Source organism: Mesorhizobium sp. M8A.F.Ca.ET.208.01.1.1 (assembly GCF_004791315.1).
Taxonomy (GTDB): Bacteria; Pseudomonadota; Alphaproteobacteria; order Rhizobiales; family Rhizobiaceae; genus Mesorhizobium.
Map to the genome: position 1 here is coordinate 113932 of NZ_SRUT01000008.1, position 113535 is coordinate 227466.

Here is a 113535-nt window from a genome sequence, read left to right on the forward strand (position 1 = left end):
GCTACTCGATGGCGGCAAGATGCCCGGCGCTTCGTTCTTCCCGGACGCGTCGCTGAATTTCGCCGAAAACCTTCTGAAGAAGACCGGTGCCGGCGAAGCAATCGTCTTTCGCGGCGAGGACAAGGTCGAGAGGCGGCTGTCGTGGAACGAATTGCATGGCCTGGTTTCGCGCCTGCAGCAGCTTTTCCTGTCGCTTAAGGTGAAGAAGGGTGACCGTATCGCGGCAATGATGCCCAACATGCCCGAAGCCGTCGCCGCCATGCTGGCTGCGGCCTCGATCGGGGCGGTGTGGTCATCCTGTTCTCCTGATTTCGGCGAGCAGGGTGTGCTCGACCGGTTCGGCCAGATCGAGCCTGTCGTCTTCATCGCGCCGGACGGCTATTGGTACAATGGCAAGGCGATCGAGGTCGCCGACAAGGTCAAGGCGGTCGCGGCCAGGCTCGGCAGCGTCCGCAAGGTTCTGCTCGTCGACTATCTCGGCACATCCGCGGATGTTGCCGATACCATCGACAAGGCCGTGGCGATGGAAGAGGCGCTGTCGCCCTTCGCCGTCAAACCAGTCACCTTCGAGCGGCTGCCGTTTTCGCATCCGCTCTACATCCTGTTTTCGTCCGGCACCACCGGCATTCCCAAATGCATCGTCCATTCGGCCGGCGGCACGCTGATCCAGCATGTCAAGGAACACCGGCTGCATGCCGGCCTCGGTGATGGCGACCGCTTCTTCTACTTCACCACCTGCGGCTGGATGATGTGGAACTGGCTGGTATCGGGTCTTGCCTCCGGCGCCACGCTGCTGCTCTACGACGGTTCCCCCTTCTATCCCGACGGTAATGTGCTGTTCGACCTCGCCGATGCCGAGAAGATGACCTTCTTCGGCACTTCGGCCAAGTTCATCGATTCGGTGCGCAAAGCCGGTCTCAAGCCGATCCGCAGCCATGATCTGTCGACGGTGCGCGCCATCTCCTCCACCGGATCGCCGCTTTCGCCCGAGGATTTCCGCTTCGTCTATGACGGCATCAAGAAGGATGTGCACCTGGCCTCGGTGTCCGGTGGCACCGATATCGTCTCTTGCTTCGTGCTCGGCGTGCCGATCGAGCCGGTCTGGACAGGAGAGATCCAGGGGCCGGGCCTCGGCCTCGCCGTCGACGTCTGGGATGATGACGGCAAGCCGGTCAGGCAGGCGAAGGGCGAACTGGTTTGCACCAAGGCTTTCCCGTCCATGCCGATCGGCTTCTGGAACGATCCCGACGGCAAGAAGTACCAGGCGGCCTATTTCGAGCGTTTCGACAATGTCTGGTGCCATGGCGATTTCGCCGAATGGACCGGTCATGGCGGCATGGTCATCCACGGCCGCTCGGACGCGACGCTCAATCCAGGTGGCGTGCGCATCGGCACGGCGGAAATCTACAACCAGGTCGAGCAGATGCCCGAAATCCTCGAGGCGCTGTGCATCGGCCAGGATTTCGACAATGACGTGCGCGTCGTGCTGTTCGTGCGGCTAGCCGCTGGTGTCCAGCTCGACGAGGATCTGGAAAAACGCATCCGCGCCAAGATCCGCGCCGGCGCCAGCCCCCGCCATGTTCCGGCCAGGATCGTCGCCGTGTCGGACATCCCCCGCACCAAGTCGGGCAAGATCACCGAGCTTGCGGTGCGCGATGTCGTGCACGGCCGCGCCATCAAGAACAAGGAAGCGCTCGCCAACCCGGAAGCGCTGGAGCTATTCAGGAACCTGCCGCAACTTGCGCAGTGACCGCAACCGGCATGGTTAACGAAATATGTCGCGCGAATTTACCTAGATTTCACGAGTGGTACACATTCGTAAATTTTTTGGCGACCCGGTAAGGACTTGTTAAGGGCCGGCGTCGATAGTCGCATGTAACTTGAGGGAGAAATCCCGTTCCTCAGCCCCCGAGGAGCTGAATTCAGCTCAAGCCCCCGTTGTGACAGCAATCCCATCTGTTAAGGCGTCCTTTGGGCGCCTTTTCTTTTACCGGAGCAGTCTCTTCCCAAGGCTTCGTCGGTGCACTCGGCTCGCAGAAGGGCGCAGGCTGATCACAGTTTTACAGCCATTTCCCGCCCCCAGAGACGGAGTTTGCGGCATGATTCCACAAAGCCGGCAACAGCTTTGGGCTCGGTCAGGTCAATCATGCCCTCATCGGCCTTCGGGTCGACGCCCGCTTTCTGCAGCAGCGGCACAGAAGCGGCCGTGAAGGCGATGAACTTGCAGTGGGCGAATGCGTCGGCGACGAAGTCGCGCGCCGCTGCCTCGCCGGTCAGCCGTTGCGCCCCCTCGTCCGACAGGACGAGGGCGACGGCGTCGAACAGGACGGAGGGACCGCCGTCGATCATATGCCGGGCCTCGATCCAGCTTCCATCGCCGGCCTCGACGCCGCCGACCTTGGGGGCGACCACTTCCATGGTGGCTCCCTCCTTCTCGACCGCCGATTGCAGCCGCTTCAGAAGCGCGGCATCCGCGCCCGCGCTGACAAGCACGCCGACCTTGCGGCCCGCGAAACTTTCCGGTCCGTTCTGGATGATGCTGAGCGCCGGCGACGGTGCGAGATCGTTCCTCGGCACGATTGCGGCGTCCGCCGGTCTGGGCAATTCCTTGATGCCCAGCCTGTCGGCAACGGTTACGGCAAGTCCTTCGTCGATATTCATGAGATGGGCGACCATTCGCTCGCGTATGACCGGTGTCTCGACCTTGCTCAGCTCGAAGGTCAGAGCCATCGCTATGTGCCGCTGCTCGGGCGGGGTCTGGCTGTTGAAGAACTGCCGCGCCTGGCTGTAATGGTCCGCGAAACTCTCGGCGCGCAGGCGTAGTTTTTGTCCGGCTTCGGCGTCGGCGAAGGAACGAAAGCCGCGCTGAGGCGATTCCCTCGGGCCTTCATCGAATGAATTTGGCTGGTAGTTCGTCCTGCCCACAGGATTGCGCATGGCCATATGCCCATCCTGCTGGAAGTGGTTGAACGGGCACTTCGGCGCGTTGATGGGGATGTGCGTGAAGTTCGGGCCGCCCAGGCGCTTCAACTGCGTGTCGAGATACGAGAAGTTCCGGCCCTGCAGCAAAGGATCGTTGGAAAAGTCGACCCCGGGCGGGACGTTCTGCGTCATGAACGCCACCTGCTCGGTTTCGGCGAAGAAATTGTCGGGCATGCGGTCGAGCACCAGGCGGCCGACCGGGATCGGCTCGAGCACCTCTTCCGGAATTAACTTGGTCGCATCCAGGACATCGAAATCGAAGCTGTCGGCGAAATCCTGGTCGAAGAGCTGAACCCTGAGTTCCCATTCCGGGAAATTGCCGGATTGGATGGCCTGCCAGAGGTCGCGGCGATGGAAGTCCGGGTCGGCACCGTTGATTTTCACCGCCTCGTTCCAGGCCACCGACTGCAGGCCGAATTTCGGCTTCCAGTGAAATTTGACGAATGTCGATTCGTCCTTGACGTTCAAAAACCGGAACGTGTGCACCCCAAACCCTTCCATGAAGCGGAAGGAACGCGGGATCGCGCGGTCCGACATGACCCACATGATCATATGCATGGACTCTGGCGTCAGCGAGATGAAATCCCAGAAATTGTCGTGTGCGGACTGGGCCTGTGGAAACGCCCGGTCGGGCTCTTCCTTGACGGCATGCACCATGTCCGGAAACTTGATCGCGTCCTGGATGAAGAAAACCGGTATATTGTTGCCGACAATGTCCCAGTTTCCTTCCTTCGTATAAAGCTTCACCGCGAAGCCGCGGACGTCGCGCGCCAGATCGAATGAGCCCTTCGAGCCGGCAACCGTCGAGAACCGGACGAAGGCTGGCGTCTTCTCGCCGGCGCGCTGGAAAATGTCGGCCCGGGTGTATTTGGCGAGCGAGTCATAGGTCTCGAAATAGCCATGCGCTCCGTAGCCGCGCGCGTGCACGACCCGCTCGGGTATGCGTTCATGGTCGAAGTGGAAAATCTTTTCGCGAAAGTGGAAATCCTCGAGGACCGTCGGTCCTCGCGGTCCGACCTTCAGCGAGTTCTGATCGTCCGAGACCGGTCCGCCCTGGGCCGTGGTCAATACCGCGCCGTCGCTTTCGGCGCGCTGGTGCAATTCACCGCCATCACCTCTCGTCAAGGTCTGATCGTGAATAGCGGCGGTGTTGCCGTTGCGGCGTGGTGCCTTGGCCATTTAGCGTGTTCCTTCGAGCTTCGATGCGGGCTTGCGCGCGGCAGACTTTCGCCCGCCGCCTTTGGCAGCGGGCGAGGGGATCAAGGGCGATTGGCGTAGCGCCCGCGATCGCTTTCGATCTCATCGGGTGTGAAGGCCTTGGCGTTGCTGTCGAAACCCGTCCAGCCGTCGGCCTCGTATGCGCTGCGGCGGTCTTCCAGATTGACCGAATTGGCTTGTCCGAGAATCCGCTCGGCTTGGCCAGCCAACTGATCATCGACCTTGGCTGTCACCAGCGTGCCGCCACGGCGCACACCTTCCGCATAAACATGGGCATCCCTTTCTGGGACTCCGGACTCCGTCAGTGCCCCGACGATTCCGCCGGCAGCTCCGCCGACGACAGCGCCTCCAACGGCGCCGACAGCAGTGGCGGCCAGCCAGCCGGCGGCCACCACCGGGCCGACGCCGGGAATGGCCATGATGCCGAGCCCGGCCAGCAAGCCACCCGCACCGCCGATGACGGCACCCACACCCGCGCCGCTGGCGGCATCCTCGGCGGCATTGGAGCGGTCGTCATCCCCGTCGTACCATTCGGTCGAATTGTTGGCGACGATGCTGATATCGGCGTGCGGCACGCCGCTTGCCTCCAGCTCGCCGACAGCATCGGAAGCGTCATCATAATTGTCGAAAAGTCCGGTCACGGTTTTCATGGTCAAGATCTCCAGATTTGCTGTTCAGTTGGTGCCGGCAACGACGTTGCCCTGGTAGTCGAGCGCGACGGCCGTCTTCTTGCCGTCCTTGGTCGCCTGTCCGCGCCAGATGCCCTGTTCGTCCTTGTTCAACGCGGACACATCCGAGAAGCCGGCATCCTGGATGCGGCTCTTGGCCTGATCTTCGGTGAAGCTGTTGGCGCCCGGCACCGGGGCGGACGGATTTGCCGTGTCGGTCGTGGTGACGGCAGGGGTCGTCGAACCCGTCGCGGAAGACTTGTCATCCATCGTGGAAGCGATCTTCTCGATCATGTCCTGATGCATCTTGAGCGTCGGCAAGGTCTGCTGCGCAAACGTCTTCAACTGCGCGTTGTCGCCGTCCTTGGCGTAGCCGTCGAACAGCTTCACCGCATCGGCATGGGCATCGCGCTGCATCTGCACGTAAGATTTGTCGACCGAATCCTTGGCGCTTTGCAGAGCGTCAATATCGCTCTTGTGCTTGGCGTCCGTTGCCGTCGGCACCTGCAGCTTCTGCTCGCCGGCGATCGTCTCGAGTTTGGCATTGGCCGCGCCATGATCAGCGATCATCTTCTGGGCGAAGTCCTTGACGCTTTGATCCTGCGCCTTGCCTTCGGCGATCTTGCTCGATTCCACCTCGAACATCCCGCCGGACGCCGCCTTGTCGATGAAGTCCTGCGCCTTGTCCGCAGCCAGGGCAGGCATGGCAAAGGTGATTGCCGTGGCCGCGCCGAGCGCGGCCAGTAACAGCCGATTTTTCATGAATAGATCCTTGTTAGGCACACATCGTGCTGTGTGCCTAACAAGCGCCTGCAGGCTTTGTTCCGGCGGCCGAACGATTTTCCCGACGGTCCCGGATTCGGCGGGCAGCCAATATCACCGCGCGGTAACTGCGAAGCTAGCGGCAGAACCGCTGCCGCGGAGGCTCACCTTACTCGGCGAGCACCCGGGTCGACGGGAAGGCGACTTCGACCAGCGTGCCTTCGCCGGGCGTCGAATTGATGGTGAACCGGGCGCGGTTGGCTTCCACCATCGCCTTGGTCAGCGGCAGGCCAAGGCCGGTGCCGTCGCCGCGCCCGCGCTTCAGGGCGTTGATCTGCTTGAACGGCTTCAGCGCCTGCTCGATCTCGGCCTGGCTCATGCCGATGCCGGTGTCGCGCACCCGCATGACGACGTCACCCGAGGTCTCATAGGCGGTCGAGACGATCACCTGGCCGCCGGCCTGGGTGTAGCGGACGGCGTTGGACAGGATGTTGAGCGCGATCTGGCGCACGCTGCGCAAATCCGCCACCACTTCCGGCAGCCGCGAGGCGAAGCTGGAGCGGATGATGACGCGTTCGCGGTTGGCCTGTGGCTGCATCATCGCCACGGTTTCGGCCAGCGTATCGTTGAGCGACACCGCCTCATAAGCCATTTCCTGCTGGCCGGCCTCGATCTTCGAGATGTCCAGGAGATCGTTGACCAGGTCGAGCACGTGGTTGCCCGAGCGGTTGATGTCGCGCAGGTAATCGCGGTAGCGGTCATTGGCGACCGGCCCGAACTTCTCGTCGACCATCAGCTCGGAAAAGCCGATAATGGCATTGAGCGGCGTGCGGATCTCGTGGCTGATGCGGGCGAGGAAATCGGTTTTCTGCGAGGAAGCGCGTTCGGCCACCGCACGCGCCTGGGTGAGATCCTCCTCGGCCCGCTTCCACTGTGTGATGTCGCGTACCACGGCGCAGAAGCCGCTGTCGTTGGGCAGCCGGCCGATGGTCATGAACAGGGGGATGAAGCGCCCCTGTGCTTCGCGGCCGATCACCTCGCGGCCGTCATTCAACACGCTCGCCACGCCAGGCTCCGACAGGCCGGTGAGATAGTCGCGCGCCGCGCGTTGGCTCTCGATGGCAAACAGCGAGGCGAAAGGCTTGCCGGTCACCTCGTCGCTGTCGAAACCGAACAGCGCCTCGCCCGGGCGGCTGATCGAACGGATGGTGCCGTCGCTGCCGATCAGCACGACCCCGTCGGTGGCGGTGTCGATGATGGTACGCATCTCGGCGATGCGTGCCTTGAGCTCGGAAATGTCGGGCTGCGTTGGCCCTTCGCCAATCGCGTGCGCCGCCGCGGGGGCATCATCCTCGCCGGAACGGCGAACGACCAGCATCAGCGCCTTGCCATCGCGCCAGGGCACGGAGCGCAGGATGGCGTCGATAGGAAATTCCTGTCCGTCGCGCGTCTTCAGCCGCAGAGCCCGGTCGCTGCCGTCGAAAGCGCCGTCATCGGCATAAGGATCGGCAAACAAAGCGCCGAGGCCACCCGCTTCCTCCAGGTCCTCCAGCGTCTCGTATCCGGTCAGGTCGAGGAATTCGTCGTTGGCATAGTGCAACTGGTCGCCCGAATGGATGATCAGCGGCACCGGCAGCTTGCCGAGCAGCGATGTATCCGGCGTCTTGTTTTCGCTACCGACGGAAAAGGCCGACGGCGTGAATCCTTCGGTTTTGAGTGGCGGCACTTGCAGGCGTGGCCGCTCGGCAAATGTCCCGGCCGCATCATCCGAGCCGCCGCTTCGGCCGGGGGCAGCAATCGGTTCCTCGCCGGATGCAGTCGCGTCCTCGTCGGTCCAATCCTCATTGTCTTCGGCGTCGCGTAAATCGTCCGCCGTCATGTCGTCGTCATCAGCCGGCGGTGACTTGGCGGATCCTGCCTGCGCTGGCGCCTCGCGATCCTCGGCCATCGCTTTCGTCGCGATTATCTCTTGTGCCTCGGGCGCTGTGGCCTCGTCGCTGCCGTCGGCGACATCAGCAGGCTTGTCCTCTTTATCGGCGTAGTCGAGCAGGGAGCCCGAGGCCGCCGGCGGCGAGGATTCGGAGCTCGGCGCCTGTTGTTCGACCTGGTCCGCTTGCGCACCGTCGAGCCGCGCAAGATCCCTTTGATCCTCGGCATCGCTCAGGGAGGGTTCGCCCGCGTCCGGTGCGTCTTGCGCATCAGGCGTTGGCATACCATGCGCCTGGCCGGTCGCCGATTCCCGGCTCGAATCGGCTGGTTTGGTATATGGGGTGGCGATGTCCGCCGGCGGCGTCGCATCGGTCGCGGGCTTGGTCGCGTGGTGCGGCTCCGACAAAGGGCCTGACCCGGCATCTGGGTCCGCCTGCCTTGCCGGCTCGGCCGGTTCAGCCTCCGGCGAACTTTCTTTCTTCAGCCGCTCGCCGATCTCGCGGAACGCGCTGCGTTCCAGCGTCGACAGCCCCTTGTCATTGGCCGGTTGCCGGTGTTCGGCCAGCCGGATGACCTTGTCGGCAAAGCGCCGCTCCGGTTTCGGTACGATGGTCAGCGCCGGCACTTCGCCCTTGAACGGATCCGATACCTTCGGCCCCTCGGCCTCGGGCTGTTCAGGCGCCGTCTCCACGGCCTCGGGTTTCGGCGCCGCCGGCATTGCGCCATTGGGCACCAGTGCCATGCCGATCGCTTCCGGATCGACGACCGCATCCCCGGTTCGCGCGACGCCGAAGCCGCGAAAACCTTCGAAGGCGCGGCTGCGGCCATAGACGGGCAATGCCGCCAGGTCGACGGGAATCTTCAGGTCGGTGCCGACGACCGGCCACAGCACCGAGCGGCCGGACCAGGTGTCGCGCCGCTCCAGCAGGCCGGCGATCTCGCCGGACGCATCAAGACCGAAGGCCGCCGCGACATCCCTGAAGCGTCGACCGATCACGTCGGCTGCCGGATGGCCGACGATATCGGCGAATTCCGGCGACAGCGCGCTGAACTTGCCCTCGGCGTCGGTACGCCAGACAAAACGCAACGGTGCCGCCGAGCGGTCTATCCTGCGGGTGGCCACGGTTGCGACCGGGGCCGTAGGCGAGATGGCCTGCTTCACGCTGTCCGCCGAAGTTTCGGGGCCAACCGCTTCGGTCCCGCCTTTCGGTTCCGGCACGGTTGACGCGTCGTCTTCCCCAGCATGGAAATACCAATGATCGTGCTGTGCCGGCGTGCCCGCCGCCGGCTGATCATTGTCGGCGGCGACCGGGGTCGGGCCTGTCGGTTCCTCGATCTCCCGCGTTGCCTGTTCCGGCCTATCGTCAGCCACGGGCCTGGAAGGGGCGGGCGCCTGTTCGGTCTCGGCAGCGGCAGCGGGCTGTTTGGTCGCGTCCGTCCGCGAAACATCGGCCGTCGGCTGATTGTTCTGCCGAGACCCGGATTCGACCGTGGCGGTTTCCGCCGCCTCCGTTGTGCGGTCAATCTCCTTGGCAGGGCGTTCCGTTGCCGCGGACGAGCCGTCCGCCGAAGCGCCAGATGCGCTGTCCTCGAGTTGATCCTCGTCGATCACCACCAGCAGATGCCGCTCCGGCGTCAGCCGGGCGAGGCCCGCCGGGTAGGAGGTTCTGCCGCCCGGAACGAGGCGCTTGACGATGCGCTCGCCCTCGGCCGCGACGTCGGCCACCAGGGCCGCCAGTGTCGCGGGCTGGATGCCGAGTGCCGAAAATCCCTGCGAGGCGGCCTCGACATTGCCCTTGGCATCGATAAAGGCAATGAAATGGCCGTCCTCGGTAAGGCCGCTGATCGCCCGGTTGGCGATCTCGGCGGCACTGCGCGAGCCGGTCTGCGCCGCCGGCACGGCCAGCATGATGGCATGCTCGCCATCGGGCAGCGTCAGGGCACTGGCAAGAAAGCCGACGGCGCGGCTGGTCATGCCGGTCGCCAGGCGCACCGTGATCGAGCGATCGCCGCCGATCTGCGGGAAACCGCTGGTCGCCATGATCTGACGGCGCGCGACCAGCGGCAGCCGCGCCGAGGCGCCGATGATCGCCTCGATATCGGGATAGCCGAACATGGCGGCGCCCGGCCCATTGGCCCAGATGACCTGCTCGAGGTCCACCGACAGGATCGCGATCGCGTCGCCGGCGGCAAACCGCTGGCGGACCGCGTCGAGCACGGCGACGTCGAGGAAGGAATATTCGGACGGCATGCGCTTGGCGGACCCTCACGGAGCGGCGATTTGCAGTTAACGCTTTGTTAATAAAAGCCGCAGCCACGAAGGTCCACAAGCCAGAACGTGCAAAGGCTGAATTCTGGCTGTTTGGTTAACGGCTAAAAACATTTTTTTGTGCACTGCAACAAGGATATTGCAATGCACAAAATTTGCCTTTATATTGCCATCATACATGAACGAGACGGCTTTCTGTCAAAGCCGCTGCCGCTGAAAAGGATGGAAAATGTCCAGGACCAAGACTGCCGAGACGATCGAAAACGTTGAATTCCCGAGCTTCGACGCTTCCAAGGCCACCGACCAGATGCGCGCTTTCGCCGAAAAGGGCGTTGAGCAGTCGAAAGAGGCCTACGCCAAGCTCAAGACCGGTGCCGAGGAGACCCAGAAGGCTCTGGAGTCGACCTACGAGACCGCCAAGACTGTTTCCAGCGACCTGTCGCTCAAGACCATTGCCGCGCTGCGCGCCAATGCCGAGGCCGGCTTCTCGCATCTCGAAGCCCTGATCGGCGCCAAGTCGCTGTCGGAAGTCGTCGAGTTGCAGACCGCCTTCCTGCGCAAGCGCGTCGAACTGACCGTCGAGCAGGCCAAGGACTTCCAGGCTGTCGCCTCCAAGGCGGCCGAGGATGTCTCGAAGCCGATCAAGACCGCTTTCGAGAAGGCGATCAAGGAAATCAAGGCCGCCTAATAATTGCGCATCGTCCGCGGATGCAACAAAAGGTCGCATTTTGTCGGACAAATAGATGTGAGATAGTGACGGTCGAGCGAATACCCGGCGGGTGGAACCTCCTCCCTCCACCTCCGGGGTGACCAGCCAGCACCTCCTCCCGCTGGCTCGTAACAGGAAAAGGCCGGCACCTCCTCCCGCCGGCCTTTTTCTTTGCCCGGCGAAAGCTGCACCGCTGTGGGGAAGTGGCCTTTGCTTTGCAAAAGCCTTGAATTAGAATCCATAAGCCCGTATGGACGCATCGCCGAACGACAGAGCGGATCGCGGAGAGTGAACCTTCCACCTCGATCCTGCTACCAACGTTAAGACGTGCCGTTGTAGCTCAGATGGTTAGAGCGCCGGATTGTGGATCCGGAGGTCGCTGGTTCGATCCCAGCCAACGGTACCATCGGCTTTGCCAAGCTATTGGATCTTCTGTTTAGGGCTCCCGAGCCTAATCCTGTGCGAGCCGCGTTTTATGCTGCCGGCGCGACAGATTGGCTCGGCACGATTTGGCAAAACTCGTACAGCGCAAAGACATCAAATTTAAATGACGGAACCTCGTTCTGGTGCGAGAATCCCGCGTTGGCTGATGCTTGCGAGGAAAGCCGTGCACGATACCCAGCACAAAAGCAAAGTCGGAACCCGGATCGAGGTCGTCGAAGGCTGCGGTGAATGGTTCGTCCGTGTGATCGGCGGCGGTGAGGAAACGACCTGCCAATTCGACCTCGAATCCTTTGCCCTGGCCTATGCCGAGGGCCAAAGGCTTCGCTTGAAGCTGGGTGGTATCAAGCGCCTTTGAACACCTGCCATGCCGATTAGGCAGGCGAGTCGGACGGAAGGCCATGTCGATAAATCCCGAACCGACAAACGTCGCGGCGTCGGTGGACGCCATTCTCGACGAGTTGCAGGACCGTCCCTTTTCGTCGATGCAAGCCGCCATAGCCATGCTGCGGGAGCGGACCGGCACAGAGCGATCGGATGCGGATCTGAAAGGCTTGATCACCAAGAAGGCTGCTGTGCGGGGCATTCAGTTTTTTGACGAGAACAGCAGCACCGCAAATTGAGCCAAGCCTGTTTATCTCGGTTCGTTGTTGATGCTCAGATAGGTGGGATCGAACTCGGCAAGCCTGGCAAGTTGGTCCCAGTCCAGAATGGTGACCACATGGTTCGTCCAGGTGATCACCTTGATCTTTTTCAAGCCCCCGATCACCCGGTTCATGTGCACGACCGACAACCCAAGCACGTCGGCCATTTCGGCCTGTGACAGCGGTAGATGGAAGCTCATGCCGTTGGTGCGTTTCACCGCCTGCAGGCGCACGAACAATTCGCACATGAGATGGGCCAGGTGCGAGGTCTTGGAACGGCGGCCCATCGCCACGATCCATTCGCGATGAATGGCGCCATCGACCAGCGTGTCCAGCCACAACAACCGGGTCAGGTGAGGGGCCTGTTCGGTAATGGCTTTCAGCTTGTTGTGATCCGCGAACATCACCCGGCAAGGCGACAGCGCGACGATGCCGTGATCTATGGTCTTGAGCAAAAAGGCGTGGAGATCGACAAAGTCGCCGGGCACCTGCAAGGACGTGAACTGCCGGCCGCCGTCCTCGAGCACCTTATAGCGTGCCGCCAAGCCATCCAGCAGCATGGTGCTATAGGTTGGCCGCGACCCCGCCTTGACCAGATCCTGCCCCTTTTCGAACTCCCGTCCGAAACAAACCGTTTCGGCCAACAAGGCCTTCTCTTCGTCCGACACTGTGTCGTGCTGGCCGAGTTGCAGATAGAGAGACTCTAACATGATGGCCTCGAAGGGATCGGGGTTGAAACGCCGATCGCCAACTGTCTCGGACGCAAGGATAGCGCTCGGACCCTAGGCCTTCGGAAGATGGCGGACACTATCATTTGACAGCCTGCGCCCATTCTGGCGCAAACGCCGGAGCCGACAGGGAACCTCCAGCGTCGCCAAGTATTTAGCACGCTAGAGATGTCCAAGGCTGCCCGAAAATGAAACGGTATCATTTCGATCTTTATAACGGCGATGGCCTCGTGCCGGACGACGATGGCCAGCCGTTCGAATCGCGAGAACAAGCGAGAGCAGAAGCCATTCGCATTTTGCAGGATGTCGCCCGTGACGAAATGCCGGATCGCGACCTGGTCAAGATCACCGTCAAGGTGCGCAATGAGACCGGTGCCCAGGTGCTCGAGGCGTCGCTTGTCCTGACCGCCTTGTGGAGCGCGTGACCCGGTCAGCGTAGGAGTCGCTCTGGAATTTGCACCACATTTTCCGATCCAGGCAGCTCGAAGGCCATGGCCAACCGACGCAAGGAGGCCATTTCCACGATCAGCTCTTCAATTGAACGGTCCGGCAAACCCGTCTTCACTTTCTGCCTTACCCTTGCTGTGAGTTCATGAACCCGGACAGGCGCGAAAAGAGCGCTGTCGTCCAGCAACCTGCTGATTTCGATCACCACATCGGCGTCAATGTCTTTCGGCAATTCCCGCATGGGCGTCACCTTTGGTCTCGAACCGGCCCGAAGCGATCAGGCATTGCGCACCAGAAGGCATGCCGGACGCGCGGATCGATCACCGGATTCATAAAACCACCCGCCCAGCGTGTCACGAAAAAACATTTGTACGAAAATAACCAAACGGCTGGCTCCCGCAATCCATGCATGAAGACCGGCACTAGGTCGCCGATTTGGCTATCGACCGCGCTTCGGTTTCGACGAAGCAATGGGCAGAAAAAGACTTCTTTTTGCGATCCGGTCCGGATGCTCTCTTGCGGACCTTAAAACACGCAAGGCTCGCTGGGAGGCGACGCCCAAACAAGAGCGGCTGCCGAAACACAGCCGGCATACGCCACTTGCATGAGGCCGATGCCGGCAACAGCCATAGGGGAACGACGACAATGAAGACATTCCGAAATTGCCTGATGGGCGCGGTCGGCGCAGGCCTGCTGGGCCTGGGGCTTGCGGCGCCAGCCAACGCAGGCGCCATTCGTCTTGGCATGACGACCTGGGTTGGATACGGGCCGCTGTTTCTTGCCCGCGACCTTGGTTACTTCAAGGAGGCCGGCGTCGATGTCGACCTGAAGATCATAGAAGAATCAGCACTTTACATGGCGGCGGTCGCCGGCGGCGATCTCGATGGCGCCGCCTCCACCGTCGACGAGCTGATGAAGTACCGCTCCGACGATCTCTGTTTCAAATACGTCCTGGCGCTGGACGACAGCCATGGCGGTGATGGCGTCGTGACGCAGCCCGACGTCAAGGCGCTCAAGGATCTGAAGGGCCAGCAAGTGGCCTTGAACGAGGGCTCCGTTTCCGAATTCTGGTTCAACGTGCTCCTGAAAAAGGAAGGCATGACCGAGGACGACGTCACCATCACCAACATGACCGCCGATGACGCGGCGACCGCCTTCATCGCCGGCCAGGTTCCCGCCGCGGTGACCTGGGAGCCTCACCTCACCGAAGTCCGCAAGGGCGGCAAGGGCAAGGTGCTGATCGATTCCACGACCACCCCCGGCCTGATCGTCGATGTGATCGCCCTCAAATGCGATCTGATCGAAAAGCATCCCGAAGACGTGAAGGCCCTCGTCAAGGGCTATTACAAGGCGGTCGAATACATCAAGACCAATCCGGAAAAGGCCTATGAGATCATGGCCAAGGGCATTGGCGGCTATCTCGAAAAGCCCGAGGATTTCGCCGCCGGCGCCAAGGGCGTGCGCTATTACGACCGCGATCGCAACCTGGAATTCTTCGGCACGCCGCAGAAGAGCGAGGCGTCCGACCTGGTGAACTTCGCGCAGGACATCTGGGGCAAGGCCGGCAAGCTCAAGATGACGATCGACGCGAAGACAATCCTCGACACCGATTTCATCAGGGAACAGTGAGCCTTCGGGAAGCCGGGTCGGTCCGTGTGGGCCGAACCCGGTTTCCGACAGGCCAGAACTTCGCGCTTCAGAAGATCAACGGAGACCATCCCATGGCACAGAGGCGGACGGCGTGGACGCGCCTGACGACCCCATTCGCCAACATTCCCGCCAGCACGGCGACAACGCTGGCCCTGGCGATGTGGGTGGTCGTGATCGGCGGCTGGGCTTTGCTGTCCTATGGCCGCGTCGTGCCGAACATGTTCCTGCCGACGCCCGGAACCGTGCTGCAGACGACCTATCGCATGTCTTTGGACGGCAGCCTTTTCTACCACACCTTGACCAGTGCCAAGGTGGTGATCCTGGGCTTCATCGTCTCCTCGCTGATCTCGGTGCCGCTGGGACTGTGGATGGGGACCTACCGGGTGGTGCAGGCGCCGCTCGAGCCCCTGGTCAACTTCATCCGATACTTGCCCGTGACCTCGTTCGTGCCCCTGTTCATCCTCTGGATCGGCATCGGCATCGAGCAGCGCATAGCAGTGATCTTCTTCGGCACCTTCTTCCAGCAGCTCGTGATGATTTCCGACTGCGCGCGCGGCGTATCCAGGGATCTGGTCAACGCCTCCTACACCCTCGGCACGAAGCGCAGCGAAGCCGTGTGGCACGTCATTTTCCCCGCAGCGCTTCCAGCGATCCTCGACACGCTTCGCGTCACCATGGGCTGGGCCTGGACCTATCTGGTGGTGGCCGAACTCGTTGCCGCGTCGAGCGGCCTTGGCTACATCAGCCTGAAGGCGATGCGAGGTTTTCAGGTCGATGTGATCTTCATGGCGATCGCCGCCATCGGCCTTCTCGGCCTCATAACCGACACGGCGTTCCGTCTTGTCCGGGCGAGGGTCGCGCCATGGGCACCCTGATTTTGAACGCAAGCTCGCAAACCGCAGTCGGATCAAGGATGGCAATGACCGAAACCATCAAGGCGAAAAATCTGGCCGGCACGGCCTCGACGACCGGCGATCCGCGCCCGACCGGCACGACGATGGCCATCGAAGACGTGACATTGCGTTACGGCGACGCCAACGGCGTGCTGGCGCTGGAAGATGTGTCGCTGGGGGTGGCAAGGAATGAATTCTGCGTCATCGTCGGCCCTTCGGGATGCGGCAAATCCAGCCTGCTCTACCTTGCGGCCGGCCTCAATGACGCGACTTCGGGCAGCATCAAGGTCGATGGCAGGGAAGTGATCGAGCCTGGCCCCGACAGAGGCATGGTGTTCCAGAGCTACACCTTGTTTCCCTGGCTCACGGTGCGCGCCAACATCGAATATGGGCCCAGGCGCAAGGGTCTGCCGGCGGGGCAGCGCAAGCAGATCGTCGACCAGTATCTCGACGAGGTCGGCCTCGCGCCCTTTGCCGACCACTACCCCGCTCAGCTTTCCGGCGGCATGAAGCAACGCGTGGCGATTGCGCGTGCCCTTGCCAACGACCCGGCAGTTCTGTTGATGGACGAGCCCTTCGGCGCCCTGGACAGCCAGACCCGCGGCACCATGCAGAAACTGCTTTTGCGTGTCTGGGAGCGGCAGCAAAAAACGGTCCTGTTCGTTACCCACGATATAGACGAGGCGCTCGTCCTGGGCGATCGCGTCCTGGTGATGACGGCCCGGCCCGGCAAGATCAAGGCCGAGATCAAGGTCGATATCCCCAGGCCGCGCTCGATGGACGTGATCCTCGAACCCGAGTTCATCGCGCTCAAGCGCCGCATCCTCGGCCTCTTGCACGACGAGATCGACGAGGATCACTGAACCAGTCTCTCGACATGGGGCCTCTGAAAAGGCTGCAGGCTTTCAGCGCGGATGCTGGGAATTGGCCGAAGCCTCTCTGCTTCGTCATCCACGGGCGGAGCGGGGGCGAAGCGGACGCGGAGACCCGAGGATCCATTCCGTGACCTTGGCCGAGCGACGCAGCGGAGCAGAATTCTGCACGGTAGCAACGCCTTAGCGTAACGGAATGGATTCTATGGTCTGCGCGCGTCGCTTCGCTCCTTGCTCCGCCATAGAATGACGACGTTTGGAGGGCTTAAGATAATTCTGGACGTTTGCGACGGTTCACCAGAACAGCGATGGCCTACTTGCCACCGCGATGTGCCGAGCCGAGGATCATTTCGGAAACCTTCTGTCCGATCATCATGCTTGGCGCGTTCGTGTTGCCGCCGATCAGCTTCGGCATGACCGACGCATCCGCGACCCGGAGCCCGTCCACGCCGCGCACTTTCAGCGTCGCCGGATCAACGACCGCCATCGCGTCCGTTCCCATCTTGCAGGTCCCGACAGGGTGGTAGACGGTCAGCGCTTCGGCGCGCAGATAGGCGAGGATCTCGTCATCGCTGCGAACGTCCTTGCCAGGAAGCATTTCCTTGCCACGCACCGGATCGAACTCGGATGCGGCGAGGATCTTGCGCGCGATCTTGATGCCTTCGACAAGCACCATGGCGTCCTCTTCATCCGCGAAGAAACGGTGGTCGATCAGAACGTCGCGCCGAGAACTGTCGCGTGACAACCTGATCTCGCCCGCGCTTTTGGGTCTGAGCACGCAGGTATGAATGGCATAGCCATGGCCATATTCGATGAGCCTGCCGCGGTGGCTGCGATAGCCCGGCACGAAGTGGAACTGAATGTCGGGCAGGCCGTTCGCATGCCTGGTTTTCGCAAAGCCGCCAGCCTCGACATAATTGGTGGTGAGCATGCCCTTGCGGCGCGCGAAATACTGGAACGGTGCTGCCGCGATGCGGGGCAGGTTGGCAAGCGACAGGCCGAGCGTCCTGGTGCTCCTGGAGCGCACGGTGATCATGCCGTCTATGTGGTCCTGCAGGTTCTTGCCGACGCCGGGCAGGTCGAGAACCGGCGTGATGCCGATCCGCCGCAACTCGTCCGCGGGGCCGATGCCGGACGCCATCAGGATCTTGGGCGAGTTGATGGCTCCGGCACAGAGCACGATCTCGTGGCTGGCCGAGAGCATTTTCTCCTGGCCGTCGTGCCGTACGCGCAGACCGGTGGCGCGGCCCTCGGCAATGACAAGGTCGATCACCTCGCATCCGCTGACCAGCGTCAGGTTCCTGCGATCGAGCACCGGGCGCATGAAAGCGGTGAAGCTGCTGAAGCGCTGGCCCCGATTCTGCGTGACGTTGTAGATGCCGAGGCCGAACTGGCTCTCGGCATTGAAGTCTTCGTTGGCGGGCAGGCCGGCATTTTCTCCGGCCTTGACGAACATGCGGGAAAGCACGTTTGGATCGCGCGGATTGTCGACCATAAGCTCGCCGTCCGTGCCGTGGTAGCGCGGATCCTGGGCGACCAGATTGCGCTCCAGTTTCCTGAACACGGGCAGCACGTCGCTGTAGGCCCAGCCGCGCAGCCGAGCCCGGCCCATTCGTCATAGTCCTCAGCGGCGCCGCGAATATAGACCATCGAGTTGATCGAACTCGATCCGCCCAGCGCCTTGCCCCGGTTGACTGGAATGCTGCGGTTGTTGAGATGGGGCTGTGGCACGCCGACGAAACAATAGTCGTAGTTCGGGTTGCCATAGAGCGACAGAATGCCTGCCGGCACGCTGACCCGCAGGCTGTTGTCGCTGCCGCCTGCCTCTATCAGGCACACTCTGACCGAGGGATCGGCACTAAGCCGATTGGCCACCACGCAGCCGGCCGAACCCGCGCCGACGACAATGTAATCATAGCTTTCAGTCTTCATAGCGGCCCCTCGAGAATGCCGGCTCGAGGCATTGCGGAACGGGGGAGCGCCTCCTGTTCCGTGCCGACCCGTGCCCGGCTTCGCCCGCCACCTCATGCGGCGCCGCGGACCCGATCGCTGAAACTGTAGATGCGTCTGTCGGCGCGAGAAATTCGGAAATGGTTACGCGTGACTTCGGAGATTCGTTATGGGCGCCCACCGCCACGTGCTGCTACTTGTGAGCGCCAATAGGGAGACCGGATGGCGCAAGCGGCTTGTCCGGAACACGGCGAAATGGATCACCTAGGCTGCGTCTGCCAGCCGCCGGAAATCGGCTTTCGTCCCGTGCGGCAGGAGCTGTCGGATGGTCAGGAGAGGACTGGGCATGTCGGTTGAGACGATAGACACGCTTGTCGTTGGCGGTGGCCAGGCGGGGGTGGCCATGAGCGAGCACCTGAGCAAGTGCGGGGTGCCTCATCTCGTTCTAGAACGCGGCCGCATTGCCGAGCGCTGGCGCTCGCAGCGGTGGGATTCCCTGGTTGCCAATGGCCCGGCCTGGCACGACCGCTTCCCGGGCATGGAGTTTCCGATTACGGGTCCCGATGGCTTTCCCTCCAAGGAGGAGGTTGCCGACTATTTTGTCGCTTACGCAAAGCAGATCGATGCGCCGATCCGTAGCGGCGTCGAGGTCAGGCTTGTGCAAAGAAATGTCGGCCGGCCCGGATTCCGCGTCGAGACGTCCGATGGCCTGATCGAGGCAAACAGCATCGTCGCCGCGACCGGACCTTTCCAGGTCCCCGTCATCCCGCCTCTCGTCCCCAAGGAGGCAGGCATCCTGCAAATCCATTCCAGCGCCTACCGCAATCCCGATCAGCTGCCAAAAGGCTCGGTGCTGGTGGTCGGCGCGGGATCCTCGGGCGTGCAGATCGCCGACGAACTCCAGCGCGCTGGCAAGCGCGTCTACCTCTCGGTCGGCCCGCACGATCGCCCGCCGCGGGCCTATCGCGGGCGCGACTTCTGCTGGTGGCTGGGCGTTCTCGGCAAATGGGACCTCGAAACCCCTGGACCCGGCACGGAACATGTGACGATCGCGGTGAGCGGCGCGCGCGGCGGCGAAACGATCGATTTCCGCCGACTGGCGAAGCAAGGGCTCACCCTGGTCGGCATGACAAGGACCTATCAGGACGGGCTGATGAGCTTCGCGCCTGATCTTGCGAAGAACATTGCCCGCGGTGATGCCAATCTGATGTCGCTGCTGGACGAGGCCGACGCCTATGTGGCGCGCAACGGTCTCGACCTTCCCGAAGAGCCCGCTGCCCGCCGGATCGAACCGGATCCCGAATGCATGACCAATCCGATCCGCGAACTGCACCTGGCCGAGGCGGGGATAGCGGCGATCATCTGGGCGACGGGTTTTGCCGCCGATTACAGTTGGCTGAGGGTCGATGCCTTTGACGAGAAGGGAAGGCCAAGGCACCACCGCGGCGTCTCGACCGAGCCCGGAATCTATTTCCTGGGCTTGCCCTGGCAATCGAGAAGGGGTTCCAGTTTTATCTGGGGCGTCTGGCACGACGCCAAGCACGTGGCCGACCGTATTTCGACGCAGCGCAAATATCTGGCCTATCACGCCGCCGCGAAACGCGAGCCCGTGGACGCCTGACCAAAGCCGACGACGCCGCGAGCCCGACCTGATGGAGACCAATATGGCGCATACGCGAATTCGCACCTTCAATACCAAGGATACCTATCCCGAGCAGAAGCTCGACAATGATCTGTGCCAGGCGGTCGTCACGCGAGGTGGCCGCACGATCTATCTGCGCGGCCAATGCCCGCAGGATCTCGACACCGCCAAGACCATCGGCAGCCACGATCCGGTCGAGCAGACCCACAAGGTCATGCAGAACATCAAGCAGCTCATCGAGGAATGCGGCGGCACGATGGAGCATCTGGTCAAGGTGGTGATCTATCTGACAGACGTGCGCCATCGCGAAGCCGTCTACCGGACGATGGGCGAATACATCAAAGGCGTGCATCCGGTTTCGACCGGCCTTGTCGTATCGGCCTTGGCGCGGCCGGAATGGCTGGTCGAGATCGACGGCACCGCCGTAATCCCGGATGATGCACAGCCATCATCCCGGACTAGGCCATGACCTTCTCGATAGTAGCGCGCTGCCGGCGCACGGGCATGTTCGGGGTGGCGGTATCCTCGTCGTCTCCCGCCGTCGCGGCACGCTGCGCCTACGCGCAGGCCGGCGTCGGGGCGGTTGCCAGCCAGAACGTCACGGATCCAACGCTCGGGCCACGGGCTCTGGAGCTGATGGCGCGGGGTGCCTCCGCCGCTGAAGCCGTCGCGATCCTGAAGCGCACGGCCGCTTTTAGCGAATACCGGCAGGTGCTGGCGGTCGACGCGGCCGGCGGTAGCGCAATCCATTCGGGACCGAAAGCACTCGGCATCTGGGCCGAGGCGCGCGGCGAGGACGTCGCCTGCGGCGGCAATCTGCTTGCCAGCGACAGGGTTCCGCAAGCCATGGTCGACACCTTTCTCGCCTCCGAAGGCGATCTCGGCGACCGGCTGATCGCCACCATGTGGGCCGCGCTCGATGTAGGCGGGGAGGCGGGACCTATCCGCTCCGCCGGCATGAAGCTGGTGCGCGATGTTTCATGGCCGGTCGCGGACCTGCGTTGCGACTGGACCGAGGACTGCCCGATCGAGCAGCTGGCGGCGCTGTGGGAGATCTACAAGCCCCAGCTCGACGCCTATGTCACGCGCGCTCTCAATCCGTCCGGTGCGCCGAGCTATGGCGTTCCGGGTGACGAATAGTCCGACATCTGGAGCCGGCATGAGCGAACTCAGTCATAAGGATTGGATCGGCAAGGCGTCGGCGATCCGCTTTCGCGACAGGGCGTTCATCGACGGCAAGGCGGTGCCCGCCCGCTCCGGCCGGACCTTCGCCAGCATCAATCCGGCCACGGGCGCAACGCTCGCCGAGGTTGCTTCCTGCGGCGAAGAGGACATCGACCTCGCAGTCGCTGTGGCGCGGCGCAGTGTTGAGGCTGGCGTCTGGTCGCGAGCGAGCCCTCAGCATCGCAAGCAGGTGCTGCTGCGGCTGGCGGAATTGCTGCGCGAGAACCTGCAGGAGCTGGCGCTGCTGGAATCGCTGGACATGGGCAAGCTGGTCAAGGACGCGGCGACAATCGACGTGCCGGGGTCGGCGGCGATCTTCCAGTGGTACGCCGAAGCGATAGACAAGGTCTATGACGAGGTGGCGCCGACGGGCCCGGGCGACCTCGCCTTGGTGCGGCGTGAGCCGCTTGGGGTCGTGGGCGCCGTCGTGCCGTGGAACTTTCCGCTCGACATGGCGACCTGGAAATGCGCGCCCGCGCTGGCCGCTGGCAATTCGGTGGTGTTGAAACCCGCCGAGCAATCGCCATTCTCGGCGCTCAGGCTGGCCGAGCTTGCCATGGAAGCGGGCCTGCCCGCCGGCGTTCTCAATGTGGTGCCTGGCCTCGGCGAGACGGCTGGCCAGGCGCTTGGCCGCCACATGGATGTGGATTGCCTTGCCTTCACGGGGTCGACCGCTGTCGGCAAAATGTTCCTGCAATATTCCGGCCAGTCGAACATGAAGCAGGTCTGGCCGGAGACCGGTGGCAAGAGCCCCAATCTGGTGTTCGCGGATTGCGGCGATCTGGATGCGGCCGCCGACATGGCCGCCTTCGGCATCTTCTTCAACCAGGGACAGGTATGCTCGGCCAATTCCCGGCTGCTTGTGGAACGCGGCATCAAGGATGCGCTGGTCGAGAAACTGGCAGAGCGCGCAACCGCGACCCAGCCCGGCGATCCGCTCGACCCAGCATCCAGGATGGGTGCGATGGTGGACGCGCGCCACGCCGCGACCGTCATGCGTTTCATCGATGGCGGCAGGAAGTCGGCACGGCTGGTGGCCGGTGGCGACCGGGTCGCCGTCGACGGGCGCGGCAGTTTTGTGCAGCCCACGATCTTCGACAACGTCTCGCCCGACGACCCGCTTGCCCGCGACGAGATCTTCGGTCCGGTTCTGTCGGTGATCGCCTTCGACACCGAAGACGAGGCGCTTCGCATCGCCAACGATAGTGTCTACGGCCTGGCTGCATCGCTGTGGACCGACAGCCTGTCGCGGGCGCATCGCCTCGCGGAAAGGCTGCGCGTGGGCACGGTTTCCGTGAATACCGTCGATGCGCTGAGCCCGATGACTCCCTTCGGCGGTTTCAAGCAGTCCGGTTTCGGGCGCGACCTGTCGCTGCACGCGCTGGACAAATACACCGCGCTGAAGACCACCTGGATCAAGTACTGAGGAGTGGGCGCGACTTGATCACCAGCCGCAAACCGGCAACATAGAACCATGCCGCTCCGCTTCACGCTCAGACAGCTCGAATATTTCGTCGCCGTTGGCGAAGCGGGTTCGATCGCCAAGGCGGCCGAGCAGGTGAACGTCTCGCCGCCGTCGATCTCGGCGTCGATCGCCCAGCTCGAAGCCGAGTTCGGTGTCCAGCTTTTCGTGCGCAAGCACTCGCATGCCCTGGCGCTCACCGCGGGCGGGCGCCTGTTCCTCAAGGAAGCCGCGCGCCTGCTCAACGACGCCGACGCGCTGCACGACATTGCCGGCGACATCGCCGAAAAGGTGCGCGGACCGCTGGCGATCGGCTGCCTGCTCACTTTCGCGCAGATCGTGCTGCCGGCGCTGCGCAAGAAATTCGAGGATGCCTATCCCGATGTGCGCGTCCGGCAATTCGAACGCAACCAGGGCCAATTGTTCGAGATGCTGCAGCGTGGCGAGATAGACGCCGCGCTGACCTATGATCTCGAGCTGTCGCAGGACATGACCTTCGAGCCGCTGATGCAGTTGCCGGCCTATGTGATGCTTCCGGCCGCGCATCGCCTGGCGGCGAAGGCAGGCATCACCCCTGAGGAACTGGTCGATGAGCCGATGGTGCTGCTCGATCTGCCCTACAGCCGCGAATACTTCCTGTCGGCTTTCCAGCCCAGGGGCCTGCGGCCCAAGATCGTCGAGCGCACCGGCGACATCGCCGTGATGCGCTCGATGGTTGCCAATGGCTTCGGCTACGGTATCGCCAATATGCGGCCGCTCAACACCATGTCGCCGGACGGAAAATTGCTGGTCTTCGTGCCTTTGTTGGGGGACCTCAGGCCGCTGACCATAGGCATTGCCTTGCCCAACGCCGAGCATCGCACGCTGACGGTGCAGGCCTTCATCGACCACTGCCGCCGCTTCGTCGTCGAGCAGGGCGTCTTCGGCACCGAACGCATCGTGAAGTGAGGGGCTGCCATTCGGGTCACGGCCAGCCGTCCGTGAGCCGTTCCAGCAATCTGTCCAGCATCCCGTCGCAACCCCGCAGCTGTTCGACGCTGACAAATTCATCCGGCTTGTGTCCCTGCGCCATCGAGCCCGGCCCGCAGACGACGGCAGGCGTGCCGAGATCGCGGCTGAACAAGCCGCCTTCCGTGCCGAACGCGACTTTCATCGTGTCGTTGGCACCAGTCAGCGATTTGACGAAAGCCACCGCCGCCGATGCGGCCGGCGTGTCGAGGCCCGGATAGGTATTGGTGATCTCGATTTCGATCGCGGCCTCGGCCGCGATCGAAGCCGCGTCCTCGGCGATGCGCGCCGCGGCAATGCGCAGCCTGTCGAGAATGCCGGCGGCATTGTCGGCGGCAACGTTGCGGATCTCGAAATCGACCTGGCACAGGTTGGGCACGATGTTGAGCGCGACGCCGGCATTGATCTTGCCGACATGCACCGTCGTGTAGGGAATGTCGTAGTCGCCGTCGCGGGCGCCGTCGCGGGCCAGCCGCTCCTGTTCGTCGCGCAAGGCGCGCACGAAATCGCAGCCGAGATGGATGGCATTGAGCGCCAGTGGGGCGAGCGCCGAATGGCCTTCGCGTCCCCTGCAGATGGCGCGAGCGGCAAGCTTGCCCTTGTGCCCGGTCGCCACCTGCATGTTGGTTGGCTCGCCGACGATGCACAGCAGCGGGCGTTGCGGCGCCGCGCTCAGCATTTCGATCAGGTCGCGCACGCCCAGGCAGCCGACTTCCTCGTCATAGGAGAGCGCCAAATGCAGCGGCGTCCGAAGCGCCATCTTGGAGGCCTTGACACAGGCCGCGAGCGCAGAGGCCACGAAACCCTTCATGTCCGTAGCGCCGCGTCCGTAAAGCTTGCCGTCGCGCTTGGTCATTTCGAACGGCGGCAGCGTCCAGTTCTGGCCGTCGACGGGAACGACGTCGGTGTGGCCCGACAGCATGACACCGGGCCGGTCGGCCGGGCCGATGGTGGCAAAGAGGTTGGCCTTGTGTCCGTCCGCGCTGCGGACGATCTGGCAGGCAACGCCGTTCGCTTCGAGCAAGTCGGTCACATAGCCGATCAGGTCGAGGTTCGAGTCGCGGCTCACCGTCGGGAATGCAATCAGCCTTTCGAGTATCCTGATACTGTCCATGTTCCAGTCTCGCTGTGAGGTCCTGGCTGTCTAGCACCATGCCGCCAATGCCCTGAAGTCGCATTTCACTCAGCCCCGGTTCAACACAGACTAATCCGCGCCGGCGCGCGCGATTAGGCGCGTCCTAATCGGCGCAGAAGAAATCCGTAGTTTTCCCGCGCCGGCTCCAACTTATGAGTAGTCTCGGCGGGACCGGCAGTGCCGGGCCGGCACGGAGGAAGCACCATGCGCGACCAACGCTACGACATCTTGTTCGAGCCGATGAAGATAGGTCCGGTAACGGCCAAGAACCGTTTCTATCAGGTTCCGCATTGTAATGGCGGCGGCTATCGAGATCCGTCGGCCGCGGCCGAGATGCGCCGCATCAAGTCGGAAGGCGGGTGGGGCGTCATCTTCACCGAGCAGACGGAGATGCACCACACTTCCGAGATCACGCCCTTCATCGAATTGCGGCTATGGGACGACGCCGACATTCCGGCCTTGGCCAAGATGGCGAGAGCCATGCACGAACACGGCGCGCTGGCCGGCATCCAGCTCGCCTATTCCGGGATCAACGGTCCCAACCTCTACACCAAGGAGGTGCCGCGAGGGCCGTCGGCCCTGCCGATCCGCACCTTCACCAACGATCCGGTGCAGGCACGCGCCATGGACAAGCAGGACATCCGCGACCTGCGTCGCTGGCACCGCAATGCCTTCAAACGCGCGAAGCAGGCGGGTTTCGACCTGGTGTGCCTCTATGGCGCGCACGGTTTCGGCATCATCCAGCATTTCCTGTCGACGGCCACCAACCAGCGCGGCGACGAATATGGCGGCTCGCTGGAAAACCGTTCGCGGCTGATGCGCGAGCTGATCGAGGAAGGGCGCGACGCGATCGGCGACACCTGCGGCCTGACGCTCAGGCTGTCGCTGGATGAGATGATCGGCGAGCTCGGCTTCGCCAATTCGGAAGTCCGCGACATGATCGAGATGCATGCCGAACTGCCCGATCTGTGGGATCTCGCGCACGGCGCCTGGGAGGATTGCTCCGGCCCGTCGCGCTTCAAGGACGAGGCGGCGCAGGAGAGCCTGGTGTCGGGCATCAAGAAGCTGACCTCGAAGCCGGTCGTCGGCGTTGGCCGCTTCACCTCGCCCGACGTGATGGTCAGGATGATCAGGTCGGGCACGCTCGACTTCATCGGCTGCGCCCGCCCGTCGATCGCCGATCCCTTCCTGCCGAGGAAGGTCGAGGAAGGCCGCATCGAGGACATTCGCGAATGCATCGGCTGCAACATCTGCATCACCGGCGACATGACCATGTCGATCTCGCGCTGCACGCAGAACCCGACCTTCATGGAGGAATGGCGCAAGGGCTGGCATCCGGAGCGCATGCAGGCCAAGGGCGACAGCGACAGCGTGCTGATCGTCGGCGCCGGGCCGGCCGGATTGGAAGCGGCGCGCGCACTCGGCCTGCGCGGTTACAAGGTGGCCATCGCGGAAGCCGGTACCGAGCTTGGTGGGCGCGTGGCGCGCGAAAGCAAACTTCCGGGCCTGTCGGCCTGGGGCAGGGTGCGCGACTATCGGCAGTATCAGCTCGGCCAGATGCCGAATGTCGACATCTATTTCGAAAGCCGGCTGACGGCGGACGACATCCTGTCCTTCGGCTTCCAGAACATCGCCATCGCCACCGGATCGACCTGGCGCCGCGATGGCGTCGCGCGTGCCCATATCGTGCCGATGCCGATCGACGCCGCGATGCCGGTCTACACGCCTGACGATCTGATGGACGGCAAGGTCCCTTCCGGCAACGTCGTGCTGTTCGACGACGATCACTACTACATGGGCGGCGTACTCGCCGAGCTGATGGCGCGTCAGGGAACGAAGGTGACCTTGGTGACGCCATCGGCCTATGTCTCGGACTGGACCCGCAACACGTTGGAGCAGGGCGCCATCCACCGCCGCCTGGCGGAGCTCGGGGTCGATATCGTGCTCAACAGGAGCGTCGTGAGTGTCGCTTCTGGCGGTGTCGTGACGGCTTGCGTCTACACCGGCGCCAAACAGGACCTGACAGCCGATGCAGCCGTCCTGGTCACCTCGCGCAATCAGGACGACGCCGTTTGGCGCGATCTCAAGGTCCGGGAAAACGAGTGGGCCGACAATGGCATCCGTTCGGTCAAGGTCATCGGCGACGCCGAAGCACCGGGGCCCATCGCATGGGCAACCTATGCCGGCCACCGCTTCGCCCGCGAGCTGGACGAACCCGACATCGGCGACGCATTGCCGTTTCGGCGGGAAGTCACGGCGCTGGCGGCGGGATAGATCGTAAGGCACGGATCGCAGGAGCGTCGCGCTGCTTGATCGCGCGGCAGATATCAGACCGCCCGTCCTTCCTTGTCGAAGAAATGCAGATGTCCGGATTCGGCCCGCAGGCCGACCTCGGCGCCGGTTTCGGGCGCCGGTCCTTGATTGTGGATGACGAGGCAGGTCTGGCCCCCATCCAGCTCGACATGCAGGAGCGTGACGGCGCCGGTATATTCCGCCAGCCTTACCTTGCCGCGCAACGTGCTGTTCGAGGACTGGCCCAGCGACAGGTGCTCGGGTCGAATACCGACCGACGTGGCCGTCGCAGGGACCGACGCGCCAAGCGCGATCGGCTGTCCGTCGGCAAGTGGCAGAATGTTCATCTTGGGGCTGCCGATGAACTGAGCGACGAAGATGGTCCGCGGGCTGTCGTAGAGGTCGCGGGGCGAGCCGACCTGTTCGATCCTGCCGTCGCGCAACACCACGATCTTGTCGGCAAGCGTCATGGCCTCGATCTGGTCGTGGGTCACATAGATCATCGTCGTCGACAGGCGTTGGTGCAACGCCGCGATCTCGGAGCGCATGTGGACACGCAGTTCGGCATCGAGGTTCGAGAGCGGCTCGTCGAAAAGGAAGACGTCCGGATTGCCGACGATGGCCCGGCCGATGGCCACGCGCTGACGCTGTCCGCCCGACAACTGACGAGGAAAGCGGTCGAGCAACGGTTCGAGCTTCAGCGTCGCGGCGGCTTCCGAAACACGGCGGGCGCGTTCGCTGGCCGGCACTTTGCGGACCTTGAGGCCGAAACCCATGTTGTCGCGGACCGTCAGGTGCGGATAAAGCGCGTAGGACTGGAACACCATGGCCACGCCGCGCCTGGCCGCCGGCACCTCGTTGACCAACTGGCCGCCAATGTGGAGTTCGCCGTCGCTGATGTGCTCAAGGCCGGAGATCAGCCGCAGCAGCGTCGACTTTCCGCATCCCGAGGGACCGACGAAGACCACGAACTCGCCATCCTCGATCTCGAGATCGACGCCGCGGATGACCTGGACAGTACCGAAATTCTTGCGGATGTCCTTGAGCAGAACCTTTGTCATGACGTCCCTTATCCCTTGACGCCGGAGAGGGCGAAGCTCTCGATGATCTGGCGCTGGGCGATCAGATAGATGATGAGGATGGGAACCACCGCCAGGCTCGTCGCCGCCAGTTGCAGGTTCCACAGCGGCAGGCCGTAGCTGTCGTTGAAATTGGACAGCGCCAGCGGCAGCGTGAACTTCTCCAGCGAACTGAGGAAGATCAGCGGTTCGAGGAACAGGTTCCACGAATGCAGGAAAGTGATGATCGCGACTGCGGCAAGCGCCGGCCGCGACATGGGCAGCGCGATCTTCAACCAGACGCCGAAGCGCGACAGCCCGTCCATCTTGCCGGCGTCCTCGAGTTCCTTGGGCAGCGCCAGGAAGAACTGGCGCATCAGGAACGTCGCCACCACGCCCTGCGGGCCGAAGACCGGCAGCAGGATGAGCGGCCAGTGCGTGTCGATCAGGCCCATGGCGCGGATCAGGAAGAAGTTCGGGATGATGGTGACCTCTTCCGGCACCATCAGCGCCATCACCAGGAACAGCATCAAAAGGCCCGCACCCGCAAAACGGATGCGCGCCAGCGCATAGCCCGCCAGCGAGGCGATGAACAGGGTCAACGCCGTCACCGTCGCGGCAATGTAGAGCGAGTTGAAATACTGCCGCGCGAAGGGCTGATAGGTGAACACTTCCACAAAATTCTCGAAGCGCCAGACGCGCGGGATCAAGGTCGGCGTGCCGAAGATTTCGGTGGTGCTCTTGAAGCCACCGGAAATCATCCACAGGAACGGGAACACGAAGGGTACCGCCAGCAGCAGCAGGGCCACGGTCCAGCAAATACGATAGAGGATTTCGGTCCGGCGCGCGGTCAATCCATATCCCTCCGCCGCAGCATCACCTGCACCAGGGTCAGCGCCATGACGATGACAAACATGATCAGCGCCAGTGCGGCCGCGTAGCCGACGTTGAAGAATTTGAAGCCCTGCTGGTAGATGTAGAACGCCAGTACCAGCGTGCCGTTTTCCGGGCCGCCGCCGGTCATCTGGTAGATGTGGTCGAACACCTTGAACGACCCGATCGTCGTCAGAACCATGATGACGAGCGTCGTTGGCGCAAGCAGCGGCCAGGTGATCATGCGGAAGACCTGCCAGCGCGAAGCGCCTTCCAGCGTCGCCGCTTCCTCGTAGTCGCGCGGTATCGACTGCAGCGCCGCGATGTAGAGGATCATGTTGAGCCCGACCGTCTTGATGACGCGGGTGACGATGACCGCCGCCATCGCCCAGTTGGGCTCGCGCAGCCAGTTCGGACCGTTTATGCCGATCCAGGCCAGCATCTGGTTCACGGCGCCGCCTTCACCTTGCAGCATGAATTTCCAGACGATCGCCCAGGCAATCGCCGACGTGACCACCGGCGCGAAGAATACCGTGCGAAAGAAGACGACGCCGAAGAACGGCCGCGACAGCGCCAGCGCAAGCGAGAGCGCCAATGCCATGTTCAGGGGCACGAGCCCCAGCGCGAAGATCACGGAATTGCGCACGACATGCCAGAAGTCGGGGTTCTCCAGCAGGACGTTGTGGAAATTGCGGAGCCCGACGAACGTCGCCTGTTGGCTGAGCAGGTTCCACTCGGTCGTCGAATAGTAGAAAATGGCGACCAGCGGGCCGAGGAAGAAGATCAGGAAGCCGATCAGCGTCGGGCTGACGAACAGCCACGCTTCCAGCATTTCCCTGGTCTTCAAGGTCAGCCACGGCGCGCCCGCAGCGCGCGCCGTATTGTCCCGGAATGCCTTGCCGGCCACGAAGCGGAGCCCCTGTCAGAGCAGCGGCTGGATGGCTGCGCAGACGCCCTTCAGCGCCTCTTCGACATTGGCGTCGGCCCGCCACAATGCGTCGACGCGCGGCGCCATCGCCGCGAAGATCTGCGGCACATGCTCATGCGAGGGATGGACGCGGCCGTTGACGATCGCGGCGGCCACGCTCTTCATCTGTTCCGGCGGGATCAGCTTGTTGGAATTGACAAAGGCGTCGCTCTCCAGAACGCTCTTGCGGGCCGGCGGGAAGAACTGCGCCATGACAGCCACATTGTCCTTGCTGGTCATCTCGGCGACCAACTGGGCGGCGAGCTCCGTGTTCTTGCCCGATGCAAAGACGGTCAGCGCGGCCTGGCCGATGACCGGAGCCTCGCCGGCCGGTCCCGAAGGCAGCGGAGCAATGCCCCATTTGAAACCCGCCTCGGGCATCTTCGAGGCCCGTGAGATCTGGTTCACGGTCATCGCCGAATTGCCGGAGAAATAGTCGCCCTGTTCCCCCGGCGGCACGATCGACTTGTCCTTGAACACCATGTCGTGGAGCTGCTTGACGGCGGCCACCGCTTCCGGCTTGTCCAGGCCGCACTGGCCGTTGGCCCACAGATCGCCGCCATAGGCGCGCACGGGTGGCAGCAAGGCGTGCGTCATGCGCGATGCATAGCCTTCGCCGTCCTTGAACTCGAAGCCCCATTTGCCGGGATTGGCGTCGGTGACCTGCTTGGCGACCTCCTGGAATTTCTGCATGTTCCACTCGCCTTTCGCGGCAAGCTGGTTGGGATCTTCGAGACCCGCTTTGTCGAACATGTCCTTGTTGTAGTAAATCAGGAAAGGCGAGGTCGAGAACGGCATGCCGTAGACCTTGCCGTCCTTTTGCCAGAGCGCCATCGCCGGCTCGGAGAAATCCTCGAAATTGTATCCCTCGGTCGCCTTCAGCGTCGGGCCGATGTCCATGAGCAGGCCGGCGTTCTCGAAGGCCGGTGCGGCATCTTCCATCATCCAGGCGATATCGGGGGCATTACCGCCGGCGACCTGGAAGGTGAGCTTCTGCGTATAGTCGGCGACCGGAACGGTCTCGAACTTCACCGTGACGCCCGGGTGCTTGGCGATGAAACCCGCGGCGATGCCGTTCAGCATCTTGAGATGGGCCTCGTTGCCGGTCCACACCGTCATCCGGAGTTCCTGGGCCATCGACTGTGCCGATAGGGCGCACAGCGCCACGGCCGATAGTGCGAGCTTGATTGCGGTCTTCATGATTTCCTCCCGAAACGCTGATGGTCACTCAACAACTGTGGGCGCGATATCAATGGCCCGGCCGGCGGCGTGTGGTCATGCTGTCGCTCCTGGCAAGGCACCGGGCGCGTCACCGATCGTCCAACCGCCATCGACGGGGATGTCGGCACCGGTGATGTAGCGGGCGGCGTCGCTGCACAGGAAAACGAAAGCGCCGACGACGTCGTCGGGCTGGCCGTGGCGTCCGGCGGGAATCTTCGCCGCAACCGCCTGGCGGAAAGCGGCGTCCCGGTACCGCTCGGCGGTGGCCTCCGTCTCGATCGCGCCGGGCGATACCACATTCATGGTGACGCCGTGCGGCGCGACGTCACGCGCCATGGCGCGCACCGCCGTCAGTTGCGCCGCCTTCAGCGACGCGTAGACGATCGTTTCGGCGCGCGGCCGCCTCGCCATCACGCTGCCGGTCGCCACCACGCGCCCCCATCCGCGCTTTGCCATGGCTGGAACCAGCCGCGTGGCCAAGGTGAACAGGGCCGTGAAGTTGGCCGCGACATGTGCCTGGATATGCGCTTCGTCGACTTCGTCCCAGGCACGGCGTCGCTCGATCGCGCCGTTCGAGACCAGGATGTCGATGGCGCCGTCCGCGACCTCGCACGCGAAGGCCGACATTGCCCTGCTGTCGGTGAAGTCGGCCTCGAGGACCGCGGTGCCGGGACCGATGGCCGCAGCCGTGTCGCGCACTCCGGCGGCGTCGCCGAAATGGTGCAGCGCGACCGTGGCCCCCTGCTGGGCAAGGGCGATCGCAACCGCGCGCCCGATGCCGGAGCTGGCGCCGGTGACCAGCGCTCGACGACCGGCAAGGGAAAAACGGTCCTGGCTCAAGGCGACGGCTCCCCGAGCTTGTCGGCGACCTCGAACGAAGCGATGTCGGCCGCGTCGAAGTGTTCGTGAATGCGCCGGTCCGCGAGGTCGGTGTCGCCCGCCGCGATCGCGTCATGGATTGCCTGGTGCCGTTCAACGGTGGCGCGCCAATCCGCCTCGGTGCGATTGGAGCGTCGTGAGAACAGCTCCGAAACCTCCCGTTGGACCGAACGCATCCCTTCCATCTGGATGCGGATCATGGAATTTCCAGTGGCTGTCGCGAGGCCGAGGTGGAACAGGATGTCGGCCTGTGTGAAATCACCCGGTTTGCCAATGCCGGCCCGCATGTCGAGCAAAGCCTGGCGCATCAGGTCCAGCCCCCGCGGATCGCGGCGCTCGGCGGCCAGCCGGGCGATGCCGACCTCGATGACCCGGCGCATCTCGTTGGCTTCCTGAAGCCGCGTCAGGCTTGAACGGACGGCATAGGCATAGATGCGGTCCATCGGCTCGCCACTGAGCGCCTTCGCGCGCGCGACCTTGCCTTGCTGCGTCGACACCAGGCCCACGCTGGTCAGCTGGCGCAGCGCCTCGCGTGCAATCGGCTTGGAGACGCCGAACTCCCGGGCGATCTCGCCTTCCGGCGGCAACGCCTCGCCAGGGGCGATGCGTCCGTCGAACAGCGCCGCTGCGATTGCATCGGAGACCCCATCCGCAAGGCGTGATGGGCTCGAGGGCTTCACGGCGAAAATCGATTTGCGTGCTGCTTCTGTGGCCATTCGGGATCCTCTTTTGGCTGCCTAGCACGATTGTCCCAAACATAGCAACTAAGTTTTCTGGTTGCTAAGTTTATAAGTGAGCGTTATGACGAGCCATCCGCAGGGACGAGGGAAGTCTGGTATCGATGCGCATGAGCGATCCAACCGTGGCCGGGCCGCTGAAGATTGCCGAGGTGATAGCCCATCCCCTCAGTCAGACGCTGCCCAGGCCTACGGTCACGTCATGGGGCGTCTACGAAAAGGTGTCGCTGGTTCTGGTCGAAGTGCGTACGACCGACGGCATTGTTGGGGTCGGCGAAACCCTGGCGCGATTTTCACCCAAGGCCTATGTCGAGTTGATCGAAAGTTCACTCAGGCCGCGCCTGCTCGGCCAGGACGCTCGCAACATCGGCGCCTTGTGGCAGTCGATGCGCCGCGCTTTGTCGGGCAAGGCAGGCGGTATGCTGATCGAGGCCATCGCCGGCGTCGATATCGCGCTATGGGATATACTGGGCAAGGCAACCGGACAGCCGATCGCCAAACTTCTTGGCGGCGTCGGACGTGATCGCATCGACGTCTACGCGGCGGCCGTCAACTGGGTTGACGACAAAGCCGCCGACGCTGAACTCGACCGCTACGTCGCCGAGGGTTTTACACGCGTCAAGGTCAAGATGGCGCGTCCTGTGCGCGACGCTTGCAAGCGCATCGAGCGCATCCGCAAGCGGGCCGGAGACGCGATCGGGCTCTGTGTCGATGCGAACTGGGCCTACAATCTGGACGAGGCCGTCGAGGTTGGCCGCGCGCTTTCGGCAAATGGCTATTTCTGGTTCGAGGAGCCGCTGCAGCCGGAGAACGAGCAGGGCTATGAGGAATTGCGTCGGCGCTGCGACGTACCGCTGGCCGCGGGCGAGAGCAATTTCACCCTCGACCAGGCGCAACGCCTGATCGCCAACCGCACACTGTCGGTGCTGCAGCCCGACGTGGCGCGCGCCGGCGGCATCTCCGAGACGCGCCGCATGGCCGAATATGCCGCCGCGCATGACGTCCGCTACGCTCCGCATATCGGCATGTCCGGCATCGTCTGCGAGACCGCGAGCGTCCACATGGCTGCCGCGATGCCGAACTTCGGCGTGATGGAATGCGAGTGTGATGCCAGCCCGTTCAAGACGCATCTGGCCGATCTCGCGCCCGGCTGCGTCAGGCAGAAGAACGGCACGCTCGATGTCCCGCAAAAACCCGGACTCGGCATCGAAATCGATTGGAAAGCCGTCAAGAAACTGAAAGCCGAATGAGGCCGAAGACCAGATGAAGAACCAGACTCCAGACCAGACCGGCGACCTGACCGAGGCGATGCGCCTGGCGCTGCTGCGCGCGGACCCCGCGCTCAGCCGTTTCGATCCGCTGCCGCGGATATTGTCGTTCGACAATTTCGCGCGCGGTCATTGCGGCTGGTCGCAGCTTGTCGGCAACTACGAGGACGATCTCGACACCATGCTGCCGGGCTACGCGCAGCACACTAGCGCGATGCTGTCGACGCTCGCCCATTGGGACGCCGGCTCGCATGGCGGGATGGATTCGTCCTATGCCCTCAAGATCGCGACACGACCGGTGGCGGGCGCCCGCAACGTCGCCATCAAACGCCACACATTCCGCAAACGCGGGCCGATCCGTTTCGAAATTTATTTTACCTTCAAGCCGGAGGCCAACACGCTGAAGCTGTCCGAAACCGACGTGCGCTCCGTCGGCCTCCTCTTCGATCTGCAGGGTGGGGACCAGGACGGCAACAACGATCGCGTCATGCCGCATCTGCGCTTCTTGAACGCGCTCGACGGCCAGCATCTGCAGAAATGGCAGTACAAGCGCGAGACCGAAAGGATCACCCCGATCGGCACCGACAACAAGACGATCAGCCACTACCATCTGTCGCCGGAAGGCTGGGTCGATCTTCCCGGCGGATCGCAGCGTCTCTGCTACAACGAAATCCCCACCAAGGTGAACTGGACGTATTTGTGCTTCGATTTCGATCTGGCAACGATGACGGCGCTCGGGCTCAGGTGCAACGATCGCAGCTTTGATCTCTCGGGCTTCGATTCGATCCGCCTCCCGGCGATGAAGAACCTGTGGTGCATGCTCAACTTCGGCCTTTTCGCCGAAACCGACGTCGCCAAACGGGCCTTCCTCTACGTCGATTCCATCTGCATTTCGGGAGATTTCTGATGCTGCCCGAGAACATCACCGCGGTCGTCTCCCGCAACGAGTGCTGGCGTGGCGAAGCCGCCAGCGAGCCCTACGAGGCGGGATGGGCGCGCGAGGCGATCTTCTTCGTGCGGGCACTCAAGCAACCCGTCGGCCCCATCGCCACGGCATGGGTCGAGGTCTCGCCGGACGGCATGCACTGGCTGCGCGAGGGCACCGAGTTTCCGATGCCAAAGGAGCGCGACGCCGTGGCGATGGCGCGGCTAGCCCATTTCGGCAACTGGCTGCGCGTCGCGGCAAGGTTCGACAGCGGCGCCGAATGCACCGTGCTGGTGACGCTGCACCTGAAGGCCTGAACCGGCTCGCGCCAACGTCACAGGCCTCGCCTACGGCTGGCCATCCCTCTTTCGATCTCATGGAGAAATCATGATCGACGTATACGCCACATTTGCCCCGGACAGCTTTGCCGGCAAGACCGTGCTGGTGACCGGTGCCGCGAGCGGCATGGGTTTCGAAACCGCCCGTGCATTCCTCTCCAAGGGGGCCGAGGTCGTGATGTGCGACCGTGATGCGGAAGGCCTTGCAAGGCGCCATGACGAGCTGGGCGGGATGGCCGGGACGCCGCACAAGGTGGTGGCCGACATGGGTGATCCCGACAGCATCGGGCGCATGTTCGACTATTGCGATGCCAGGCTGGCGCGGCTCGACAATGTCGTCACCTGTGCCGCGATCATCACCGCCAAGCGAATCCCCGACCAGGATTGGGCGCACTGGCAGCGCGTGCTGGGCGTCAACTTGCTGGGCACCTTCTTCACGGTCCAGGGCGCGGTGCAGCGCATGCAGGGCAGCGGCGGGGGAAACATCGTCTGCGTGGCATCGGACGCCGGCGTGCATGGCGGTGGCGGCCTTATCGCCGACACGGCCTATGCGGCCTCGAAGGCCGGCACGCTGTCGCTGGTGAAGTCGGTCGCGCGCGAACTGGCGGGAAAGGCGGTGCGCATCAACGCCCTCAATCCGGGGCCGACCGATTCGCCGATGCATTCCCACATCGATCCGGCCCTCAAGGACCGCATCGCGGCCAATCTGCCCATACGCCGGATGGGCCGGCCCGACGACATGGCCGCCGCGATCCTGTTCCTGTGCTCCGACGCCGCGAGCTTCGTCTATGGCGCGGCGCTCGACGTCGATGGCGGTTCGATGTTCCGCTGACCGGCGGGGCAGCCGCCCTGCGACGCTCGCTGACCCTCGCCGCCATAGAGCGTTCAGTCGGTCGGACGGTCCGCGGCCGAACGCCGTCCATCGATCCACAAGGCAAGCAAGGTGCAGGCCGCGCCCGAAAGCAGGTAGGCGCCCGCGGCGATGAGGCCGAAATTGCCGGCCAAAAGCAATGCCGCGAGTGGCGCGAAGCCGGCGCCGAACATCCAGGCGAGATCCGAGGTTATCGCCGAACCGGTATAGCGATGCTGTCGCGAAAAGCTCGATGCGACGACACCCGACGATTGCCCGAAGCTCAGCCCCAGCAGGATGAAGCCCAGCACCATGAACAGGGCCTCGCCAACGGTGCCGCCATCCAGCAGCTGCGGGGCAAAGCCGCTGAACGTCGCGATGGCGATCGCCGAACCGCCGAGCAGCGCGCGGCGTCCGACACGATCGGCGAGCGGGCCTGACGCGACGATGGCGGCGATGCCGAACAGCGCGCTCACCGCCTCGATCGCCAGGAAGCGCGCCGGCCCCTCATTTGTGAACAGGAACACCCAGGAGAGCGGAAACACCGTCACCATGTGGAACAGGGCGAAACTCGCCAGCGGCGCGAAGGCGCCGATAACGACATTGCGGCCCTCGGCCCTGATCGTGTCCCTTATGCGCGTCGGCTGGAGGTCGCCGCTCTCGTACAGTTTCGAGAATTCGGGCGTCACCACGATGCGCAGCCTGGCGAACAGGGCCACGACATTGATGGCGAACGCGACGAAGAATGGATAGCGCCAGCCCCAGGCAAGAAAGTCGTCGGCCGACAGGTTGGCGACGAAGAAGGCGAAGAGAGCGCTGGCCACGATGAGGCCGATCGGAGCCCCCAGTTGCGGGATCATGGCATAGAAGCCGCGCCGGCTCCGTGGCGCGTTCAGCGCCAGCAGCGAGGGCAGGCCGTCCCACGTCCCGCCGAGCGCCACGCCCTGCCCGATGCGTGCCAGCGCCAAAAGCCAGATCGCGACCGCGCCGATATCGCCATAGGCGGGAAGGAACGCGATGGCGACGGTCGAGGTGCCGAGCAGGAACAGCGCGATCGTCAGTTTCGCACCGCGACCGTAGGCGCGATCGACCGCCATGAACAGGACGGAGCCGAAGGGACGGGCGATGAAGGCCAGCGCGAAGATGGCGAAGGAGTAGAGCGTTCCGACGAGCGGATCATGCGTCGGAAACACCAGCTTGGGGAACACGATGACGGACGCGATCGCATAGACGAAGAAGTCGAAGAATTCCGACGTCCTGCCCACGATCACGCCGACCGCGATATCGCCCGCGCTGACCTGGCCATGATGCGAGCCGATCAACTCGCTGTTTGTTTCGGCAGTCGAAGTCTGAGCCATCTTGTCCGTCGCCACCGCGTGGATGAAATACCCGGGACGCATTTGTAGCAATCCCATTGTGCAATGCACACTGCGCCAGACCCGGCCCGGCTGGGCATTGGACAAATTGTCCAATGTCACCGTGCCGTCGCCGGCAGTAGCCCTCTGTCGATACCGCACTGCAACATCACAACGCGCTGCGGCGATCCATCGAGGGCAGTGTCTGATGAAACGATTTGGAGCCTTGCTTCTGCTTTCCCTGGCCGGGCTGTTGAGCGGCTGCGACATGGTCGTGCTCGCGCCGGCGGGCGATGTCGCGGCCCAGCAGCGCGACCTGCTGGTGGTCTCGACCCTGCTGATGCTGATCATCATCGTGCCGGTCATGGCGCTGACGGTCTTTTTCGCCTGGCGCTACCGGCAATCCAACGCCTCGGCGACCTATGCGCCGGACTGGGACCATTCGACGAAACTGGAACTGGTGATCTGGGCGGCACCGCTCCTCATCATCATATGCCTTGGTGCGCTGACCTGGCTCGGCACCCACCTGCTCGACCCATACCGCCGCATCGACCGGATCGAACCCGGCCAGCCCGTCACTCAGCTTCACAAGCCCCTCAGGGTCGAGGTCGTGGCGCTCGACTGGAAATGGCTCTTCATCTATCCCGATTACGGCATCGCCTCCGTCAATGAGCTGGCGGCGCCGGTCAACCAGCCGATCGATTTCCGCATCACCTCGTCGGCGGTGATGAATTCCTTCTACATCCCAGCCCTTGCCGGACAGATCTACGCGATGCCGGCAATGGAGACGAAGCTGCACGCCGTCATCAACCGGCCGGGCACCTATAGCGGTTTCTCCGCCAACTACAGCGGCGCCGGCTTTTCGGGCATGCGTTTCGCCTTCCACGGCCTGTCCGACCAGGCCTTCGACCAGTGGGTGGCACAGGCCAGGACCGCGTCGGCGGCGCTCAACCGCGACAGCTATCTCGAACTCGAAAAGCCGAGCGAGAACGAACCGGTCCGGCACTACGCCTCCGTCGATCCCGACCTCTATGGCGCCATCCTCAATCTGTGCGTCGAGCGCGGTAAGATGTGCATGAACGAGATGATGTCGATCGACGCCAAGGGTGGTCTCGGTCTTGCCGGTGTGCGCAACACCTTGCCGCTGCAATACGACAAGCTCGCGCGGCGTGGCGCGGTGTTCGGAAACGACCCCTCCTATGTCGCCAGCATCTGCACGGCGGAAGAGGCGGCTGCCGTCTCACGCGCGTCGCGCGATGCCTGGCCGAGCTATTGGCCGGCGAAGAACCTGGCGCCGCTTCGCGGTGCAGGGCTGCTCCGGCCGGGAACAGACAGCCGCAGCGCGGAGGCGGATACGCCGCCTCTCGGCCTGCTGCGTGAATTGTGAGTGACAGCCGATGCCCGAAACGCTGACCAAATTCATTTTCGGCCGCCTCACCTTGGAGTCGCTGCCGCTGCACGAACCCATCGTCGTCGCCACCTTCGTCGCTGTGGCGCTCGGCGGCATCGCGCTTCTCGGCGCGATCACCTATTTCAAGCTCTGGACCTATCTGTGGCGCGAATGGTTCACCAGCGTCGACCACAAGAAGATCGGCATCATGTACATGGTGCTGGGCCTCGTCATGCTTTTGCGCGGCTTCTCGGACGCCATCATGATGCGGCTCCAGCAGGCCATCGCTTTCAACGGCTCCGAGGGCTACCTGAACTCACATCACTACGACCAGATCTTCACCGCCCACGGCGTCATCATGATCTTCTTCGTGGCGATGCCCTTCGTTACCGGGCTGATGAACTTCGTCGTGCCGCTGCAGATCGGGGCGCGCGACGTTTCCTTCCCGTTCATCAACAATTTCTCGTTCTGGATGACGGTCGGCGGCGCCATCCTCGTCATGGCCTCGCTGTTCGTCGGCGAATTCGCCCTCACCGGCTGGCTTGCCTATCCGCCGCTCTCCGGCATCGGCTACAGTCCCGACGTCGGTGTGGATTATTACATCTGGGCGCTGCAGGTGGCGGGTGTCGGCACGACGCTGTCGGGCATCAACCTGATCTGCACGATCATCAAGATGCGCGCGCCCGGCATGACGATGATGCGCATGCCGGTCTTCACCTGGACGTCGCTCTGCACCAACGTGCTGATCGTCGCCTCCTTCCCGGTGCTGACGGCGGTGCTCTCGCTGCTGGCGCTCGATCGCTATGTCGGCACCAACTTCTTCACCAACGACTTCGGCGGCAACCCGATGATGTATGTGAACCTCATCTGGATATGGGGTCACCCGGAAGTCTACATCCTCATCCTGCCGCTGTTCGGCGTCTTTTCCGAGGTCACCTCGACCTTCTCCGGCAAGCGCCTGTTCGGCTACACCTCGATGGTCTACGCCACGGTGGTCATCACCATCCTGTCGTACCTGGTCTGGCTGCACCACTTCTTCACCATGGGCTCGGGCGCCAGCGTCAATTCCTTCTTCGGCATCACCACGATGATCATCTCGATCCCGACCGGAGCGAAGATCTTCAACTGGCTGTTCACAATGTACCGGGGCCGCATCCGCTTCGAGCTGCCGATGATGTGGACGCTGGCCTTCATGCTCACCTTCGTCGTCGGCGGCATGACCGGCGTGCTGCTTGCCGTGCCGCCGGCGGACTTCGTGCTGCACAACAGCCTGTTCCTGATCGCGCACTTCCACAATGTCATCATCGGCGGCGTTCTGTTCGGTCTGTTCGCCGGCATTGCCTACTGGTGGCCCAAGGCCTTCGGGTTCAAGCTCGATCCGTTCTGGGGCAAGGTCTCGTTCTGGTGCTGGGTGGTTGGCTTCTGGTTCGCCTTCATGCCGCTCTACATCCTCGGTCTGATGGGCGTGACGCGCCGCATGCGTGTGTTCGATGATCCCTCGCTGCAGATATGGTTCGTCATCGCCGCCTTCGGCGCGGTGCTGATCGCCTGCGGCATCGCCGCCTTCCTGATCCAGATCTTCGTCTCCATCCGCAGGCGCGAGGCGCTTGCCGATCCGACCGGCGATCCCTGGGACGGCCGCACGCTCGAATGGTCGACCTCTTCGCCGCCGCCCGTCTACAATTTCGCCTTCACGCCGGTCATTCGCGACAACGATGCCTGGTGGGACATGAAGCAGGCCGGCTACATCAGGCCGCTCGCCGGCTTCAAACCGATCCACATGCCCAGCAACACCGGGACCGGCATTATCCTGGCCGCCTTCAGCGTCGCGCTCGGCTTCGGCCTGATCTGGTACATCTGGTGGCTGGCGGCGCTGAGCTTCGTCTGCCTCATCGCCACCGCGATCGGCCACACCTTCAACTATATCAGAGACTTCCACATTCCGGCGGCCGAAGTCTCGCAGACGGAGGCGGCGAGGACGACGCTCCTCGCCGCTCAGGGTTAGGGTTTGAGCATGACATCGACGGCAATCACGGCCGGCACCGAACCGGTCTTCCACCTGGAAGAAGAGCATGCGCACGCCGAAGGCGGCTCCACCATGCTCGGCTTCTGGCTCTACCTGATGAGCGACTGCCTGATCTTCGCGATGCTGTTCGCCGCCTATGGCGTGCTTGGCGGCAACTATGCGGCCGGGCCCGCGCCCAAGGACCTGTTCGACCTCGATCTGGTGGCGGTCAACACCGCCATGCTGCTCTTCTCCTCGATCACCTATGGCTTCGCCATGCTGACCATGGACAAGGGGCGCGTCGCGGCGACACAAGCCTGGCTTGCCGTGACCATGCTGTTCGGCCTGGCCTTCCTGTCGATCGAACTCTACGAATTCGCGCACATGATCCATGAAGGCGCCACGCCGCAGCGCAGCGCTTTCCTGTCGTCCTTCTTCACGCTCGTCGGCACGCACGGCCTGCACGTGACCTTCGGTATCGTCTGGATGGCGACGCTGATGATCCAGGTCGCGAGACACGGTCTCATCGAGGCCAACCGCCGCCGGCTGATGTGCCTCAGCATGTTCTGGCACTTCCTCGACGTCGTCTGGATCGGCGTCTTTACCTTCGTCTACCTGATGGGGATGTTGCGATGAGCGCTCATGATCATGCCGAGGGTCACGGCCACGCGCATGGCGGCGCCGCGCACGGATCGTTCAGGAGTTATCTGATCGGCTTCGTCCTGTCGGTGATCCTGACCGCCATTCCATTCTGGCTGGTCATGAGCGGCGTCATCGATGACAAGCAGGCCACGGCCATGGTCATCATGGCCTTCGCGGTCGTGCAGATCGTGGTCCACATGGTCTTCTTCCTGCACATGAACACCGCCTCGGAAGGCGGATGGTCGATGCTGGCGCTGATCTTCACGCTGATCCTGGTTGTCATCGTGCTGACCGGTTCGCTCTGGGTAATGTATCATCTCAACGCCAACATGATGCCCGGGCTGCACGACATGCGCGAGATGCCATGAGCCCGGCGGGCTCTGGGAGGACCAGCATCGAGGCGATCGGACAAACAGGCATCGGCCCGCGTCCCGTACCGCAAGAGCGCGCCGGCAGGTCGACCGTGTCGCGCCTTGTCCTTGTGCTGCTCGGGCTCCTCGGCGTGCTGGTGTTTGCCGGGCTCGGCATATGGCAGCTGGAAAGGCGGGTCTGGAAGCTCGACCTGATCGCCCGTGTCGACCAACGCATTCATGCCCCGGTTGTCGATGCGCCTGGCCCGGAGAGGTGGAACGACATCACCGCGGCCGGCTACGAATACAGCCATGTGCGATTGGCGGGACGCTATCTGGGCGGCGCCAACTCGCTGGTGCAGGCGGTGACGGAGCTTGGCGGCGGCTATTGGGTGCTGACGCCGATGCGGACTGATCGTGGCTTCGTCGTGCTGGTCAACCGCGGCTTCATTCCCCTGGAGCGCAAGGCTGAGTTCGAACGGGAGAGAGGCGGCCCAACCGCGCCGGCCGTCATCGACGGCCTGTTGCGCATGAGCGAACCCGGCGGCGGCTTCCTGCGCAAGAACGACACCACGGGCAATCGCTGGTATTCGCGAGACGTCGCCGCCATAGCAACCGCGCACGGCTTGACGAGCAATGTCGCTCCCTATTTCGTCGATGCGGAAGCGTCACGCATGGAGGGCTGGCCGCGCGGCGGCCTGACCGTCGTGACTTTCCGCAACAGCCACCTGGTCTATGCTTTGACCTGGTTCGCGCTCGCTGCGATGCTCGCCATTGCCCTGGCCAGGCCGATGATCGGCCACGGCCGACGGCGAGGACCCGCGAGATGAGCGTCCCCACGCAAGCGCTTCATCATGACAAATCCCTGGTGGCGGCATCCCTAGCCGGCAAGAACGGGGCAGTATCGCACCCTGATGCAACGAACAGGAAGAACCTGTTCCTGCTCATCCAACTGCGTTGGCTGGCGGTGGCGGGTCAGGTGCTCACCATTCTGGCGACGGAATACTGGTTCGATATCCCGCTGCCGCTGGCGGAGATGGCCGGCGTGGTGCTTTTCCTGCTGGGCCTCAACATCTTCAGCCTGCTGGTCCTGCGCGGCACCAGGCCCATCAGCAACACCCAGCTCTTCGTTGCGCTCATCTTCGACATGGCGGCACTGACGACGCAGCTTTACCTGAGCGGCGGCGCGTCCAATCCGTTCGTATCGCTCTATCTCCTGCAGATCACGCTTGGCGCCGCACTGCTGACGCCACGGTTTACCTGGATCCTCGTGGCGGCTGCGTCGGCCTGCTTCGTCTTCCTCATCTTCCTCTTCCAGCCGATCGCGATCCCGCATCATGGCGGCAGCGATCTCCTGTCCCTGCATATCAGGGGCATGTTCATCTGCTTCGTGCTGGCGGCCGGACTGATCGTGATCTTCATGACGCGCATCAACCGCAATCTGCGCGAGCGCGACGCCTATCTCGCCGATCTGCGCCAGCGCTCGGCCGAGGAGGACCACATCGTGCGCATGGGCCTGCTGGCCTCCGGCGCCGCGCATGAACTCGGCACGCCGCTTGCCACGATATCCGTCATCCTGTCCGACTGGCGCCAGATGCGCACGCTAACGCGCAACCGCGAACTGGCGGCCGACATGGCCGAGATGCAGGCCCAGATCGAGCGCTGCAAGCGCATCGTGTCCGGGATCCTGATGTCTTCCGGCCAGGCGAGGGGCGAGGGAACGATACGCACGACCATTCGCGGTTTCCTCGACGATCTGGTCGAAGAATGGCGCATCAGTCGCCAGCCATTCAAGCTGGACTACAAGAACGATTTCGACCCGGACGAGCAGATCGTATCCGACACGGCGCTGAAGCAGGTCATCTTCAACGTGTTCGACAATGCCCAGGAAGCATCGCAGGATTGGGTCGGCGTCACCGCCGAGCGGCAGGGCGACAAGCTGGTGATTTCCGTGCGCGATCGCGGGCCGGGTTTCAACGAGGGTATTCTGGCAGCACTTGGCCAACCCTATATGTCGAGCAAGGGACGGCCGGGCGGCGGTCTTGGCCTGTTCCTCGTCATGAACGTGGTCCGGAAACTGGGAGGCGATTTTTCGGCGCGCAACATGGAACAGGGCGCCTGTGTTACTCTTTCGCTGCCGCTTGCGGCGCTGACCGATGGAGATGATCGTGAGGCCTGATCGATCCCTGTTTATCGTAGAGGACGACGCCACCTTCGCCAAAACGCTGAAGCGCTCCTTCGAAAAGCGCGATTACGACGTCGTCGTCTGCCACGACCGGGAAGCATTGCTTAGCGCCCTCGAAACAACTGTTCCGGCTTATGCTGTCGTCGACCTCAAGCTTGGAGCCGGCGGCTCCGGACTGGAGTGCGTCAAGCTGCTCAGCGCCCGCGATGCTTCGATCAGGATTGTCGTGCTGACGGGGTTTGCCAGCATCGCCACGGCTGTCGAGGCGATCAAGCTCGGCGCGAGCCATTACCTGGCGAAACCCGCCAACACCGATGACATCGAAGCCGCCTTCGGCCGGGCCGAGGGCGATGTTTCCGTACCGCTCTCCTCCCGGCCCACCTCGATCAAGAATCTGGAATGGGAGCGCATCCACGAAACGCTGGTCGAAACCGGCTTCAACATCTCCGAAACGGCGCGCCGGCTTGGCCTGCATCGCCGCACTCTGGCCCGCAAGCTCGAGAAGCGCGTGGTGAGATAGCAGAGCGCATTTGCGTTCGCGACCGGGCCGGGTGCGACCATTCAGTGCTTCCGTGTGCGCTCCGGGATACCTATTTGTCTGAGATTCGCGGGCACCGGAGCAGGCAAGGACGTGGCGCAACGATCGGGCAGTGCTGATCTTCCCCTTCACGGCGGACGTGTGCCGAAATGGCTGGGCGATCGCATGACGCGTCTCGGCGCCGTCATGTGCGAGGCGATCATCCATCACTATGGCCGCAATGAATTGCTGCGGCGGCTGGCGCATCCGTTCTGGTTCCAGTCCTTCGGCGCCGTCATGGGCATGGACTGGCACTCGTCCGGCATCACGACCAGCGTCGTCGGCGCCTTGAAACGCGGTCTCACGCCGCTGTCGGGCGAGCTTGGCATTCATGTCTGCGGCGGCCGTGGCGCACATTCGCGCAAAACCCCGCATGAACTAGCAGCCATCGGCGAGCGTATCGGCTTCGACGGCGCGCGCCTGGCAACCGCCAGCCGGCTGGTCGCCAAGGTGGACAGCGCCGCCGTCCAGGACGGTTTCGACCTCTATTTGCATGGCTTCATCGTCACCGACGACGGCGACTGGGTGGTGGTGCAGCAAGGCATGAACGGCGACAGCAAGGTGGCGCGCCGCTATCATTGGCTGTCCGAGGGTTTGAAGAGTTTCGTCGACCAGCCGCATGCCGCCATTGAAGGCGCCAACCAGGGCGAGATCGTCAACCTGACCGACCGGCGCGCCGAGGCCTCGCGCCAGGGACAGCTGGACCTGCTCCAGGATCTCGGGCCGGACCGCATCATTCGGGAGTTCGCCGCCTTGGAACCCGGTGCCGCGCCGGCTCCGGCGCAGCCATTGCTGCCGCATCTAGTCATGCCGGCTCACCATGATGTCCGCGAAAGCGATGTCGTGATGCATCGCCTTCACGGCAACATGGCCGCCGCCGCCGAGCGGGGTCCCGCCGATTTCGCCGAGCTTCTCCTGGTTCCCGGCGTCGGCGCCCGCACGGTGCGCGCATTAGCGCTGGTTGCCGAAGTGGTGCATGGCGCGCCGTGCCGGTTTTCGGACCCGGGCCGTTTTTCGCTGGCGCATGGCGGCAAGGACAGGCATCCGTTCCCTGTTCCGCTCAAGGTCTATGACGAGACGATCGGTGTGTTGAAGTCCGCCGTGCAAAAGGCCAGGCTTGGCCGCGAAGAGGAAATCGGCGCATTGAGGCGGCTCGACGATCAGTCGCGGCAGGTCGAGCGATACGTCACCGGTCCCAGCCTGAAGGAGATTGTCGCCGGCGAATTCGACCAGTCGCATCTGCTTGGCGGCCGCAGTGTCTTTGGTTGGGAACCGCCGCCGGATGAGGTGACCGCCGGGCAGAACAAAAAGGCGTGACGGGTCGCTGGCGGGGTATCACGCCACGCGACGGTAGCTGTGACGATCCTTGATGAATTTATTGAAGAAGCGGCCTTTCGAGGAAGCCCTCATGAACGCCGCATAGGTAGCCGGGGAGACTTCCTCATAGTCATAGCGGTTGCCGTGCGGCACGAACCAGACCGAGAGGGTCCTGGTCGCGGGATCATATTGCGTGCTTCGAATGACGTTCGACGGCATGGTGGCACCTGACGGCTCCTCCGATTAACCCGCCAGGCATGGTCCGGTTCCGTACCGCCCGAAGGTGCTACCTGTCGCGTGGATTGCCGAATTTCTCGTCGCGCTTCCTCGAATATCGACCGATGCGCGGCAGCTCGTCGGCAAAGTCGACCCAAGGCAGCCTCAGGTCCCAATAGGCATGGGCATGTGGCTGCAGCCCTTCGGGTCTGTCGAAGAACCCGATTGTCAGATACAACTCGTCCGGCAGGCCTTCGTCGCTATAGCCTATGGAGCTCCCACAGTCGGGACAGAAAGTACGGACAACGCCCGGCGTCCTGGAGAAAGCCTTTGGCGTTCCCTTCAAAAGGCGGAACTGACTCGGCCGATATCCGACCCAGATGGTGAGCGGACTGCCGATCGCCCGTCGGCAATCGTCATCGTGATCGTAGCATATCCAGAAAGGCTCACCGTCCATGGCGGCGGCAATCGCACCGCAAAAGCAGGCCCCGGTTTCAACGCGCGGCATCCGGCACTCCAAGGCTGGAACAAGTCCGGCGGCCTCCGACGGAACCGCCGTCTCCTAAACTTTCACGCCGCTCCGGTGTTCCGTTGCGCCGGTTTCGAGATGTGTCCGAGGCAAGCAAGCGCGGTTCCCGTCTTGCCCTGTGGTCCGGCCTTCACCATCTAGGCACGATGTCGCCGCTCAAACCGAAAACAGCCGGCCGTGTGGCCCAGTACGATCTCTTTGGTGCCGCTCAGGATGATTTGCCGGAGGGCTTCGCGTACCAGCCCGGACTGATCACGCCGCAAGAGGAAATCGAACTTGTCCGACAGCTTGAAGGACTGCCCTTCAAGGCCTTCGACTTCCACGGCCATCTGGCGAACCGGCGTGTCGTCGGTTTTGGCCTTCGCTACGATTATGACCGGCGCGAGGTCGTCGAGGCACCGCCGATCCCTGACTTTCTGCTGCCCCTGCGCGAAAAGGTCGCGGCCTTTGCGCGCCGGCCCACCGACGCCTTCGCCCAGGTCTTGATCAATGAATACCGGCCCGGCGCTGGTATCGGCTGGCACCGCGACAAGCCTCATTTCGAGGACGTCGCGGGCGTCTCGCTGCTGGCGCCCTGCGATTTCCGCCTTCGGCGCGAGAACGGGTCCGGATGGGAGCGCCGGACCGTCACCGTCGAGCCGAGATCGGCCTATCTCATGACGGGCTCTTCGCGAACAGAATGGGAGCACAGCATCCCGCCGCTTGCCGAGCACCGCTACTCGATTACCTTGCGGACATTGCGGTCTCGGAATTCCTGAGCTGCGCTGAGGTGTGCAGGGGAAGCTGCCCGCATCCATCTCGCCATAAGTGCTCAACCCGACCCGCGTGCGGCGGAGCGGGTTGAGCAATGTCGTGCTGTTAAATTTTCCTGGAATTGCTCCTAGGTCAGGATCAGCACGATCTTGTAGGTATCCGGATCGACGATGACGATCCGGCCGTCGGCGAGAACGAAATACTCGTAGGCTTCGTAGGCCGGAACGATCTTGACGATGCGAGCCGGCAAACGATGCAGCCTGATCTTGTGCCGCGGGACTTCGATGCCGACGGAGACGTCGAAATTGACGCTGGCGACCGGCTCGACCTTGGTTTCCCTGAACACCTGGGTGATCTGGGTCTTCTGTTCGACCGTCACATTGCTGATGGACGCGGTCGAAGTCTTGTCCTGCGTGGAGGCCTTACCCTGAGCCTGCTGATCGGTCTGGACCTTAGCCTTGCCCTGGGCCTGCTGGTCCGTAGTGGCGCCTGCCTTGCCCTGGGCCTGCTGATCGGTCTGGACCTTAGCCTTGCCCTGGGCCTGCTGGTCCGTAGTGGCGCCTGCCTTGCCCTGGGCCTGCTGATCGGTCTGGACCTTAGCCTTGCCCTGGGCCTGCTCGTCCGTCTTGGTGCCTGCCTTGCCCTGAGCCTGCTGATCGGTCTGGACCTTGGCCTTGCCCTGGGCTTGCTCGTCCGTCTTCATCTTGGCCTTGCCCTGAGCCTGCTGATCAGTCTGGGACTTGGTGCCCTGTGCCTGGTCCTTCATCTTCGAGCCGTTTTGGCAGTTGGTCGTGCCGGATGCGCAGTTCGTATCCGCTCCTGATTGGCTTTCGGGGGGCTGCCGTGTCTGAGCCATCGCCGTCCCGCAGCCGAGCCCGATCGCAAGCATGCTGGTCATGAGAACATGTTTCATAGGAAATCTCCTTCGGAGAGTTCGTCCCTTCAAGGGGGGAACTTCGACCAAAAAAGATTGTTCCGGACTGGATGCGTTAATGCCGCCACCCACGGCTGGATCCGAGCCCCTCGGGACCGATCACATGATGCCGAAAGTCCTGTAGGCTTCCACCGCGCTCATGCCTTCGCGGATCGCCCTGGCGACGAGCTTTTCGCCACGCACTTTTTCCAAGGCCAGCCGCACCACTTCTTCCTCGGCCTGTCGCGGGATGACGATAACGCCTTCCTTGTCGCCGAACAGCAGCGTCCCCGGCTCGATCCGCACGCCGCCGATTTCGAGCGCGCAGCGATAATCGATCACCTTGCCGCGCACGCCCTGGTCCTGTGCGTAGTAACCGGTGCAGAAGCAGGGAAATCCAAGCGCCTTGATGCCGTCCGTGTCGCGGGCGAAGCCGTCGACCAGGGCGCCGTGCGCGCCGAGGATTTTGGCGCGCGTCGACATCAGCTCGCCCCACAGGGCGTAACGGGGCGAGGCACCGCTCGCGACGTAGATCTCGCCGGGCTTCAGATCGTCCAGCGCCTCGAACATCAGCCCGAACGGCTTGGTCATCAGCGGATTGTGCGTTGGTCCATTGGACAGGAAGATGTCTGTCTCAAGCACCGGCATGGCCCGCCCGAGCAGCCGTGTCTTGTCGTCGACGGGCTTGAACACGGGCGGCAGGAACTGGTGCTGCAGCCCGATCGTGTCCATCACGTCGCCAACCACGGCGACGAAGAGTTCGGCCTCGAACAGGCGATACATTTCGGCGTCGTCACCATAGACGCGAATAGATCCGGCCATCAGGCTTGTCTCCGAGCGTCAGTGGATTGGCTGGTGCGGGAAGGCCCGAGCGCCGCGGCGTTCTGCACCAGCGCGCGCATATAACCCAGCGCAAAGGCCTTTCCGGCGTGCCAGGGCGCGTCGCAGGACATTTCCGGCGTATGGTCGGGGATCATCACGCCTTGATAGTTCTCATCGCGCAGGATGCGGACGATCTCGGCCATGTCGATGTCGCCATCATCGACGAAGGTCTCGTGATATCTGGGCACCTTGCCGCGCACGTTGCGGAAATGGATATAGCCGATACGGCCGCGTCGGGCGAAGCGCCTGACGTGGCCGTAAATATCCTCCGTGCCAGGCATCTCCTGAAGCGAGCCGAGACAGAGTTCCAGACCGTTGGACGGCGAGTCGACGATGTTCATCAGCCGGTCGTATTTTTCCGGCCGGTTGACCAGCCGCGCCGCCCCGCGCAATGCTTCGGCCGGCGGATCGTCGGGATGCGCCGCCAGCATGACGCCAGCCTCTTCGGCCACCGGGACGATCTCGCGCAGAAACACGTCCAGGCGCTGCCAAAGTTCCTCGCTGCTGACGCGCACGGGTTCCGCATCCGGCCTTCCCGCACGGTAACGCATGTTCCAGACGACGCCGTCTGGCAGCGGCAGATCGGCATCGATGGCGGAGAGATCGAGCCCGACCGACATCGCCTCGCCGCGCGCGAAAGGTCCACGCGACCAGCCCCAGACCCCGGCAATCGAGAAATTATAGCCGATGCAGGGAATGCCGGCGCGCCCGGCGTCGCGGATAAGGCGCTTCAGCCCCTCGATCTGCTTTGCCCTGTCGGGACCACCGAGCAGGATGTCGGACCAGAAGCGAGGCGAGAAATTCTCGATCGCGGCTATTTCCAGACCATTGTCGCGCACGGTCTTCACCAGGCCGGCGAAATCCTCGTAATTCCAGAGTTCGTCGGCGGAGCAGTCGCCCCAGCCTTCTTTCTCGCTGCCGGCGGACAGCGAAGGGTCGCGGCCGCGAAAATAGTTGGTGAGGTGGGCAACGATGTGGGTCGCGCCTGCCTGTCGGGCAAAGCGGAAATTATCCGGCGTGAGCGACTCCCGGTAAAGGCCAAGACCGATCTTCATGGTGCTACTTCACGCCAATGCCGGCGGTCAGCCCGCCATCTATTCTGTAATCGGCGCCGGTGCAGAATCCGGCCTTCGACGAGCACAGGAACGCGATAAGCTCCGCCACTTCCTCGGGCTCGCCGATGCGGCCGAGCGGATGGGCGGCGCCAAAGCGCCTGTAGGCCTCTTCGACGTCGGCATCGCTGCCATTGTTGCCGCGCGCGGCTTTCTCCAGGATCGGTGTTCGGATCGAACCCGGGCTGACCGAATTCACCCTTATGCCCGATGCGGCGTAATCGAGCGCCAGCGACCGCGTCAGCGTGTGGATGGCGCCCTTGGTCGTGGCGTAGGCGGCGACATTCTGCTGGCAGGCAAAGCCCTGCACCGAGGCGACGTTGACGATGGCACCGCCGCCGCGCTTGACCATTTCCGGGATGCCGAAATGCGCGGTCAGGTAGATCGAGCCGACATTGACCGTCATCGCCCGGTTCCAGGTTTCCCAGTCGGTCGTCGTTGCCGTTCCATAGGGATGCACCGCCGCCGAATTGACGATGACATCGATGCCGCCGAATTTCGCGACGCCGGCCGCGACCGCCTCGCGCACCTCGTCGGCAACGGAGACGTCTACGGTTTGCACCAAAGCGCTCGCCCCGGCCTTGGCGAGGCTTTCCTGCATGGCGGCGTTGGCTGCCCTGTCGATGCCGCAAGCGACGATCGAGGCACCACCTTGGGCCAGGCGCCTGGCGGTGGCCAGCGCGATGCCGGTCGTGCCGGTGATCAGCGCAACCTTGTTCTCGAAATCAAGCATGGGGCAAATCCTTGGGAAGTGTTCTGTCTGGCGACGGGGTCACCGGCGCGGTTCGGGCGTTTTCGAGATCGTCGGGAACGAAGCGCAGGCCGAAGTCGAGGTGCCGGCTCATCAGGTAGCTATAGGCGATGCGGTCGCGCGCACGCAGCGCCGCGATGATCTCGCCATGGGCGTGGCGTGTTTCGCTCAGCACCGGCCGGATGGATTTGCCGACGGTCATGATGTGGAGGATGACCGGCGACAGGAACTGGTAGGTCTGCACCAGCATGCGGTTGCCGGCGAGCTTCATCAGCGCCAGGTGGAAATCGAAATCGCGCTGCGCCGCCTCCTGCACATCCCTGGCGGTTTCGATCAGGCCATTGACCTCGTCCAGGGCGTCGAGTTCGGCGATGCCGGCATTGAGGATGATGTGATCGCCGACGCTCACCTCGATGATGCGGCGAAATCCCTGTATGTCGTGAAAGGACGTCTTCGATATGTCCATTTGCGCGGCAAAGAAATTCTGGATCGCGACGCTCTGCCTGTCGGCCAGCACCGCGCCGACACGCGGCTTGGGGTCGATCAGGCCATAGGTGCGGATGGTGCGCAGCGCCTCGCGAATCGTGTTGCGGCTGGCGCCGAACAATTCGCCGAGCTCCCGTTCCGTAGGCAGGACGTCGCCGACGGACAAGGCCCGATTGCGAATGAGGTCGAGGATCTGCCGCACCGTCTGGTCGACGGCCGAACTGCTGATTCCTGCTTCTTCAGACGCTTCCATCGGCTCGCGGCTCGCCTGTTCCAACAGCTAGTTCCTTGCGATTTGTTGGACCAGATTAGAGTTCTGTCGATCAAAAATCAACCTTGAGCGGCAATAAAGGTTCTGTTGACAGGATGGTGGTCCAACAATATGGTCGCCGCCAAACAGTGAGGAGACTTCATGGAACAGTGTTGGCGCTGGTACGGTCCCGATGATCCGGTGACGCTCGAGCATGTCAAACAGGCTGGCGCCACCGGCGTGGTTTCGGCGCTCCACCAGATTTATGACGGCAGGGCCTGGCCCGAGGCCGATGTGCTCGAGCGCAAGCGCATCATCGAGGCCGCTGGGCTGACCTGGTCGGTTGTCGAGAGCATCCCGGTCCACAATTCGTTCAAGATCGGCGCGCCGGAGCGCGAGCGCTATGCCGGCTATTATCGCGACAGCATCCGCGCGCTCGCCAAGGCCGGCATCGCGACGATCTGCTACAATTTCATGCCGGTGGTCGACTGGACCCGTACCGATCTGGCCTACCGGCTGCCGACGACGGGCTACGCCTTGCGTTTCGACGCCATCGACTTTGCCGCCTATGATCTCTTTGTCCTGCAGCGCAAGAATGGCGCGGCAAGCTACACGCCGGCGCGTATCGCCGAGGCCGAGCAACGCCTGAAGGCGCTGACGCCGGAGCAGATCGACCAGATCGAGCGCAACCTGATCGCCGGCCTGCCGGCAACGGAGCGCAGCTATAACAGGGACAGTTTCCGCGAGGCCCTGGCGGAATACGATGCGATCGGGCCGAAGGAACTGCGCGACAACCTCGCCTGGTTCCTGCGCGAGATCATTCCGGCGGCTGAAGAGGCGGGGGTGCGCATGTGCATCCACCCCGACGATCCGCCATTCTCGCTCTATGGCCTGCCGCGCGTCGTTTCCACGGCCGAGGATGCGCGTTTCATCCTCAACGCTGTCGACAGCCCCGCCAATGGCTTGACCTTCTGCACTGGTTCCTACGGCACGCGCGCCGACAACGACATCGTCGCCATGGTCAAGGAATTCGCCGACCGCATCCATTTCGTCCATCTGCGCAACATCACCATCGAGGACGACGGCTCGTTCTATGAGGCCGAGCATCTCGAGGGTGGCACCGACATGGCGCATGTCATCCTCGCTTTGATGCAGGAAGAGGCGCGCCGCCGCGCACAAGGCCGCGCCGACTGGCGAATCCCGATGCGGCCGGATCATGGCCACCTGCTCGCAGACGACATCGGCAAGAAAAAGATCAATCCCGGCTACTCGCTGATCGGTCGGCTGAAGGGCCTCGCCGAGCTGCGCGGCATCATGCGCGCCGTCGAGCGGTTCGGCCTGGCCTGAGGCCATCGGAAGGCGAACTGCCGTTTGCATATGTAAAAGTTACTTGTCTATGTGAAAATACCTGCTACTAGTCGGCGGGCCGGGCAGTCATGCCCGGCTCCAGGGAGGAATGCCTGAAATGACAAGGCTGCGCGGTCTTGCGTGGGATCATCGACGTTGCTGGGGTCCGCTGGACGCCAGCGTCGCGCCCTATTGCGCTGGCAATACCGGCCTCGAAATCGAATGGGACCGCCGCAGCCTGTATGAATTCGGCGAGGGCGCGCTCGGTCCGGTGCTCGGCACTTACGATCTGGTCGTGTTCGACCATCCCTTCATAGGCGACATCGCGCAGGATGAGCTGATGGTGCCGTTCGACGCGCATCTGTCGGCGGAGCAAATACGGTTCTTCGAACACGATTCAGTCGGCGGGTCCTGGCGCTCCTACGAAAGGAACGGACGTCAATGGGCACTGCCGATCGATGCCGCCTGCCAGGTCGCGTCCTATCGCCCTGACCTGCTGGAGCGCTACGGGCCGGTGCCGCGCACGCATGACGAGGTGCTGGAACTCGGCCGGCTTGCGCGCAAGGACGGCAAATGGCTCGGTCTGCCCTCGGTCCCGACGGATGCCATGTGCATGCTTCTGACGCTCGGCCATCCGCAGGAGGCCGGTGAGCAATTCATCGCCAGGCAAAGGGTCGAGCAGGCCATCGCGCAGTTGCGGGAGCTGGCGGCGCTTTCGCATCCGGACTCGTCGAAATGGAACCCGATCCGCTGCTATGACCACATGATCGCGCATGACGACGTGGTCTATGTGCCGTTCGCCTTCGGCTATGTGAATTACGCGGCGAAAACCGACGGGCCATATCTGCGCTTTGCCGACGTGCCGACGCCGGGCTCCGCCGGCGCCTTGCTCGGCGGCGCCGGCATCGGCGTCAGCGCCCAGTCGAAACACAAACAGGCGGCGATCGACTATGCGCTCTTCCTGTGTTCGCCCGACTACCAGCGCGGCGATTATGTGAAGGCGGGCGGACAGCCGGGATCGCTCGCCGCCTGGAAAGACGCCGAGGTCAACGCGCTTTCAGGCGGTTTCTTCAGCGCCACGCTTCGGACCATCACGTCGTCCTATCTGCGTCCGACGCATCCAGGCTTCATCGCCTTCTTCCGCGAATGCGCGCCGCATGCGGCGGCCGCCATCGCCGGCGAGGTATCGGCGGCCGACCTTACTGACCTCGTCAATCGCCTCTACCGCGAAACCAGGCAACCGGAAGGCAGCATTGCGTGATGGCCGCCAGCGTTGCCGATACACTCGACGACGGCGAAGCCGGCCGCAACGGCTATCGCGTGCCGGCGGTGGACAAGGCGCTCGACGTTCTGGAGTTCATGGCCTCGAGTGCCGAGACGCTGACCCAGACCGAGATCGCGGCCGGCTTGGGACGCTCCATCCACGAGATCTACCGCATTCTGCTTCTCCTGGAGAAGCGCGGCTACATCTTCCGCACCCAGTCGGACCGTTTCCGTCTGTCGCTGAAGCTGTTCGAACTGGCGCATATGCATCCGCCGGTAAACCGGCTGGTCGAATGCGCACTGCCGGCAATGCGCGAACTGACCGCCAATGCCGACCAAAGCTGCCACTTGGTGGTGCGCGAAGGACAAAACGCGCTGGTGGTGCTGCAGATCGATTCCCCGCTGCCGATGCGTTACTCGGTGGCGCTGGGGTCGCATTTCCCGATCCTCGAAACCAGTTCGGGCGCCGTGCTGCTTGCCCATTCGAACCGGGCCGAGCGCGACCGGATCGTCGAGCGCATCGTGGCCGCCGGCGAAGGCCAGGGCAGTCGGGCTGAAATCGAGGCGCGGCTGAACGAGGTCGCGAGGCTCGGCTACGAGATGCGCGCCTCGCTGGCGGTCGAAGGCTGCACCAACATCTCGATGCCGGTGCGCGACCACACCGGTGCCGTCATCGCCGCGCTCACCGTTCCGCTGCTGCCGCAAAAGGCGGCGCGGTTCGGCCGCGAAGCCGTTTTCGAACGCACCCAGGCCGCCGCCGAAAAGATATCGGCGGCACTCGGCTGGTCCGACTCCGCCTCTTCTTTACGTGCCGACCCGGAACGGCGGGACTACCCGTTCAGCGACTAACAAAAGCGATAAATCTGGGAGAAGAAAATGCTCTGGTCCAAGTCAATCCTGTTTGCGTCAGCCGCCATGCTGGCGCTCGGCGCCGCCACCGCGCATGCCGAGAACATGCCCAAGCGCATCGGCTACGTCACCAACTACGCCACCCACGAGTGGTATCAGAACGTCATCAAGGGCATGAAGGCTCACGGCAAGGAACTCGGCATCGAAGTCGAGGTGCAGGACGCCAATCTCGACATCGCCAAGCAGGTCGCCGCGGCCGAAGACTTCATCGCCAAGGGCGTCGACGTGCTGATCATCACCCCGGTCAACGAGGAAGGCGTGGTGCCGCTGTTGCGACAGGCCAAGGCAGCCAACGTCCCGGTGGTGCTGGAAGGCAACCCGGTCAAGGGCATGACCACGATGGTCGCCATCTGCGACTACGATACGGGCTACATGTCCGGGGTAGAAGCCGGCAAATACGCCAAGGAAAAGCTTGGCGGCACTGCCAAGGTGATGAATGTCGGCCTGCCGCTGCTGTCGGCCACGGTGCTGCGCTCGCACGGCTTCATGGACGGGCTGAAGACCGTCATTCCTGATGCGGTCATGGTCCACGACCTCGACGGCGGCGGCAACCCCGACCGTGCGCTCGAAGTCTCCTCGGCGGCGCTCGCCAAGAATGCCGACATCAACATCATCTACGGCATCAACGACTCGTCCTCGCTTGGCGGCCTGCAAGCCTGGAAGGCGGCAGGGAAGTCGCAAGACGGCCTGTTGACGGTCGGCACCGGCGGCGAGGGCCTCGCCTTCATCAACGCCATGCAGAACGAACCATCGTACCGCATCGAGGCCGCGATGTTCCCGGAAAAGGAAGGGTTCACCGCCATCGACGCGGCGGTCAAGCTCTTCAACAACGAGGAAGTGCCCGAGCACATCGTCAGCCCGACGGCGCCTATGAACGGCGACGACTGGAAGAAGTACTATGATTATGACGGCACCACCCGCACCATCAAATGGGATGCCGTCAACGCGCTCCAGCCGCCGGCAAAGTGCATGAAGACCTCCGCCGACCTGAAGCAATAAGCCTGATGACGCTGCCCTTCCCTGACGCGGGAAGGGCAGTGTCAGGCAAGTGGTCTGGAATGGACTGAAATGAGCGAGCTTACACACGCCTCCGCACCGAAGCGTTTCATCGGCGGCCAGCTGCTGGGCAGCAGCCAGCTCGTGCTGGGCGTCATCCTGGCTGTGCTGTGCATCGCCATCTCGATCGCGGCGCCGCAATTCCATTCGGAAGCCAACATCATCGCCATCCTGCGCCAATGCGCGCTGGTGCTGGTCGTTGCCTCGGGCATGACCATGCTCATCATCACCGCCGAGGTCGACCTGTCGGTCGGCGCCTCGCTCGCTTTCGTCGGCTGCATCGGCATGGCGGTGCTGAATTCCACCCACAGCCTGGCGCTCGGCATGCTGGCGGCGCTCGCCTTTGCCGGCGGGGTCGGACTGTTCAACGGCCTGGTCGTCACCAGGCTGAGAGTGAACTCGCTGATCGCCACCATCGGCACGATGATGATGCTGCAGGGCGGCGTCTATCTGTTCACGCGCGAGGCGGTGCAGAACCACAATCAGCTGGCAAGCTTCACCGACCTCGGCGCCGGCTATGTCGGGCCTGTGCCTGTGCCTGTCATCCTGGCCGCGCTGATCTTCGTGGTCGCCTATGTCACGCTGCGCTTCACCACGCTCGGCCGCTACCTCTACGCGGTGGGCGCCAATGAAAAGGCGGTGCGCCTGTCTGGCGTACGTTCCGAACGCCTCAAGCTGTTTGCCTTCGTCGTCACCGGCCTATGCGTCGGCGTTGCCGGCATGATCCTTTCGTCGCTGATGAATGCTGGCCAGCCGACCGCCGGCCGCGGTTTCGAACTGACCGTCATCGCCGCCGTCATCCTCGGCGGCACCAGCCTGCTCGGCGGGCGCGGCTCGCTGTTCGGCACCTTGCTCGGCGTGCTGGTGCTGAAGGTGATCGACAACGGCATCATCATCCTCGGCTGGAACCAGGATCTGCAGATGGTGGTGCCGGGCGTCGTCATCATCCTGGCCACCTATCTCGACATCATCCGGAACAGAGCCAATGTCCGTTGATTTTCTGCACCCCGGCGAGGGCGCGGCCATCGATACCGATGTGCCGGCACTGGAATTGCGCGGCATCGACAAGCGCTTCCCGGGTGTCGTGGCGCTCGACAATGTCGACTTCACCCTGAAGCCCGGCAAGATCCATGCCCTGATGGGCGAGAACGGCGCCGGCAAGTCGACGCTGATCAAGATCATGGCCGGCGTCTACGGCAAGGATGCCGGTACCATTCGCATGCGCGGACGCGAGGTCGATATCCAGTCGCCGCGCGACAGCCTGAAAGAGGGCATCAAGGTCGTCTTCCAGGAGATTGCGTTGATCTCCGAATTCACGGTTGCTGAGAACATCTTCCTCGAGGGCTACCCGACCGGCCGGGCGGGCTCGATCGACTGGAAGAAAATCCGCGCCGATTCAGCCGCCCTGTTCAACCGTATCGGTTTCAATGTCGATCCGGCTGCGCGCACGGGTTCGCTTCCGGTCAGCCAGCAGCAGATGGTCGAAATCGCCCGCGCGCTCGCTCATGAGGCCCGCGTCGTGGTGATGGACGAGCCGACGTCCTCGCTGACGCCGAACGAGGTCTCGCTGCTGTTCACCGTCATCCGACGGCTGGCCAGCCTCGGCATCGCGGTGGTCTATGTCAGCCACAAGCTCGACGAGGTGTTCGAGATCGCCGACACGGTGACGGTGCTGCGCGACGGGCGCCACATCTCGACCAAACCGATCGGCGAGCACAGCAACGACACGCTGATCCAGGACATGATCGGACGTCGCATCGACAATCTGTTTCCGCGCCAGCGCGGCGCGGCAGGCGGCAAGGTTGCCTTGTCGGTAGAGAAGCTCAGCACGCCGAGGAAGCTCGACGAGGTGTCTTTCGAAGCACGCGCCGGCGAGGTGCTCGGCTTCTTCGGCTTGATGGGCGCGGGCCGCACCGAACTCGCCAAGGCGATCGTCGGCTATGATCCGATCACCGCGGGCACGGTCAGCGTCGACGGTCAGCGCCTCACGCCACATGACACGCGCACCGGTGTCAGGCTCGGCATCGGCCTGCTCACCGAGGATCGCAAGAGCGAAGGGCTGATGGGCGAGCTGCCCGTCTACCAGAATGCCAGCCTCGCCTCGCTTGGCGCCTTCGCACGCATGGGCTTCATCGATACGGCGAAGGAACACCGGGCGGTGCAGGACTATGTCGACCGCTTCCGCATCAAGACCCCCAGCCTGTTCCAGCAGGTGAAGAACCTGTCGGGCGGCAATCAGCAGAAGGTGCTGATCTCGCGCTGGCTGATGCGCGGCCTGAAGGTGATCGTCGTCGACGAGCCGACGCGCGGCATCGATGTCGGCGGCAAGTCGGAGATCTTCGCGCTGATCGACCGGCTCGCCGGCGAAGGCCTGGCAGTCGTCATGATGACGTCGGAAATGCCGGAACTGCTCGGTCTCGCCGACCGGATCGCCGTGATGTGCGAGGGCCGTCTGACCGCGATCATGTCGCGCGATGAAGCCACGCAGGAAAAGATCCTCAATGCGGCGATCGGATAAGACCATGAGCCTTGCCAATATAGCTTCCGCAAAAGCTCAACCCTCCCTGCTGGCGCGGCTCTTTGCCCGGCAGGAACTGGCATTGTTCGTCTGCCTCATCCTGGTACTGGTCTTCTTTTCCGTCACGGTCGAGAATTTCTTCTCCGTGCGCAACATGACCAACGTGCTCGGCCAGGCTTCGCTCGCGCTCACCGCCGGCATCGGCTGCGCCATCGTCTTCATCTCCGGTGAGGTCGATATCTCGATCGGATCGCTGCTCGCGACCATCGCGTTGCCGCTGATCATCATCATGAACGACACCAACTCGCTGCTGCTCGGCGTCAGCGCAGCACTGCTGTTCGGCCTGATCATCGGTGTGGTGAACGGCTATCTCACCGCCTATGCCGGCATCAACTCGCTGATCGTGACCTTGGGCACGATGTTCATCATGCGCGGCGGCGTCTATCTCTACACCGGCCAGCGCGCGATCCCGGACAACGCCAGCCTCGACAGCTTCATCGCGCTTTCGGATGGCCGCCTGTTCAACATCATCCCGTATTCGGCGGTCATCGCGATCGTCCTGCTCGCCGCCTTCGGCTACATGATGCAGCACCGGCCGTTCGGGCGGCAGATCTATGCGGTCGGCGGCAATCAGGAAGTTGCGCGGCTTGCCGGCTATGATGTCCGGCGGGTGAAGTTCATCTGCTTCATCATCAGTTCGCTGCTGGCGACGGTTGCCGGAATTATCCTGGCCGCGCGCGTCGGCTCGGCGCAGCATACGGCCGGACTCAATTTCGAATTCCAGGTCGTCGCGGCAACGGTGCTCGGCGGGGTCAGCCTCGCCGGCGGCATCGGCAGCCTGACCGGCATGGCGCTTGGCGTGCTGATCCTTCAGTTTCTGTCCAATGGCCTGCGCGGGCTTGGCCTGCCGACCGAGTGGCAGCTGGTCATCACCGGCATGATCATCATCGCCGCGGTCGCCTTCGACGAGGCGAAGCGCCGGCGTGCGAGCGGAGGCTGATATGGCTCGTCTCGAAGCAAAAACCGCCGTCATCACTGGTGCGGCCGACGGCATAGGCCACGCGATTGCCGAGGCGATGGCGCGCGAAGGCGCGCATGTCTTCATCGGTGACATCGCCGACAAAGCAGGCGAGGATTTCGCCGCCGCGCTGCGCGCGGCCGGCCGCCGTGCCGATTATGTGCATTGCGATGTGTCGCAGGAGGCCGATATCTCGGGGCTCATCGACAGTGCCGTCAAGAAGACCGGGCACCTCGACATTCTGGTCAACAATGCCGCCATCGCCATTGGCGGCATGCCGGTGCACGAGATGACCGACGAACAATGGCACCGGCTGATGTCGGTCAACCTGACCAGCGTGTTTCGCGGCTGCAAACACGCGCTGCCGCACATGATCGCGCAGAAATCAGGTTCGATCATCAACATGGCCTCGGCCCAGGGCCATATCGGGCTGGATGGCTGGACCGCCTATGCCGGCGCCAAGGGCGCGGTGATGGCGATGACGCGCCAGATGGCGGTCGAGTTCGGCCCGATGAACATCCGCGTCAATTCGATCTCGCCGGGCACCATCAACACGCCGATGAACGACAAGCTGATCAAGGAGATTGGCGGCAACCTCGCCAAGGCCTGGGTCAAGATGCATCCGCTCGGCCGCATAGGCGAGCCGTCCGAGGTTGCCGAAGCCGCCGTCTATCTCGCCTCCGATGCAGCCGGCTTCACCACCGGCACCGACCTGCGCGTCGATGGCGGCCTGACCGCCGCCCCGCGCTACGTTCCCGAACTGCTTTGAAACACAAAGAGACATGACATGAACAAGGCCCTCGAAGGCGTCCGCATCCTCGACTTCAGCCATCTGCTGCAGGGGCCGTTCGCCACGCAACTGCTGGGCGACATGGGCGCCGATGTCATCAAGATCGAGCGCGCCGGCGCCGGCGACATGTTCCGTGGCATGACATTCTTCGCTAAATGGGTGGGCGGCTCGGAGAGCCCCAACTTCCTCGCCTGGAACCGCAACAAGCGCTCGATCGCGCTGAACCTGAAGAGCCGCAAGGTACATGCCATCATCATGGAGATGGCGAAGAGCGCCGACGTCGTCGTGCAGAATTTCCGTCCCGGCGTGCTGGCCAAGCTCGGCTACGGCTATGAGGACTTCAAGGCTGTCAATCCGCGCGTCATCTACTGCTCCGGGTCGGGCTATGGCGAGGAGGGACCCTATGTCGAGCGCCCCGGTCAGGACATGCTGATCCAGGGGTTGGCAGGGCTGATCGCCAACACCGGCCGCGGCGACCAGGCTCCGGTTCCCGCCGGCGCGGGCCTCGCCGACCAGATCGGCGCCATGAACATGGTCTATGGCATCCTGTCGGCGCTCTATTATCGCGAGAAGACCGGCAAGGGCCAGAAGATCGAGGTCAATCTGCTGGCCGGTCTTTTGGCGCATCTCAACCAGGAATATGTCGCCGTGCTCAATCTCGGCGAGGATTTCGTGCGGCCGAATTCCGGCATCGGCCATCCCGGCATGCAGGCGCCGTTCGGCATCTACGAGACCAGCGACGGCGGCTACATCTCGATCGCCATGAGCCCGTTCAAGACGCTGTACGAGGTGCTGCGGGCGCCACAGCTTGCCGTCTACGACGATCTTAAGACCCTGTTCGACAAGCGCGACGAGGTGTTCGAAAAGGTCAATGCCGAGACCAAAAAGTTTGGCACGCAGGATCTGTTGGCGCGGCTGCTGGCAGCCGACATCTGGTGCGCGGAGGTGAAGGACATCCGCCGCGCGGCCGAGGATCCGCAGGTCACGCATATGGGCATGATCACCAGCTACGATCATCCGCGCGGCGGCAAGGTGCGGGTGGTGGCACCGGCGGTGAAGATGAGCGAGACGCCGGCGACCATCGAGCGGCCCGCGCCGCTGGTCGGCCAGCATGGCCGCGAGATCCTGGCCGAGTTCGGTCTCTCGAAGGATGAGATCGCAGCGCTGGAAGCATCCGGCGACATGACCGTGGATGCGGCCTGACGATGCGCGCCTACCAGACACTCACGGTTGAAATATCAAGCCGCGTCGCGGTCGTCACTTTCCGCCGGGCCGACCAGCTCAACGCCATGAACCGGCTGATGCAAGGTGAGATCACCGAAGCCTTCGAGGCGCTGTCCGGCGACGAGGGCGTCGGTGCGATCGTGGTGACCGGCGAGGGGCGCGGCTTCATGGCCGGCGCCGACATCAAGGAATATGCCGCGCAGACCGGCCCGGAGTTCGACATTTTCCAGGCCGCCGGCACGCGCATGTACGCGGCGATCGAGAACAATGCAAAGCCGGTGATCGCGGCGGTCAACGGCTTTGCGCTGGGCGGCGGCATGGAACTGGTGCTGTGCTGCGACATCGTCATCGCCAACCAGTTCGCCAAGCTCGGCCTGCCGGAGATCAAGCTCGGGCTGATCCCCGGCGGCGGCGGCACGCAGCGCAGCGTCGCCAAGCTCGGCCGCAACCGCGCCAATTTTCTGCTGATGACCGGCGCCATCGTGCCGGCCTCCGAATTCGTCAATGCCGGCCTGGTCAACGAAATCGTCGACGTCGACAGTTTGATGCCGCGCGCGCTGGAACTGGCCGGTATGATCGCCGCCGAACCCGCCGCCGCGATCGAAGGGTTGAAGACGCTGACGGCGCACGCCGTGGCGGGCGATCTGGCCGCCGGTCTCGCCATGGAGCGCGACATATTAGGCGACCTCTACCGCGGCGAGATCGGCCAGCGGCGCGTCAGGGAGTTCGCCGAGAGGAGTATTGCGAAGGTGAAGAAGGCCGGGCCGTGAAGGGCGGCGACGACTATCGCGGACTAGGTTGGGCCTACGGCGCGCTGACCGTGCAGCGGCTCGGCGCCATGCTGGCGCCGGTTACTTTCATTCTGCAAGACGGCAGGCAGGTCTCGCCGATGCACATCGCGCCGTGGTCGAACGAACCCGGCACGGAGGCGCTGCCAGGCATCCTGCGCAAACTGCGCGGCGAATGGCCCTGCGTGCCCTTCGGTTATTCGGTGCCTGCCGAGGGATGGCCCGGGAACTGGGCGCGCGTGATGGGTTCGCCGGAACCGGAGGAGGAGGTCCATGGCCACGGCTCCAACCATGAGTGGACATGGCAGGCTAGCGGCAGTGGGTCATTGTCGATGTCGCTTGCCTATCCCCAGGCAAGTCCGGTCGAACGCGTCGAAAGGACGGTGCGGCCCGATCCGTCGGCGCCGGCCATCGACATCGAGTTCAGGATCGTCGTCCGCCGTGCCTGCCGCCTGCCGATCGGCCTGCATCCGGTTTTCCGGCTGCCGTTCGAGACAGGCGCCGCGACGCTGGAGCTCGGCCGCTTCTATGAAGGCCGCACTTACCCGCATGACGTCGAACCCGGCGCGGAACTGTTCGCCCGCGGCAAATCCTTCGCCGACTTGACCAGCGTGCCGGCGCGCGCCGGCGGGATGGCCGACGCCTCGCGATTACCGCTCACCGCCGATACCGAGGAATTGCTGCAGATCGAAGGGCTGGACGGCACCGCGGCGCTTGCCAACCACGCGGAGGGCTATCGCGTAAAACTCTCCTGGCAAAAGGCGCATTTCCCGAGCCTCCTGCTGTGGTACTCCAATCGCGGCCGCAAGGCCGCCCCTTGGAATGGGCGTCATGTCGCCATCGGCATCGAGCCGATCTGCTCGCCCTTCGGCCTCGGCCCGGCAACCGCCCTGGCCGACAATCCGATCGCGCAATCCGGCATTGCGACGGCGCTGGAATTCTCGCCCGAAAACCCGTTCGTGACCCGCTACCGCATCGAGGCATCCGCGCTGTGAGGAACAGTTCCGAGACGTCCCTGGTCAAGCCGAACCGGCCGCGCTTCACCAATATCGAGGGATTGGCCGCGATGGTCGGCCATGGCGACTCGCTTGGCGTCGGCGGCCACCATTTCGCCCGGCTGCCGATCGCCTTGCTGCGCGCTGTCGCGCGTTCCGGCGTCAAGGACTTGCACTACGTCTGCTGGGCTGGCGGCTTGCCGCTTGAACTGCTGCTCGAAGCAAATGCCGTTGCGAAAATCGATCTCTGTTTTTCCAGTCTCGACATATTTGGGTTGCCGCCGAGGTTCCGCGCGGCTGCCGAGGCCGGCGCAATCCCTGTTCGCGACTGGACGGCACTCGCCATGATCCAGGCGCTGCGGGCGGCGCAGCAGAACCTGCCGTCGATGCCGTTCCAACTGCCACTGGGATCGGACATGCTGGCGCGTGTGCCGGGCGCGAGCGCCAGGCCTGACCCGGTGACCGGAACAGATACGGGATCTATCCCGCCGCTGCGGCTCGATACGTTCGTCGTCCATGCCCAGCGCGCCGACGAAAGCGGCAATGTGCAGATTATCGGGCCGCGTGCCCTGGACTTCGCCATGGCCGGCGCTGCCCGCAAGGTGCTGGTCACGGTCGAGGAAATTGTCCCGGTCGGGGCGCTGCGGCAGGACGGCCGCCAGAACATCCTCACCCGCAATCAGGTCTCGGCTATAGCGCTCGCGCCGGGCGGCGCTTATCCGGCATCCTGCCTGCCATTCTACGTCACGGACTATCCGGCATTGTCGAAGGCGTTCGCGGCCAGGGACACAGCCCTGGCGGACAATCTGCGCATGCCTCCGGAAGGCGTGCCGGAGCCGCTCCGACAAGCTGCGAAAGTCAGCGCCGAGACTGTCCTCGCGATGCCTGGCCTCGTGCATGGCGACAGGAAAGCATCCGTCGACGAGATCATCGCCGCAAGAATCGCGGCCGAACTCGACAATGAAAGCTTCGCCAGTGCCGGCGCCGTCTCGCCGCTCGCCAATGTCGCCTACCGGCTGGCCAAGGCAACGCACGCGCCGGACATGATCATCGCGACGATGAGTTGCGGCCATCTCGACATCGCGCCGAGCCCGATGATCCTGTCGCTGATCGAAAGCCTTGATTGCGAGACGGCGGCGGCGCATGCAGGCGGCGACGATACTTATTCGACCTACTACCAGGCCGGTGCCGTGACGCATGAGATCGTCGGCGCAGCCCAGGTCGACCGGCGCGGCCGCGTCAACACCATCGCGCTGCGCAAGCCAAGCGGCGGACTGATCCGGCTGCCGGGGCAGGGCGGCATGGCCGATGTCGCCAACATGCATCGCGACTATTTGCTCTACGTTCCCCGCCATTCGGCCCAGTCGCTGGTCGAGGGGGTCGAGATCGCCAGTTCCGCACGCGGGCTGCTGACGCCGGCCGAGCGCGAGCCGATGGGCTATCGCACCGGCAAGGCGCTGGTCTTCACCGATCTCTGCGTCTTTCGGCTCGACCAGATATCCCGGGAATTGATCGTCATCGAGACAATGCCTGGTACCACGCAGCAGCAGATCCGCGACGCCACCGGATTTGCGGTGACCTTCGATGCAGATTACCGCGAGGTTCCGCTGCCTTCCAGCGATACGCTCGCCATCTTGCGCAATCGCATCGATCCGCTCGGCTTGCGTCGCCTGGAATTCGTCAGTGCCAAGGAGCGCGGCGCGCTGATCGCGGAAATCCTCGCCGCGGACCGCGTCATGGTCGAGCGCTGCATCGCTGCACAGCAGAGGTTGTTCACCGCAAGGAGCTAATCCATGCCAAAGCCGTTGCTCGACATGTCGGCCGCGCGCGTCTTCTTCGACGGCATCTTCACCAGCCCGCGCGTCGCGCATCCTGAGGGCGTGGCGGTCCACCGGGATGGCTCGATCTGGTGCGGCACCGAGACAGGTGACCTCCTGCGGCTGGCCGCCGACGGCGGTTCGGTCGAGCGCATGGGCGGCACGGATGGCTTTCTGCTCGGCATCGCCTTCGATAGCGCGGGCAACTGCTTTGCCTGCGATCTCAGGCATGCCGCGATCTTCCGCCGGGACGCCGCGACAGGTCGCATGGAGCGCTTCGCGTCGTCCGGCATCCGCGTGCCGAACTATCCGATCGTCGATGAGGCCAGGGGCTGGCTCTACGTGTCGGACAGCGTCGGCGAAGACAGTCGTTCGGGCATCTTCCGCTACGACCTCAAGACCGGCGAGGGTGGCCTGTGGTGCCGGGAGGCGATGTCCTTCGCCAACGGCATGGCCATGGCGCCTGATGGCAACGGCCTCTATGTCGTGGAGAGCGACGCGCCCTGCATCAGCCATGTGCCGATCCTCGCCGACGGCACGGCAGGGCCGCGAAAAGTCGTCGTCGAAGGCGTGCACAATGTTCCCGATGGGCTCGCCTTCGCGTCTGACGGCGCGCTGTTCATCTCGTGCTACGAGCCAAGCCGCATCTATCGCTGGCGGCCGGACCGAGGCCTCGAAGTGCTGATCGAGGACCCGGCGGCCACCACACTGGCGCATCCCACCAACATCGCCTTCAAGGGCAACAAACTCTACACGGCGAATCTCGGCCGCTGGCACATCACCGAGATCGATCTGACGGCGCTTCGAGAGCTGAAAAGCTGAACCACCATCCAATTTTCGCCACGGCATGTACTGGCGGCCGCGGCGCAGTTCTCGAAGTCTGGCCGCAGCGACGAGAAGCGGCCTCGACGGGTGGTCAACAATTTCATTGAGCTGGCATGCAAATTTTCGAGACCGGTCGTGTAGTCCTCGTTGACGCACGTCGTGGGTGGCTTGCGACTTTCGCGCCACCGGGACCAGCCATCGGCGTCGTGCCACGCTTATGAACAAGGATAATCCTTTGACGATCTTCCCTTTCACCGAGGCCAGTCCGATCCAGTTTCAAGCGCCGCTGCCGAAGACGTCGGATGTGGTCATTGTCGGCGGTGGCATCATCGGTGTGACCGCGGCCTTGTTCCTGGCCCGGCGCAACATACCAGTGACTTTGCTGGAGAAGGGACGCATCGCCGCGGAACAGTCCTCGCGCAATTGGGGCTGGATCCGCCAGCAGGGCCGTGACGCGGACGAACTCCCCATCGTCATCGAAGCGCAGCGTCTCTGGCGCCAACTGGCCGAGGAGTGCGGCGAGGACATAGGGTTGACACAGACCGGCGTGACCTATCTTGCGCGCACCGACAAGGAAATGGCTGATTTCGCCAAGTTCCTGAAGATCGCCGAGGCCCATGGCGTCGACACGCGCCTCCTCGACGGGGGCGAGACCGCCAAGCTGATCCCAGCCATGTCTCGCTCCTTCAAGGGTGCCATGACCACGCCGTCGGACATGCGAGCCGAGCCCTGGGTCGCGGTGCCGGCACTTGCCCGCCTGGCCGCTCGCCAGGGTGTTACCATCATCGAGAACTGTGCGGCGCGCATGCTCGATATCTCCGCGGGGCGCATCAGCGGTGTCTGGACCGAAAAAGGCCGCATCGCCACGTCGAACGTGCTTGTCGCCAGCGGTGCCTGGACGTCGCTGTTCCTGCGCGCGCATGGCGTCTCGATCCCGCAGCTCAGTGTCCGCACGACCGTCGCGGCGACCGCGCCGATGCCGGAAATCCATGCTGGCGCCGCCGCGGACGAACGCATCGCCTTCCGGCGTAGAAAGGACGGTGGATACACGCTGGCGGCGGGAGGCAGCCACCTGCTCTATGTCGGGCCGGATGCATTGCGTCACGCACCGAAATATCTGCCCGCCCTGAAGGCGAACCCTTTCGGTACGCGCTACCTGCCGGCGGCGCCTCGTGCATATCCCGACAGCTGGTCTACCCCGCGCAAATGGGATGCCGACAAGCAAAGCCCGTTCGAACGGATGCGCGTTCTCAATCCTGTGCCGGAGCCCAGGGCGCTTCACGCCATCGATCGTGGGTTCAAGGAGCTCTTCCCACAATTCGAGGCGGTGCCGCTCAGGGCAAGCTGGGCCGGCATGATCGATGCGATGCCGGATGTCGTGCCGGTGGTCGATCGCGCCGCAGCGGTTCCGGGTCTCGTCATCGCGACCGGGATGAGTGGCCATGGCTTCGGCATAGGGCCCGGCATGGGCCGCGTCCTGTCCGACTTGATCCAGGGCAACGAGGCTGGACACAACCTTCACAGGTTCCGTCTATCCCGGTTCAGCGACGGCAGCCGTATCCTGATGGGGCCATCGCTCTAGACGAGATGGCCCCGACGTTTCACGCGGCGTAGATAGCCGCGATCTTTCTATTAGTCGGGTTTCGACTGGCCCGGATTGAACTTGCGCCGGGCGTTTTCCAGATGCTCCCGCATCGCTTGGCCAGCGGCTTCGGGATCGTGCCGTTCGATAGCTTCGAACACGTTTTTGTGCCCGGCGAAGCTGATGCGGTTTTCGAGCTCGGTATTGGCCATGTGGATGCGCTGGTTGATCAGCCATTCCACCAGCGCCTCGTGCGCGGCGAGAAAAATCGGATTGCCGGGGATCGCGGTCAGCACGCGGTGAAAGGCGACGTCGGTGAGGGCGAAAGCGCGGGCGCGTGAAATGGCGCGTTCATTTTCGGCAAGCGCCGCCGCCAGCGCGTCGATCTGTGAACGTGTCGCCACCTCCGCGGCATGGCGCGCGATCGAGACTTCGAGAAACAGCCGCAACTGCTCGAAATGACCGATGCCGTCCGGCTGGTCCATCAAAAGATGCGCGGTGCCCGTCAGCTGCTCCAGCATGTTCTTCGGCGTCGGTCGCGTCACCTTGGGCCGCTCGCCGCTGTTGATGCGCACGAGGCCCATCTTTTCCAGCGCAAACAACGCCTCGCGCACCGAGGGGCGCCCGACATCGAACATCGACATCAACTCGCGCTCGGACGGCAGCGAAGCGCCGACCGGATAGACCTCGTCCCGGATCATCGCCTCCAGGCGGAGGCGGACTTCATCGGACAATTTTTTTCGAACCGGCATATTGTGCATGGTGTACCTTTTAAGCTATTAGACCAGTCACCGCAAGCGAGCACAGGGCAAGGAGTTGTGGATCGCTGGGGCTTGGCGCGACCGAAGGGTAGGAGGAGGTCGCTGCTTGCAATGAGCGACCGGACGCCAAACCGCGACCAAACGACCGCGAGAAAGCGCGCTCAGACGTCAGCCACGACCGGCCGAGACAATCCAAGGGAGGAGAATTCCATGAGACGATTTCTGATCAGCCTTTTGCCGGCGCTGGCGCTCATGCTTGCTGCGGGTGCCGTGAAGGCCGAAGGAGGCGGCACGTTCCGCTCCGCCATGCGTACCGGCTGCATCGAGATGGGCACGCTGCACACCACCTGCGGCCATCGGCTCGACGAGACCGTGCTGCAGGGCCTCGTCCACATCAAATGGACGGGCGACGGCGTGCAGCCGATGCTGGCCGAGAGCTGGAAGACGGCGGACGGCGGCAAGACCTATGTCTTCAACCTGCGCCATGGTGTCAAATGGCATGACGGCACGCCTTTCACCGCCAAGGACGTGGTGTTCAGCCTCAATCTCTACGCCAATCCGAAGGTTGGTTCGCCCTGGGCGCAGAAGCTTTCCGCCGTGGCCGGATACAAGGCCTTCCAGGATGGCTCGGCCACCTCGCTTGCCGGGGTGAAGGCGTTGGACGACGCGACCGTGCAGATCGAACTCGACAGCGCCAAGCCGCTCTGGGTCGAGCTGCAGCTCATCGCCATCAGCATCTTTCCCGAGCACATCCTGGGCAAGGTCGCGCCCGCCGACGTCAAGGGCAATGCGTTCTGGGTCAATCGGGTCGGCACCGGCCCGTTTATCTGGAAGAAGTATGAGAGCGACCAGTATGTCGAGGTCGACCGCAATCCCGACTATTTCCTCGGCGCGCCCAAGCTCGACCGCATCATCTACCAGATCTACAAGGACGTGCCGCCGATTATCGCCGCGCTCGAGACGCAGGAGGTCGACGCCATGTCCTATGAGGGCGGCGGCGTGCCGATCTCCGAACTGCCCCGCCTGCAGAAGCTCGACTATCTGACGGTGCTGCCGAAATTCTCCGCCGGCTTGCCGACCTATCTGCAGTTCAATCTGGAGAACAAGCGCTTCGCCGATGTGCGCGTGCGCCAGGCGATGCTCTATGCCATCGACCGCAAGGCGATCATCGACACCGTCAAGCAGGGCGCCGGCGAACTGTTGAACACGCTGTTCCCGCAGGATTGGGCGCGCGCCAAGGACCTCGAACCCTACGACTACAATCCCGACAAGGCCAAGCAGTTGCTTACCGACGCGGGCTGGGATGCGAGCCAGCCGGTCGATTTCATCTACTACTATTCCGACCAGATGAACGTCGACACCGTCACCGCCATCCAGAGTTATCTGGCCGCCGTCGGCGTCAACATCCAGCCGCGCCTGCTCGATCCGGCGGCGATCAACCAGGTCTATGCCGACGGCAGCTTCCAGATGGGCTTCTTCGCGCAAGGCATGGGGCTCGACCCCTCGCTCGGCTCGCCCCTGGTGGTCTGCGGCGCCAAGCCGCTCGCCATGGGCTACTGCAACCCCAAGGTCGATGAGCTGTTCAACAAGGGTCTGGAGTCAAACGACCGCGCCACACGCGCCGCGAGCTATCAGGAGGCCTCGCGCATCCTCAACCAGGACCTGCCCAAGGCCTGGCTTTGGAACGAGGTGCGGCCGCTCGCCTTCAACAACCGCATCGTCGGCCTCGCCCAGCACTTCAAGCAACAGCCGCTCGTGATCTTCAACCACCCCGTCTACAACGAAGTCGAGAAATGGGAGGTGGCGAAATAGCCGCGGATAGCCTTGCCGGTCGTGGGGCTCTGACCGAGCCTCCCGATCCGTTGTCTCAAAACCGCCTTCAGCCATAGGAGAGGCCGGTGCTCAGCTATCTCCTGCGCAAACTCTTGCTCAGCATCCCGGTGCTGTTCGGCGTCACCGTGATCGTCTTCGCCATCGCGCATGCCATGCCGGGTGACGCGGTGCTGGCGATGATCACGGCGGAGGCGCCGTCGAGCGAGGAACTGATTGCCATGCGGCGCGGCGAACTCGGCCTCGACCAGCCGGTCTACATCCAGTACCTCCACTGGATCGGCCAGATCCTGCACGGCAATCTCGGCCGCTCCTTCGTCAATGGCCGCAGTGTCGGCGACATCATCGTCGAGCGGTTGCCGATGACGCTGGAACTGATGGGCGTCGCACTGCTCGTCGCTTTCGTCATCGGCACCACGCTGGGCGTGATCTCGGCGCTCAGGCAATACAAGCTCACCGACTATTCGCTGACGCTTGCCGGCTTTGTCGGCGTCTCGATCCCGGACTTCTTCATGGGACTGCTGCTCGTCTACGTCTTTGCCCTGGAGCTGCGCTGGCTGCCGTCGTCGGGCATTTCCACGGCTGGTGAAAACTTCTCGCTCCTCGACAATCTCAGGCACCTCGTCCTGCCCGCAGCCGCACTTGCGTTGTTCCGTGCCGCGATCTTCATGCGCTATGCCCGCGCCGGCATGCTCGAAGTGCTGAACCAGAGCTATATGCGCACCGCCAAGGCCAAGGGCCTCAAGCCCCGCACCATCACGTTGCGCCACGGCCTGCGCAACGCGCTGATCCCGCTGGTTACCGTCTTCGGCCTGGCGCTGCCGACGCTGTTCGGCGGCTCGGTGGTGATCGAGACCATTTTCCAGTGGCCAGGCATCGGCCTGATGTTCATCGATTCCGTGGTGAACAGGGATAGTCCCGTGATCATGGGCTACGTGCTGATCACCGCCATCATCGTCATGCTGGCCAATCTCGGCACCGACCTCGCCTACAGCGTGCTCGACCCCAGGGTGAGCTATGACTGACGCCGCCCTCGACATGACGATCGCCGCCGGCGCATCGCGCGGCCTGTGGGGCGAGGCGGCGCGCCGCTTCCTCAACCACCGCCTGGCAACGCTCGGCCTGATCATGCTCGCCATTATCGTGCTCGCCTGCGTGCTGGCGCCGCTGATCGCCCATTACGGCCCCAACGAAATCGATCTCAGAGGTCACAACCAGCCGCCTGGCGGCATGCACTGGCTGGGCACGGACGGCACCGGCCGCGACATCTTCGCCCGCATCCTCTATGGCGGCCGCATATCGCTGACGGTCGGCTTCGTCGCCGTGGCGATCTCGGCGGCGATCGGCATCTTCATCGGCTGCGTCGCCGGCTATTTCGGCGGCAAGGTGGACCTCCTGCTGATGGGCCTGATCGACATGGTGCTGACCTTCCCGCGCCTGGTCATCATCATTGCCTTCGTCGCGGTCGTCGGGCCCAGCATCTTCAACACCATGGTGGTGATCGGACTGCTCAGCTGGCCTTCCATCGCCCGCCTGACGCGTGGTGAGATCCTGGCCTTGCGCAACCAGGAATTCATCCTGGCCGCGCGCTCGCTCGGCACCTCGCCCCCGGTCATCATCCTAGAACACATCCTGCCCAATATGCTCAGCCCAATCCTGGTGGCGATCACGCTCGACGTGGCGACCGTCATACTGCTCGAAGCTTCGCTCTCCTTCCTCGGCCTTGGCGCGCAGGCGCCGGCCGCCAGTTGGGGCAACATGCTGCGCGACGCCCGCACGCTGTCGATCCTGGAGAGCCAGCCCTGGATGTGGATCCCGCCCGGCGCGATGATCGCCATGGCCGTACTCAGCATCAACTTCGTCGGCGACGGCCTGCGCGATGCGCTCGACCCGCAGCACATCATGGGTGGCAAATGATCGGCGCCGACACGCTTGCCGTCGGCAGGGCCGCGAAGGGGATCGGGCAGCAGGCGGTGCTTTCGGTGCAGGGGCTGAGCGTCGAATTTGGCCCGAGCGGCAATTCCGTCTATGCCGTCAACGACGTCTCCTTCGACCTTGCCGAGGGCGAGTCGCTGGCGATCGTCGGCGAGAGCGGCTCCGGTAAATCGGTCACCGTGCAGACGCTGATGGGCCTGATCCGCAAGCCGCCCGGCCGCGTCACCGCGGGCCGGGCGCTGTTTCGTGGCCGCGATCTCCTGGCCATGCCCGATAGAGAGCTGCGCCAGATACGCGGCCGCGACATCGCCATGATCTTCCAGGATCCGATGTCGTCGCTGAATCCGGTGCTGACCATCGGCCTGCAACTGACCGAGGCGCTGCGCGAGCACCAGGGCCTGAACGACGCCGAGGCCGAACGCCAGGCTCTCGACATGCTGGCGCTGGTCGGCATCGCCAACGCGCCGCAGCGCATGCGCGCCTTTCCGCACCAGTTCTCGGGCGGCCAGTTGCAGCGCATCGGCATCGCCATGGCGCTGGTGTGCAAACCGTCGATCCTGATCGCCGACGAGCCGACGACCGCGCTCGACGTCACCATCCAGGCGCAGATCGTCGAGTTGGTCGTGCGCCTGCAGAAGCAGCTCGGCATGGCAATCATCTGGATCAGCCACGACCTCAGCCTCGTCGCCGGCTTCGTCGATCGCGTCGCGGTGATGTATGCCGGCTCGATCGTCGAAAGCGCGCCGGTCGGCGATTTGTTTTCGGCAACCAAGCATCCCTATACGATCGGCCTGTTGAACTCGATCCCGTCGCTGACGGCGGCCAACACCAGGCTGGTGCCGATCAAGGGCGCGCCGCCCAATGTCACGCTGGCGCCGACCTTCTGCGCCTTCGCGCCGCGCTGCGACCATGCCGAGGCGCGCTGCCGCCAGGCAAGGCCGCCGCTGGAAGCTGCCGGTGCCGATCAGACCGTCGCCTGCTGGCGCTGGCGGGAGGTGGAACGGGGGCCGCGCACGGGCGCCGGCGCCGCTGACAAGCCGGCCGTGACGGCACCGAAGCAGGAAGCGCTGCTCACCGTCACCGATCTCAAGGTGCATTTTCCGATCCGGCGCGGCGTGCTCAGGCGGCAGGTCGGCGCGGTGCATGCCGTCGACGGCGTCAGCTTCGAGGTGATGCGCGGCGAGACGCTGGCGCTGGTCGGCGAAAGCGGCTGCGGCAAATCGACGACCGGCCGCGCCGTGCTGGGCCTTGAGCGCCCCAGCGCCGGCAGCATTGTCTTCGAGGGCAGGAATTATGCGGGCGCGACAGGCGAGGAGCTGAAGCAGCGCCGCCGCGACATGCAGATGGTTTTCCAGAACCCGTTCGGTTCGCTCAACCCGCGCATGACCGTCGGCCGCATTATCGGCGAAGGGTTGCGTGCGCAGAAGATCGGCACCCGCGCCTCGCGCGATGCCCGTGTCAGCGAATTGCTGGCGCTGGTGGGTCTCCGGGAAGCGCTGCGCAACCGCTATCCGTTCGAACTCTCCGGCGGCCAGCGCCAGCGCGTCGGCATTGCCCGCGCGCTTGCCGCCAATCCGAAATTCATCATCGCCGACGAGCCGATCTCGGCACTCGACGTCTCGATCCAGGCGCAGATCGTCAATTTGCTCGACGACCTCAAGCCGCGCCTCGGCCTGACCTATCTGTTCGTCGGGCACGATCTGTCGATGATCCGCTATCTCAGCGACCGCGTCGCGGTGATGTATCTCGGCCGCATCGTCGAGATCGGCACCACGAAAGCGGTGTTCGGCGCACCACTGCATCCCTATACGCGCGCGCTGTTGTCGGCGATCCCGGAGCCCGATCCCAAGGCGGGGGGCACACGCCGCCGCATCGTGCTCGGCGGTGGCGTGCCGGATCCGTCGAAGCCGCCGCCCGGCTGCCATTTCCATCCGCGCTGCCCCCTGGCGACCGAGATCTGCACCAAGGTCGATCCGGCACGGCGCGATTTCGGCTCCGCCGGCACCGGCCAGCATCTCGTCGCCTGCCACCACGCTGGCGAAGCCACATCATGACAAATCTGGAAAACCGAGGATCCCAATGACCAAGCAATTGGCGGGTATGTATGCCGCCCTGATGACCGGACTGAGCGATGCCGGCGAGTTCGATCCGCAACGGCAGCGCAACATCAACGATTATGTGCTGCGCCAGGGTCTGGCAGGCCTCTATGTCGGTGGCAGCAGCGGCGAATCCGGCCTGCTGACGGTGGACGAATTGTTGGCGCAGCAAGAGGTGGTCTTCGCCGGCGCGGTCTCAAGTGGCGTCAAGCTGATCGCCCATGTCGGCATGCCGAACCTGCGTGATTCCATCTGTCTGGCGCGGCAGGCGCGCAAGCTCGGCTATCACGCGCTGTCGGCGTTGCCGCCGCATTCCTACCCGTTCTCCGACGAAGAAGTCTTCGGCTACTACCAGGCGCTGGCGGCGGCGACCGACCTGCCGCTTATCGTCTATGAAATCCCCTTGCGCACCGGCCGGCCGCTGCCGCTTCCCCTGCTGGTCCGGCTGCTCGATCTCAGCAATGTCGTCGGCATCAAGTTCACCTCCACCGACCTGTTCAAATATTCCCTGCTGCGCAAGCGGCAGCCGCAGAAGCTGTTCTACTACGGCTTCGATGAGATCTATGCCGCCGCCGGCATGCTCGGCACCGAGGGTGGTATCGGAACTACCTACAATCTGCTCGGCAGGCTCTACGTGGCGATTGATCAGGCCGTTCGCGGCGGCGATCTGCGCCAGGCGAAGGCGCTGCAGATGGTGTCGCAGGATTTCGTCGAGGCACTGCTGGAAACCGGTGTGCTGCCGGGCATGAAGGCGGCGTTCCGCGTCATCGGCGTCGATTGCGGTCCGACCCGTGCCCCGATGACACTGGCTGTCGCCGACGCCGAGGACCGCATGCGTGCCGTTCTCGCTCGCCCGGCGATCAAGGAGTGGCTGGCGTGAGCCGCGAGATTCTTCACGAAGTTGTCTCCGTCTCGCGGGCGGGCAGCGCCGCCGCCAGCCGGTCCGCCCATTCCTCGATGCCGGACCGTGTCGACAGCAGGTCCTGCCTTATCTCGATGAGGACAGCAGGGATGCCGCGATCATCGCCATGGATGGGCACGGCGTAGTCGGCGTCGCGGCTGATCACATAGGGCACGTTGGCCGCGACGTTGAGCGACGCGTCGGCGCGCAGGCCCGAAAGGATCGCTGCGGCGAGATCGGCGGCATGGTCATGCAGCACGCCCGCATGCCATTGTCTTGCGACGCCAAGGAAGACCGGCGTGAAGGAATGGATCGTCACGATTCGCGTCGGCCTGCCCTCGGCCGCCCGTCGGTCGAGATGTGCGGTCACCCGGTCATGGAACGGCGAAAACATGATCTTGGCGCGTCGGTCCCGTTCCGCCGCGTCGATACCGGCATTACCGGGAATGTCGGTGTCCTCCGACAGCAGGGGGATGCTGCCCGGGCTGTCCAGCGGCCGGTTGAGGTCGATCAGCAGCCGGGAATAGCCGCTGAGGAAGGCCGGCGCATCGAGCCGCGCCGACAACAGGCGCGTCACCTCCGAGGCGCCGATGTCCCAGGCGATGTGGCGCCGCAGGTGGCTGGCATCGAGCCCCAGCTGCCGATATTCGGCCGGCATGTGGTTGGACGCATGCTCGCACAGCAGCACGATGTCGCAGCGGCCGTGCTCGTTGAGAACCTCGACGGCGTCGGGCCAGTCTCCTTGAGCGGGCGTGTTCCTTTCACTCCGTGCGGTCATCAATAGAGCGTCCGGTAGAGATCGCAGATGGCGGCCGGATCGAGGCCGGCCAGGCGCTCGGCTTCATGCTGCTTCAGCCCGACGAAGGTCTCGATGAAGATCGGGGCGAACCATCCCGTGACGGTCTTGTCGGCCAGAAGCGCGTCCAGCGCCGCCGGCAAGGTTTCGGGCAGCCGCACCAGGCCAAGCTTTGCCCGTTCCGCCTCGCTCATCAGCGTCGGGTCGCCGGTGACCAGCGGCGGCGAGGGAAGATCCGCCTTCAGCCCTTCCAGCCCGGCGCGGATGATCGCGGCCAGCGACAAATAAGGATTGCCGGTGGCGTCGGCCGCCCGGTACTCGACATTGTACTGCCGTGCCGGATCGCGTCCGCCGATCGTCACCGTCGGGCAAATGCGCAGCGACGCCTCGCGGTCACGGTCGGCGAGCCAGGTGTAGGACGAACTCCAGCTGTGCGGCTTGAGGCGATAGAAGGATGATACGCTCGACGCCGTCATGGCGGTCATCCCAGGCAGATGGCGCAGCACGCCGGCACAGAAGGCGCCGGCCTTGGCGGAGAGGCCGCCGGGCCGCGCCGCATCGTAAGTCGCCGGCTTGCCGTCTTCGTCGACGAAGCTGAAATGAATGTGCACGCCGTTGCCGACGGCATTGGGGGCGATCTTGGGCGCGAAGCTCGCGCGCCAGCCGGCATTGCGCGCCACTTCGCGCGTGATTTCGCGGATGGCGACGGCGCGATCGGCTGCCGTCAGCGCATCGGCCGGCTCGTGCGTCACTTCGAATTGTTCATTGCCGAATTCGGCGATGACGACTTCGGGGCCGACGCCTGCCTCCTCCAGCGCCGCCATCAGATTGGGGGCGAACGGGTCGGTGCGGCGCAGCGCCGCAAAGGACATCGAATGCGCCGGCGCGAAGCTGCCATCGGCAATGTGGAATTCGTGCTCGAAGGCGGCGATGACGGAAAGGCCGGTCGCAGCCTTCAATTCCGCCAGCGCGTCCCGGAGCATGGTCCGCGTGCAGCCGAGCCACGGGCTGCCGTCGAGCTCGACGATGTCGCCGGCCACCATGTCGAACGGGGTCGCCGATCCCGTCCGTTCGGTGCGGAAGCGTGCCTTGAGATCGGGGATCAGCCGAAGGTCCCCCGACGAGCCCCAGGGGTTGGGATCGACGATCGAATTGAACGGCGTCATCGACAGATTGGCCTGCAGCCAGCCGACACCGGTCGCGGCGGTTTTTTGCAACTTGCCTTCAGTAACGAAGCGGCCCCGCGTAATGGCGGAGAGGTCTGTCGTGACGACGGCAACGAGGGGCTCGACGGTCGATGTCATGCCGTTTTTCCCAGGGCGTTGAAGCGGTCGACGACGGTGTCGGTGTCCGTGACCCAGCAATAGCCGCCGAAGGCCTTCAGCGCGATGTCGTGACGTTGCTGGGTGATGGTGGCGCAGGCATCCGACACGCAGGTGACGAGATAGCCACGGTCGGCTCCGTCGCGCACCGTCATGTCGACGCACTGGTCGGTCAGCACGCCGACCACGACGAGGTAGCGGATGCCAAGGTTTTTCAGGAGGTAGTCGACATTGGTCGAGTTGAAGATGCCGGACGAGGTCTTCGGGAGCATGATCTCGTCGCCGACCGGCGCCAGCGATGCAACCGGCAGGCCTTCGGGCAGCCTGGGCGCGACATGGATCGGCGTCAGCTTGTGGTCGAGCGAACGGTCGCGGCCATCTTCGGTCAGGCTCTGTATGATGGTGTGCAGCACCTCGACGCCATTGGCCCGCGCCGCCGCCAGCAGGCGCTCCTGGTTGGGGATCGTCTGCAAGGCTGTCTGCCGGTAGAAATAATGGTCTGGGCCGCGCTCCGGATGCGAGGGGTCTGCGCCCGGCTCCAGCCAGATGCGCTGCATGTCGACGAGCAGCAGCGCCGTCTCGCCGGCACGGAAGGCTTCGTCTCGCTTGGGTAGGGCCAGCTTGGATAAGGTTTGGGTCATGCCTTGTCGTCCTGCTTTGCTGCTTTGGGTCCAGGTGTCTTGCGTGGTCCAGCTGTTTTTCGGGGGCCAACCGTCTGGCCTTCCGCATCGCTGTCGAGCGTCACCGCATTGGCGTGCCGCACTTTCTCGATTCTCTCGATACGGGCCCGGGCGTCATCGCCCAGCGTCGAAACGATCTGGGCGGTCAACGCCTCCATCTGTGCGATCGCCGGCGCCAGCGTGTCATAGGGTGAGGCGACTTCGAGTGGGCTGACGATCGTGACTTCGGCGAGGTCTGATATCGGCGACAGCCATTGGTCGGTGAACAGAAGAATGCGCACATCGAGCGCGGCCGCCTGGCTTGCATAGGCCATCACGTCGAGCTGATAGCGGCGATAGTCGAAGACGACGAGCACGTCGCGGCGGCCGAGATCGGCCAGCGTGTCGAATGTCTGGGGGGAGAGCACGCCGAGATCGCGGACTCCGCTGCGGAACTGCGCGAGATATCCGGCCAGCATGCCGGCGATGTGGCGGCTGAACCGGCCGCCGACCAGAACGATCTCGCCCTTGGCCTCCATCAAAAGGCGGGCGGCCCGCTCGTAGGTCTGGACCGGTGTCGCGGCGGTGGCTTTCTGCAGGGCCGCGGTGACGGAATCGAGATAGGCGAGCACCGCGCTGTCGCTGGAACCGCTTTGCCGCTTGGTCTCCATCATCAACAGAGGCGAATGCAGCCTGGCCTCGACCTCGGCGAGCAGCTTTGCCTGAAAATCCGGAAACCCCTCATAGCCGAGCTTGACCACCAGCCGGACCACGGTGGGATCGCTGACGCCGGCGCGCCGCGCGAGCGACGAGGCGGTGCCAAGGCCGGAGGTCGGATAGTCCGTCAACAGCAGCCGGACGATCTTTTCCTCCGACGGCGTCAGCGCTAGATCCCCGCGCATCAGAACATCGCGTATCGCCATTGGCCTCCCCGAAATCCACGGTCTCTTGTTTTGTAAAAACTATTACAGATACTTTAAATAGTGTCAAGAATGAAGGGATGTTGACATCGGGCGATCGCCGGCCTTCGGCATCTTCGTCGAATATCCCCAGCAGACCCCCATCGAAGGCGAGATCCAGCAGCATGTGCCCGATAACCTGTGGCAGGTCATATCAGGCGACCAAGGGCCGGCGCGATGCCGCCCAGATCACGCTGTTCGATTCCGTAGGCTTCGCCATAGAGGACTTTTCGGCGCTGGGTTATGTCAGGGATCAGCTGAAGTCGACCAGCCTCTACCAGGAACTCGACATGCTGGCCGACCCCGACGAGCCGCGCGAACTCTTCGGCATGCTGCTCAGGGCTGACCCTTCAGGCAAGGCATCGGCTGACCCATGCTGGTCGCAGGCAGCGCCTCGATCTATCGGACATCATGGCGAAAATCCGTCCATCCGGGCAGCACGCAAGATGCGATTGCCGAGCGGCGGCCGATATTCAGCTTGGCGAAGATCCGCCTGATGTGTTCGCGCACCGTGTAGCCGCTGATGCCGAGCTGGCGTGCGATTTCCTTGTCGAGCTTGCCTTCGGCGATCAGCAGCGCGATCTGCAGCTCGCGCCGCGTCAGTATATCGGCGGCCGTGAGCGGTGTGTCGGCGGTTGCCGGAACATAGACTGCGTCATAGATCAGATAGTGAGTGCCGGCGCATACGATGCGGCCCACGGGGCGCTGATCGCCATGGCCGCTCGGGCCGCCAGGCTCCTCATCTTCGAGATGCCGGATGGCGACCAGCGAATGGCCGTTCACCACAAAACTCGATGTGTCCGTATCGGTGTTCCGCTCATTCCGTGACGCGGAGAGTTCTTCGGCGAACTCCGAAAGCCTCTGCAAGTTCTCGGCATGCCCAATCATGACCGAACGCCTTAGTTGGCAGGAAACTCATTACAATCACAAGCCCTGGCGCCTTAGCAAACGGCCACGCCACCGGACCACGGCGCAACCCGTATGAATGCTGCATTGATGGCCCGAACTATAACACTTCCCGGAATATTAGCATTCCCAAAATCATTTGGGGCCATCAATTTTCAGGTCAGGGTGCGAATCCGGAGTTGATAGAGCGCAACAGGTCCGGCGTTATCCTGACACCGCGGTTGAACAGCCCGGCCGGCGCCAGCGGCACACCCGGCCGGCAGCCCCAGGCGCCGCCCGAATGCGGGCGCGGACCGGCGGTGTGAACGGCGATGATGACCGGCGGGCCGGCTTGCTGGCGCTGGATCCAGACGGGCGCACCGCTGTGCCCCGGGCAGGTGTCGACGCTGTAGAAAAGCTGCCGCTCGGTGATCCGGTCGAGACGCTCGGCATGCTCCCACTGCGTGCCCTCCGGCTTGTCGGCCGGATAGCCTGAAATGTGCAGCAGACGCGAGGCCCGGAGCCTGTCGAGATCCTGCCGGCTCGGCGACCACAGCCGGAAAAAACCCGGCGCCGGCGAGAACGGCCGCTCGAGTTCGATCAGCCCGACATCGTGCAGCGCGGATGGCCGACGGCGGTAGGGCGGATTGACGTGCCAGCGTTTCGCCCATTGCCAGCCGAAGGGGCGCGCGTCGCGGGACGCACGGCCCGGCGTGACCCGGATGCGCACGGCAAGGTTGGGCAGGCCAAGCCGCTGCCGGATCGGGCTGGTGATGCAGTGTGCGGCGGTCAGCAGGCGCGTCGGCGAGATCAGGAAAGCGGTGCAGCCGGTCAGCCTGCCGTCGCCGAAGTCGCGCTCGATATGGCAGACCGCGCTGTGCGGAAAGCGGTTGGTGTGCGCGACTCTGGCGCGGCCGTCGGTCGGCCCGACCACCGCATAATCCGCTTCGTCGGCCAGACGGTCGAGTTCGAAGGGCGCTGGCGAGAACAGCGTCATGTGTCTTGCTCGGCTTGTGGTGGCTCGGCTTGCGGCGGCGCGACATCCGGCGGAGCGACATCGTAGATCCCGCCTCCGCTTTCCACCTCCCGTGGGACGTCGGTCGCGGCCATGTCCGCGTCCGCTGCCGGGCCGAGCATGTCGCGCAGGCGGTCCACTAGAAGACGGGCCTCTTCGCCCCGGCCCTCAAGGTAGGCCGTCGCGCGATCCATGAACTCCTCGTCGGAACCAAATTGTGGTTCCGCCGGGCGCGGCGGGACCGAGCGCAGCGCCTTGACCTCCTGGAGAACGATGGCATCGAGGTCGGCCCATACCGACCTTGCATGAGGTGCGACTTGCCCGTGCATGGAGATCTCCCTTGGTTCAGTTGGTGTACATCAACCCCGCTTCATCGAATGTGGTGCTGTTGGGGTCATAGAGCAGTGGCCGCTCCCGGTCCTGCAGCCAGCCCTCATAGTTCCGGGCCCGCCTTGGATGCATCGCCTGGCGGGTCAGGCGAGCCGCCTGGACCAGGACCTGGCCCGGTTGCAGGTTGCGGATCGCGGTGTTGACCCGGGGGTCGGCGCGGCTCGGCTGCCGGTAATGTTCGACAATCCTCTGCGCGATCGAATTGGTCCCCTTGGTCATGCCGATGCTGAGCGGACGGTCGCGGTCTATGCCGGCGCGGGTGATGCGATAGACCTGCGGCCCCGGCGCCAGGAACGGCCGCAGCAATGGATCGACGGCCTGGCCCCTGCCGGCGGCGGTGCGCGCCGCATCGATGGCGGCCAGCGACACCGGCGGCGTCCAGCCGCGCCAGCCCGGCAGTTGCGAACCCCGAGCCCGTGCCGAGGTCTGGCCGCGCGCCGGCCGCGGAGCACGTCCCCGCCGCACGGTGGCTTCGTCGAAGGAGGTGTCGCCGCCGCAACCGCAGCCGCAGCCACCGCTTGGAAAATGCCGGCGCCTGACCTCCACGGCGCGAAAGCCCTGTTGCCGGCGGCATTGTGCGCAGCCGCATGGCCGGCGGTGGCCGACTGTTTGCGCTGCCTCGTCAACCAGCGCGTCGAGTTGTTCGTCGAGATATGACATGCCGGCTCCCTTTCCTGCGTCCTGTTCAATGCCTGCCCGTTGCCGGGCTACCCCGGACCGGCCGCCACTTTTGCGTCCGCCGCCGTAGCCCGCCGGCGCAGCCGCGCCACGGTTCTTTCCCGCTGTTCGACCGTCGGCAGCGGAAAGGATGGCCGCGCCGGCTGTGGCGGCCTGATATCGAGATAGCTGGCGATGTTGGCGCTCGGATCGAGCTCAAGCTGCAATAGCGAAGCCGGTGCCGAAAGCAGCGAGACGACACCCGGGCCATGACCCGCCACGGTGCTGTCCGAGTGCACAATCACACCCACCGATACATGTCCGCCCAGCCGCGAGCGGCCATAGCGGTTGTCTGCGTCCATGATGCCGACAATGTCGCCGAAACGCAGCGAGCCGAGCTTGTAGCGACGCACCATGCCCGGATCGGACATCTGGATGTCGTAGTCGCCGCGCAGCACATTGTTGCGGCCCAGCCCCGAACCCATGACGCGGGCGGGAATGCGATGCGTGACCTTGACGTGGATCCTGCCGTTGCGCTCCACCGGCCGCCAGCGCGCGAGCAGCCGTGGCGAGCAGTTCCAGATCGCAACGTCGGGATAGTCGGTCAGGCGCAGGCCAAGTCCATAGGCCCAGACCTGGATGCGGTCGCCGATCGCCATCTGCCGCATCGCCGGCAGCGGAAAGTCGATCAGCACCGTGTCGACGCCGCCATGCTTGCCGGTCACCACGCCGCGCGCGCCGGCGGCGCGCCCCGTCGTGACGATGGCGTGATTGCCGACGCAGGAATAGCTCTGCAGCGCCTGGTTGGCGGCATCAGGGCTGCCGCCGGCCGCGCGCGCCTCGTTGCGGATCGACACCGCCGGTTCGACATGATCGCCGGCGAGCCCGACGCAAGGGTCGCCGACGCGATGGTTGAGCACGATGCCGCCGGTGCCCGGCAGCGAGCGCGGCCTGCCGTCGTAGCCGATGCGCCACGGCGTTCCCTTCTCTGTCGGCGAAGCCACTTGCCCGGCGACGCTGATCATCACCAGGTCGCGCGCATTGGTGCGCAGGCCGTGGACCGGGTGGAGGCGGGCCGGTTTCATGCCGCCGCCTCCACTGGTGCCAGCTCGTACCAGAGCGCGCAAGCATTGCGCCAGGGATCGTCCGGCGTCTCGTCATGGTCGGCTGGATCCTCCAGCGCCCAGTCGGTTTCGCTCCAGCCGTCCGGCAGCGCCAGGATGACCGGCGCGACGACCTGCACGATGGCGGCGCTGCGGCCGCTCGCGGCGATCGGGGCGGCGGCGGGCCAGAAGGCCGGACCAGACCAACCCGGGATCGCGCCCGGATGACGTGTGGCCGGAAACGCGAGCCGCTCCAGATAGTCGCATAGCGGCGGCCGGGCACCGGCGCTGCCGGCGATGGTCAGGATGTAGGTGCTCTCGGGCTGCAGCGCGGCCGACAGGGCAATGACGTCGCGCGCGCATTCGTCGAGCGGTGCTGCGGTGCCGGCGAGGTCGCCAAGCCGCGCTTCAAGCGCGGCACAACAGCCTTCGAAGCGCGGCAGCAGGGCAGTGCCTTCGCGCTCGGGCAGCGCGCTCTCATATTGCGCATCGCCGACCCAGTGTACGCGTGACGACAGCCGGCCGTTCTGCCAGGCGCGGCGCCACGGCTCGAGCTCAAGCACCAATTCCCTGAGCGTCGCGTCCCGCGCATCGGGATGCAGCCAGCCGCCGCCCATCTGGTCCGGCCGGTGGCGGTAGTACTCGTCATTGTCGAGCAAGGTGTAGAAGCCGCGCGGCAGCCACACCCGAGCCGACTGCGACAGCGTCACCGTGACGAGCAGCCCCATCGGCGACAGCGCCAGCGGCGCATCGATGACGATGTTCGGGGGCTTGGGCGAAAAGCGCCCGGGAAGAGCCAGATGGTGGTCCATCGCGGACACCCTTCAGAAATAGAGAGTTGGAGCTGTCCGGCGACTCCACCGGATGCTGAACAGCTGCAACGGTTTAGGCGGCGATGCGCGAGGCGGTGTTGCGGTTGAGCCCGTACGACCAGTGCACACGATCGCCATCGAGGCCGGGGAAGCGGCGCCCTTCGCGCGTCAGCCGGTAGGCGGCGAGCCACGCGTCGGCCTGCGAGCCCATCTTCTTGGCGTCGGCGTCGAACTCGGCCGGCGTGATCGTCGTGCGGAAATCGTTCTCGGCGATGTATTGCAGCGTCCTGCGCCCCGCATCCGCCATCTTGGCGCGCTGCGACATCTCGGCCGCGCCGCCCAAGTGCCGGTTGGCGACGGCTTCGATGACATCCCATTTGGTGTTGGCGTCGAAGGACTTCTTGATGTCGGGCGCGTCGAACAGTTCGAAGATTTGCTGCACGTACTGGCCGGTTTCACGGGTCAGCGCCAGGATGTTGCCATAGCTTGAACGGTCGAGATGGTAGCGCAGGTCGGTACCGACACGCTGCACCGTGGCGAGCGCCGCGAACGGCCGGTCATTGATGGTCGAGCTGCCGCGGATGACCTGGCCGATGGTCAGATCCTGGAAGTATTGCGACATCGCGTTCATGAAGGCGACCAGCATGAAGTGGAAGCTGCGGTTGACGATCGCCCCCGACGGCACCGGCGCGCGGCCATAGTTGAAGACGCGGCGATAGGCGATCAGCCGGTCGCGGCGCTTGTAGCGGATCGGCCGCCACTTCTCGAGGATGTAGAGCCCGCGCGCGCCGGGGCCGCGCTGGATGCGGATCTGGCCGTTCTGGAATAGCCGGCGCAGCACATCGACGACCTGGAACAGCTTCATGCGGTCCATCTGGTAGATGTAATAGAGTTCTGCCGAGGCCTGCAGCTGCGGCGGAATGATGGATTCGTCGAAGTCATTGCGCAGCAACGGCATCTGCAGCGCGTCGAACGGCTTGAGCGGCCCGTCGCCGAAGCCCACCAGATCCGCGAAGCTCGTTGTCGTCGCACTGGACGAGCGATCGAGCAGTTCGCCGTAGCGGCCCTCGAACTCGCTCTCGAAAGCGGCGCGGTCCGCCGGCGACAATCCGGGCAGCTCGTCCCTGAAGAAGCGCTGGAACAGCCTTTGGATGACCTCATTGGATTCGCTAGCCATAACAGACCTCATGTTGCTCGAATTGGCGGCTCACGGTTTCAGGCTTTGGGCGGCTCGCTGGAGCCAGTGTCCTGACTGGCATTGATGGCGCTGATCACGGCCGGCACCAGGTCGAAGAAGCGCGCCAGCTCACTGTCGGTGATCGTCGCGGGAAGGCCTGGTGGGACGGGCTCGACAGCGCGCACGCGCTTGACGAACTCGCTGCGCCGTTCGTCCTGCGGCTTGGTCTTCTGAAACTTGACGATGGCCTGCAGCGACGGGAATTCCGCCCGGATGAGCCATTGGCCCGCATTCGTGCGGCCAACGATGTCGCCGGTCGTGTCGACCGCCGCCGCGTAGAGTGCCGTGACATTGTCCTTGTCGCGCAGGCCAAACGACCGCACCGTTTCGTCAAACCTGTCGATCGCCTTGCCGATGTCGCCAAGCTTCTTGTCGATCTCGCTACCCTTGGGCTGGTTCTGCAGCGCGGTGGCGATAGTCTCCATCGCGGCGGTCAGCCGTTCGAAGGTCTTCGACTGGTCTCCATCGGGATATCTCCTGATCGCCTTGGCAACGTCGCCGATGGCCTTCTGGGTTCCCTGGCTGCCGGTATCGACCTGTTTGGTCAACAGGTCGATCGATTGCGGCGTCTGGGCCTCCACTTCGAAGCGGGCCTTGACCCCGGCGTGGAACTTGTTGGCCGGATGATAGGGAAACGGAATTTTCGCAGCCATTGTCCTGCTCCTCTCATGCCTGCTCACGCCGACCAGTAGTCGGGACGGTTCTGACCCATGCTAGCCATCGAGCTCGCGATAGGCGACGGCATCTGGACCGGGCTCGGCAGGTTGGTGCCCTGGTTGAACGTGTTCTGCAGGATCGTGCGGATCATCCAGCGGATCAGCGACTGGTTGTTGCGGAAGTTGAAAACGTTGAAGTCGCATTGCTGGGTCAGCGACCGCACCAGGCGCTCGGTCTGCTCCTCGGCCTGGTAGAAGGTTCGCAGCTCACGCACCATCAGCCCCTTGAGACCGGGGTCCCAGGCGCCAGCGCCACCGAACGGGTCGAGCAACTCGCCGGAGATGGTGGCGAGCTTGGTCTTCAGCTTGTCGCTGAATTCGCACAGCAGCACGCCGGGGTTCGCCACCTGGTCGGTCAGGTCCAGCACCGCGCCGACGGCGAGGCCGACGGCGGTCGCGCGTCTCTCCTGTTCACCGAGGCCGTCCGGATCGATGCCGACCGCATAGAGATCGATCGCCCGGTCGAGCAGGAACAGCATGTAATCCAGGAGCACCTGGCAGCTGATCTCGTCGTCGTCGCAGCCGCAGCCGGCGAAGCAGTCGACCTGCTCGAGCAGGAAACCGCGCGCGATGGTGAGGTTCATCAACCGGACGGCGCCCTGGTCGGGACCGCCGGCGCCATAGAGGCCGTAGACGATGATCGGCGGGCGCGCGACATAGAGCAGCCGCGAGCTGCCTTTGGCGACGAAGGCATCGACGAAGAGCTGCAGGCTGGAGACGAACGCCACCAGCGGCGGCGATTCCGGTGGTCCCGATGTGATCGGCACGTCGATCGGAACCGGAATGCTCTGGCCGAACTGGATCAGGCGCTGGAAGCGGTGAACCAGCATCGCCGACGCGGTCGATAGTTCACGCAGGCTCTCGACGCTTGCCCCGGTCGAGAGGTCGACCAGGTCGTCCATCGCCTGCGACAGCGCATTCTCTTCCAGAAGGGCACGCAGGTCCGCCTGGCCGCCGGCTTCCAGTTGCAGGACCAGATTGCGGTAGGCTTCGATGCCGCGCGGCCAGTCCTCCTGGCCAAGCGCGCTTTCGACCGAGCCGGTCAGGCTGCGCAGCGCCATGATGACGGCATTGCGGCGCGCCTGCAGCTCACCGGCCGCCGAACGCACGATCGAGGTGCTGCGTGTGATGCCGTTGGACGCCAGCCCCTCGCCGATGGCGACAAGGATGAGCCCCGCCAGCACGTCGCAGCTCTGGGCAAAGCGCCGGAACAGGATGGCGCTGCCATCGGTCAGCGTGCCGACATAGCGTGCCAGGCGCGAATACTCGCCGAGCTGGCGGCGCGCCGACATGGCGCGGTCGTGGTTGACCGAATCCAGCGAAAGGCGCGCGGCGGCCAGCCCGTCATTGGCGAGCTGCCGGATCGAGCGGCCCCAGCCAATCATCTCGATGCGGATGTCCTTCAGTGGCGAGGAGGTCGAAAGCGTCTGCAGGTCGCGCTCGAGATCGTCCTGAGCCTGGGCCATTTCGACCGAGGACGGGCCGCTGTTCCACACCTGCGGCACATAATCGGGCACGCTCGAATAGGGCAGGCCGGCGCGTTCGCGGCGGTCCCTGTCCGCTTCCTGCGGGTAGAAGTTCAGCAGCGCGTTGGCCATCTGGTCGGGATCGCGCGGATCACTGACGCGCAGCGTCTTGCGCAGCAGATTGTCGACGGCGACCGTGGCGGGCGACCGAAATTTCGAGACCGGGCTGGCGGCGGTTGTAAACAGGTCGGCCATGACATCTCACCTCATGCAACGAGTGCGGCTGGGGACGGTTGCGCGGCGGGTCGTCGGTTTGCCTGGCGCTGGGCCAGGTTCCTGATGACGAGCTTGGCAATGGCGTCCGGTTCGGCGCCGGCCTCCAGCGCGAAACGGCTGGCCGACACAAGAAAGCGTGGCGGCAGGTCGGGTACTCGCCCCGCCGCGATCTGGATTCCGCCGCGCCGGATGCGGGCTTCGTCGGCGCGCGTGAATGGAATGGCATCGGCCAGCGCGTGCTGGCCCAGCCCCCGCCGAGGCTGGTAGGCGATCTCGTCGACCACCGCCGGGATGAGGCGCGGCACCGACGCAAGCAGCACCGGAGGCAGCCTGTGGCCGCGCGACGGATTGTAGAGCGCGCGCCAGACGCGTTCCGCGCGCGCCGCCTCGGCCGCGAAGCCCATGCGGCGCAGCATTTCGGTCAGGATCAGGACCCGGATCCAGCCGGTCGGATGGGCGCCGCCGGGGCGATAGGTCAAGGCGCGCGCGCCGGGATGGGCGAGGAACTCCATCATGCCCCAGACCGACGCCGTGCCGCCGAGCAGCAGCGCCGCGAGGTCCGCGAAGATCTCCTTGTGCCAGCGGCGCAGGATGGTCACCACGAGCGGATCGAAGCGCATCGAGGCTAGCCGGTTGCCGACCGCCTGCGCGTTCTCCTGCCACAAGCCCATATCGGCCTGCAGATTGTGCGCGACCTCATGCAGGAACACCGATTGCCAGGGATTGTCGCGGTCCCAGGGGACGCGGATCACAGGGAACGGATTGCTGTCGCCGAGCAGCCGTGCCAGCGCCACGCCACGACGCTGCGTTGCCGGCGAATAGCCGTGTTCCATGTAGGTCAGCGGCTTCAGCAGCGGGCCGGCGAAGACGCCGGGCAAGGCCGCGCGGACGACGGTATAACAGTCCATCGCGATCGCGTCATGGGCGGCGAGCGCCGGCGCGAAACCCGAACCGCGCTGCGACATCACCTCGAAGAACATGCCGAAGCTGCGGCGCAGCCGGTCGATGCTGCGGTCGAGCAACGCCATCTGGGTGAGTGCCGCCTGCGCCGTTGCCGGCGGCCAGCCGCGTTCGATCACGGCGATCTGCCGATTGATGGCGTTGCCGATGGCGGCCAGCCGCCGGTTGGCGGCGTGGAAATGGGCTCGCGACGGCGCATAGGGCAGGTCTTCGGGACGCAGCCCGATGCGCCGCGGCGTCAGGCGGTTCAGGCGCTGCGCGCGCGCCTTCAGCGCCCGCAGCTTGGTGTCCAGGAACCGCCTGGTCGAAGAACCCGTGCGCATCGCCACGATCCTTCTTCTTGCACCGAAAGGGTTTCAGTTGGGACGGATGGTGATGCTGACCGGACCACGGATGACGATACGCCGCCGGCGCCCGGACCCCTGGCCATGGCCATAGCCAGGTGCATACCCACCGGTCCAACCGCCAATGCCGCCCATTCCCCCGAGCGCCCGCCCGGCGGCGCGCGCCAGGTTGCGTGCCGGAGACATGCCGGAGCGGACCGCCGCGGCCGTGCGGCGCACGATCCGCCGCCCTCTCTGCAAGGGCTGCGTCAGCTGCCGGCGCAGGCCATGCCCGCGTGCCGCGACACGGCGCGCGGTACGCGCCAGCACCATTGGCCGGACGGAAGCCGGGGTCCGGCGGGTGACCGCGGTGCGGCGCACGCTGTTGGCAATGCGCGGCAAGGCGCGGATCGCGGTCGGCCCGCCACGGTTGACGAGCTGGGTGGCGGCGCGGCGCACGGTGCGCACCGCCTGGACGCGGGCGGCCGCCGGCATGCGGGCGGCGGCGGGGCCGAGCACGCGTCTGGCGGCGAGCCCCGCGACCAGCGGGATGGCGGCGCGATTGCGCACCGCGAGCTCGGCGAAGGCGTCGAGCGCTTCGTCCTCGGAGGCTTCGTCCGCCATCAGCTGGCCGATGACATTGGCAACGCCGCCAATTGCGGTGCCGTAGCCTGGGATGAGGCTGGCGACCGGCGCCACGGCGCGGGCGATGCGGCCGATGGTGGGAGCGGCACGCCGCACGGTGCGCACGGCGCCGCGTATGCCGCGGGCGATGCGCCGGAAGAACTCGTCGCTGTCTTCAGCCGCGAGCGCGAAGCCCAGCGCCTGGTCCCAGCCGTCATCATCGCCCTCGTCGAAATCGTCGCCTTCGTCGAAGTCGTCGCCTTCATCGAATTCGTCGCCGGCGTCCATCTCGTCGAAGCTCGAAGCCTCGTACTCGTCGCCCGCGTCATACTCGTCGCCTTCGTCGCCTTCATCGGCACCTTCGAAGCCGTCGCCTTCGTCCATTTCGTCGAATTCGTCATAGCTGTCGGCGGGGCCTTCCGCTTCATCAAAGGCTAGGTCGTCGAACATCGATTCGTCATACCCGTCCATCTCGAGATCTCCTCTTGAGCGATCGGCCCCTCAGGAGAGCGGGACCAAAGCGATTAACGCCGGTCGGGATAGTCCCCCCTGAAGTGATCGCCCTCAAGTCGGCAGGACTGGGTAGCTCGAAGATGGTCGTCAGTATCGGCGACTATTCAGGTACGGAATTTTGTGCTTAAAACAAATATATTGCGAGTATTATTTTACTATAATTTTATTATAAACGGATTTACGGCTGATATCTGACGTGAAGCGCCAAAAATTGGAGAAAGGCCCATAAATACTTCGCGGCATGCTGAAAGCCGCCGTCGCCGGCCAGGCTCGCCATAAGGTTGGGAAGTCTTCCTCGTCTTTACCGCAACGCAACACCCTTCTCAGTTCGGCCATATCTCCTGCCGTGATCACGATCATCATCATATCGCCTGCGCGGCGTGGAAAATTATTCGTCGCGATGGCTTTTGAAGGGCCAATCGTTTCTTTCCGGGCAAGGGGGAGTCGATGAGACTTGTAGGCATTGGCGGCGGAAGGAAACCGGTAAAGGAGCCTGATATGCCCAGAATAGTACCCGTGCTCGATTTGAGCCGCTTTGAGCAAGGCGCATCGGAACGTCGGACATTTCTGGCGGATCTCCGCTCCGCCTCGCGTGACATCGGCTTTTTCTACCTGGCCGGACACGGGATCTCCTGGGCCGAGATCAGCGAGGTGCTCACCGCGTCCCGCCGCTTCTTTGCCTTGGCCGAGGCCGACAAGCTCGCGATCGAGATGGTCAAGTCCTCGCAGTTCCGCGGCTATACGCGCGCCGGCGGCGAGCTGACCAAGGGCAAGGCCGACTGGCGCGAACAGCTCGATATCGGCGTCGAGCGCCAGCCCATAGCGCAAGGCCCCGGAATTCCCGCCTGGACGCGGCTGCAGGGGCCGAACCAGTGGCCGGCTGCGTTGCCGGAACTCAAACCCGCCCTGCTGGCATGGCAGGCCAAGGCGACAGGGGTGGCCATCAGGCTCTTGAAAGCCTTCGCGCTGTCGCTCGACCAGCCAGAGGATGCCTTCGACCCGATCTACCGTGAGCAGCCAAACCACCGCATGAAGATCGTGCGCTATCCGGGCCGTGAGGCGACCGGCGGTGATCAAGGTGTCGGCGCGCACAAGGATGGCGGTTTCCTGACGCTGTTGCTTCAGGATGACAATAAGGGGCTGCAGGTCGACTATGATGGCAGCTGGGTGGATGTGGACCCCATTCCCGGCACGCTCGTCGTCAACATCGGTGAACTGCTCGAGCTGGCCTCGAACGGCTATTTGCGTGCGACCGTGCATCGCGTCGTGACGCCGCCCGCCGGCATTGAACGCATTTCGGTGCCGTTCTTCTTCAGCGCCAAACTCGATGCGACGATACCGCTGCTCGAACTCCCCGAGGAATTGGCGACGCAGGCGCGCGGGCCGGCCAGCGATCCGGACAATCCGCTGTTTCGCGATGTCGGAACCAATGTGCTGAAAAGCCGGCTGCGCTCGCATCCCGACGTCGCGCGCCGCCATTACGCCGACCTGCTTGAGCCGGAAACCGGAGCGGGTTGAGCCTGTTGCCACAAGAACGAATGGATTTTTTGCAGTCCCGGCTGATTTTGGAAAATCGTTCGTCGCATCTGCGTGAAGATCGGTTCAAAAGAGAAAAATCCGTTCGGTGTTCTCCTCCCATTTCGCTGAACGGTGTTCCCCTCTGAAGGTTGTGACCTTCTTTTGGCCGGGCGTTTCGCGCCCGGCCATTTTTCTTTCCGCCTTGCGCGTTGCCGGTGCGGCGTTGATCCGGCAGACTTCGGCATGCGCCAACCGTTGCAATCAGTGGAAGAAGGAGAGGTCACATGACATCCAATGTCGCCGTCATTGCCGGAGCGGGTTCTGGATTGAGCGCATCGCTGGCGCGTCTTCTCGCCAGGGAAGGGTTCCAAATCGTCCTGGCCGCTCGAAATATCGAGAAGCTCGGTGCATTGCAGGCGCAAGCCGGCGCGCAAGCCGTGGCGACGGATGTCTCGGATCCGGCCTCGGTGGAGCAGCTGTTTGATGTCGCCGACAAGGCTGGCCCGCTTTCCCTCGTGGTTTTCAACGCCAGCGGCCGCGCTCGCGGCCCGATAGCAGAGCTCGATCCCGAGGCGGTCCGTCAGGCGCTCCTGGTCGGGGCCTATGGTGGGCTCTTGGTGGCTCAGCAGGCGGCCCGCCGGATGCTGGCCTTGGGCTCGGGGTCGATCCTTTTCACCGGCGCGACGGCAAGCGTGAAGGCGTTCGCCGGGTCTGCCGGCTTCGCGATGCCCAAATTCGGATTGCGTGGGCTGGCGCAATCGATGGCCCGTGAACTGGCGCCCAAGAACATTCACGTCGCGCATTTCATCATCGACGGGGCCATCGCCTCGGCCGCGTCCGGACAGGAGCCCGAGCCGCAGGACCGCCGGCTGTCGCCGGATGCGATCGCCGCGGCCTATCTCTCCATCCACCGCCAGCACCGCAGCGCCTGGACCTGGGAAATGGAGCTCAGGCCATGGGTCGAAAACTTCTGACCGCATCAGCGATCCATGCGACCTTTGCATGGCTCGTGTGCACAGGCCTTGAGGAGAGTCGACATCGCATGAGGATGTCACTATATAGCGGCGGCTTCGATGGCTCGCGCCTTGAAGCGTAACGTCATAAGGCGGCTGCAGCGACAGCCATTGAGATACGAAACGGACTGGAAGCCGTAAAAGGTAGAAGCAATTGCTCGGAGCGGGCAGATCCCGCCAACGGTACAGTCCTTCAGAATCAGAAGATGTTCTTCACCCCTCGATTTCCTTCGGCTCTGTGGACCCTGGACGGCATTGGCTTGCCGGCTGGCCGCGACTCGGCTGGAATGGGAGCATGCATCCTTTGCGGGATGCCGACGTTTATGATTACCAACCGGCTTTGCCGCCAGGGAAAAGCAGTATGAGTGAACATGCGATCGAGTTCTTGCGGGGATGGATCGGTGAAAAGGTCCATTGCCAGTCCCACGCCAGGATCGAGAAACAGGCCGAGACATTGGCCCGCGAATGCGCCGCCAAGGCAGCCGAGGTCGGCATACCGCTGGAGGACATCCAGGAGGAAGTCGGCGACATCCAGGAATTGATCGCTTCCCGGCTCGAGGAAGCTGCCGAGGCGGACGAAAACCAGCAGGCTTCCAGCAAGGCCGCGGAATAGATTTTCAGGGACAATCCTGTCTGAAAGCGCGGGCCGTTCGGCCCGCGTTTTCGTCTCAGCCGAACTTTTCTTTCAACCACGTCTTTGGCAGCGCCGGCACGAAATTGCCGTCGCGGCCGGTCATGTCGTCATTGGCGACCAGGGCGTTGAGGATCGATTCCTCCACCGCCTGGATCACCGCGTCGAAGAACGGGTCGATGTCTGCGTCGGGAATGAAATCGGCGCTGGCGATGCGGCCAGACAGCCCCAGCGCCGCGGCGGGATTGGCCGTCGAGAAGGCGAGGAAGATGTCGCCCGAACTGTGATAGCCGAAGCCGCCGGTCATGGCGACGCCGAGCGGCACACGCCGTGCCAGCCGCTTCATCTGGTGCGGCAGGAACGGCGCGTCGGTGGCGATGACGGCGATGATCGAGCCCTTTTCCGCGCGCGACGTGGCTTCGCGGATCGCCGGTTCGGTGAGTTCGGGATCGGCGCGCCGGCCACGAATGCAGAAATTGTGCCGCTTGCCGAAATTCGACTGCACGAAGGCGCCAACCGTGTAGGTGCGCCCCTGCCATGCGACGATGCGCGATGCCGTGCCCGAGCCTGCCTTGAAGCCGAAGGTGATCATGCCGGTGCCGCCGCCGACGCTGCCTTCCTCGACCGGTCCGCCGGCCGCGCCGTCGAGCGCCTCGGCGACGTGCTCCGATGTCAGATGGTAGCCGTTTATGTCGTTGAGAAACCCGTCATAGGTCTCCGCCGCCACCGGCAAACCCCAGGCGCTGTCGATCGCGGCTGGCAGCACCCGGTTCATCCAGCGCAGCGTGCCGTCACGCGAAACACCGCAGGAATGCGTGTTGGTGATGGTGATCGGGAAGTTGAAAGCGCCGGTTTCCTCGATGATGTGCGAGCCGGTCAGCTCGCCATTGCCGTTCTGGCTGAAGATGCCGGCGAAGACCGGCGTCGCCAGCTCGGCGCGAGGCCTGGGCAGGATGGCGGTCACGCCGGTGCGCACCGGTCCCTTGCCGACGACAAGCGCACCATCGCCTGAAATCAGCGTCGTATAGCCGACCGCGACCCCTGGCACGTCGGTGATCGCATTGAACGGCCCAGGCGTGCCGTCGAAGTCGATATTGAAGCTTCGCGCGCGCGGCTTGCCCGACGGTGTTGCCAGATGGTGCGGATTGTCGGTCATGCTCTTAGAACAAGGATCCCTGATTGCCGGGTTCTCTCGTCTTGGCAACTGGGGCCTTGGCCGCGGGCCTGGCGGCGGGCTTTGGCCGCGCCGCGCCGCTGGTTGCCACCGCATCGGCAGTGCCGTCGGCGAACTCCAGCGAAAGCGCCATACCCGACGCCACGTCCGCGGCCTGCTTGATGACGGCGCCGTCGGCGTCCTTCACCAGCACGAAGCCGCGCGCCAGGACGGCCTTGTGCGACAACGTCGCCATCAGCCGGTCGGCCTGGATGATGCGGCCGCGCAACCGCTCCAGCCTAAGCAGCATCGCCTGGCCGCCGCGTCGCGTCAAAGCGGTCAGCAAATCTCTATGAACACGTTGCCGCCGTGCTGTCGGCTCGATCGTGATGCGGCCCTGCAGCAAAGCCAGTTGCTGCCTGTGCCGTTGCAGCGATGCCTTGGCGCATTTTGGCAACTGATCCGCTGCACGATTGAGTTCCGCCCGCCGGCTTCTCGCCAGAGTACGCAACGCCCCTTGCGCACGCAAAAGATTACGGTCGTTGGTGCGCCGCGCCTCGGCAATCCGCTGCGACAGCATCGCCGGCGTCAATTTTACGGCGAAGAATCGTGCCCGCTTACGCTCGGTGGAAACCATCAGGCCACGGCCGAGCCTCGATGTCGCTTCGTCGAGGCGCCGGCGCGGCAGCGCCAGCAATTGATCAGGCGAGGGCAGCGCACGCGCTGCCGCACGGGCGGCCTGCCGCTTCCGCTCGACATTGCGCAGGACGGCTGCCTTGAGCCGTGCGCCGAGGCTGGCCAGCGTCGCTTCGAGGTCCGCCTTCACCGGCACCGCGATTTCGGCCGCGCCCGTCGGTGTTGGCGCCCGCACATCGGCGACGAGGTCGATCAGCGTCCAGTCGGTCTCGTGGCCGACCGCCGAGATCACCGGAATGCCCGAGGCGGCGACGGCGCGGGCGAGTGCCTCGTCGTTGAAGCCCCACAGATCTTCCAGGCTGCCGCCACCGCGCGCGACGATCAAGAGATCGGGACGCTGGATAGGGCTGTCCCATGCCAGCGCGTTGAAACCGGTCACGGCATTGGTCACTTCCGCACTCGCCGTGTCGCCCTGCACCCGCACCGGCCAGACCAGCACATGCAGCGGAAAGCGGTCCTTGATGCGGTGGATGATGTCGCGGATGACCGAGCCGGTCGGGGAGGTGACGACGCCGATGACGCGGGGCATGAACGGCAGCCGGCGTTTGCGGCCCGCATCGAAAAGCCCTTCCGCCTGCAGCCGGCGCTTGCGCTCCTCGAGCAGCGCCATCAGCGCCCCGGCGCCGGCCGGCTCCAGATTGTCGATGACGATCTGGTAGTTGGACTTGCCGGGATAGGTGGTGAGTTTGCCGGTGGCGATCACCTCCATCCCTTCCTCGGGACGGAATTTCAGCCGGCTCATCGTGCCTTTCCACACCACGGCGTCGAGCCGGGCGCGGTCGTCCTTCAGCGCGAAATAGGCGTGACCCGAGGAATGCGGCCCGCGATAGCCCGAGATTTCGCCGCGCACCCGCACATTGCCGAAGACGTCCTCGACCGTGCGCTTCAGCGCGCCCGATATCTCGCTCACCGTGTATTCGGTAGCGTTGGTGCGTGATTCGGATGCTGCTTCGCTCATTGGCCGATTGGGGGCTGGTTGAGCGCCGACGTCAAGGCGGCCATGTCAGCCCCGATATTGATGATCCGCATCTACCAGCCCGGCAGGATCTGGTTCGGCTTGCTCCGCTTCATCTTGGCGAAGGCGAGGGCCGCGAAGTCGAACGTTCCCGTTTCCTCGCCAAGCGGGATCGAGATGTTGTCCAGACTTTCCGAAATATGGCGGGCAAGCGCATCGACGATCTCCGGCCGCGAGGTCTGGCCGCGCATGATGCCGATGCGGCAGTCCGGCAGGGCGCCGAAGCCATCGGCTTCGCCCAGCACCCGCATGCCAGGCCTGAGCGCGCATTCCGGCAGCACCGAGACCGCCAGGCCGGACAGCACGGCCGCGGTGATCACGGTCGCCGAGAAGCTGGTGAACAGGATGCGGTAGTCGCGGTTCTGCTGGTCCAGCACGTCGACGGCGGCGCGCCGCCAGATGCAGTTCGGCCGGCCGAAGGCCATCGGCAGGATTTCCTGCTCGTGCGTCGCGTGATTGGCCGAGGATACCCACAGCAGCGGCTCACGTCGCACGACCTCCGACTGGCCGCGCACATCATTGTGCGTCACCAGCGCCAGGTCGAGATTGCCCCGCTTGATGTGTTCGACCAGCCCCGGCGTCGGCTCGCAGATGACGGTCAGTTCGACGCGCGGATTGGAGCGGGTGAAACGTGCCATGATCTCCGGCAGGAAACGATCTGCATAGTCGTCGGGTGTGCCGATGCGGATCGTGCCTTCGAGCCGCTGGTCGTCGAAGGCGGCAAGTGTCTCGCGGTTGAGATAGAGCAGCCGCCTTGCATAGGAGAGCAGCTTGTCGCCTTCCTCCGTCAGCCGGTTGGTGCGCCCCTCCTTCTCGAACAGCGGCTTGCCGATCCGCTCCTCCAGCCGGCGCATCTGCATCGACACCGCCGACTGGGTTCGGTGCACTTCTTCCGCTGCGCGCGTGAAGCTGCCAGTGTCGGCGATCGAGATGAAGGTCTGCAATTGATCGAGATCGAGCGGCGCTTTCATCGACATGATCCATCACTAGTGTTGATGCCAAAGATTAAAAACATTCGTTGGATTAATCAATCGGTCGATGGCAAATTCGCATTGTCCACATGAAGGCATGTGAATCGAAGCCGGAACGGCCGCTGTCGCCAGCGCCGATCGTCGGGTTTCGTCTGTTCGAGTCTGAAGGAGACCGACATGAGCACGATCGATTTCGCCACCGAGACCTCGCGCATCACTTCGCGTCCGTCCGTTGCGGCGCGCGTGGTCAACACGGCCTTCAATATCTACCGCGCCTGGAAAAACCGCCGTGCTTTCTACCGCCTGGGCGAGATGTCGGATGCCGAGCTTGCCGATATCGGCCTGACGCGCGCCGACCTGCATGTCGCGATCGACGTGCCGTTCGGCCGCGATCCGACGGCAATCCTGCGTGAGATCGCCAGCGACCGCGTGGAAACGATCGAGGATATCGCCCGCAAGGTAGCCTGATTGGTTCAGTTTCGGTCTTGTTGAACCTTTCTGCGGTTCAGCGCGACCAAGGTTCATGCAGGCTCCCCACTCCCTGCCGGTTCCCCGCCGGCCTGCCTGCACGCTGCCCGGTCCTCCCAAGGACCGGGCTTTTCTTTTCTAGCTTGCCGGGAGATGGCGCCTGACGCCTATCGCCGGTCCATGTCTCGCTTGAACTGATCGAAGATCGTTTCCACGCCCTTCTGGTAGTCGTCACGCTGCTGGGCGCCGGTCTCGAACATCTTGCCGAAAATGTCGTCGAACGGGTTCCTTGGCCGACCGCTCGGATTGGCCTGCGGCTGTGGTGCCTGGGGCGGCTGTGGCTGTGGCGCTTGAGGTTGTGGCGCCGGCTGTCCACCGGGTATCCCGAAGCCGCCGCCTCCGCCTTGCCGCAGCATCTCCTCGAAGATTTTCCCAAGCGGGTTGTCGCCGTATGGGCTCTGCGTCTGCTGGGGCTGGGGTCGGCTTTGTGGTTGCTGCGGCGCGCCGCCGCCGAACATGTCCTGCAGCACCTTGCCGAGCGGATTGTCGCCACAGGGATTTGGTGCCGGCTGCGGCTGGCTTTGTGGTTGCGGTGAGCCGCCGCCGAACATGTCCTGCAAAACCTTGCCGAGCGGGTTGTCCATGGGGTTCTGAGGCGGAGGCGCCTGGCGCTGTTGTGGCGCCGGCGCCTGCATGCCGCCTTGCCGCATCATCTGCTCGATGATCTCGCCCAGTGGATTGTTGCCGCCGCCACCAAGACCAGCCGCTGCCTGCATCTGGCTTGTCGTCTGCTTGAACAGTCCGCCCATTACCATCGACGCGATCGCGGGCAGCATCTGCTGCAGCACCTGCTGGCTGACGCCGCTCGCCTGCGCCGCCTGGCTGGCCACGGCGCGCGACAAATCCTTCGAACCGAACAGATGGCCCAGAATGCCGTTGCCCTCATCGACGCCTTGCGGCGAGAAAGCGCGCGTCGCGTCCTCGAAATACTTGGCGTGCTGGCCGCTTGCCATCGCCGTCATGAAGGCGCCGAGCCCATAGGGATCGGCGGTGTTGCGCTGCAATCCTTGTGAAAAGGCCGGCAGCAGTGCGGCGACCGCTGCCTGTGTCTGCTGCAGCGAAAGCCCGTATTGTTGGGCAAGCGCCTGCATGCCGTTGCCGTTCTGGGCCTGCGTCAGCATGTCGAACAAGGTAGGCATCGGCTTCTCCTCCGGGAAATCCTCGAAGAGAGCCTAGTTCGTTTCAACGCCCGATTGAAGCGGCTTTTGCCGCTCGTCAGCGCGGGATTAATAGGCATATTCCATGAATACAGGCTCGATCGAGCCGCCCCAGCGTGTGTGATAGGCCGACAGCATCTCCTCGGCGCTGGTGGTGCCGCGCGCCACGACTTCATCGAGCGTGTTCAGGAACGACGTTTCGTCGTAGCCGTCGCGGTTTTTCCTGCCGCGGTTCTTCAGCCCGGTTCGCGAAATGGCCATGACGTCGCGGGCGACCTCGCGCAGCGTGGTGTTGCGGAAGGGCGCGGAAATGCCGAGTTCAGGCACGGCGTTGCGCATCGCCAGCACTTCCTCGTAGGTCCAGCTCGACGTCAACGCCTCGGCGGCGTCGAGCGCCGCCTCGTCATAGAGCAGCCCGACCCAGAAGGCCGGCAGCGCGCAGATGCGCCGCCAGGGGCCGCCATCGGCGCCGCGCATTTCCAGGAAACGCTTCAGCCGCACGTCGGGGAACAAGGTCGACAGGTGGTTTGCCCAGTCGCCCATCGTCGGCAGCCCGTCCGGCACTTCGTTGCGCGCGGCCCCGGCCATGAACTGGCGGAAGGTGATATGCGTCATGTCGTGATAGTGGCCGTCGCGGATGACGAAATACATCGGAACGTCGAGCGCCCATTCGACATAGTCGGCGAAGCCGAAATCCGCCGAGAAGCAGAATTCGAGCAGGCCCGAGCGCTGGTTGTCGGTGTCGCGCCAGATGTCGCCGCGCCAGCTCTGCAGCCCGTTCGGCCGGCTATCGGTGAAGGGCGAGTTGGCGAACAGCGCCGTCGACAGCGGCTGCAGCTTCAGCGACACCTGCATCTTGCGGCGCATGTCGGCCTCGCTCTCGAAGTCGAGGTTCACCTGGATCGTGCAGGTGCGGTACATCATGTCGAGGCCCTTGGTGCCGACCTTGGGCATGTAGCGCGTCATGATCTCATAACGCGACTTCGGCATTTTCGGCGTTTCGGCCAGCGACCATTTCGGGCTGCCGCCGAGGCCGAGGAAGCGGATGCCCATCGGCTCGGCGATCTCGCGCACCTGCGCCAGGTGTGCATTGCCTTCGCGGCAGGTCTGGTGGATCGTTTCCAGCGGCGCGCCGGAGAGTTCGAACTGGCCGCCAGGCTCAAGCGAGATCGCGCCCTGGCCTGTCGGCTCGACCAGGCCGATGATGCGGCCGTCATCGATGATGGGATCCCAGCCCAGCTTGTTCTGCATGCCTTCGAGGATGGCGCGGATGCCGCGCTCGCCGCCGTAAGGCACCGGTGCGTTGCCATCGACATAGAACGGGAATTTCTCGTGCTCGGTGCCGATGCGCCATTTTTCGCGCGGCTTGTTGCCTTCGGCCAGATGCTCGACAAGCTCGTCTACGCCTTCGATTGGCCGGAAATCGGTTGTGTCGCGCGCCATTTTCAAGCCCTCAAAGGCGGTTGGACCCACCGCCGGCGCTAAATGGACGAAATGTCAGTAGCCGATCAAGCGAAAAATCCTGAGCCACAGGTCAAGAGGAATTGAAGACCTCGGCCCGCGAGCACCTCTTGCAACAGACAACGTCCTACCAGTCGCCAATTGTCGCCTGCATCGCCGCGAGCGCGGCCACGGCCGCCGTGTCTGCGCGCAGGATACGTGGCCCGAGCGGAATGGCGGTCACGAAGGGGAGGGCGCGGAGCATCTTGCGCTCCTCGTCGGAAAAGCCGCCCTCGGGCCCGACCAGCAGGGCGAGCTTCTTCTCCTCTACCGCCTGCAAGGCAGGCAGTGGGTTGTTGGTCGCGGCGTCCTCGTCGCAGAAGATCAGCCGCCTTTCCTTGTCCCAGCCGGTCAGCAGGCGCTCGAATTTTTCCGCCTCGCGAACTTCCGGCACAGCCAGGATGCCGCATTGCTCGGCGGCCTCGACGACATTGGCGCGCAGGCGATCGATGGAAGGCTTTGCCACCTGCGTGTGCTGGGTGATGACCGGTTGCAGGATGCCGGCGCCCATCTCGACCGCCTTTTGCACCAGATAGTCGAGCCGGCCCTGCTTCAGCGGCGCGAAGCAATAGATGAGGTCGGGCAAGGGCGGTTGCGGTCTTTGCGGCGCCAGTACTTTCAGCCGCACCGACCGCTTGGATTTCGCTGATATCGCCGCCGACCACTCGCCGTCGCGGCCATTGAAGACAAGGATCTCGGCGCCTTCGGCGAGCCGCAGCACATGCAGGAGATAATGGCTCTGCTGCTGGCCGGGTTCGAACTCGATGTCTGGTCCGAGGTCGTCGGGCACGAACAGACGTTGCATCTTGTAGTTGGCGCGCATGGCCGAGGAATGAGCGAGACGGCCGCCTGCGTCAAGCCTTGGCGGAAGGATGCCACACGGGTTGAAAGCCATGGCGCAGCACGGCAAGCGTCGTTTCCGGGGTCAGCAGCACAAGCGTCTCGTCCCCGAAATGATCAGGGCTGGTTGGCGGGCCGTATCCGGCAAAAGTCCATGGCAATATCTTGCCGTGGCGCAAGGCATAGGCGCTGCCGCCAGCTGCGATCATCGCGCCGTCGGGCAGGCCGGCAAGCGCATCCATCGCGACCGCAGACCGCCTGCCGCCCGACGCCAGCCGCTCCTTATGCAGCCGCTTGTCGACCTGTGGCGCGCGCGGCTCGGCAATACCGAAGGCTTGGCCGAAGCGATGGACAAAATCCTTGGCCCGTTCACGCTGGCAAAAAAAACAGGGGCGATGTCCGGCGGCGAGCGCCGTCACCTCGTCGAGGAAGAACAATTCGGTCCAGCCGGCCTTGCCACCGGGCCGGTTGCGGCCCATCGGCTCGCGCTGCACATTGCGGAATTGGCACACGCAGATGATCCAGGCCGGAAGCGCCCAGCGCTTTTTCAGGAGCGTCTTTGTCGCGGGGGCGTGGATGATGCCGCGATTGCCGGTGAACAGGCCGCGCTCCGGCACGGCGTGAATGGCGCCGAACGGATCGACCCGGTTCTGCAGTGGCATAGTTTTCTCCTGGGATACGCATCTTGGCTGAAACGCCGGCGCCATGATATCGCTCGCGACAGCATTTTCATGTCAGCAGGGTTTTTCGATGCGGGTGCTGGTAGTCCAGAACTACGACAATACCGGCCTCGGCCAAGTCGGTGCGGCACTGGCCGAAGCGGGTGCCGATCTTGATGTGCGGCTTCCCTATAAGGGTGATGCGCTGCCACGGGACGCAACCGGCCACGATGCCATGGTGGTGCTCGGCGGCGGCCAGAACGCGCTGGCCGACGAAGAATATCCCTATTTCCCGGCGCTGCTCGAACTGACCCGCGATTTCGCTGGCAAGGACCGCGCCGTGCTCGGTATCTGTCTCGGCAGTCAACTCGTCGCCCGCGCCTTTGGCGGCGCGAACCGCATCGGCGGGGCCAACGAATTCGGCTGGCGCGGCGTGTCGCTGACGGCCGATGCCAAGGCCGATCCGGTGTTGGCTGAGCTGCCGGAAAAGTTCCCGATCTTCCAGTGGCACGACGACACGTTCGAACTGCCGGAAGACGCCGTGCGGCTCGCCGGCAACGATGTCGCCGAAAACCAGGCGTTTCGCGTCGGCCGCGCCGTCTACGGCTTCCAGTTCCATTTCGAGGCCGACCGGCCCATGGTGAAGGACTGGAGCTCCTCCTTCGCGCCGACCATCGCCGCGCGCCATCCCGACTGGGCCGGCAAGCTCGACGGCGAAATGGCCCGCAACGGTCCTGACGCCGATGCCGCTGGTCTGGCCATCGCCCGTGCCTGGGTGGCGACGATCTAGAGCAATTCCAGGAAAAGTGTGTAGCGGTTTTCCCGGGAGAAGCGCGCAGCGCTTCCCCTTGGGAATTGCGTAAAAACAAGAAGTTAGAGCGGGTCAGAGATTCTATCAAACTCTGATCCGCTCTAAACGACCGTTCATGCTCCGCGTGACATAATTGGCACGCGACCATGAAACCGGTTGGGGAAAACCCCTTTCATCCTTGGCTTGTGTCCGCCCGCCATCCTAGAAGGCGCGCGCCCTATGTCGGCTGTGCAACCGGGATGAACCTTTTGTGTGACCCGTGCGACACACCATCGATACAGAACACACCTAGAAGCGCGAAATCGTCGAAACTTTGACACGTATTTTCCGTTTCAACGCATTGGTAACCGCCTCGTGCACAGATGCAGGAAGCTCAACAAGAGATGACCTCCGTGAAAGCAGCGCTTCTGTCCTTTGCCATGCTGTCCGCCATCGTACTTTGCGGTCTTGGTATTTATGCCGCCGATGCCGCCAACAACCACAATGCGGTTGACGGCTACGGCGTCACCGCCTCCCTGCGCTAAGCCAGGGCATCCCTCGCGCCCGGATCCCTCGCGCCCTTGGGCACCGGGGCCGTTAAGGCTCCCTTATCGATATTTCCAGGATGCGTTTGTCCGCGCCGTCAACGACGAGCGCGGTAAGCATGCCTGACTGCCAGGCAAGCGTGTCGACATTGACGCGGTTGGCCATCACTTCCGCCTCGGGGACCGGTGTGTGGCCGTGCACCACGATCTTCGGGAAGAGGCCGGTGTGATCGTGGAAAACGTCACGGATCCAGATCAGGTCCTGCGGACTTTGCTTTTCCAGGGGAATGCCCGGCCTGATGCCGGCATGGCAGAAGAAGAAGTCGCCTGATGTCACCGAGAGTGGCAGCGACCGCAGGAAGTCGACATGGCTTTGCGGCACCGCTTCGAGCAGGGCTTGATGACCCTTGCGCATGGCTGATTCCGCCTTGCCGAACCAGGCGCCGTTGCCGCTGTTGATAGTCACTCCGTAGGATTGCGCGGTCTGGATGCCGCCAAAACGGATGAAGAGCCCTTCCGGGTCGGGTGTCTTGAGAAAGTCGAGAAAGCCGATGTCGTGGTTGCCGGCCAGCATCAGGTTTCGCGGATCGCGTTCGCGTGCCTCGATCAGGAAGTCGATGACGCCCTTGGAGTCCGGTCCGCGATCGACATAGTCGCCAAGATGGATGATGCGCCAGTCGGCGACCCTGTCCCTCGCGATCTCGGCCTCGATCTGGCCATGCATGGCGGCCAGCAGGTCGACCCGGCCATGCACGTCGCCGATCGCGTACAGACGCACGCCGTCCGGCCCGTGTGCGTCGAGGAAATGGATGCCGGGTTCCGCCAAGGTCTGGGTATCTCCGTGGTCAGATGTCACTGACTTAGCGTCGGAGCTGCTCCTTGCCCATGTCGGTGACCAGACGCTTTCCGCACAGCGCCAGCGTGATGTCCATCTCCTTGCGGATGATTTCCAACGCTTTGGTAACCCCTTCCTTGCCGAGCGCGCCCAGGCCGTAAAGAAATGGCCGGCCGATATAGGTGCCCTTGGCGCCAAGGCAGAGCGCTTTCAACACGTCCTGGCCGGAGCGGATGCCGCCGTCCATATGCACTTCTATTCTGTCGCCGACCGCATCGGCGATTTCCTCCAGAACCATGATCGACGACGACGCGCCATCGAGCTGGCGCCCGCCATGGTTGGAAACGATGATGGCATCGGCGCCGGTCTTGGCCGCCATCAGCGCATCTTCCTTGTCGAGGATGCCCTTGAGGATCAGCTTGCCGCCCCAGCGCTCCTTGATCCAGGCGACGTCCTTCCACGACAGCTGCGGATCGAACTGCTCCGTCGTCCAGGACGACAGCGAAGAGACGTCGCCGACGCCCTTGGCGTGGCCGACGATGTTGCGGAAGGTGCGGCGCTTGGTGCCGGCTATGCCCAGGCACCAGCGCGGCTTTGAGGCCAGGTCGATGATGTTGGCCAACGTCATCTTGGGCGGCGCCGAAAGCCCGTTGCGGACATCCTTGTGGCGTTGGCCGAGGACCTGCAGGTCGAGCGTCAGCACCAGCGCCGAGCACTTCGCCGCCTTCGCCCGGTCGATCAAATCGAGCACGAAATCCTTGTCGCGCAGCACATAGAGCTGGAACCAGAACGGTTTCTTCGTCACCGAGGCGACATCCTCGATCGAACAGATGCTCATCGTCGAGAGCGTGAACGGCACGCCGAATTCCTCTGCCGCCTGCGCTGCCAGCATCTCGCCGTCGGCATGCTGCATGCCGGTCATGCCGGTCGGCGCCAGCGCCACCGGCATCGACACTTTCTGGCCGATCATGGTCGATTCCAGCGAGCGGTTGCTCATGTCGACCAGCACGCGCTGGCGGAACTTGATCTTCTGAAAGTCTTCCTCGTTCGCCCGGTAGGTGCTCTCGGTCCAGGCGCCCGAGTCGGCATAGTCGAAGAACATCTTGGGCACGCGCCGGCGCGCGAGATCCTTGAGGTCTGCGATGGTCAGAATGTCGCTCATGATGGTCCCCGCTTGATCGAATTGATTAGGAGCGTCTGCGCGCTGGTTCGCCGTCGCCGGCTTCCGAACGCTGCCTCAGCCTCAGCCGCGACACGCGTTGCCAGTCGCCGCTGCGTTCGGCTTCCGCCATCGAACGCTCGACATAGGTCATGTGGTCCATCGCCGCCTGGCGGGCGCCGGCCGGATCGCCGGCCTTGACCGCGGTGTGGATCGCCCGGTGCTGCGCCAGCAGCGCCTCGCGCGCGCCGGGCACGGTGAACACCAGGAGCCGGTTCTGGAACACGCCTTCCGACAACAGCCGGTAGCAGGAGCGCAGTGTGTGCAGAAGCAGGATGTTGTGCGCGCATTCGCAGATCGCATGATGGAATTCGACGTCGATTTCGGCCTCGTCGTCGAAATCGCCGGTACGATGCGCCTCGTCCATGCGCGCCATGATGCGATCGAGCAAGGCAAGGTCCTCCGGTGTGGCGCGCCGCGCCGCGTATTCGGCGGCTATGCCTTCGATCTCGCGGCGGTATTCCAGATAGTCGGCCACCGCCTTGCGATGCGTCGAGATCAGGTCCGCCACCGGCTTGGTGAACAACTGGCCGATAATGTCGGCGACGTGCGTGCCGCCGCCCGGACGGGTCGACAGCAGGCCGCGCGCTTCGAGCGCCTTCAGCGCGTCGCGCAGGATGGGCCGCGACACATCGAACTGGCGTGCCAGTTCGCGCTCGCCCGGCAGCCGGTCGCCGGTGCGCAGCACGCCTTCGAGGATGAGGCTTTCGATCTGCTGCACCACCTCGTCGGCGGTGCGCGAATGCTCGATCCTGGAGAAAATGTCGCTCAAAGGAAGCGCCTGGAGAAGGGAATGATATCGCGCAGATTAGAGCCTCTGTCGCCAACTGGTCAAATTATTTATCCAATTCGTCTCGTTCGGTCGATTTTCGCGCCGCGCCGGCATATCGCCTCGCGCTAAATTTTGCTGTTTACGTCCCTTGCCGATTGCCGCAAGACGACGCCATTGCACGAAGGGTCGAAACCAGGGGGACCAGACGTGTCGGACGAGACGTCCAATCTTGAATTCCAGCCGCGCAGCCAGGGCAGCGTCATGGGCTTTCCGGCGCATGAAGGCCGGCCCGGCGCGCTCGGCGAGGTTCACGCCCGCCCCCATCCGCTGGTCGAGAAGCCGCGCGTGCTTGTCCAACTCTCCTTCATGACCGAAGGCGGCTCAGCGGTCGACCACGCCGTGCTTTCGGAACTGTCGCGCCGTCTCGGCATCGCCGCTCCCGAGCGTCACGCCCGCCACCACGCCATGAAATGGGGCAAGGGGACGCTGCGCTGGGAGCGGCACACGGAATTCTCGACCTATCTCTGGGAAGGGCCGCTGGCCGAGAATGGCCGGGGGCAAGAGGATTCGCCCTTTGGCAATGGCTTTTCGCCGCCGGGAACCGTCATCTCGGGCATCCGGCTCGAGATCCGCAAATGGACGCAGGCGAGCGAGAGGCAGGTCGCCGGCTTCGACCCGACCAGCCTCTGTTACTCGCTTGTCGAGCGTGGCAGCGCGGCCATCGTCACCGACTTCCGCCAGGACGGCGACGGCATGACCCGCATGCTGGTGCTCGACCGCGGCCTGACCCCGGCCAGCACCGGCGCGCTGTCGCAGCGGCTGATCGACATCGAGACCTACCGCACGCTTGCCATGCTCGGCCTGCCGCTGGCGCTCACCTTGTCCGGCCGCGCCCGCCGCATCGAGGACCGCTTGGCGCAGACGACGCTGGAAATGAAGGTCGCCGAGACCCGCGACAACCAGACGCTGCTCGCCGGTCTGACGGAGCTTGCCGCCGAACTGGAGGCCGATGCCGCTTCCAGCCTCTACCGCTTCGGCGCCAGCCGCGCCTATGACGGCATCGTCACGGAAAGACTGGAGGCGCTGGATGAGGAGCCCGTGCAGGGCTACGACACCTGGGCGGGCTTTCTGCTGCGGCGCATGGCACCAGCCATGCGCACCTGCCGCTCGGTCGAGGAGCGCCAGGCCAATTTGTCGCGCAAGCTGACCCGTGCCACCACGCTGCTGCGGACCTGGGTCGACGTCGAGGTCGAGAAGCAGAACCGCGACCTGCTCGCCTCGATGAACAACCGCGCCCGCCTGCAACTGCGGCTGCAGCAGACCGTCGAAGGCCTTTCGGTCGCCGCCGTCTCCTATTACGTTGTCGGCCTCATCGGCTATGTCGCCAAGGGCGCGTCGGTCTTTGGCCACGCCTTCGCGCCCGAGGTCGTCACCGCCGCCTCGGTGCCGTTCGCCATCCTGCTGGTCTGGTGGGGCGTGCGCCGCGTGCGACGGATGCATTCCGAGCCGGCGAAACATTCGGGCGAATAGTCCGCGCCATGCTTCGGACGCAACGGATGTGCAGCGGCAGATTGCCGCTGCGGAAGCTTTGCCTGCATCCGCCGCCCTGACGCCACCAAAGCAAGATTTGCAACAAATGCCGCTAGCTGGTAAATCATTTTTACCAGTCGAGTGGAGGAAGCGCCGATGTCCGGCCTTGCCATGCCCAAGCCAGACGCAGAGACGCTGCGCCGGCGCAGCGAAATCGTCGCCGACATGCGCATCATCGTGCCGGGCGAGGGCGTGGTCGACGCGGCCAATGAAATGCGTGCCTTCGAAAGCGATGGCCTGACCGCCTACCGGCAACTGCCGCTGGTCGTGGTGCTGCCCGAGACGGTGGCGCAGGTTTCGCGCGTGCTGAGATACTGCAACGACCGCAACATCCGCGTCGTGCCGCGCGGATCGGGCACCTCGCTGTCGGGCGGCGCGCTGCCGCTGGAGGACGCGGTGCTGCTCGTCATGAGCCGGTTCAACCGCATCCTCGAGATCGATTTTCCCGACCGCATCGTCGTCGTCCAGCCCGGCGTCACCAATCTCGGCATCACGTCAGCCGTCGAGCAGGAGGGGTTTTACTACGCCCCCGATCCATCCTCCCAGATCGCCTGCTCGATCGGCGGCAACGTGGCGGAGAACTCCGGCGGCGTGCACTGCCTGAAATACGGCCTCACCGCCAACAATGTGCTCGGCATCGAGATGGTTCTGATGAATGGCGAGGTGGTGCGGCTCGGCGGCGGTCACCTCGACGCGGAGGGCTATGACCTGCTCGGCGTCATGACCGGCTCGGAAGGTCTGCTCGGCGTCGTCACCGAGGTCACCGTGCGCATCCTGAAGAAGCCGGAGACGGCGCGCGCCCTGCTGATCGGCTTTCCGACCAGCGAGCAGGGCGGCCAGTGCGTCGCCGACATCATCGGCGCCGGCATTATTCCGGGCGGCATGGAAATGATGGACCGGCCGGCGATCCATGCCGCCGAGGATTTCGTCCATGCCGGCTATCCCCTCGACGTCGAGGCGCTGCTGATCGTCGAGCTCGATGGCCCCGGCGTCGAGGTCGATCATCTGATCACGGCGGTCGAGGCGATCGCCATCGCCAACGGCTCGACCACGTGCCGCATCTCGCAGTCCGAGCAGGAGCGGCTGAGCTTTTGGGCCGGCCGCAAGGCGGCCTTTCCCGCCGTTGGCCGCATCTCGCCAGATTACTACTGTATGGACGGCACCATTCCGCGCAAGGAACTGCCGCGCGTGCTGGCCGGCATGCGCGAGCTGTCGGAAAAATACGGCCTCGGCGTCGCCAACGTTTTCCACGCCGGCGACGGCAATCTGCATCCGCTCATTCTCTACGATGCCAACGTGCCGGGCGAACTCGACAAGGCCGAAAGCTTCGGCGCCGACATTTTGCGGCTCTGCGTCAAGGTCGGTGGCGTGCTCACCGGCGAGCATGGCGTGGGGGTCGAGAAGCGCGACCTGATGCCGGAAATGTTCAACCAGGTCGACCTCGACCAGCAAATGCGCGTCAAATGCGCTTTCGACCCCAACCATCTTCTCAATCCCGGCAAGGTCTTCCCGCAGCTGCGCCGCTGCGCCGAACTGGGCCGCATGCACGTGCATCGGGGCCAAGTGGCGTTCCCGGACATTCCGAGGTTTTGAGCGGATATGTCGGCGCGCGAACACCCCCCTCTGTCCTGCCGGACATCTCCCCCTCAAGGGGGGAGATTGGCTGTTTGTGCGCTTCGGCTTTTCTTCAACGCAGAAGATTGGCGAAACCCTGCGCGACATCTGATCGCCCCCCTTGAGGGGGAGATGTCCGGCAGGACAGAGGGGGGCGCGACGGAACTCGGCCTATCCTGTCTCCCCCGCTTCGCGGGGGCGAGGAAAGGCGCGAACTCATGACCACCTTCACCCCACTTACCCCAGCCGAAGTCCTCTCCACCATTGCCTGGGCGGCGGCGGAGGAAACGTCGCTCGAAATCCTCGGCCACGGCTCCAAGCGCGGCATCGGCCGTCCGCTGCAGACCGAGCACACGCTCGACCTGTCGAAACTCTCGGGCGTGACCCTCTACGAACCTGCCGAACTGGTGCTGTCGGCAAAGGCCGGCACGCCGCTGGCCGATATCGAAAGGCTGCTGGCGGACAACGGTCAGCAGTTCGCTTTCGAGCCGATGGACTATGGTCCGCTGCTTGGCGGCGAGCCAGGCAAAGGCACCATTGGCGGCGTGCTCGGAGCCAACCTTTCCGGTCCGCGCCGGCTGAAGGCGGGCGCCGCGCGCGATCATATTCTCGGCATCAACGTCGTCTCCGGTCGGGGCGAAGCGTTCAAGTCGGGCGGCCGCGTGGTCAAGAACGTCACCGGCTACGATCTGTCGAAGCTGATGGCCAACAGCTGGGGTACATTGGCCGTGTTCACCGACGTCACCTTCAAGGTGCTGCCAGCCGCCGAGACCGAAGTCACGCTCGCCGTCCGTGGCCTGCTCGACGATGCCGCCTGCGCCGCCATGGCCCTGGCGCTCGGCTCCAGCGCCGAAGTATCGAGTGCCGCCCATTTGCCGGAGCGCATTGCCGCGCGCGTCGCGGGCGGAGCGCTCGGCACTGAAGCCGCCACGCTGCTGCGCGTCGAAGGCTTTGGCCCGTCCGTTGACTATCGCATTGCAGCGCTGAAAACACTGCTCGGCAAGGCTGGGCCACTGGAGGAGATTGCCGGTGAGACCTCCAAGGCTATCTGGCGCGATATCAGGGATATCAGGCCCTTCGCGGACGGCAGCGGGAAGCCGGTCTGGCGGGTCTCGATGACGCCTGCCCAGGGCCACCAGATGGTCCTGACGCTGCGCATGCAGGCCGCCGTCAGCGCCTTCTATGACTGGCAAGGTGGGCTGGTTTGGCTGCGCATGGAGGAGGGCGATCCGGAACCCGCTTTGCTGCGCGGCCTCTTGAGAAAACATGGCGGCGGCCACGCGACGCTGGTGCGCGCCGCACCTGCCCATCGCGCCGCGCTGCCGGTGTTCGAGCCTCAGCCGCCGGCCTTGGCGGCGCTCAGCCAGCGGCTGAGGCAGGAATTCGACCCGAAGAACATCCTCAATCCCGGCCGCATGGCCTAGGACATCAGAGATGCAGACCAATTTTTCGCCCGCACAGCTTGCCGATCCGCATGTCGCGGAATCGGAAAAGATCCTGCGCAAATGCGTGCATTGCGGCTTCTGCACCGCCACCTGCCCGACCTATGTGACGCTTGGCAACGAGCTCGATTCGCCGCGCGGGCGCATCTATCTGATCAAGGACATGCTGGAGAACGGCCGTCCCGCCGACAAGGAAATCGTCACCCATATCGACCGCTGCCTGTCGTGCCTCGCCTGCATGACCACCTGCCCATCGGGCGTCAATTATATGCATCTGGTCGACCATGCCCGCGCCCATATCCAGCAAACCTACAAGCGGCCGCTGCTCGACCGGTTGACCCGCGCCATGCTCGCCTTCGTGCTGCCCTATCCCCGTCGCTTCCGCGCGGCGCTCAAGCTGGCGAAGCTAGGCAAGCCGTTCATCGGCCTGTTCGAAGAAATCCCGGCGCTGAAGCCGCTCGGCGCGGTGCTCAGGCTTGCGCCGGCATCAATCCCGGCGGCCTCGCCGATGGCCTTGCCGGGCATCCATGCCGTACAGTTAGCGAAAAGAGGACGCGTGGCCATCCTGACCGGCTGCGCGCAATCGGTGCTGGATCCCGGCATCAACGATACGGCCATCTCGCTGCTGACACGGCTCGGCGTCGAGGTTGTGGTGCCGCCGGGCGAGGGCTGCTGCGGCGCACTGGTTCATCATATGGGACGGGAGGAAGCCGCTCTTGCTTCGGCCAGGCAGAATGTCGATGCCTGGACCCGTGCCATCGATGAGGGCGGGCTCGACGCCATCATCATCACCGCGTCGGGCTGCGGCACGACGATCAAGGATTACGGCTTCATGCTGCGGCTCGATCCGGCCTATGCCGAGAAGGCCGCGCGCGTGTCGGCGCTGGCCAAGGACATCACCGAGTATCTGTCCGCCATCGATCTGCCCGAACCGGTGCGCAAGCCGGGCACGGTCGTCGCCTATCACTCGGCCTGCTCGATGCAGCACGGCCAGAAGATCACGCGTCAGCCGAAGGAACTGCTCGCCAGGGCCGGTTTCATCGTGCGCGAGCCGCGCGAGGGCCATCTCTGTTGTGGCTCGGCCGGCACCTACAACATTCTGCAGCCCGAGATTTCGGCCAGGCTGCGCGACCGCAAGGTGAAAAACATCGAGGCGACGGGCGCCGCGATCGTCGCCACGGGCAATATCGGCTGCATCACGCAGATCGCGTCCGCTGCCAGGATGCCGGTGGTGCACACGGTCAAGCTGCTCGACTGGGCCTATGGCGGGCCGCGACCGGAAGGCGTCGCGGAAGACAGCCTGATCGCGGCGGAATAGGCGTCCGTTCCGGCGCTACTCGGCCGCCAGCCTGTCGGCCGTGCCGTAGGTCGCCTCGTAGAGCGCGCGCTGGCGGCTGAGCGCGACCATCGTGTTGCGCAGCAGGATGGCCACCGTGATCGGGCCGACGCCGCCTGGAACCGGGGTGATCCAGGAGGCCACGTGCTTGACGCTGTCGGTGTCGACGTCGCCGACGACGCGGCTGGTGCCATCAGGCCCGATTTCGGAATTGATGCCGATGTCGATGACGGCCGCACCTGGCTTCACCATGTCGGCCTTGATCAGCCTTGGCTTGCCGACGGCGACGAACAGCGCGTCGGCGCGCCGTGCATGGGCGGCGACCGACCGCGTCATGTGATGGCAGACCGTCACGGTCGCGCCTTCGCTCATCAACAGGAAGGCGATCGGCTTGCCGACGATTTCCGAATGGCCGACGATGACCACTTCCAGTCCCTTGAGGTCGAGGCCGGTTTCCTTGAGCAGTTCGACCGAGGCCGCGGCCGTGCAGGGCGCGAGGTCAAGCTGGTTGTAGACGATGTTGCCGATCGAGGCCGGGTGCATGCCCTCGACATCCTTCAGCGGATGCACCGCCGCCTGCAGCGTCTTGACCGGGATATGCGCGGGAACCGGCCGCTGGATGATGATGCCGGTGACGCGCGGATCGGCGTTCAGCCCGTGGATGGCTGCTTCCAGCTCACCCGAGGTGATGGTGGCGGGAAAGCGCCGTTCCTCGAAATCGATGCCGGCGAGCTGAGCCTTGGCGCGCTGGTTGCGTACATAGACATCGACCGCGTCGGTATCGCCGACGGTGATCGAGATCAGCTTGGGCGGAAAGCCCTCGGCCTTGGCAATGGCCGCGTCCTCGCGCACGGCGGCGATGATGCGCTGGGCGACCGGGCCGCCCTTGAGATAGCGGCTGTCGTCGGAGAGGGACATAGCTCGAACCTTTGGTGGGAAGATTGTGCACTGCAATAGCAGAGCATGGCCCGGAAATCAGCCCTGAAAGCGAAACACCGTGCCTCCGGGGCGACCTGTCGCACCGTGAAACGAAAAGGGCAGCCCGGTTACCCGTGCTGCCCTCTCGTGACTGGCCGTATCCCCACACGGCCCGTCCCCCGTTAACTCGCCGCCAGTCTAAGCACGTCTTCCAGAAGCGCGCTATGGCTTGAGGGCAACAGCGCGCAAAAACCTGCTCAGCACTGCTTAACCGGCTGATTCGCTATCATTATATCACCTCGACCGTGGTTCCGACATTGACCCGCTCATAAAGGTCGACCACGTCCTCGTTGCGCATGCGGATGCAGCCCGACGACACCGCGCCGCCGATCGTCCAGGGCTGGTTGGTGCCGTGGATGCGGTACTCCGTCGTGCCGATATAGAGCGCGCGCGCGCCGAGCGGGTTTTCCATGCCGCCGGCCAGATAAGTCGGCAGGTAGCGGCCCTTGGCCGCCTCGCGCTTGATCATCTCGGCTGGCGGACGCCAGTCCGGCCAGACGCGCTTGTTGGTGATCTTGTGGGTGCCCGACCATTCGAAGCCGGGCTTGCCGGTGCCGACGCCGTAACGCCGCGCCTTGCCGTTCTTCTCGACCAGATAGAGGAAATTCTGC

108 protein-coding genes, 1 tRNA gene and 2 pseudogenes (2 of these 111 cut by a window edge) are annotated in these 113535 nt (G+C 64.1%); 58 read left to right on the plus strand and 53 right to left on the minus strand.

Going from position 1 to position 113535, the window contains the following annotated elements:
• Positions 1-1750, plus strand: the 3' portion of a protein-coding gene (locus tag EN851_RS27560; RefSeq protein WP_127277038.1) for an acetoacetate--CoA ligase. The gene continues 209 nt to the left of window position 1, outside the view; only the last 1750 of its 1959 coding nucleotides appear in the window; the start codon falls outside the window, past its left edge; it ends in the stop codon at positions 1748-1750.
• A gap of 302 nt (positions 1751-2052) precedes the next feature.
• Here the strand turns inward: EN851_RS27560 and EN851_RS27565 are convergent, their stop codons facing one another.
• The 4 genes from EN851_RS27565 to EN851_RS27580 all read right to left on the minus strand — a co-directional run bounded on the left by EN851_RS27565 (position 2053) and on the right by EN851_RS27580 (position 9810).
• The gene (locus tag EN851_RS27565; protein WP_135930408.1) at positions 2053-4161 is read right to left on the minus strand and encodes a catalase; all 2109 of its coding nucleotides are present in this window, start codon (positions 4159-4161) and stop codon (positions 2053-2055) included.
• An 80-nt stretch (positions 4162-4241) separates the two neighbouring features.
• Positions 4242-4850 (minus strand): general stress protein, encoded by a 609-nt coding sequence (locus EN851_RS27570; RefSeq protein WP_127276924.1) that lies wholly within the window; start codon positions 4848-4850, stop codon positions 4242-4244.
• 24 nt (positions 4851-4874) lie between these two features.
• On the minus strand, positions 4875-5630 hold the full coding sequence (locus EN851_RS27575; protein ID WP_127276926.1) for a DUF4142 domain-containing protein: 756 nt from the start codon (positions 5628-5630) through the stop codon (positions 4875-4877).
• Positions 5631-5799: 169 nt separating this feature from the next.
• Positions 5800-9810: a PAS domain S-box protein gene (locus EN851_RS27580; protein ID WP_135930409.1), complete on the minus strand. Its 4011-nt coding sequence runs from the start codon at positions 9808-9810 to the stop codon at positions 5800-5802.
• A gap of 247 nt (positions 9811-10057) precedes the next feature.
• Here EN851_RS27580 and EN851_RS27585 point away from each other — a divergent pair, with 247 nt between their 5' ends.
• From EN851_RS27585 to EN851_RS27600, 4 genes are all read left to right on the plus strand, one after another.
• Positions 10058-10516 carry a phasin gene (locus EN851_RS27585; RefSeq protein WP_027144815.1) on the plus strand — a complete coding sequence of 153 codons (459 nt, stop codon included), beginning with the start codon at positions 10058-10060 and terminating at the stop codon, positions 10514-10516.
• A gap of 350 nt (positions 10517-10866) precedes the next feature.
• Positions 10867-10943, plus strand: a tRNA-His gene (locus EN851_RS27590).
• 201 nt (positions 10944-11144) lie between these two features.
• Positions 11145-11336 (plus strand): hypothetical protein, encoded by a 192-nt coding sequence (locus tag EN851_RS27595; RefSeq protein ID WP_245464296.1) that lies wholly within the window; start codon positions 11145-11147, stop codon positions 11334-11336.
• Positions 11337-11379: 43 nt separating this feature from the next.
• On the plus strand, positions 11380-11601 hold the full coding sequence (locus EN851_RS27600; protein WP_127870867.1) for a hypothetical protein: 222 nt from the start codon (positions 11380-11382) through the stop codon (positions 11599-11601).
• An 11-nt stretch (positions 11602-11612) separates the two neighbouring features.
• Here EN851_RS27600 and EN851_RS27605 read toward each other — a convergent pair whose 3' ends face one another.
• Complete coding sequence (locus EN851_RS27605; protein ID WP_135930410.1) at positions 11613-12332, minus strand: Crp/Fnr family transcriptional regulator; 720 nt, start codon at positions 12330-12332, stop codon at positions 11613-11615.
• A 206-nt stretch (positions 12333-12538) separates the two neighbouring features.
• Between EN851_RS27605 and EN851_RS27610 the strand changes: the two genes are divergently transcribed.
• Positions 12539-12775 (plus strand): hypothetical protein, encoded by a 237-nt coding sequence (locus tag EN851_RS27610; RefSeq protein ID WP_127276934.1) that lies wholly within the window; start codon positions 12539-12541, stop codon positions 12773-12775.
• A gap of 5 nt (positions 12776-12780) precedes the next feature.
• On the opposite strand, the gene EN851_RS27615 is transcribed toward EN851_RS27610, so the two are convergent.
• The gene (locus tag EN851_RS27615; protein ID WP_127276936.1) at positions 12781-13038 is read right to left on the minus strand and encodes a hypothetical protein; all 258 of its coding nucleotides are present in this window, start codon (positions 13036-13038) and stop codon (positions 12781-12783) included.
• Positions 13039-13442: 404 nt separating this feature from the next.
• Here EN851_RS27615 and EN851_RS27620 point away from each other — a divergent pair, with 404 nt between their 5' ends.
• From EN851_RS27620 to EN851_RS27630, 3 genes are all read left to right on the plus strand, one after another.
• The gene (locus EN851_RS27620) at positions 13443-14426 is read left to right on the plus strand and encodes an ABC transporter substrate-binding protein (RefSeq protein ID WP_127870868.1); all 984 of its coding nucleotides are present in this window, start codon (positions 13443-13445) and stop codon (positions 14424-14426) included.
• Between the two features lie 92 nt (positions 14427-14518).
• On the plus strand, positions 14519-15322 hold the full coding sequence (locus EN851_RS27625; protein WP_127870869.1) for an ABC transporter permease: 804 nt from the start codon (positions 14519-14521) through the stop codon (positions 15320-15322).
• Positions 15323-15444: 122 nt separating this feature from the next.
• The gene (locus tag EN851_RS27630) at positions 15445-16203 is read left to right on the plus strand and encodes an ABC transporter ATP-binding protein (protein ID WP_210234941.1); all 759 of its coding nucleotides are present in this window, start codon (positions 15445-15447) and stop codon (positions 16201-16203) included.
• Positions 16204-16525: 322 nt separating this feature from the next.
• Here the strand turns inward: EN851_RS27630 and EN851_RS37755 are convergent, their stop codons facing one another.
• Both EN851_RS37755 and EN851_RS37760 read right to left on the minus strand, forming a co-directional pair.
• Positions 16526-17824: a GMC oxidoreductase gene (locus tag EN851_RS37755; RefSeq protein WP_281041103.1), complete on the minus strand. Its 1299-nt coding sequence runs from the start codon at positions 17822-17824 to the stop codon at positions 16526-16528.
• Between the two features lie 50 nt (positions 17825-17874).
• Positions 17875-18240, minus strand: a pseudogene (locus EN851_RS37760) (lycopene cyclase family protein); the annotation flags it as partial.
• A 268-nt stretch (positions 18241-18508) separates the two neighbouring features.
• Here EN851_RS37760 and EN851_RS27640 point away from each other — a divergent pair.
• The 5 genes from EN851_RS27640 to EN851_RS27660 are packed head-to-tail and all read left to right on the plus strand — an operon-like array spanning position 18509 to position 23438.
• The gene (locus EN851_RS27640; RefSeq protein WP_135930412.1) at positions 18509-19783 is read left to right on the plus strand and encodes an NAD(P)/FAD-dependent oxidoreductase; all 1275 of its coding nucleotides are present in this window, start codon (positions 18509-18511) and stop codon (positions 19781-19783) included.
• Positions 19784-19826: 43 nt separating this feature from the next.
• Complete coding sequence (locus EN851_RS27645) at positions 19827-20273, plus strand: RidA family protein (RefSeq protein ID WP_135930413.1); 447 nt, start codon at positions 19827-19829, stop codon at positions 20271-20273.
• On the plus strand, positions 20270-20944 hold the full coding sequence (locus EN851_RS27650; protein ID WP_135930414.1) for a DUF1028 domain-containing protein: 675 nt from the start codon (positions 20270-20272) through the stop codon (positions 20942-20944). Before EN851_RS27645 ends, EN851_RS27650 begins: the two co-directional genes overlap by 4 nt.
• Before the next feature lie 19 nt (positions 20945-20963).
• On the plus strand, positions 20964-22454 hold the full coding sequence (locus tag EN851_RS27655) for an aldehyde dehydrogenase (protein WP_135930415.1): 1491 nt from the start codon (positions 20964-20966) through the stop codon (positions 22452-22454).
• Between the two features lie 48 nt (positions 22455-22502).
• Positions 22503-23438, plus strand: coding sequence for a LysR family transcriptional regulator (locus EN851_RS27660; RefSeq protein ID WP_015316459.1), 936 nt, complete (start codon positions 22503-22505; stop codon positions 23436-23438).
• A gap of 16 nt (positions 23439-23454) precedes the next feature.
• On the opposite strand, the gene argE is transcribed toward EN851_RS27660, so the two are convergent.
• Complete coding sequence (gene argE, locus EN851_RS27665; protein WP_135930416.1) at positions 23455-24612, minus strand: acetylornithine deacetylase; 1158 nt, start codon at positions 24610-24612, stop codon at positions 23455-23457.
• A gap of 225 nt (positions 24613-24837) precedes the next feature.
• Between argE and EN851_RS27670 the strand changes: the two genes are divergently transcribed.
• Complete coding sequence (locus EN851_RS27670; RefSeq protein ID WP_135930417.1) at positions 24838-26907, plus strand: FAD-dependent oxidoreductase; 2070 nt, start codon at positions 24838-24840, stop codon at positions 26905-26907.
• Positions 26908-26960: 53 nt separating this feature from the next.
• On the opposite strand, the gene EN851_RS27675 is transcribed toward EN851_RS27670, so the two are convergent.
• The 6 genes from EN851_RS27675 to EN851_RS27700 form a co-directional block, all read right to left on the minus strand.
• Positions 26961-27986: an ABC transporter ATP-binding protein gene (locus tag EN851_RS27675; protein ID WP_135930418.1), complete on the minus strand. Its 1026-nt coding sequence runs from the start codon at positions 27984-27986 to the stop codon at positions 26961-26963.
• An 8-nt stretch (positions 27987-27994) separates the two neighbouring features.
• Entirely contained in the window at positions 27995-28837 is an 843-nt protein-coding gene (locus EN851_RS27680) for a carbohydrate ABC transporter permease (protein WP_127275841.1), read from the minus strand.
• A complete protein-coding gene (locus EN851_RS27685; RefSeq protein WP_127871027.1) occupies positions 28834-29688 on the minus strand; it encodes a sugar ABC transporter permease in 855 nt (284 codons plus the stop codon). The genes EN851_RS27680 and EN851_RS27685 overlap by 4 nt, the downstream gene beginning before the upstream one ends.
• Positions 29689-29778: 90 nt before the next feature.
• A complete protein-coding gene (locus tag EN851_RS27690) occupies positions 29779-31023 on the minus strand; it encodes a sugar ABC transporter substrate-binding protein (protein ID WP_127870879.1) in 1245 nt (414 codons plus the stop codon).
• A gap of 75 nt (positions 31024-31098) precedes the next feature.
• A complete protein-coding gene (locus EN851_RS27695) occupies positions 31099-31884 on the minus strand; it encodes an SDR family oxidoreductase (RefSeq protein WP_127870880.1) in 786 nt (261 codons plus the stop codon).
• Positions 31881-32639 carry a FadR/GntR family transcriptional regulator gene (locus tag EN851_RS27700; protein WP_135930419.1) on the minus strand — a complete coding sequence of 253 codons (759 nt, stop codon included), beginning with the start codon at positions 32637-32639 and terminating at the stop codon, positions 31881-31883. The genes EN851_RS27695 and EN851_RS27700 overlap by 4 nt, the downstream gene beginning before the upstream one ends.
• A 131-nt stretch (positions 32640-32770) precedes the next feature.
• On the opposite strand from EN851_RS27700, the gene EN851_RS27705 reads away from it, so the two are divergent.
• From EN851_RS27705 to EN851_RS27720, 4 genes are all read left to right on the plus strand, one after another.
• Positions 32771-33910, plus strand: a complete 1140-nt coding sequence (locus tag EN851_RS27705) for a mandelate racemase/muconate lactonizing enzyme family protein (RefSeq protein WP_245511638.1) — start codon at positions 32771-32773, stop codon at positions 33908-33910.
• A 58-nt stretch (positions 33911-33968) separates the two neighbouring features.
• Complete coding sequence (locus EN851_RS27710; protein WP_127871028.1) at positions 33969-34835, plus strand: DUF6772 family protein; 867 nt, start codon at positions 33969-33971, stop codon at positions 34833-34835.
• Positions 34835-35170, plus strand: a complete 336-nt coding sequence (locus EN851_RS27715; RefSeq protein WP_127870883.1) for a hypothetical protein — start codon at positions 34835-34837, stop codon at positions 35168-35170. The genes EN851_RS27710 and EN851_RS27715 overlap by 1 nt, the downstream gene beginning before the upstream one ends.
• Positions 35171-35240: 70 nt before the next feature.
• Entirely contained in the window at positions 35241-36023 is a 783-nt protein-coding gene (locus tag EN851_RS27720; RefSeq protein WP_127870884.1) for an SDR family oxidoreductase, read from the plus strand.
• 53 nt (positions 36024-36076) lie between these two features.
• On the opposite strand, the gene EN851_RS27725 is transcribed toward EN851_RS27720, so the two are convergent.
• Positions 36077-37399: an MFS transporter gene (locus tag EN851_RS27725; protein WP_127871029.1), complete on the minus strand. Its 1323-nt coding sequence runs from the start codon at positions 37397-37399 to the stop codon at positions 36077-36079.
• Between the two features lie 205 nt (positions 37400-37604).
• Between EN851_RS27725 and cyoA the strand changes: the two genes are divergently transcribed.
• From cyoA to EN851_RS27765, 8 genes are all read left to right on the plus strand, one after another.
• Positions 37605-38783 (plus strand): ubiquinol oxidase subunit II, encoded by a 1179-nt coding sequence (cyoA, locus tag EN851_RS27730; RefSeq protein WP_135930420.1) that lies wholly within the window; start codon positions 37605-37607, stop codon positions 38781-38783.
• A gap of 10 nt (positions 38784-38793) precedes the next feature.
• Positions 38794-40791, plus strand: a complete 1998-nt coding sequence (gene cyoB / locus EN851_RS27735; RefSeq protein ID WP_135930421.1) for a cytochrome o ubiquinol oxidase subunit I — start codon at positions 38794-38796, stop codon at positions 40789-40791.
• Between the two features lie 9 nt (positions 40792-40800).
• Entirely contained in the window at positions 40801-41427 is a 627-nt protein-coding gene (gene cyoC / locus EN851_RS27740) for a cytochrome o ubiquinol oxidase subunit III (protein ID WP_135930422.1), read from the plus strand.
• On the plus strand, positions 41424-41801 hold the full coding sequence (gene cyoD / locus EN851_RS27745; RefSeq protein ID WP_135930423.1) for a cytochrome o ubiquinol oxidase subunit IV: 378 nt from the start codon (positions 41424-41426) through the stop codon (positions 41799-41801). Before cyoC ends, cyoD begins: the two co-directional genes overlap by 4 nt.
• A complete protein-coding gene (locus EN851_RS27750) occupies positions 41798-42613 on the plus strand; it encodes an SURF1 family protein (RefSeq protein ID WP_135930424.1) in 816 nt (271 codons plus the stop codon). Before cyoD ends, EN851_RS27750 begins: the two co-directional genes overlap by 4 nt.
• On the plus strand, positions 42610-43962 hold the full coding sequence (locus EN851_RS27755; RefSeq protein ID WP_135930425.1) for an ATP-binding protein: 1353 nt from the start codon (positions 42610-42612) through the stop codon (positions 43960-43962). Before EN851_RS27750 ends, EN851_RS27755 begins: the two co-directional genes overlap by 4 nt.
• Positions 43952-44488 (plus strand): response regulator transcription factor, encoded by a 537-nt coding sequence (locus EN851_RS27760; RefSeq protein ID WP_189343529.1) that lies wholly within the window; start codon positions 43952-43954, stop codon positions 44486-44488. The genes EN851_RS27755 and EN851_RS27760 overlap by 11 nt, the downstream gene beginning before the upstream one ends.
• Before the next feature lie 111 nt (positions 44489-44599).
• Positions 44600-45862 (plus strand): DUF763 domain-containing protein, encoded by a 1263-nt coding sequence (locus EN851_RS27765; RefSeq protein WP_135930426.1) that lies wholly within the window; start codon positions 44600-44602, stop codon positions 45860-45862.
• Between the two features lie 18 nt (positions 45863-45880).
• Here EN851_RS27765 and EN851_RS27770 read toward each other — a convergent pair whose 3' ends face one another.
• Both EN851_RS27770 and EN851_RS27775 read right to left on the minus strand, forming a co-directional pair.
• On the minus strand, positions 45881-46081 hold the full coding sequence (locus tag EN851_RS27770) for a KTSC domain-containing protein (protein WP_127281024.1): 201 nt from the start codon (positions 46079-46081) through the stop codon (positions 45881-45883).
• Between the two features lie 67 nt (positions 46082-46148).
• The gene (locus tag EN851_RS27775) at positions 46149-46586 is read right to left on the minus strand and encodes a GFA family protein (protein WP_135930427.1); all 438 of its coding nucleotides are present in this window, start codon (positions 46584-46586) and stop codon (positions 46149-46151) included.
• 167 nt (positions 46587-46753) lie between these two features.
• Here EN851_RS27775 and EN851_RS27780 point away from each other — a divergent pair, with 167 nt between their 5' ends.
• Entirely contained in the window at positions 46754-47365 is a 612-nt protein-coding gene (locus EN851_RS27780; protein WP_127281025.1) for an alpha-ketoglutarate-dependent dioxygenase AlkB, read from the plus strand.
• A gap of 122 nt (positions 47366-47487) precedes the next feature.
• Here the strand turns inward: EN851_RS27780 and EN851_RS27785 are convergent, their stop codons facing one another.
• The 5 genes from EN851_RS27785 to EN851_RS27805 form a co-directional block, all read right to left on the minus strand.
• Positions 47488-48273, minus strand: coding sequence for a DUF1236 domain-containing protein (locus tag EN851_RS27785; protein ID WP_135930428.1), 786 nt, complete (start codon positions 48271-48273; stop codon positions 47488-47490).
• A 120-nt stretch (positions 48274-48393) separates the two neighbouring features.
• Positions 48394-49095: an RraA family protein gene (locus tag EN851_RS27790; RefSeq protein ID WP_245520818.1), complete on the minus strand. Its 702-nt coding sequence runs from the start codon at positions 49093-49095 to the stop codon at positions 48394-48396.
• The gene (locus EN851_RS27795) at positions 49095-50210 is read right to left on the minus strand and encodes a mannonate dehydratase (RefSeq protein WP_135930429.1); all 1116 of its coding nucleotides are present in this window, start codon (positions 50208-50210) and stop codon (positions 49095-49097) included. Before EN851_RS27795 ends, EN851_RS27790 begins: the two co-directional genes overlap by 1 nt.
• A 4-nt stretch (positions 50211-50214) precedes the next feature.
• A complete protein-coding gene (locus EN851_RS27800) occupies positions 50215-51000 on the minus strand; it encodes an SDR family oxidoreductase (protein WP_135861855.1) in 786 nt (261 codons plus the stop codon).
• On the minus strand, positions 50993-51781 hold the full coding sequence (locus EN851_RS27805; RefSeq protein ID WP_245511974.1) for an FCD domain-containing protein: 789 nt from the start codon (positions 51779-51781) through the stop codon (positions 50993-50995). The genes EN851_RS27800 and EN851_RS27805 overlap by 8 nt, the downstream gene beginning before the upstream one ends.
• 135 nt (positions 51782-51916) lie before the next feature.
• Here EN851_RS27805 and uxuA point away from each other — a divergent pair, with 135 nt between their 5' ends.
• From uxuA to EN851_RS27875, 14 genes are all read left to right on the plus strand, one after another.
• A complete protein-coding gene (gene uxuA, locus EN851_RS27810) occupies positions 51917-53101 on the plus strand; it encodes a mannonate dehydratase (protein ID WP_135861853.1) in 1185 nt (394 codons plus the stop codon).
• Positions 53102-53219: 118 nt separating this feature from the next.
• Positions 53220-54362 carry an extracellular solute-binding protein gene (locus EN851_RS27815; protein WP_135861851.1) on the plus strand — a complete coding sequence of 381 codons (1143 nt, stop codon included), beginning with the start codon at positions 53220-53222 and terminating at the stop codon, positions 54360-54362.
• Positions 54362-55213: an IclR family transcriptional regulator gene (locus EN851_RS27820; RefSeq protein WP_127278949.1), complete on the plus strand. Its 852-nt coding sequence runs from the start codon at positions 54362-54364 to the stop codon at positions 55211-55213. The genes EN851_RS27815 and EN851_RS27820 overlap by 1 nt, the downstream gene beginning before the upstream one ends.
• 27 nt (positions 55214-55240) lie before the next feature.
• Complete coding sequence (locus tag EN851_RS27825) at positions 55241-56272, plus strand: sugar ABC transporter substrate-binding protein (RefSeq protein WP_127278950.1); 1032 nt, start codon at positions 55241-55243, stop codon at positions 56270-56272.
• A gap of 69 nt (positions 56273-56341) precedes the next feature.
• Positions 56342-57325, plus strand: coding sequence for an ABC transporter permease (locus EN851_RS27830; RefSeq protein ID WP_135861849.1), 984 nt, complete (start codon positions 56342-56344; stop codon positions 57323-57325).
• Positions 57315-58847 carry a sugar ABC transporter ATP-binding protein gene (locus tag EN851_RS27835; RefSeq protein WP_135930430.1) on the plus strand — a complete coding sequence of 511 codons (1533 nt, stop codon included), beginning with the start codon at positions 57315-57317 and terminating at the stop codon, positions 58845-58847. Before EN851_RS27830 ends, EN851_RS27835 begins: the two co-directional genes overlap by 11 nt.
• A 4-nt stretch (positions 58848-58851) precedes the next feature.
• Positions 58852-59847, plus strand: coding sequence for an ABC transporter permease (locus EN851_RS27840; protein ID WP_135930431.1), 996 nt, complete (start codon positions 58852-58854; stop codon positions 59845-59847).
• 1 nt (position 59848) lies between these two features.
• Positions 59849-60634, plus strand: a complete 786-nt coding sequence (locus EN851_RS27845; RefSeq protein WP_127275901.1) for an SDR family oxidoreductase — start codon at positions 59849-59851, stop codon at positions 60632-60634.
• 18 nt (positions 60635-60652) lie between these two features.
• Positions 60653-61858 carry a CaiB/BaiF CoA-transferase family protein gene (locus EN851_RS27850; protein ID WP_135861840.1) on the plus strand — a complete coding sequence of 402 codons (1206 nt, stop codon included), beginning with the start codon at positions 60653-60655 and terminating at the stop codon, positions 61856-61858.
• Positions 61859-61860: 2 nt separating this feature from the next.
• Positions 61861-62649, plus strand: coding sequence for an enoyl-CoA hydratase/isomerase family protein (locus EN851_RS27855; RefSeq protein ID WP_135930432.1), 789 nt, complete (start codon positions 61861-61863; stop codon positions 62647-62649).
• Positions 62646-63662: a hypothetical protein gene (locus tag EN851_RS27860; RefSeq protein ID WP_135930433.1), complete on the plus strand. Its 1017-nt coding sequence runs from the start codon at positions 62646-62648 to the stop codon at positions 63660-63662. Before EN851_RS27855 ends, EN851_RS27860 begins: the two co-directional genes overlap by 4 nt.
• The gene (locus EN851_RS27865) at positions 63659-65452 is read left to right on the plus strand and encodes a CoA-transferase (protein WP_245520819.1); all 1794 of its coding nucleotides are present in this window, start codon (positions 63659-63661) and stop codon (positions 65450-65452) included. Before EN851_RS27860 ends, EN851_RS27865 begins: the two co-directional genes overlap by 4 nt.
• A gap of 3 nt (positions 65453-65455) precedes the next feature.
• Positions 65456-66301, plus strand: coding sequence for an SMP-30/gluconolactonase/LRE family protein (locus EN851_RS27870; protein ID WP_135930434.1), 846 nt, complete (start codon positions 65456-65458; stop codon positions 66299-66301).
• 238 nt (positions 66302-66539) lie between these two features.
• On the plus strand, positions 66540-67886 hold the full coding sequence (locus EN851_RS27875) for an FAD-binding oxidoreductase (RefSeq protein WP_135930435.1): 1347 nt from the start codon (positions 66540-66542) through the stop codon (positions 67884-67886).
• A gap of 50 nt (positions 67887-67936) precedes the next feature.
• On the opposite strand, the gene nanR is transcribed toward EN851_RS27875, so the two are convergent.
• Complete coding sequence (gene nanR, locus EN851_RS27880) at positions 67937-68647, minus strand: transcriptional regulator NanR (protein WP_127275908.1); 711 nt, start codon at positions 68645-68647, stop codon at positions 67937-67939.
• Between the two features lie 210 nt (positions 68648-68857).
• Here nanR and EN851_RS27885 point away from each other — a divergent pair, with 210 nt between their 5' ends.
• The 5 genes from EN851_RS27885 to EN851_RS27905 all read left to right on the plus strand — a co-directional run bounded on the left by EN851_RS27885 (position 68858) and on the right by EN851_RS27905 (position 75388).
• The gene (locus tag EN851_RS27885) at positions 68858-70459 is read left to right on the plus strand and encodes an ABC transporter substrate-binding protein (RefSeq protein ID WP_167531256.1); all 1602 of its coding nucleotides are present in this window, start codon (positions 68858-68860) and stop codon (positions 70457-70459) included.
• Positions 70460-70545: 86 nt separating this feature from the next.
• Positions 70546-71502: an ABC transporter permease gene (locus tag EN851_RS27890; protein WP_127275910.1), complete on the plus strand. Its 957-nt coding sequence runs from the start codon at positions 70546-70548 to the stop codon at positions 71500-71502.
• Positions 71495-72394 (plus strand): oligopeptide ABC transporter permease, encoded by a 900-nt coding sequence (gene opp4C, locus EN851_RS27895; protein WP_127275911.1) that lies wholly within the window; start codon positions 71495-71497, stop codon positions 72392-72394. Before EN851_RS27890 ends, opp4C begins: the two co-directional genes overlap by 8 nt.
• Entirely contained in the window at positions 72391-74466 is a 2076-nt protein-coding gene (locus tag EN851_RS36505) for an ABC transporter ATP-binding protein (protein WP_127870910.1), read from the plus strand. Before opp4C ends, EN851_RS36505 begins: the two co-directional genes overlap by 4 nt.
• A gap of 25 nt (positions 74467-74491) precedes the next feature.
• The gene (locus EN851_RS27905; protein ID WP_189343528.1) at positions 74492-75388 is read left to right on the plus strand and encodes a dihydrodipicolinate synthase family protein; all 897 of its coding nucleotides are present in this window, start codon (positions 74492-74494) and stop codon (positions 75386-75388) included.
• A gap of 13 nt (positions 75389-75401) precedes the next feature.
• On the opposite strand, the gene EN851_RS27910 is transcribed toward EN851_RS27905, so the two are convergent.
• The 4 genes from EN851_RS27910 to EN851_RS27925 are packed head-to-tail and all read right to left on the minus strand — an operon-like array spanning position 75402 to position 79109.
• Positions 75402-76187 carry an N-formylglutamate amidohydrolase gene (locus EN851_RS27910; protein ID WP_135930436.1) on the minus strand — a complete coding sequence of 262 codons (786 nt, stop codon included), beginning with the start codon at positions 76185-76187 and terminating at the stop codon, positions 75402-75404.
• On the minus strand, positions 76187-77509 hold the full coding sequence (locus EN851_RS27915; RefSeq protein ID WP_127275914.1) for a glutamine synthetase: 1323 nt from the start codon (positions 77507-77509) through the stop codon (positions 76187-76189). Before EN851_RS27915 ends, EN851_RS27910 begins: the two co-directional genes overlap by 1 nt.
• Entirely contained in the window at positions 77506-78168 is a 663-nt protein-coding gene (locus EN851_RS27920) for an isochorismatase family cysteine hydrolase (protein ID WP_127275915.1), read from the minus strand. The genes EN851_RS27915 and EN851_RS27920 overlap by 4 nt, the downstream gene beginning before the upstream one ends.
• Positions 78165-79109, minus strand: coding sequence for a MurR/RpiR family transcriptional regulator (locus tag EN851_RS27925; RefSeq protein ID WP_127275916.1), 945 nt, complete (start codon positions 79107-79109; stop codon positions 78165-78167). Before EN851_RS27925 ends, EN851_RS27920 begins: the two co-directional genes overlap by 4 nt.
• Before the next feature lie 73 nt (positions 79110-79182).
• On the opposite strand from EN851_RS27925, the pseudogene EN851_RS37380 reads away from it, so the two are divergent.
• Positions 79183-79489, plus strand: a pseudogene (locus EN851_RS37380) (hypothetical protein); the annotation flags it as partial.
• A 55-nt stretch (positions 79490-79544) separates the two neighbouring features.
• On the opposite strand, the gene EN851_RS27935 reads toward EN851_RS37380, so the two are convergent.
• The 12 genes from EN851_RS27935 to EN851_RS37390 all read right to left on the minus strand — a co-directional run bounded on the left by EN851_RS27935 (position 79545) and on the right by EN851_RS37390 (position 90746).
• The gene (locus EN851_RS27935; protein ID WP_127275917.1) at positions 79545-80033 is read right to left on the minus strand and encodes a helix-turn-helix transcriptional regulator; all 489 of its coding nucleotides are present in this window, start codon (positions 80031-80033) and stop codon (positions 79545-79547) included.
• Positions 80034-80211: 178 nt separating this feature from the next.
• Entirely contained in the window at positions 80212-81027 is an 816-nt protein-coding gene (locus EN851_RS27940; protein ID WP_127870912.1) for a serine protease, read from the minus strand.
• Positions 81024-81374 (minus strand): hypothetical protein, encoded by a 351-nt coding sequence (locus tag EN851_RS37385; RefSeq protein WP_245520820.1) that lies wholly within the window; start codon positions 81372-81374, stop codon positions 81024-81026. Before EN851_RS37385 ends, EN851_RS27940 begins: the two co-directional genes overlap by 4 nt.
• A 16-nt stretch (positions 81375-81390) precedes the next feature.
• Positions 81391-82095 carry a hypothetical protein gene (locus EN851_RS27950; protein WP_127870913.1) on the minus strand — a complete coding sequence of 235 codons (705 nt, stop codon included), beginning with the start codon at positions 82093-82095 and terminating at the stop codon, positions 81391-81393.
• A 47-nt stretch (positions 82096-82142) separates the two neighbouring features.
• The gene (locus tag EN851_RS27955) at positions 82143-83177 is read right to left on the minus strand and encodes a DUF4438 domain-containing protein (protein ID WP_127870914.1); all 1035 of its coding nucleotides are present in this window, start codon (positions 83175-83177) and stop codon (positions 82143-82145) included.
• Positions 83174-84007: a hypothetical protein gene (locus EN851_RS27960; RefSeq protein WP_127280028.1), complete on the minus strand. Its 834-nt coding sequence runs from the start codon at positions 84005-84007 to the stop codon at positions 83174-83176. Before EN851_RS27960 ends, EN851_RS27955 begins: the two co-directional genes overlap by 4 nt.
• 73 nt (positions 84008-84080) lie before the next feature.
• Entirely contained in the window at positions 84081-85184 is a 1104-nt protein-coding gene (locus tag EN851_RS27965; protein WP_127870915.1) for a hypothetical protein, read from the minus strand.
• A 38-nt stretch (positions 85185-85222) separates the two neighbouring features.
• The gene (locus EN851_RS27970) at positions 85223-85897 is read right to left on the minus strand and encodes a hypothetical protein (protein WP_127280026.1); all 675 of its coding nucleotides are present in this window, start codon (positions 85895-85897) and stop codon (positions 85223-85225) included.
• 23 nt (positions 85898-85920) lie between these two features.
• Entirely contained in the window at positions 85921-87681 is a 1761-nt protein-coding gene (locus EN851_RS27975; RefSeq protein WP_245464472.1) for a hypothetical protein, read from the minus strand.
• Between the two features lie 11 nt (positions 87682-87692).
• The gene (locus EN851_RS27980; protein WP_135930437.1) at positions 87693-88985 is read right to left on the minus strand and encodes a hypothetical protein; all 1293 of its coding nucleotides are present in this window, start codon (positions 88983-88985) and stop codon (positions 87693-87695) included.
• Between the two features lie 33 nt (positions 88986-89018).
• Positions 89019-90080 (minus strand): hypothetical protein, encoded by a 1062-nt coding sequence (locus EN851_RS27985; protein ID WP_135861824.1) that lies wholly within the window; start codon positions 90078-90080, stop codon positions 89019-89021.
• 189 nt (positions 90081-90269) lie between these two features.
• Positions 90270-90746 carry a hypothetical protein gene (locus EN851_RS37390; protein ID WP_245464415.1) on the minus strand — a complete coding sequence of 159 codons (477 nt, stop codon included), beginning with the start codon at positions 90744-90746 and terminating at the stop codon, positions 90270-90272.
• Between EN851_RS37390 and EN851_RS27995 the strand changes: the two genes are divergently transcribed.
• A complete protein-coding gene (locus EN851_RS27995; protein ID WP_245464414.1) occupies positions 90639-91640 on the plus strand; it encodes an isopenicillin N synthase family oxygenase in 1002 nt (333 codons plus the stop codon). The two genes, EN851_RS37390 and EN851_RS27995, sit on opposite strands and share 108 nt — an antisense overlap.
• Before the next feature lie 84 nt (positions 91641-91724).
• Here EN851_RS27995 and EN851_RS36510 read toward each other — a convergent pair whose 3' ends face one another.
• Entirely contained in the window at positions 91725-91892 is a 168-nt protein-coding gene (locus tag EN851_RS36510) for a hypothetical protein (RefSeq protein WP_167531258.1), read from the minus strand.
• A 32-nt stretch (positions 91893-91924) separates the two neighbouring features.
• Between EN851_RS36510 and EN851_RS28000 the strand changes: the two genes are divergently transcribed.
• Positions 91925-92614, plus strand: a complete 690-nt coding sequence (locus EN851_RS28000; protein ID WP_135930438.1) for an SDR family NAD(P)-dependent oxidoreductase — start codon at positions 91925-91927, stop codon at positions 92612-92614.
• Between the two features lie 400 nt (positions 92615-93014).
• The gene (locus EN851_RS28005) at positions 93015-93266 is read left to right on the plus strand and encodes a DUF768 domain-containing protein (protein WP_015316487.1); all 252 of its coding nucleotides are present in this window, start codon (positions 93015-93017) and stop codon (positions 93264-93266) included.
• 55 nt (positions 93267-93321) lie between these two features.
• Here EN851_RS28005 and EN851_RS28010 read toward each other — a convergent pair whose 3' ends face one another.
• The 3 genes from EN851_RS28010 to EN851_RS28020 all read right to left on the minus strand — a co-directional run bounded on the left by EN851_RS28010 (position 93322) and on the right by EN851_RS28020 (position 97119).
• The gene (locus EN851_RS28010) at positions 93322-94440 is read right to left on the minus strand and encodes a P1 family peptidase (protein ID WP_135930439.1); all 1119 of its coding nucleotides are present in this window, start codon (positions 94438-94440) and stop codon (positions 93322-93324) included.
• Between the two features lie 4 nt (positions 94441-94444).
• Complete coding sequence (xseA, locus tag EN851_RS28015; protein WP_135930440.1) at positions 94445-96091, minus strand: exodeoxyribonuclease VII large subunit; 1647 nt, start codon at positions 96089-96091, stop codon at positions 94445-94447.
• A 71-nt stretch (positions 96092-96162) separates the two neighbouring features.
• The gene (locus EN851_RS28020) at positions 96163-97119 is read right to left on the minus strand and encodes a LysR substrate-binding domain-containing protein (protein ID WP_127280522.1); all 957 of its coding nucleotides are present in this window, start codon (positions 97117-97119) and stop codon (positions 96163-96165) included.
• A 177-nt stretch (positions 97120-97296) separates the two neighbouring features.
• Here EN851_RS28020 and EN851_RS28025 point away from each other — a divergent pair, with 177 nt between their 5' ends.
• Positions 97297-97587 (plus strand): DUF1127 domain-containing protein, encoded by a 291-nt coding sequence (locus EN851_RS28025; protein ID WP_135930441.1) that lies wholly within the window; start codon positions 97297-97299, stop codon positions 97585-97587.
• 167 nt (positions 97588-97754) lie between these two features.
• Here the strand turns inward: EN851_RS28025 and EN851_RS28030 are convergent, their stop codons facing one another.
• The 4 genes from EN851_RS28030 to EN851_RS28045 form a co-directional block, all read right to left on the minus strand.
• The gene (locus tag EN851_RS28030; RefSeq protein WP_135930442.1) at positions 97755-98786 is read right to left on the minus strand and encodes a DUF937 domain-containing protein; all 1032 of its coding nucleotides are present in this window, start codon (positions 98784-98786) and stop codon (positions 97755-97757) included.
• Positions 98787-98873: 87 nt separating this feature from the next.
• Positions 98874-100247: a glutamate--cysteine ligase gene (locus EN851_RS28035; RefSeq protein ID WP_135930443.1), complete on the minus strand. Its 1374-nt coding sequence runs from the start codon at positions 100245-100247 to the stop codon at positions 98874-98876.
• Positions 100248-100392: 145 nt separating this feature from the next.
• Complete coding sequence (locus tag EN851_RS28040; protein WP_135881163.1) at positions 100393-101127, minus strand: 16S rRNA (uracil(1498)-N(3))-methyltransferase; 735 nt, start codon at positions 101125-101127, stop codon at positions 100393-100395.
• Positions 101128-101158: 31 nt separating this feature from the next.
• The gene (locus tag EN851_RS28045; RefSeq protein WP_135930444.1) at positions 101159-101806 is read right to left on the minus strand and encodes a hypothetical protein; all 648 of its coding nucleotides are present in this window, start codon (positions 101804-101806) and stop codon (positions 101159-101161) included.
• A gap of 88 nt (positions 101807-101894) precedes the next feature.
• Between EN851_RS28045 and EN851_RS28050 the strand changes: the two genes are divergently transcribed.
• Positions 101895-102593, plus strand: a complete 699-nt coding sequence (locus EN851_RS28050; protein ID WP_135916912.1) for a type 1 glutamine amidotransferase — start codon at positions 101895-101897, stop codon at positions 102591-102593.
• 404 nt (positions 102594-102997) lie between these two features.
• Complete coding sequence (locus EN851_RS28060; protein WP_023782442.1) at positions 102998-103138, plus strand: hypothetical protein; 141 nt, start codon at positions 102998-103000, stop codon at positions 103136-103138.
• Positions 103139-103190: 52 nt separating this feature from the next.
• Here the strand turns inward: EN851_RS28060 and EN851_RS28065 are convergent, their stop codons facing one another.
• The 3 genes from EN851_RS28065 to EN851_RS28075 are packed head-to-tail and all read right to left on the minus strand — an operon-like array spanning position 103191 to position 105964.
• Positions 103191-103964 (minus strand): metallophosphoesterase, encoded by a 774-nt coding sequence (locus EN851_RS28065; RefSeq protein ID WP_135920406.1) that lies wholly within the window; start codon positions 103962-103964, stop codon positions 103191-103193.
• Between the two features lie 34 nt (positions 103965-103998).
• Positions 103999-105135, minus strand: a complete 1137-nt coding sequence (locus EN851_RS28070) for an alpha-hydroxy acid oxidase (RefSeq protein ID WP_127279737.1) — start codon at positions 105133-105135, stop codon at positions 103999-104001.
• A gap of 25 nt (positions 105136-105160) precedes the next feature.
• On the minus strand, positions 105161-105964 hold the full coding sequence (locus tag EN851_RS28075; protein WP_127870930.1) for an FCD domain-containing protein: 804 nt from the start codon (positions 105962-105964) through the stop codon (positions 105161-105163).
• A 207-nt stretch (positions 105965-106171) separates the two neighbouring features.
• Between EN851_RS28075 and EN851_RS28080 the strand changes: the two genes are divergently transcribed.
• The 4 genes from EN851_RS28080 (at position 106172) to glcF (ending at position 111928) form a co-directional block, all read left to right on the plus strand.
• Entirely contained in the window at positions 106172-107494 is a 1323-nt protein-coding gene (locus EN851_RS28080; RefSeq protein WP_135930445.1) for a DUF3422 family protein, read from the plus strand.
• 156 nt (positions 107495-107650) lie between these two features.
• Entirely contained in the window at positions 107651-109147 is a 1497-nt protein-coding gene (locus tag EN851_RS28085) for an FAD-linked oxidase C-terminal domain-containing protein (RefSeq protein WP_135930446.1), read from the plus strand.
• Between the two features lie 239 nt (positions 109148-109386).
• Positions 109387-110592 (plus strand): FAD-binding protein, encoded by a 1206-nt coding sequence (locus EN851_RS28095; RefSeq protein WP_135930448.1) that lies wholly within the window; start codon positions 109387-109389, stop codon positions 110590-110592.
• A gap of 10 nt (positions 110593-110602) precedes the next feature.
• Entirely contained in the window at positions 110603-111928 is a 1326-nt protein-coding gene (glcF, locus tag EN851_RS28100) for a glycolate oxidase subunit GlcF (protein WP_135930449.1), read from the plus strand.
• Positions 111929-111943: 15 nt separating this feature from the next.
• On the opposite strand, the gene EN851_RS28105 is transcribed toward glcF, so the two are convergent.
• Both EN851_RS28105 and EN851_RS28110 read right to left on the minus strand, forming a co-directional pair.
• A complete protein-coding gene (locus tag EN851_RS28105; RefSeq protein WP_127870935.1) occupies positions 111944-112864 on the minus strand; it encodes a bifunctional 5,10-methylenetetrahydrofolate dehydrogenase/5,10-methenyltetrahydrofolate cyclohydrolase in 921 nt (306 codons plus the stop codon).
• Positions 112865-113153: 289 nt separating this feature from the next.
• Positions 113154-113535: the 3' portion of a L,D-transpeptidase gene (locus EN851_RS28110; protein ID WP_127278592.1), read on the minus strand. It continues 347 nt past the right edge of the window; only the last 382 of its 729 coding nucleotides appear in the window; its start codon lies beyond the right edge, outside the window; its stop codon occupies positions 113154-113156.

Coding starts and splice junctions, on each gene's coding strand:
- EN851_RS27565 (WP_135930408.1), bottom strand. CDS start 4,161: ATGGCCAAGGCACCACGCCGCAACGGCAACACCGCCGCTATTCACGAT.
- EN851_RS27570 (WP_127276924.1), bottom strand. CDS start 4,850: ATGAAAACCGTGACCGGACTTTTCGACAATTATGATGACGCTTCCGAT.
- EN851_RS27575 (WP_127276926.1), bottom strand. CDS start 5,630: ATGAAAAATCGGCTGTTACTGGCCGCGCTCGGCGCGGCCACGGCAATC.
- EN851_RS27580 (WP_135930409.1), bottom strand. CDS start 9,810: ATGCCGTCCGAATATTCCTTCCTCGACGTCGCCGTGCTCGACGCGGTC.
- EN851_RS27585 (WP_027144815.1), top strand. CDS start 10,058: ATGTCCAGGACCAAGACTGCCGAGACGATCGAAAACGTTGAATTCCCG.
- EN851_RS27600 (WP_127870867.1), top strand. CDS start 11,380: ATGTCGATAAATCCCGAACCGACAAACGTCGCGGCGTCGGTGGACGCC.
- EN851_RS27605 (WP_135930410.1), bottom strand. CDS start 12,332: ATGTTAGAGTCTCTCTATCTGCAACTCGGCCAGCACGACACAGTGTCG.
- EN851_RS27610 (WP_127276934.1), top strand. CDS start 12,539: ATGAAACGGTATCATTTCGATCTTTATAACGGCGATGGCCTCGTGCCG.
- EN851_RS27615 (WP_127276936.1), bottom strand. CDS start 13,038: ATGCGGGAATTGCCGAAAGACATTGACGCCGATGTGGTGATCGAAATC.
- EN851_RS27620 (WP_127870868.1), top strand. CDS start 13,443: ATGAAGACATTCCGAAATTGCCTGATGGGCGCGGTCGGCGCAGGCCTG.
- EN851_RS27625 (WP_127870869.1), top strand. CDS start 14,519: ATGGCACAGAGGCGGACGGCGTGGACGCGCCTGACGACCCCATTCGCC.
- EN851_RS27630 (WP_210234941.1), top strand. CDS start 15,445: ATGGCCATCGAAGACGTGACATTGCGTTACGGCGACGCCAACGGCGTG.
- EN851_RS37755 (WP_281041103.1), bottom strand. CDS start 17,824: ATGGGCCGGGCTCGGCTGCGCGGCTGGGCCTACAGCGACGTGCTGCCC.
- EN851_RS27640 (WP_135930412.1), top strand. CDS start 18,509: ATGTCGGTTGAGACGATAGACACGCTTGTCGTTGGCGGTGGCCAGGCG.
- EN851_RS27645 (WP_135930413.1), top strand. CDS start 19,827: ATGGCGCATACGCGAATTCGCACCTTCAATACCAAGGATACCTATCCC.
- EN851_RS27650 (WP_135930414.1), top strand. CDS start 20,270: ATGACCTTCTCGATAGTAGCGCGCTGCCGGCGCACGGGCATGTTCGGG.
- EN851_RS27655 (WP_135930415.1), top strand. CDS start 20,964: ATGAGCGAACTCAGTCATAAGGATTGGATCGGCAAGGCGTCGGCGATC.
- EN851_RS27660 (WP_015316459.1), top strand. CDS start 22,503: ATGCCGCTCCGCTTCACGCTCAGACAGCTCGAATATTTCGTCGCCGTT.
- argE (WP_135930416.1), bottom strand. CDS start 24,612: ATGGACAGTATCAGGATACTCGAAAGGCTGATTGCATTCCCGACGGTG.
- EN851_RS27670 (WP_135930417.1), top strand. CDS start 24,838: ATGCGCGACCAACGCTACGACATCTTGTTCGAGCCGATGAAGATAGGT.
- EN851_RS27675 (WP_135930418.1), bottom strand. CDS start 27,986: ATGACAAAGGTTCTGCTCAAGGACATCCGCAAGAATTTCGGTACTGTC.
- EN851_RS27685 (WP_127871027.1), bottom strand. CDS start 29,688: ATGCTGGAAGCGTGGCTGTTCGTCAGCCCGACGCTGATCGGCTTCCTG.
- EN851_RS27690 (WP_127870879.1), bottom strand. CDS start 31,023: ATGAAGACCGCAATCAAGCTCGCACTATCGGCCGTGGCGCTGTGCGCC.
- EN851_RS27700 (WP_135930419.1), bottom strand. CDS start 32,639: ATGGCCACAGAAGCAGCACGCAAATCGATTTTCGCCGTGAAGCCCTCG.
- EN851_RS27705 (WP_245511638.1), top strand. CDS start 32,771: ATGAGCGATCCAACCGTGGCCGGGCCGCTGAAGATTGCCGAGGTGATA.
- EN851_RS27710 (WP_127871028.1), top strand. CDS start 33,969: ATGCGCCTGGCGCTGCTGCGCGCGGACCCCGCGCTCAGCCGTTTCGAT.
- EN851_RS27715 (WP_127870883.1), top strand. CDS start 34,835: ATGCTGCCCGAGAACATCACCGCGGTCGTCTCCCGCAACGAGTGCTGG.
- EN851_RS27720 (WP_127870884.1), top strand. CDS start 35,241: ATGATCGACGTATACGCCACATTTGCCCCGGACAGCTTTGCCGGCAAG.
- EN851_RS27725 (WP_127871029.1), bottom strand. CDS start 37,399: ATGGCTCAGACTTCGACTGCCGAAACAAACAGCGAGTTGATCGGCTCG.
- cyoA (WP_135930420.1), top strand. CDS start 37,605: ATGAAACGATTTGGAGCCTTGCTTCTGCTTTCCCTGGCCGGGCTGTTG.
- cyoB (WP_135930421.1), top strand. CDS start 38,794: ATGCCCGAAACGCTGACCAAATTCATTTTCGGCCGCCTCACCTTGGAG.
- cyoC (WP_135930422.1), top strand. CDS start 40,801: ATGACATCGACGGCAATCACGGCCGGCACCGAACCGGTCTTCCACCTG.
- cyoD (WP_135930423.1), top strand. CDS start 41,424: ATGAGCGCTCATGATCATGCCGAGGGTCACGGCCACGCGCATGGCGGC.
- EN851_RS27750 (WP_135930424.1), top strand. CDS start 41,798: ATGAGCCCGGCGGGCTCTGGGAGGACCAGCATCGAGGCGATCGGACAA.
- EN851_RS27755 (WP_135930425.1), top strand. CDS start 42,610: ATGAGCGTCCCCACGCAAGCGCTTCATCATGACAAATCCCTGGTGGCG.
- EN851_RS27770 (WP_127281024.1), bottom strand. CDS start 46,081: ATGCCGTCGAACGTCATTCGAAGCACGCAATATGATCCCGCGACCAGG.
- EN851_RS27775 (WP_135930427.1), bottom strand. CDS start 46,586: ATGCCGCGCGTTGAAACCGGGGCCTGCTTTTGCGGTGCGATTGCCGCC.
- EN851_RS27780 (WP_127281025.1), top strand. CDS start 46,754: ATGTCGCCGCTCAAACCGAAAACAGCCGGCCGTGTGGCCCAGTACGAT.
- EN851_RS27785 (WP_135930428.1), bottom strand. CDS start 48,273: ATGAAACATGTTCTCATGACCAGCATGCTTGCGATCGGGCTCGGCTGC.
- EN851_RS27790 (WP_245520818.1), bottom strand. CDS start 49,095: ATGGCCGGATCTATTCGCGTCTATGGTGACGACGCCGAAATGTATCGC.
- EN851_RS27795 (WP_135930429.1), bottom strand. CDS start 50,210: ATGAAGATCGGTCTTGGCCTTTACCGGGAGTCGCTCACGCCGGATAAT.
- EN851_RS27800 (WP_135861855.1), bottom strand. CDS start 51,000: ATGCTTGATTTCGAGAACAAGGTTGCGCTGATCACCGGCACGACCGGC.
- uxuA (WP_135861853.1), top strand. CDS start 51,917: ATGGAACAGTGTTGGCGCTGGTACGGTCCCGATGATCCGGTGACGCTC.
- EN851_RS27815 (WP_135861851.1), top strand. CDS start 53,220: ATGACAAGGCTGCGCGGTCTTGCGTGGGATCATCGACGTTGCTGGGGT.
- EN851_RS27820 (WP_127278949.1), top strand. CDS start 54,362: ATGGCCGCCAGCGTTGCCGATACACTCGACGACGGCGAAGCCGGCCGC.
- EN851_RS27825 (WP_127278950.1), top strand. CDS start 55,241: ATGCTCTGGTCCAAGTCAATCCTGTTTGCGTCAGCCGCCATGCTGGCG.
- EN851_RS27830 (WP_135861849.1), top strand. CDS start 56,342: ATGAGCGAGCTTACACACGCCTCCGCACCGAAGCGTTTCATCGGCGGC.
- EN851_RS27835 (WP_135930430.1), top strand. CDS start 57,315: ATGTCCGTTGATTTTCTGCACCCCGGCGAGGGCGCGGCCATCGATACC.
- EN851_RS27840 (WP_135930431.1), top strand. CDS start 58,852: ATGAGCCTTGCCAATATAGCTTCCGCAAAAGCTCAACCCTCCCTGCTG.
- EN851_RS27845 (WP_127275901.1), top strand. CDS start 59,849: ATGGCTCGTCTCGAAGCAAAAACCGCCGTCATCACTGGTGCGGCCGAC.
- EN851_RS27850 (WP_135861840.1), top strand. CDS start 60,653: ATGAACAAGGCCCTCGAAGGCGTCCGCATCCTCGACTTCAGCCATCTG.
- EN851_RS27855 (WP_135930432.1), top strand. CDS start 61,861: ATGCGCGCCTACCAGACACTCACGGTTGAAATATCAAGCCGCGTCGCG.
- EN851_RS27870 (WP_135930434.1), top strand. CDS start 65,456: ATGCCAAAGCCGTTGCTCGACATGTCGGCCGCGCGCGTCTTCTTCGAC.
- nanR (WP_127275908.1), bottom strand. CDS start 68,647: ATGCACAATATGCCGGTTCGAAAAAAATTGTCCGATGAAGTCCGCCTC.
- EN851_RS27885 (WP_167531256.1), top strand. CDS start 68,858: ATGAGACGATTTCTGATCAGCCTTTTGCCGGCGCTGGCGCTCATGCTT.
- opp4C (WP_127275911.1), top strand. CDS start 71,495: ATGACTGACGCCGCCCTCGACATGACGATCGCCGCCGGCGCATCGCGC.
- EN851_RS36505 (WP_127870910.1), top strand. CDS start 72,391: ATGATCGGCGCCGACACGCTTGCCGTCGGCAGGGCCGCGAAGGGGATC.
- EN851_RS27905 (WP_189343528.1), top strand. CDS start 74,492: ATGACCAAGCAATTGGCGGGTATGTATGCCGCCCTGATGACCGGACTG.
- EN851_RS27910 (WP_135930436.1), bottom strand. CDS start 76,187: ATGACCGCACGGAGTGAAAGGAACACGCCCGCTCAAGGAGACTGGCCC.
- EN851_RS27915 (WP_127275914.1), bottom strand. CDS start 77,509: ATGACATCGACCGTCGAGCCCCTCGTTGCCGTCGTCACGACAGACCTC.
- EN851_RS27920 (WP_127275915.1), bottom strand. CDS start 78,168: ATGACCCAAACCTTATCCAAGCTGGCCCTACCCAAGCGAGACGAAGCC.
- EN851_RS27925 (WP_127275916.1), bottom strand. CDS start 79,109: ATGGCGATACGCGATGTTCTGATGCGCGGGGATCTAGCGCTGACGCCG.
- EN851_RS27935 (WP_127275917.1), bottom strand. CDS start 80,033: ATGATTGGGCATGCCGAGAACTTGCAGAGGCTTTCGGAGTTCGCCGAA.
- EN851_RS27940 (WP_127870912.1), bottom strand. CDS start 81,027: ATGACGCTGTTCTCGCCAGCGCCCTTCGAACTCGACCGTCTGGCCGAC.
- EN851_RS37385 (WP_245520820.1), bottom strand. CDS start 81,374: ATGCACGGGCAAGTCGCACCTCATGCAAGGTCGGTATGGGCCGACCTC.
- EN851_RS27950 (WP_127870913.1), bottom strand. CDS start 82,095: ATGTCATATCTCGACGAACAACTCGACGCGCTGGTTGACGAGGCAGCG.
- EN851_RS27955 (WP_127870914.1), bottom strand. CDS start 83,177: ATGAAACCGGCCCGCCTCCACCCGGTCCACGGCCTGCGCACCAATGCG.
- EN851_RS27960 (WP_127280028.1), bottom strand. CDS start 84,007: ATGGACCACCATCTGGCTCTTCCCGGGCGCTTTTCGCCCAAGCCCCCG.
- EN851_RS27965 (WP_127870915.1), bottom strand. CDS start 85,184: ATGGCTAGCGAATCCAATGAGGTCATCCAAAGGCTGTTCCAGCGCTTC.
- EN851_RS27970 (WP_127280026.1), bottom strand. CDS start 85,897: ATGGCTGCGAAAATTCCGTTTCCCTATCATCCGGCCAACAAGTTCCAC.
- EN851_RS27975 (WP_245464472.1), bottom strand. CDS start 87,681: ATGGCCGACCTGTTTACAACCGCCGCCAGCCCGGTCTCGAAATTTCGG.
- EN851_RS27980 (WP_135930437.1), bottom strand. CDS start 88,985: ATGCGCACGGGTTCTTCGACCAGGCGGTTCCTGGACACCAAGCTGCGG.
- EN851_RS27985 (WP_135861824.1), bottom strand. CDS start 90,080: ATGGACGGGTATGACGAATCGATGTTCGACGACCTAGCCTTTGATGAA.
- EN851_RS28000 (WP_135930438.1), top strand. CDS start 91,925: ATGACATCCAATGTCGCCGTCATTGCCGGAGCGGGTTCTGGATTGAGC.
- EN851_RS28005 (WP_015316487.1), top strand. CDS start 93,015: ATGAGTGAACATGCGATCGAGTTCTTGCGGGGATGGATCGGTGAAAAG.
- EN851_RS28010 (WP_135930439.1), bottom strand. CDS start 94,440: ATGACCGACAATCCGCACCATCTGGCAACACCGTCGGGCAAGCCGCGC.
- xseA (WP_135930440.1), bottom strand. CDS start 96,091: ATGAGCGAAGCAGCATCCGAATCACGCACCAACGCTACCGAATACACG.
- EN851_RS28020 (WP_127280522.1), bottom strand. CDS start 97,119: ATGAAAGCGCCGCTCGATCTCGATCAATTGCAGACCTTCATCTCGATC.
- EN851_RS28025 (WP_135930441.1), top strand. CDS start 97,297: ATGAGCACGATCGATTTCGCCACCGAGACCTCGCGCATCACTTCGCGT.
- EN851_RS28030 (WP_135930442.1), bottom strand. CDS start 98,786: ATGCCTACCTTGTTCGACATGCTGACGCAGGCCCAGAACGGCAACGGC.
- EN851_RS28035 (WP_135930443.1), bottom strand. CDS start 100,247: ATGGCGCGCGACACAACCGATTTCCGGCCAATCGAAGGCGTAGACGAG.
- EN851_RS28040 (WP_135881163.1), bottom strand. CDS start 101,127: ATGCGCGCCAACTACAAGATGCAACGTCTGTTCGTGCCCGACGACCTC.
- EN851_RS28045 (WP_135930444.1), bottom strand. CDS start 101,806: ATGCCACTGCAGAACCGGGTCGATCCGTTCGGCGCCATTCACGCCGTG.
- EN851_RS28050 (WP_135916912.1), top strand. CDS start 101,895: ATGCGGGTGCTGGTAGTCCAGAACTACGACAATACCGGCCTCGGCCAA.
- EN851_RS28060 (WP_023782442.1), top strand. CDS start 102,998: ATGACCTCCGTGAAAGCAGCGCTTCTGTCCTTTGCCATGCTGTCCGCC.
- EN851_RS28070 (WP_127279737.1), bottom strand. CDS start 105,135: ATGAGCGACATTCTGACCATCGCAGACCTCAAGGATCTCGCGCGCCGG.
- EN851_RS28085 (WP_135930446.1), top strand. CDS start 107,651: ATGTCCGGCCTTGCCATGCCCAAGCCAGACGCAGAGACGCTGCGCCGG.
- EN851_RS28095 (WP_135930448.1), top strand. CDS start 109,387: ATGACCACCTTCACCCCACTTACCCCAGCCGAAGTCCTCTCCACCATT.
- glcF (WP_135930449.1), top strand. CDS start 110,603: ATGCAGACCAATTTTTCGCCCGCACAGCTTGCCGATCCGCATGTCGCG.
- EN851_RS28105 (WP_127870935.1), bottom strand. CDS start 112,864: ATGTCCCTCTCCGACGACAGCCGCTATCTCAAGGGCGGCCCGGTCGCC.